The 101,356-nt window shown below is 47.3% G+C and carries 98 protein-coding genes (1 of these 98 only partly in view); 13 read left to right on the top strand and 85 right to left on the bottom strand.

Annotated elements, in window-relative coordinates; all coding sequences use genetic code 11:
* On the bottom strand, window positions 1–240 hold a 240-nt coding region (locus BBB58_RS15395; RefSeq protein WP_244150710.1), incomplete at its 3' end, for a helix-turn-helix domain-containing protein.
* Between the two features lie 281 nt (window positions 241–521).
* Here BBB58_RS15395 and BBB58_RS07920 point away from each other — a divergent pair.
* The 3 genes from BBB58_RS07920 (at window position 522) to BBB58_RS07910 (ending at window position 4,481) form a co-directional block, all read left to right on the top strand.
* Window positions 522–2,051 carry a Ppx/GppA family phosphatase gene (locus BBB58_RS07920; RefSeq protein ID WP_074036632.1) on the top strand — a complete coding sequence of 510 codons (1,530 nt, stop codon included), beginning with the start codon at window positions 522–524 and terminating at the stop codon, window positions 2,049–2,051.
* 2 nt (window positions 2,052–2,053) lie between these two features.
* On the top strand, window positions 2,054–4,219 hold the full coding sequence (locus tag BBB58_RS07915) for an RNA degradosome polyphosphate kinase (RefSeq protein ID WP_074036630.1): 2,166 nt from the start codon (window positions 2,054–2,056) through the stop codon (window positions 4,217–4,219).
* Between the two features lie 91 nt (window positions 4,220–4,310).
* Window positions 4,311–4,481, top strand: a complete 171-nt coding sequence (locus tag BBB58_RS07910) for a DUF1427 family protein (protein ID WP_012726630.1) — start codon at window positions 4,311–4,313, stop codon at window positions 4,479–4,481.
* Window positions 4,482–4,517: 36 nt separating this feature from the next.
* Here BBB58_RS07910 and BBB58_RS07905 read toward each other — a convergent pair whose 3' ends face one another.
* The 5 genes from BBB58_RS07905 to BBB58_RS07885 form a co-directional block, all read right to left on the bottom strand.
* Complete coding sequence (locus BBB58_RS07905; protein ID WP_074036626.1) at window positions 4,518–5,087, bottom strand: hypothetical protein; 570 nt, start codon at window positions 5,085–5,087, stop codon at window positions 4,518–4,520.
* Between the two features lie 3 nt (window positions 5,088–5,090).
* Window positions 5,091–5,993 (bottom strand): deoxyribonuclease IV, encoded by a 903-nt coding sequence (locus BBB58_RS07900; RefSeq protein ID WP_074036625.1) that lies wholly within the window; start codon window positions 5,991–5,993, stop codon window positions 5,091–5,093.
* A gap of 81 nt (window positions 5,994–6,074) precedes the next feature.
* Complete coding sequence (locus BBB58_RS07895) at window positions 6,075–7,418, bottom strand: DEAD/DEAH box helicase (RefSeq protein WP_012726633.1); 1,344 nt, start codon at window positions 7,416–7,418, stop codon at window positions 6,075–6,077.
* Window positions 7,419–7,479: 61 nt separating this feature from the next.
* Window positions 7,480–8,418, bottom strand: a complete 939-nt coding sequence (locus BBB58_RS07890; RefSeq protein ID WP_074036624.1) for a sugar ABC transporter substrate-binding protein — start codon at window positions 8,416–8,418, stop codon at window positions 7,480–7,482.
* Window positions 8,415–10,169, bottom strand: coding sequence for a sensor histidine kinase (locus tag BBB58_RS07885; protein ID WP_236548986.1), 1,755 nt, complete (start codon window positions 10,167–10,169; stop codon window positions 8,415–8,417). The genes BBB58_RS07890 and BBB58_RS07885 overlap by 4 nt, the downstream gene beginning before the upstream one ends.
* Window positions 10,170–10,313: 144 nt before the next feature.
* Here BBB58_RS07885 and BBB58_RS07880 point away from each other — a divergent pair, with 144 nt between their 5' ends.
* Window positions 10,314–11,252: a 4-hydroxy-3-methylbut-2-enyl diphosphate reductase gene (locus BBB58_RS07880; RefSeq protein ID WP_074036622.1), complete on the top strand. Its 939-nt coding sequence runs from the start codon at window positions 10,314–10,316 to the stop codon at window positions 11,250–11,252.
* 42 nt (window positions 11,253–11,294) lie between these two features.
* Here the strand turns inward: BBB58_RS07880 and BBB58_RS07875 are convergent, their stop codons facing one another.
* From BBB58_RS07875 to BBB58_RS07750, 26 genes are all read right to left on the bottom strand, one after another.
* On the bottom strand, window positions 11,295–12,407 hold the full coding sequence (locus tag BBB58_RS07875; protein ID WP_074036620.1) for a Nif3-like dinuclear metal center hexameric protein: 1,113 nt from the start codon (window positions 12,405–12,407) through the stop codon (window positions 11,295–11,297).
* Window positions 12,407–13,123, bottom strand: coding sequence for a tRNA (adenine(22)-N(1))-methyltransferase (locus tag BBB58_RS07870; RefSeq protein ID WP_074036619.1), 717 nt, complete (start codon window positions 13,121–13,123; stop codon window positions 12,407–12,409). The genes BBB58_RS07875 and BBB58_RS07870 overlap by 1 nt, the downstream gene beginning before the upstream one ends.
* A gap of 95 nt (window positions 13,124–13,218) precedes the next feature.
* Window positions 13,219–13,557, bottom strand: a complete 339-nt coding sequence (gene cccA, locus BBB58_RS07865; RefSeq protein WP_012726639.1) for a cytochrome c550 — start codon at window positions 13,555–13,557, stop codon at window positions 13,219–13,221.
* 132 nt (window positions 13,558–13,689) lie between these two features.
* Window positions 13,690–14,784 carry an RNA polymerase sigma factor RpoD gene (rpoD, locus tag BBB58_RS07860; protein WP_074036618.1) on the bottom strand — a complete coding sequence of 365 codons (1,095 nt, stop codon included), beginning with the start codon at window positions 14,782–14,784 and terminating at the stop codon, window positions 13,690–13,692.
* Window positions 14,785–14,819: 35 nt separating this feature from the next.
* A complete protein-coding gene (dnaG, locus tag BBB58_RS07855; RefSeq protein ID WP_074036617.1) occupies window positions 14,820–16,631 on the bottom strand; it encodes a DNA primase in 1,812 nt (603 codons plus the stop codon).
* A 126-nt stretch (window positions 16,632–16,757) separates the two neighbouring features.
* The gene (locus tag BBB58_RS07850) at window positions 16,758–17,600 is read right to left on the bottom strand and encodes a pyruvate, water dikinase regulatory protein (protein WP_074036616.1); all 843 of its coding nucleotides are present in this window, start codon (window positions 17,598–17,600) and stop codon (window positions 16,758–16,760) included.
* The gene (ccpN, locus tag BBB58_RS07845) at window positions 17,587–18,216 is read right to left on the bottom strand and encodes a transcriptional regulator CcpN (RefSeq protein ID WP_074036614.1); all 630 of its coding nucleotides are present in this window, start codon (window positions 18,214–18,216) and stop codon (window positions 17,587–17,589) included. The genes BBB58_RS07850 and ccpN overlap by 14 nt, the downstream gene beginning before the upstream one ends.
* A 21-nt stretch (window positions 18,217–18,237) precedes the next feature.
* Window positions 18,238–20,292, bottom strand: a complete 2,055-nt coding sequence (gene glyS, locus BBB58_RS07840; RefSeq protein WP_074036612.1) for a glycine--tRNA ligase subunit beta — start codon at window positions 20,290–20,292, stop codon at window positions 18,238–18,240.
* A complete protein-coding gene (glyQ, locus tag BBB58_RS07835; protein WP_208606727.1) occupies window positions 20,285–21,178 on the bottom strand; it encodes a glycine--tRNA ligase subunit alpha in 894 nt (297 codons plus the stop codon). The genes glyS and glyQ overlap by 8 nt, the downstream gene beginning before the upstream one ends.
* A gap of 294 nt (window positions 21,179–21,472) precedes the next feature.
* Window positions 21,473–22,222, bottom strand: coding sequence for a DNA repair protein RecO (gene recO, locus BBB58_RS07830; RefSeq protein WP_074036609.1), 750 nt, complete (start codon window positions 22,220–22,222; stop codon window positions 21,473–21,475).
* Between the two features lie 3 nt (window positions 22,223–22,225).
* Window positions 22,226–23,134 (bottom strand): GTPase Era, encoded by a 909-nt coding sequence (gene era / locus BBB58_RS07825; RefSeq protein WP_074036608.1) that lies wholly within the window; start codon window positions 23,132–23,134, stop codon window positions 22,226–22,228.
* A gap of 30 nt (window positions 23,135–23,164) precedes the next feature.
* Window positions 23,165–23,512, bottom strand: a complete 348-nt coding sequence (locus BBB58_RS07820) for a diacylglycerol kinase family protein (protein ID WP_074036607.1) — start codon at window positions 23,510–23,512, stop codon at window positions 23,165–23,167.
* On the bottom strand, window positions 23,509–23,985 hold the full coding sequence (gene ybeY, locus BBB58_RS07815) for an rRNA maturation RNase YbeY (RefSeq protein WP_074036606.1): 477 nt from the start codon (window positions 23,983–23,985) through the stop codon (window positions 23,509–23,511). Before ybeY ends, BBB58_RS07820 begins: the two co-directional genes overlap by 4 nt.
* Complete coding sequence (locus BBB58_RS07810; RefSeq protein ID WP_012726650.1) at window positions 23,963–26,050, bottom strand: HD family phosphohydrolase; 2,088 nt, start codon at window positions 26,048–26,050, stop codon at window positions 23,963–23,965. Before BBB58_RS07810 ends, ybeY begins: the two co-directional genes overlap by 23 nt.
* Window positions 26,051–26,092: 42 nt before the next feature.
* A complete protein-coding gene (locus tag BBB58_RS07805; protein ID WP_074036604.1) occupies window positions 26,093–27,064 on the bottom strand; it encodes a PhoH family protein in 972 nt (323 codons plus the stop codon).
* A gap of 120 nt (window positions 27,065–27,184) precedes the next feature.
* The gene (locus BBB58_RS07800) at window positions 27,185–27,604 is read right to left on the bottom strand and encodes a hypothetical protein (RefSeq protein ID WP_074036602.1); all 420 of its coding nucleotides are present in this window, start codon (window positions 27,602–27,604) and stop codon (window positions 27,185–27,187) included.
* Between the two features lie 5 nt (window positions 27,605–27,609).
* Entirely contained in the window at window positions 27,610–28,596 is a 987-nt protein-coding gene (gene floA / locus BBB58_RS07795) for a flotillin-like protein FloA (RefSeq protein WP_074036600.1), read from the bottom strand.
* Window positions 28,593–29,105, bottom strand: coding sequence for an NfeD family protein (locus BBB58_RS07790; protein WP_074036598.1), 513 nt, complete (start codon window positions 29,103–29,105; stop codon window positions 28,593–28,595). Before BBB58_RS07790 ends, floA begins: the two co-directional genes overlap by 4 nt.
* 133 nt (window positions 29,106–29,238) lie before the next feature.
* Window positions 29,239–29,688 (bottom strand): GatB/YqeY domain-containing protein, encoded by a 450-nt coding sequence (locus BBB58_RS07785; protein WP_074036596.1) that lies wholly within the window; start codon window positions 29,686–29,688, stop codon window positions 29,239–29,241.
* A gap of 33 nt (window positions 29,689–29,721) precedes the next feature.
* Window positions 29,722–29,916: a 30S ribosomal protein S21 gene (rpsU, locus tag BBB58_RS07780; protein ID WP_029334745.1), complete on the bottom strand. Its 195-nt coding sequence runs from the start codon at window positions 29,914–29,916 to the stop codon at window positions 29,722–29,724.
* Window positions 29,917–29,990: 74 nt separating this feature from the next.
* Window positions 29,991–30,656: a deoxyribose-phosphate aldolase gene (gene deoC / locus BBB58_RS07775; RefSeq protein WP_074036594.1), complete on the bottom strand. Its 666-nt coding sequence runs from the start codon at window positions 30,654–30,656 to the stop codon at window positions 29,991–29,993.
* A gap of 79 nt (window positions 30,657–30,735) precedes the next feature.
* On the bottom strand, window positions 30,736–31,614 hold the full coding sequence (gene rarD / locus BBB58_RS07770; protein WP_074036593.1) for an EamA family transporter RarD: 879 nt from the start codon (window positions 31,612–31,614) through the stop codon (window positions 30,736–30,738).
* A 107-nt stretch (window positions 31,615–31,721) separates the two neighbouring features.
* Window positions 31,722–32,879, bottom strand: coding sequence for a bifunctional cystathionine gamma-lyase/homocysteine desulfhydrase (locus tag BBB58_RS07765; protein ID WP_074036592.1), 1,158 nt, complete (start codon window positions 32,877–32,879; stop codon window positions 31,722–31,724).
* Complete coding sequence (locus BBB58_RS07760; RefSeq protein ID WP_074036591.1) at window positions 32,845–33,783, bottom strand: PLP-dependent cysteine synthase family protein; 939 nt, start codon at window positions 33,781–33,783, stop codon at window positions 32,845–32,847. The genes BBB58_RS07765 and BBB58_RS07760 overlap by 35 nt, the downstream gene beginning before the upstream one ends.
* A 1-nt stretch (window position 33,784) precedes the next feature.
* Entirely contained in the window at window positions 33,785–34,252 is a 468-nt protein-coding gene (locus BBB58_RS07755) for an S-ribosylhomocysteine lyase (RefSeq protein ID WP_074036589.1), read from the bottom strand.
* 16 nt (window positions 34,253–34,268) lie between these two features.
* The gene (locus BBB58_RS07750) at window positions 34,269–34,892 is read right to left on the bottom strand and encodes a class I SAM-dependent methyltransferase (RefSeq protein ID WP_074036587.1); all 624 of its coding nucleotides are present in this window, start codon (window positions 34,890–34,892) and stop codon (window positions 34,269–34,271) included.
* A gap of 308 nt (window positions 34,893–35,200) precedes the next feature.
* Here BBB58_RS07750 and BBB58_RS07745 point away from each other — a divergent pair, with 308 nt between their 5' ends.
* On the top strand, window positions 35,201–38,857 hold the full coding sequence (locus BBB58_RS07745; protein WP_074036585.1) for a S8 family serine peptidase: 3,657 nt from the start codon (window positions 35,201–35,203) through the stop codon (window positions 38,855–38,857).
* Between the two features lie 47 nt (window positions 38,858–38,904).
* Here the strand turns inward: BBB58_RS07745 and BBB58_RS07740 are convergent, their stop codons facing one another.
* From BBB58_RS07740 to hrcA, 6 genes are all read right to left on the bottom strand, one after another.
* A complete protein-coding gene (locus BBB58_RS07740) occupies window positions 38,905–39,654 on the bottom strand; it encodes a 16S rRNA (uracil(1498)-N(3))-methyltransferase (protein ID WP_074036583.1) in 750 nt (249 codons plus the stop codon).
* 3 nt (window positions 39,655–39,657) lie between these two features.
* Window positions 39,658–40,596 (bottom strand): 50S ribosomal protein L11 methyltransferase, encoded by a 939-nt coding sequence (gene prmA / locus BBB58_RS07735; RefSeq protein ID WP_074036581.1) that lies wholly within the window; start codon window positions 40,594–40,596, stop codon window positions 39,658–39,660.
* Window positions 40,597–40,614: 18 nt separating this feature from the next.
* Window positions 40,615–41,721 (bottom strand): molecular chaperone DnaJ, encoded by a 1,107-nt coding sequence (gene dnaJ / locus BBB58_RS07730; protein ID WP_074036580.1) that lies wholly within the window; start codon window positions 41,719–41,721, stop codon window positions 40,615–40,617.
* Between the two features lie 110 nt (window positions 41,722–41,831).
* Window positions 41,832–43,658: a molecular chaperone DnaK gene (gene dnaK, locus BBB58_RS07725; RefSeq protein WP_074036579.1), complete on the bottom strand. Its 1,827-nt coding sequence runs from the start codon at window positions 43,656–43,658 to the stop codon at window positions 41,832–41,834.
* A 29-nt stretch (window positions 43,659–43,687) separates the two neighbouring features.
* Window positions 43,688–44,275: a nucleotide exchange factor GrpE gene (gene grpE, locus BBB58_RS07720; protein ID WP_074036578.1), complete on the bottom strand. Its 588-nt coding sequence runs from the start codon at window positions 44,273–44,275 to the stop codon at window positions 43,688–43,690.
* A 17-nt stretch (window positions 44,276–44,292) separates the two neighbouring features.
* Window positions 44,293–45,315, bottom strand: a complete 1,023-nt coding sequence (gene hrcA, locus BBB58_RS07715) for a heat-inducible transcriptional repressor HrcA (protein ID WP_074036577.1) — start codon at window positions 45,313–45,315, stop codon at window positions 44,293–44,295.
* Between the two features lie 199 nt (window positions 45,316–45,514).
* Between hrcA and BBB58_RS07710 the strand changes: the two genes are divergently transcribed.
* Window positions 45,515–46,120 (top strand): DUF1054 domain-containing protein, encoded by a 606-nt coding sequence (locus BBB58_RS07710; RefSeq protein WP_012726669.1) that lies wholly within the window; start codon window positions 45,515–45,517, stop codon window positions 46,118–46,120.
* A 40-nt stretch (window positions 46,121–46,160) separates the two neighbouring features.
* Here the strand turns inward: BBB58_RS07710 and hemW are convergent, their stop codons facing one another.
* The 5 genes from hemW to lepA all read right to left on the bottom strand — a co-directional run bounded on the left by hemW (window position 46,161) and on the right by lepA (window position 52,724).
* Entirely contained in the window at window positions 46,161–47,339 is a 1,179-nt protein-coding gene (hemW, locus tag BBB58_RS07705; protein ID WP_074037907.1) for a radical SAM family heme chaperone HemW, read from the bottom strand.
* A gap of 43 nt (window positions 47,340–47,382) precedes the next feature.
* Window positions 47,383–48,564, bottom strand: coding sequence for a DUF1015 domain-containing protein (locus BBB58_RS07700; RefSeq protein ID WP_074036575.1), 1,182 nt, complete (start codon window positions 48,562–48,564; stop codon window positions 47,383–47,385).
* Window positions 48,565–48,574: 10 nt separating this feature from the next.
* A complete protein-coding gene (locus BBB58_RS07695) occupies window positions 48,575–49,738 on the bottom strand; it encodes a phosphoglycerate dehydrogenase (RefSeq protein ID WP_074036573.1) in 1,164 nt (387 codons plus the stop codon).
* Window positions 49,716–50,786 carry a 3-phosphoserine/phosphohydroxythreonine transaminase gene (gene serC / locus BBB58_RS07690; RefSeq protein WP_074036571.1) on the bottom strand — a complete coding sequence of 357 codons (1,071 nt, stop codon included), beginning with the start codon at window positions 50,784–50,786 and terminating at the stop codon, window positions 49,716–49,718. Before serC ends, BBB58_RS07695 begins: the two co-directional genes overlap by 23 nt.
* 114 nt (window positions 50,787–50,900) lie before the next feature.
* Entirely contained in the window at window positions 50,901–52,724 is a 1,824-nt protein-coding gene (gene lepA, locus BBB58_RS07685) for a translation elongation factor 4 (protein ID WP_074036569.1), read from the bottom strand.
* A 219-nt stretch (window positions 52,725–52,943) separates the two neighbouring features.
* Between lepA and rpsT the strand changes: the two genes are divergently transcribed.
* On the top strand, window positions 52,944–53,204 hold the full coding sequence (gene rpsT / locus BBB58_RS07680; protein ID WP_012726675.1) for a 30S ribosomal protein S20: 261 nt from the start codon (window positions 52,944–52,946) through the stop codon (window positions 53,202–53,204).
* 27 nt (window positions 53,205–53,231) lie between these two features.
* Here the strand turns inward: rpsT and BBB58_RS07675 are convergent, their stop codons facing one another.
* Window positions 53,232–53,669 carry a GNAT family N-acetyltransferase gene (locus BBB58_RS07675; protein ID WP_074036567.1) on the bottom strand — a complete coding sequence of 146 codons (438 nt, stop codon included), beginning with the start codon at window positions 53,667–53,669 and terminating at the stop codon, window positions 53,232–53,234.
* 9 nt (window positions 53,670–53,678) lie between these two features.
* Entirely contained in the window at window positions 53,679–54,689 is a 1,011-nt protein-coding gene (gene holA / locus BBB58_RS07670) for a DNA polymerase III subunit delta (RefSeq protein WP_237708269.1), read from the bottom strand.
* A gap of 90 nt (window positions 54,690–54,779) precedes the next feature.
* Here holA and BBB58_RS07665 point away from each other — a divergent pair, with 90 nt between their 5' ends.
* Entirely contained in the window at window positions 54,780–54,944 is a 165-nt protein-coding gene (locus BBB58_RS07665) for a YqzM family protein (protein ID WP_012726678.1), read from the top strand.
* A 61-nt stretch (window positions 54,945–55,005) separates the two neighbouring features.
* Here BBB58_RS07665 and BBB58_RS07660 read toward each other — a convergent pair whose 3' ends face one another.
* From BBB58_RS07660 to BBB58_RS07630, 7 genes are all read right to left on the bottom strand, one after another.
* Window positions 55,006–57,123, bottom strand: a complete 2,118-nt coding sequence (locus BBB58_RS07660; RefSeq protein WP_074036565.1) for a DNA internalization-related competence protein ComEC/Rec2 — start codon at window positions 57,121–57,123, stop codon at window positions 55,006–55,008.
* A 1-nt stretch (window position 57,124) separates the two neighbouring features.
* Window positions 57,125–57,709 (bottom strand): helix-hairpin-helix domain-containing protein, encoded by a 585-nt coding sequence (locus BBB58_RS07655; protein ID WP_244150708.1) that lies wholly within the window; start codon window positions 57,707–57,709, stop codon window positions 57,125–57,127.
* A 223-nt stretch (window positions 57,710–57,932) separates the two neighbouring features.
* Window positions 57,933–59,576, bottom strand: coding sequence for a methyl-accepting chemotaxis protein (locus BBB58_RS07650; RefSeq protein WP_074036563.1), 1,644 nt, complete (start codon window positions 59,574–59,576; stop codon window positions 57,933–57,935).
* Window positions 59,573–60,544 (bottom strand): BMP family lipoprotein, encoded by a 972-nt coding sequence (locus tag BBB58_RS07645; RefSeq protein ID WP_074036562.1) that lies wholly within the window; start codon window positions 60,542–60,544, stop codon window positions 59,573–59,575. The genes BBB58_RS07650 and BBB58_RS07645 overlap by 4 nt, the downstream gene beginning before the upstream one ends.
* 131 nt (window positions 60,545–60,675) lie before the next feature.
* Window positions 60,676–62,196 carry a flotillin lipid rafts scaffold protein FloT gene (gene floT / locus BBB58_RS07640; RefSeq protein WP_074036561.1) on the bottom strand — a complete coding sequence of 507 codons (1,521 nt, stop codon included), beginning with the start codon at window positions 62,194–62,196 and terminating at the stop codon, window positions 60,676–60,678.
* Window positions 62,197–62,199: 3 nt separating this feature from the next.
* Window positions 62,200–62,721, bottom strand: a complete 522-nt coding sequence (locus BBB58_RS07635) for an NfeD family protein (RefSeq protein WP_074036559.1) — start codon at window positions 62,719–62,721, stop codon at window positions 62,200–62,202.
* Entirely contained in the window at window positions 62,721–63,119 is a 399-nt protein-coding gene (locus BBB58_RS07630) for a hypothetical protein (protein WP_074036557.1), read from the bottom strand. The genes BBB58_RS07635 and BBB58_RS07630 overlap by 1 nt, the downstream gene beginning before the upstream one ends.
* A gap of 119 nt (window positions 63,120–63,238) precedes the next feature.
* On the opposite strand from BBB58_RS07630, the gene rnhC reads away from it, so the two are divergent.
* The 3 genes from rnhC to BBB58_RS07615 all read left to right on the top strand — a co-directional run bounded on the left by rnhC (window position 63,239) and on the right by BBB58_RS07615 (window position 66,361).
* On the top strand, window positions 63,239–64,153 hold the full coding sequence (gene rnhC, locus BBB58_RS07625; RefSeq protein WP_074037906.1) for a ribonuclease HIII: 915 nt from the start codon (window positions 63,239–63,241) through the stop codon (window positions 64,151–64,153).
* Between the two features lie 71 nt (window positions 64,154–64,224).
* Window positions 64,225–65,037 (top strand): alpha/beta fold hydrolase, encoded by an 813-nt coding sequence (locus tag BBB58_RS07620; RefSeq protein ID WP_074036555.1) that lies wholly within the window; start codon window positions 64,225–64,227, stop codon window positions 65,035–65,037.
* Between the two features lie 301 nt (window positions 65,038–65,338).
* Window positions 65,339–66,361: a PTS sugar transporter subunit IIC gene (locus BBB58_RS07615; protein WP_074036553.1), complete on the top strand. Its 1,023-nt coding sequence runs from the start codon at window positions 65,339–65,341 to the stop codon at window positions 66,359–66,361.
* Window positions 66,362–66,402: 41 nt separating this feature from the next.
* Here BBB58_RS07615 and pheT read toward each other — a convergent pair whose 3' ends face one another.
* From pheT to infC, 9 genes are all read right to left on the bottom strand, one after another.
* Window positions 66,403–68,778 (bottom strand): phenylalanine--tRNA ligase subunit beta, encoded by a 2,376-nt coding sequence (gene pheT, locus BBB58_RS07610; RefSeq protein WP_074036551.1) that lies wholly within the window; start codon window positions 68,776–68,778, stop codon window positions 66,403–66,405.
* 12 nt (window positions 68,779–68,790) lie between these two features.
* Window positions 68,791–69,813 (bottom strand): phenylalanine--tRNA ligase subunit alpha, encoded by a 1,023-nt coding sequence (pheS, locus tag BBB58_RS07605; RefSeq protein WP_074036549.1) that lies wholly within the window; start codon window positions 69,811–69,813, stop codon window positions 68,791–68,793.
* 302 nt (window positions 69,814–70,115) lie between these two features.
* Complete coding sequence (locus BBB58_RS07600) at window positions 70,116–70,862, bottom strand: TrmH family RNA methyltransferase (RefSeq protein WP_031423182.1); 747 nt, start codon at window positions 70,860–70,862, stop codon at window positions 70,116–70,118.
* A 1-nt stretch (window position 70,863) separates the two neighbouring features.
* Window positions 70,864–71,943: a M42 family metallopeptidase gene (locus BBB58_RS07595; protein WP_074036547.1), complete on the bottom strand. Its 1,080-nt coding sequence runs from the start codon at window positions 71,941–71,943 to the stop codon at window positions 70,864–70,866.
* Window positions 71,944–71,962: 19 nt separating this feature from the next.
* The gene (locus tag BBB58_RS07590) at window positions 71,963–72,445 is read right to left on the bottom strand and encodes a dUTP diphosphatase (RefSeq protein ID WP_074036545.1); all 483 of its coding nucleotides are present in this window, start codon (window positions 72,443–72,445) and stop codon (window positions 71,963–71,965) included.
* A gap of 24 nt (window positions 72,446–72,469) precedes the next feature.
* Window positions 72,470–72,724 carry a hypothetical protein gene (locus BBB58_RS07585; protein ID WP_074036543.1) on the bottom strand — a complete coding sequence of 85 codons (255 nt, stop codon included), beginning with the start codon at window positions 72,722–72,724 and terminating at the stop codon, window positions 72,470–72,472.
* A gap of 86 nt (window positions 72,725–72,810) precedes the next feature.
* Complete coding sequence (rplT, locus tag BBB58_RS07580) at window positions 72,811–73,170, bottom strand: 50S ribosomal protein L20 (RefSeq protein ID WP_012726696.1); 360 nt, start codon at window positions 73,168–73,170, stop codon at window positions 72,811–72,813.
* Window positions 73,171–73,198: 28 nt separating this feature from the next.
* Entirely contained in the window at window positions 73,199–73,393 is a 195-nt protein-coding gene (rpmI, locus tag BBB58_RS07575; RefSeq protein ID WP_012726697.1) for a 50S ribosomal protein L35, read from the bottom strand.
* A gap of 30 nt (window positions 73,394–73,423) precedes the next feature.
* Window positions 73,424–73,954 (bottom strand): translation initiation factor IF-3, encoded by a 531-nt coding sequence (gene infC, locus BBB58_RS07570; RefSeq protein WP_074036541.1) that lies wholly within the window; start codon window positions 73,952–73,954, stop codon window positions 73,424–73,426.
* 341 nt (window positions 73,955–74,295) lie between these two features.
* Between infC and BBB58_RS07565 the strand changes: the two genes are divergently transcribed.
* Window positions 74,296–74,505 carry a hypothetical protein gene (locus BBB58_RS07565; RefSeq protein ID WP_074036539.1) on the top strand — a complete coding sequence of 70 codons (210 nt, stop codon included), beginning with the start codon at window positions 74,296–74,298 and terminating at the stop codon, window positions 74,503–74,505.
* 91 nt (window positions 74,506–74,596) lie between these two features.
* Here the strand turns inward: BBB58_RS07565 and BBB58_RS07560 are convergent, their stop codons facing one another.
* From BBB58_RS07560 to BBB58_RS07520, 9 genes are all read right to left on the bottom strand, one after another.
* Window positions 74,597–75,010, bottom strand: a complete 414-nt coding sequence (locus BBB58_RS07560; RefSeq protein WP_074036537.1) for a DUF2231 domain-containing protein — start codon at window positions 75,008–75,010, stop codon at window positions 74,597–74,599.
* 99 nt (window positions 75,011–75,109) lie between these two features.
* Window positions 75,110–75,982, bottom strand: a complete 873-nt coding sequence (locus BBB58_RS07555; RefSeq protein WP_084543060.1) for a DUF1002 domain-containing protein — start codon at window positions 75,980–75,982, stop codon at window positions 75,110–75,112.
* A gap of 103 nt (window positions 75,983–76,085) precedes the next feature.
* Window positions 76,086–78,029 carry a threonine--tRNA ligase gene (gene thrS / locus BBB58_RS07550; protein WP_074036535.1) on the bottom strand — a complete coding sequence of 648 codons (1,944 nt, stop codon included), beginning with the start codon at window positions 78,027–78,029 and terminating at the stop codon, window positions 76,086–76,088.
* 299 nt (window positions 78,030–78,328) lie between these two features.
* Window positions 78,329–79,243, bottom strand: coding sequence for a primosomal protein DnaI (gene dnaI, locus BBB58_RS07545; protein ID WP_074036533.1), 915 nt, complete (start codon window positions 79,241–79,243; stop codon window positions 78,329–78,331).
* Window positions 79,244–79,247: 4 nt separating this feature from the next.
* On the bottom strand, window positions 79,248–80,600 hold the full coding sequence (locus tag BBB58_RS07540) for a DnaD domain protein (protein ID WP_074036531.1): 1,353 nt from the start codon (window positions 80,598–80,600) through the stop codon (window positions 79,248–79,250).
* Window positions 80,601–80,640: 40 nt separating this feature from the next.
* Window positions 80,641–81,108, bottom strand: coding sequence for a transcriptional regulator NrdR (gene nrdR / locus BBB58_RS07535; RefSeq protein WP_074036530.1), 468 nt, complete (start codon window positions 81,106–81,108; stop codon window positions 80,641–80,643).
* A gap of 12 nt (window positions 81,109–81,120) precedes the next feature.
* Window positions 81,121–81,492: a hypothetical protein gene (locus tag BBB58_RS07530; protein WP_031423166.1), complete on the bottom strand. Its 372-nt coding sequence runs from the start codon at window positions 81,490–81,492 to the stop codon at window positions 81,121–81,123.
* Between the two features lie 112 nt (window positions 81,493–81,604).
* Entirely contained in the window at window positions 81,605–81,991 is a 387-nt protein-coding gene (speD, locus tag BBB58_RS07525) for an adenosylmethionine decarboxylase (protein ID WP_012726707.1), read from the bottom strand.
* 232 nt (window positions 81,992–82,223) lie between these two features.
* Window positions 82,224–83,255, bottom strand: coding sequence for a glyceraldehyde-3-phosphate dehydrogenase (locus tag BBB58_RS07520; protein WP_074036529.1), 1,032 nt, complete (start codon window positions 83,253–83,255; stop codon window positions 82,224–82,226).
* A 157-nt stretch (window positions 83,256–83,412) separates the two neighbouring features.
* Here BBB58_RS07520 and BBB58_RS07515 point away from each other — a divergent pair, with 157 nt between their 5' ends.
* Complete coding sequence (locus BBB58_RS07515; protein WP_074036528.1) at window positions 83,413–83,850, top strand: site-2 protease family protein; 438 nt, start codon at window positions 83,413–83,415, stop codon at window positions 83,848–83,850.
* A gap of 58 nt (window positions 83,851–83,908) precedes the next feature.
* Here the strand turns inward: BBB58_RS07515 and coaE are convergent, their stop codons facing one another.
* From coaE to BBB58_RS15390, 15 genes are all read right to left on the bottom strand, one after another.
* Window positions 83,909–84,514 (bottom strand): dephospho-CoA kinase, encoded by a 606-nt coding sequence (gene coaE, locus BBB58_RS07510; protein ID WP_012726710.1) that lies wholly within the window; start codon window positions 84,512–84,514, stop codon window positions 83,909–83,911.
* 13 nt (window positions 84,515–84,527) lie between these two features.
* A complete protein-coding gene (gene mutM, locus BBB58_RS07505; RefSeq protein ID WP_074036527.1) occupies window positions 84,528–85,355 on the bottom strand; it encodes a bifunctional DNA-formamidopyrimidine glycosylase/DNA-(apurinic or apyrimidinic site) lyase in 828 nt (275 codons plus the stop codon).
* 21 nt (window positions 85,356–85,376) lie between these two features.
* Window positions 85,377–87,971 (bottom strand): DNA polymerase I, encoded by a 2,595-nt coding sequence (polA, locus tag BBB58_RS07500; protein ID WP_074036525.1) that lies wholly within the window; start codon window positions 87,969–87,971, stop codon window positions 85,377–85,379.
* Between the two features lie 207 nt (window positions 87,972–88,178).
* Window positions 88,179–89,906 (bottom strand): two-component system histidine kinase PnpS, encoded by a 1,728-nt coding sequence (pnpS, locus tag BBB58_RS07495; RefSeq protein WP_074036523.1) that lies wholly within the window; start codon window positions 89,904–89,906, stop codon window positions 88,179–88,181.
* Window positions 89,903–90,604 carry a response regulator transcription factor gene (locus BBB58_RS07490; RefSeq protein ID WP_074036521.1) on the bottom strand — a complete coding sequence of 234 codons (702 nt, stop codon included), beginning with the start codon at window positions 90,602–90,604 and terminating at the stop codon, window positions 89,903–89,905. The genes pnpS and BBB58_RS07490 overlap by 4 nt, the downstream gene beginning before the upstream one ends.
* Before the next feature lie 183 nt (window positions 90,605–90,787).
* Window positions 90,788–91,720, bottom strand: coding sequence for a malate dehydrogenase (mdh, locus tag BBB58_RS07485; RefSeq protein WP_143180234.1), 933 nt, complete (start codon window positions 91,718–91,720; stop codon window positions 90,788–90,790).
* Between the two features lie 21 nt (window positions 91,721–91,741).
* A complete protein-coding gene (icd, locus tag BBB58_RS07480; RefSeq protein WP_031423152.1) occupies window positions 91,742–93,010 on the bottom strand; it encodes an NADP-dependent isocitrate dehydrogenase in 1,269 nt (422 codons plus the stop codon).
* Window positions 93,011–93,109: 99 nt separating this feature from the next.
* Window positions 93,110–94,222, bottom strand: coding sequence for a citrate synthase (gene citZ / locus BBB58_RS07475; protein WP_074036519.1), 1,113 nt, complete (start codon window positions 94,220–94,222; stop codon window positions 93,110–93,112).
* Between the two features lie 184 nt (window positions 94,223–94,406).
* Entirely contained in the window at window positions 94,407–94,877 is a 471-nt protein-coding gene (locus tag BBB58_RS07470; RefSeq protein WP_208606726.1) for a DUF441 domain-containing protein, read from the bottom strand.
* Between the two features lie 61 nt (window positions 94,878–94,938).
* Complete coding sequence (gene pyk / locus BBB58_RS07465) at window positions 94,939–96,681, bottom strand: pyruvate kinase (RefSeq protein WP_074036515.1); 1,743 nt, start codon at window positions 96,679–96,681, stop codon at window positions 94,939–94,941.
* 93 nt (window positions 96,682–96,774) lie between these two features.
* Window positions 96,775–97,743 carry a 6-phosphofructokinase gene (gene pfkA, locus BBB58_RS07460; protein ID WP_012726720.1) on the bottom strand — a complete coding sequence of 323 codons (969 nt, stop codon included), beginning with the start codon at window positions 97,741–97,743 and terminating at the stop codon, window positions 96,775–96,777.
* Window positions 97,744–97,903: 160 nt separating this feature from the next.
* Window positions 97,904–98,839, bottom strand: a complete 936-nt coding sequence (locus BBB58_RS07455; RefSeq protein ID WP_074036513.1) for an acetyl-CoA carboxylase carboxyltransferase subunit alpha — start codon at window positions 98,837–98,839, stop codon at window positions 97,904–97,906.
* Entirely contained in the window at window positions 98,832–99,686 is an 855-nt protein-coding gene (gene accD, locus BBB58_RS07450) for an acetyl-CoA carboxylase, carboxyltransferase subunit beta (RefSeq protein ID WP_074037903.1), read from the bottom strand. The genes BBB58_RS07455 and accD overlap by 8 nt, the downstream gene beginning before the upstream one ends.
* A 14-nt stretch (window positions 99,687–99,700) precedes the next feature.
* On the bottom strand, window positions 99,701–100,255 hold the full coding sequence (locus BBB58_RS07445) for a FadR/GntR family transcriptional regulator (RefSeq protein WP_074036511.1): 555 nt from the start codon (window positions 100,253–100,255) through the stop codon (window positions 99,701–99,703).
* 77 nt (window positions 100,256–100,332) lie between these two features.
* Window positions 100,333–101,356 carry the 3' portion of a helix-hairpin-helix domain-containing protein gene (locus BBB58_RS15390; RefSeq protein WP_244150707.1) on the bottom strand. The gene runs 134 nt beyond the window's last position, so only the last 1,024 of its 1,158 coding nucleotides appear in the window; its start codon lies beyond the right edge, outside the window; it ends in the stop codon at window positions 100,333–100,335.

Genomic DNA, 101,356 nt, shown 5'->3' with positions numbered 1-101,356 from the left:
CAACTTCGCGTTCGCGAGCGCGAGGCTGTCCGCCTCGACGAGGAACGGGAACAGGGACTTGTAGGAGGCGGGTGTCGCCGGTTTCCGTCTCGTTCCGCTCCCCGCTTTCGCCTCCTCGCGGATGGCGATGCGATCCTCGAGCAGTTTGTTGTAGATGAACCGGGCGCAGCCGATCGTCTTGATGAGGAACTCGGCCTGTGCCGGCGTCAGGTGGAGCCTGTATGTATAGTCTTTCAGCATGTCCGTCCCTCCTCCCTCCAGAAGATCGTGATGTATCCTCCTCGTCCGATACCCGCTGAGGGAGAGGGAGAATCTGACGGAATCACGAACTTTTGTTCGTCATATCTGTCACAAGTGAAAAGAGTTTTGGATCGGGCGATTCATCACCCGCCTACGCTGGGCTTCGCCCCGAGACGCTTAGAGGAGGGAGAATTCTCGCCTGATTTTGTTAAAATTAACGTAAATCGTATGTTCGTTCAAAACCTTGTCGATTACACTAGTATTATGAAGGGGATGGTTTTATGGAAAAGAAACTGGCAGTTATTGATATCGGATCCAACTCGATTCGAAACGTCATCTTCGAAGTGAACGAGGAAGGACAATACTTTGAACGGTTAAATGTGAAAGAAGTCGCGCGATTGTCCAGCCATATTAGTGATGCGAATGAGATGACTGAAGAAGGAATCGCTTCGCTCATCGATACGTTGCGTCACTTTAAAGAGTTGAACGACCATCATCACGTTACCGATGTGCTCCCAGTGGCGACGGCAGCCATTCGAAACGCAAATAACTCAGATGAGATTTTGCAGAATGTCAAACAATCTACAGGGATGACCATCCGCCTGTTGAGCGATTACGAAGAAGCCTTTTACGGATATTCGGCCATCGTCAACTCCACCTATGTGGAAGATGGATATTCCGTCGATATTGGTGGGGGATCAATGGAAGTCACATACTTTCAGAACCGAGAGCTCGTCTTTTATCACAGTTTTCCGTTCGGTGCCGTGACGTTAACGAAAGAATTTATGAAAGATGAGACGATGACGAAAGACGAGCGGAAAGCGTTGACCGCATACTTAAAGAAGGCATTCAAAGAAATTGAATGGCTCGAACCTCATGGTGTCCCACTTGTCGGTGTCGGTGGGACGGCTCGTAACTTAGTCCGGGTCGAACAGACCATATCGAACTTCCCGCTTGAAGGAATCCATCAGTATACGATTTCTGCTGAACAATTGGAGGACGTCATAGATGAACTCGTCGGAATGTCGAGCAAACAACTCGGACGTTTGGATGGGCTGTCAAAAGACCGGGTCGACATCATCGCGCCTGCCGTGACAGCAATCGGCGAACTCGCTAAATATTTGAAAGTACCTGAGTTCACGATGAGTAACAATGGACTCCGTGAAGGTCTCTTCTATGAAAACTATTTACATGAGCATGATAAAGTTCGTTTTGCCGATGTGAAAGAAGAAAGTTTTCGTCATTTTGAAAAACAATATGACGTGAACCCGACTCGTCATCAACATCTCATCCGATTGGCTAGACAGTTGTATACCGGATTAATTGAAGTGAAGGCGATTAAACCGAAACCATTTGAGCCTGGTCTTCTTGAAGGTGCCTGTCGCCTTGCTTATGTCGGTGAATATATCGATCACAACAATAAAAGTGACCACACGTTCCATCTGATTACCACAAACGATTTCAAAGGACTAAACAACGAGGATCGACTCGCTCTTGCCCTCGTCACATCCTTCAAATCAAAACGAGTATTGGAACAACATATCGAGGCTTTCCCGAAATGGTTTGATCAAAAGTTATTGAAGAGTTTGGAGTTGCTCGGGTCGATTGTGAAACTCGTCGATGCCCTCGACTTGACGGAGCGTCAGATCGTGACGGACATCCATGTTGCTAGTACAAAGGACGGTCTCACACTTACGCTAGATACGAATGGTTCTGCACGTTTTGAGTTGCAGCGAAGCACTCGCCATAAAAAGCATTTAGAACGCGCAATTGATCAATCGATTGAGATTGTCTTGAGCGAGGAGGAGTAACCATGTCCGAATATACGAATGAACATTTTAACAACCGTGAACTCAGCTGGCTCGACTTTAACGAGCGTGTCCTCGAGGAGGCGATGGATGAACGAAATCCATTGATGGAACGATTGAAATTTTTGGCGATTTTCAGTTCTAACCTTGATGAATTTTATATGGTACGAGTCGGTGGATTGAAAGATGAGGTCCTCGCCGGGTTCAATCGTCCGGAAGACAAGACGGGCCTCACTCCAAAACAGCAGATCAAGTCCATTTCGATGCGAGCGCAAGAACTCGTCGAGACACAATATAAAACATATAAAAAAATCACGAAACAGCTATCGAATCAGCACGTTCGCTTCTTACGGACGAAACATTTGAACAAGACCCAACAAGACTTCGTGAAAGAGTACTTTCGAACGCACGTATTCCCCGTCCTGACACCGATTGCAGTCGATGCCTATCGTCCGTTCCCAATGCTCTTATCCAAGTCACTGAACATTGCTGTCGAGATTGCCTCGAATAACGAAGGAAAAAAACGACTCGCCCTCGTTCAAGTGCCATCCGTTCTTCCGCGGTATCTGGAACTACCTACTGATGATGAAGAACATACCGATTTGATTTTACTTGAGGATTTGATCATTCAATTCATCGACTCACTCTTCAAAGGATTTGTCGTCGAGTCCACGATGCCATTCCGAATTACGCGGAACGCGGACATGCCGTTTCACGAAGAGGGCAGTCGTGACGTCTTGAAACAAATCGAAAAAGAATTGAAGAAGAGAAGATATGGGGTTGCCATCCGACTCGAGGTACAGCAACGATCGTTACGAAAAGAACTGTTGTTCATGCTACAAGACGTCCTTGACTTACATGACCGGGATATCTTTATTGTCGACGGTCCGATCGACTTGACCTTCCTGTTTGGGATCTACAATCAGATCGGGATGGAATATGATGACATGATCAATGAAACGTTGATCCCATTTATCCCAGAAGGTCTTGAATCGGGCAAAGATTTATTCCAAAGTATCGCTAAACAGGATTATCTGCTCCATCACCCGTATCATTCATTCGATCCAATCGTCCGTTTTATCGTTCAAGCCGCCAAAGACCCGAACGTCTTGGCAATCAAGCAGACACTCTATCGCGTCTCCGGGGACTCTCCCATCATCAAAGCCTTGACTGATGCAGCCGAGAGCGGAAAACAAGTCACTGTCCTCGTCGAACTAAAAGCACGTAAAGATGAAGAAAAAAACATTCAATGGGCGAAGCAACTTGAGAAAGCCGGAGCTCACGTCATCTACGGCTATAAAGAACTGAAGACACACTCAAAAATCACCCTCGTCGTTCGCATTCTAGAAGGTGGTGTGTTGCAACGGTTCATTCATCTTGGTACCGGTAACTATAACGATTCGACCGCCAAGCTATACACAGACATTGGGCTCCTCACGACAAATGAAGAACTCGCTGAAGATGCAACGAACTTTTTCAACTGGTTATCCGGTTATGGGGAACGACCATCTTGGCATCAGTTCGAGACGTCGCCTGACGACATGAAAGACTTCTTCTTGAATAAAATCGATGATGAGATCAAACTGCATGAAAAGTACGGCAACGGTCGCATCGTCGCTAAGATGAACTCGATCACGGACCGGGCCATCATCACAAAATTGTATGATGCTTCGTCCGCGGGAGTGAAAATCGATTTGATTGTCCGAGGCATTTGTTGCTTACGACCGGGAATTAAAGGGGTCTCTGAAAACATCAAGGTCATCTCGATCATCGACCGATATCTCGAACATTCCCGAATCTTTTATTTTTACCAAAATGGAAAAGAAGACTTGTACTGTTCCTCTGCGGACTGGATGACACAAAATAAGAAAAAACGGATTGAGATACTCTTCCCTATCTTGAACGCATCACATAAAACATACATCAAAGATATGATGGCCCTTCAACTCGTCGATAATGTGAAAGCAAGAAGACAACGTTCTGACGGTCGCTATGTATACGTGAAACGAGAGACCAACGAGGAAGAGATTCAATCTCAAATTATCATCCATCAATATACGGGTGGTCGATGGAACAACATACCTAGCGTATTCGAACGAGAACCGTCAAATTGGGCGGAACGCGAAGTGCTCCGCCTTCGGGCCGAGAACGAGAAAATGACAGATGACTGATGTTAGACTTCTCAAATAAGAAAACTCGTTGTATAATAAATTCGATTCAGTTATTATGAAGCGCTTTCATTTAGAGACGGAGGAATTATTTATGCAGGAGATTTTATTATCATTACTCGCCGGCTTGATTTGTGGTGCCATCTTCACCGCACTCAAACTGCCACTGCCTGCCCCACCGGTATTGCCAGGAGTTGTTGGGATTTTCGGGGTATTCCTCGGAATGAAGGTTTATCAATTTGCTGTAGCGAACTGGCCATTCTAATAAAAAATGCCCTCGAAAAAGGGCATCTTTTATTATTTAGTCTAATGTATGAATGGCTTTATGACAGGTCGGACAAACCCAGATGCCACGTTCCTCTGTCAAGTGATACTCAATCAAGTGATACGCCTCTTGCCCAAAGCGTTCAGCTAGGTCTTCATGACAGTTCGCACAAGTCGTCACGTTCGACTTTGGTGCTAGAAGTTTTTCTCGAAACAAGTGCGCCTCATATGACGCTTTCGTCCATTTAGACGATGGTACATAATAGCCGTCATTCCATTTTGTTCGAATCGACTCGTACGGTTCATCCCCCTCATACATTCCCACTTGCAAGAGCGGATGATGAAAATGAAGTTGTAACAGGTCGACTAAGGAATACAGCGCTATCCCTTCCTGTTTCTCTCCGAGCCAATACGGATCGTCTGGTCGCTCAATCGTCTCTTCAAGTAACACCTCTGCTTCCGCCACGATGCCATGCCCCATCACTTCGATAAATGCTGTCGGTGTCGTCACGGACCCCTTTACATAAACCGGACTTTGTTCAAGAAAATAAGTCGGGAATGCGTTCCAGACATCATATCGCTTTGGATCGACTTGTAGGACGTTCATCGCTTATTGATGAGCGAGCGTGAATCGTTCACGCCACTCGGCATCAAATTGATTGGCACGGAACATTTCAATCTCTTGTTTATATGGAGCGACTTTTGTTTTTTCGCTAATCGGGATATATGGCGTTTCTAGAATTTTCGGTAGATGCGCAAATGCCTCGTGATGAATGACACGATTCAATGTATCAAACCCGATCTCTCCGTAGCCAATGTTTTCATGACGGTCTTTTTTTGCACCGCGCACATTCTTCGAATCATTTACATGAATCACTCCGAGACGGTCGAGTCCGACGATGCGATCGAATTGTTCAATGACGCCGTCTAAGTCACCGACTAAGTCATATCCTGCATCATGGACGTGACACGTATCAAAGCAAACTGAGAGTCGATCATTGTGCGTCACGCCATCAATGATGGTCGCAAGCTCTTCAAACGTCTTACCAAGTTCGCTTCCCTTCCCTGCCATCGTCTCAAGCGCAATCTTCACTTTTTCATCACCCGTCAACACTTCATTCAATCCTTCGATGATTCGAGCGAGACCGACTTCTTCTCCCGCTCCGACATGAGCGCCTGGGTGAAGAACGACGTGACGAGCCACTTGGAGTGCTTCTGCCCGTTTTAATTCCTGAGTCAAGAATGAAACAGCCAATTCAAACGTCTCTGGTTTCGTCGTATTCCCGAGATTGATGATATATGGTGCGTGAACAACAATCTCTTCGATGTCATGTGCGGCCATATGTTTGAGTGCTGCCTCAATATTTAAATCTTCAATGGGTTTACGGCGTGTGTTTTGGGGCGCACCTGTATACACCATCATCGTATTCGCCCCGTAAGAGACAGCCTCTTCACTCCCTGCTAACAACATCTTTTTACCTGATACCGAAACGTGTGAACCTATTTTTAACATCCTCATCTTCCCTTCATCATCTTCTCTCTCTAGTGTACACAAAAAGAAGAACCGACTCCAAGAAGTCGATTCTCCCAAACATTATCGTTTATTTTTTTTACGTGCTGCACGGCGATCCGAGCGTTGCTGTTGCATATGCTCACGTGATGCCGTCTCTTTCAACTTATACTTGAATTTCTTCTTATAGCCAGGCTTGACTTTCTTCTTCGCCTTCTTGATTTCACCGGCCATCCGACTATGAGCCGTGTGTGAGACCTTCATCTTACGGTCTGTTTGACGACGACGACGTGTCTTGATCGGTTGAATCGAACCGTTGCGCAAGTCCACATGAGTGAATTCGAACCCACGTTCTTCAAGTCTGTTGATCGGTCCATTCTCATGGTCCTCATATAGTGTATACGCCTCACCTGACGCGCCCGCACGTCCCGTACGACCGACACGGTGTGTATAGAAATCAAGATCTTTCGGAATCCCATGGTTGATGACGTGAGAGACTCCTGAAATATCGATACCGCGAGCCGCTAAATCCGTAGCAATCACATACTGATATTTCGCATCATTGATGTCCTTGATGGCTTGTTTGCGGCGACGTGCCTGCATGTCACCATGCAACGTACCGACGTTTAGACCTGCTTCGCGGAACGACGTCTCCAACTCATCTGCCTCTTGTTTCGTATTGGTGAACACGAGACAAACGAATGGATTGATTGCTTTCGCAATTTCGACAGTCAATTCTTTACGGTCACGGTGACGTACTGGAATCACGTGGTGCTTGATTTTTGGTGCGACGCGATGTTCTGGGCTCGCCTCTGCAAAGCGTGGGTCATGAAGGTATTTCTTCAAGAACGGTTCAAGGTTCTCAGGAATCGTCGCTGAGAAGACCATCGTTTGCAGTTTTTCAGGAAGCGCCTGTGCGATGCGGTCGACCTCGGGCAAGAATCCCATATCGAGCATTTGATCGGCTTCATCGACGACAAAGTGTGTCACTTTGTGCGGGAATAACGCCTGTGCTTTCATGAGATCAAGGATTCGTCCCGGTGTCCCGATGATTAACTGTGGCGGATTTTTCATCTTATCGATCTGACGTTCGCGGTCTGTCCCTCCGACAATCAAACTCGATTTGATGTAATCTGGGTTTTTAATAAGAATCGATTTCAATTCTTCATGAATCTGCCAAGCGAGTTCGCGTGTCGGTGCGACGACGATTGCTTGAACTGAAGCATCTTCTGGATTGATCGCTTCAACGATCGGTAACAAGAACGCAAGTGTTTTACCCGTTCCTGTCTGTGATTTTCCAATAATATCTCGACCATTCAAGGCAGCCGGAATAATCCGGGCTTGTATATCGGTCGGTTTCGTAATGCGCTTTTCTGTTAACGCATCAACCATAAACGGTAGCAATTTGAACTGTTGGAAGCTGTTCAATCGATACACCTCCTGTTTCTTTCCACTTTTCCTAGCATAGCGGAATCAAATGATTTGTCAATCAATCTTTTGCCACACCTTCATATAAATAACTCGATGAATAATAGTGTTTGGCAATTTTCTTTCCATTTAAATGTTGTTCGAGTGCTTTGAAGCCGACTTCCATCATCTCGTTCGGTGACTGCACGACAGTGGCATTGACCTTCCCATTTTGAATGAGCGGATAGATATCTGAAATCCCGTCGACCGACACGATCGTCTTGTCCGTCAAACCATGACTTTCTAAAGCCCGGACGACACCAAACGTATTATCATCATTATGTGAAAAGATTGCATCAAACGGAATCTCTTCTTCTAACCAACGTGACATCTCGATTTCAGCTTGGAATGTGTCATAGTTCCCGGTGATGGATGCAATGATCTGAAAATCGTCGCCATGTTGCTTTTCGTACTCTCGGATACCAAGACTTCGGTCCATCGTGGAGCGAACTTTCGGCGTCCCCCTCACTTCGACCACGCGAATCGGACGTTCGAGCTCACTATACTTGGCAGCAATTTGTTCGGCCGCCATCCGACCGATGTCGACATTGTCGGATACGACAGATGTGAGCACACTCGGATGATCAATCATACGGTCAATCGCAATAATCGGAATGTTTTTTTGTTTTGCGCGTTCTAATGAGGGTTGAATGAACGTGTCATCGAGAGTCGTCAAAAAGATGGCCTCGACACCCCGGTCAATCAATGAATCTAGTTTTTCTTTTTCAAGGACACGCGAGTCTTCACTCGTGGTCGGAATCGGGATGAACCCTTTTTTTTTTTCTGTATGCACGAACGAGTCCAGTAGTTTATTCGCATGCTCATGTTTATCACTGACAAACACGAATCCGACTTCTTTTTCATTCGTTTTTTGTTTTGGGAGTTGAATCGAGGTGATGAGGAGAATCGTCATGGCCCACACGACCGGTAACCAAAGCCAATAATGTTTTAGTCCTTTCATGACGGTTGTCTCCTTGGGATTTTGATTAAAATCGCGGTCCCCTTTTTCATCACACTATCAATCTCCATCGCACCGTTAACGCTCTTCAAGTACTCTTGAATCATATAGATCCCTAGACCATTCCCACTTTCCTTCGTCGTATTGAAGGCGGAACCAACTGTCTTGAGTTGTTCCTCACTCATGCCAATCCCGTTATCCTCAATCAAGAAGCGATATTCCTGCTCCGTAAAGAGGACCGTCACGACGACACTACCTTCAGCCCCTTTTGATTCGACGGCATCGACCGCATTTTTGAAGAGGTTGTAGATGATTTGAACGAGCATATCAAAGGATGCATAAAATGGAGGCATGTCGTTCGGTACAAGTAATTCCCATTTCGTAGGTCGTTTATAACATTCGGCATCCATTAAAAATTCAAGTCGTTTCGCAAAGTCTAACATGTTGATCCAATCTTCGTTTTTACCAGCCTGATCTGGTTTGGCGAGCGTCAACATCGTTGAAATCAAATCATTCGCCCGCTCCAGTTCTTTGATGGCGACATCCACCATATCTGAGCTACCTTGACCCTCGCGCACCATTTGTAACGTGATGTGGACGGGAGTTAGAGGATTTCGAATTTCATGGGCAATTCCCGCGGCCAATTGACCGAGTGAAGCTAATTTTTCTTGATGCAAAATCAACTGTTGCTGACTCAACTGTTCACGTCGTGACGTTTCCATCCGTTGTGCATAATCGTTATACGTGTCGAGTAGCGTCTCCACTTCTTTCGAACCGGTTCTTTCCAACGAGATCGTTCCGAGCGATTGTTGTTGTTTAATTTGATTGACCAGCTCGACAAGCGGATTCGTTAACGTCCGGGAAAGCAACAATCCAACGAGAATGCTCAGGAAGAATGTAACGAGCGCAATCATCAAATACTGCCAACGCGTGTCGTAGACCGTTTCATAGACGGAGTCATTTTGATGTTTTGCGAGCATGCTCCATCCACTGACTCGTGCATCCGGTTCAAACATTACCGTATCTTCATCCGTACTCAATATTGTCCGTTCGCTTCGATCTAATGCTTCGTCGATGACTTCACGCGATATCCGACGCTCTGCATCTGTGACCAAGTTGAACGAAGTCGTCAACACTTCGCCTTGCTCATCTAACAAGTATAGAATCATGTCATCATTCGCAGATTCCAACGAACGACGATACAAGTCAGAGTTCAAGACACTAATGCTTCCCCCAAAAATACCGATTGGTCGGTTCTCTTCGATGACCGGAACGTATAGGAAAGTTCCCATATCCCCACTGATCATCACAGGGTCACTCATATATAGTTCTTTTCCACTTGCAGTCAATACTTCCGTAAACTTCGGATCGCGTTTCAAGACAGAAGAGGCGACTTGTCGCTCCGAGTACCATTTAAATGAGTCTTGATTGACATCATAATAAAAGATGGACGTAAAACTCGTGCGTTGATTCAAATATCCTGTTCGGATCCGTTCTTCAATCCATGGCTCATTTCCAACGTAAGCGCCTAAGTAAACTAAATCCTCATACAATTTCCCAAGTCGGGACTCCACATTCTCAATACTGTCATCGATGGCGTAATCAAATTGCTCTTTCGCCAATTCTTCTGCTCGAGACACCGTGACGCGGTCAGCAGAGAAGGCAAGTGATGAAATGACAAGTGCTAAAATAATGATGATGATGAACGTAATTTGGAAAAAGTACGATTTTCTTAGTTCACGCAATGGTTTCATGCGATTCACGGCGTCCCTCCTCTCTAACCTAAAAATTATAGCATGAATACACGCAAATCTTTTCGTATTTTCGAAACAATGTTAGACTAATACGTATGAAAGCACTTCGAAAGGAGCCTTCGTCTTCATAAGAAAGTTAAAAAAATTAGCCCACGCGGATATTGTTATGGTGTCGTCGATGCCATGAAGCTCGCAAATGAGGCGGTCGCAAATCCAGATTTGCCACGCCCGATTCATATACTTGGAATGATTGTCCATAACCGTCACGTCACGCAGGCGTTTGAGGATCTCGGTGTCAAAACCGTTGATGGAGAAGACCGCATGCAAGCGCTCGAAACCATCGATCGAGGAACGGTCGTCTTCACGGCGCACGGCATTTCACCACTCGTCCGGAAACGTGCCATCGAGAAAGGATTGACGATTGTAGATGCCTCTTGTCCTGACGTCTTGGTCACACACGATTTGATTCGTGAGAAAACGGCAGAAGGATATGATGTCATCTATATCGGAAAACACGGGCATCCGGAACCGGAGGGTGCAATTGGTGTTGCACCAGACCATGTTCATTTGATTCAATATGAACATGAAATCGATCAGTTGCCGAGTCGCATGTTCGAACGAAAAATTTTGGTGACGAACCAGACGACGATGAGTCAATGGGACGTTTCCGCATTAATTGAAACGATTCAAGCCCGTTATCCTCACGTGGAAGTGCATAATGAAATCTGTAACGCGACGCAAGTTCGACAAGAAGCCGTCGCTGAACAAGCGGGAGACTGCGAATTGTTGATTGTCGTCGGAGATCCTAAATCTAACAACTCCAATCGTTTAGCACAAGTTTCAAAAGAGATTGCCGGAACGAATGCATATCGAATCGGTGACTTGAGTGAACTTGACTTGAATTGGCTCGAGGGAGTCGAGACCGTCGCTGTGACGTCGGGCGCCTCTACTCCTACACCGATCACAAAAAAAGTCATCGACTTTTTGTCGCAGTATGACCCAGACGATTTAAGCACGCACGATAAAACGCCATTTCTTGAACTTCGGAGCATCTTACCGAAAGTGAAAGCTTTGCGTAAGTGAAGGAATCCCCCATTCTCTCAGAGGATGGGGGATTTTTAGGATTTACTTGAATTGAAACGGGTTCGTGTTGGCAACAGATTGAATCAAGTCGACATTAATTTTCGCTTTTTCAAACTTTTTGCTGAGCACATCGATTACACCTTGTTTCATGATACTCTCGACATGATGCCCTGGGTCTACGACTGCAAGCCCAAGGGCCATCGCATCATGAGCCACGTGGAAATATAAATCACCCGTCACATATGCATCTGCACCTTTGAAATGCGCAGTAGACACATATTTATTCCCGTCTCCACCTAATACGGCAACTTTTTCAATCGAACGCCTCGGGTCTCCGACGACTCGCACGCCCTCAACCCCAAAGCTTGTTTTCACGTGTTCGGCAAACTTTTCAAGTGTCATGGCCTGTTCAAGTCGACCGATTCGCCCTAGCCCAAATACATGACCGTCGATTTCATCGCGCATGAGGTCATACGCGACTTCCTCATAAGGATGGGCGTCTTTCATTGCTTTTAGTACACGCTTTTTCTGACTCTCCCGAACGACCGTTTCGATTTTCACTTCGTCCACTTGTTCCGTTTCATGCGGGCGACCGATGAAGGGATCTGTCCCTTCGAGCGGAGTGAATTGCCCCGTTCCGGAAACACGGAACTGACAGTCCGCATAGTCACCAATATGTCCTGCACCCGCTTTTCCTAGAGCCAGGGATACGTCATGCGCATGCGTGGATGGAACGAATACACTTAGTTTATAGACCGGCTCCTCATAGGTCGGGACGAGTACTTTCGTATCGCGGAGACCGATTGCCTCACTCATCCAATCGTTCACACCACCGCTGCATACGTCTAAATTCGTATGAGCGACATAGACCGCGATATCGTGCTGAATACATTTCATCGTAATCTTCCCAGCCGTGGAACGGTCATTGACTTGAGCTAACGGACTAAAGATGGGTGGATGATGCGCGATAATCAAATCGATTTGTTTCTCAATCGCTTCATCCACAACCGATTCAAGTACATCAAGCGTGACCATGACCCGTTTGACTTCTTTGTTGAGCGAGCCAATCTGCAAGCCGATTTTATCCCCTTCGACCGCTAAATGTTTCGGTGCAAATTCCTCAAACAATTGAATCACTTGATTGCCGTTCGCCATTACTGACTCACCTCTCTCATCTTGTCACGCATCCGTTTGAACTCCACTTGTTTTTGAATCAAGGCTTCCGATTGAATGCCAGCTGCCATCTGTCCAAGCACATAATCGAGCTTATCAGCTTCACGACTCCATTTGAGTTTAAATGGTTCTGGTCGCTCTTGAACGAGATATGGACCGAATAACAACTGCCACATGCGCTCGTCCCACTCGTCACTATAAATGGACTCAGTTCCTTTTTCTCCGACAAGGATTTCGTAAACCTTATCATTTTCTTCCACAATTGCCTCTTCGACAAGGACATATCCATGTTCAAGCAGCCAGCTTCGTACGTGTTGCCCATCAACGTTCGGTTGAAGGACGAGCCGTTCGACCGCACCGAGCTTATCTTGACCCGCTTCGAGAATGGAGCGAATCAAACTGCCGCCCATCCCGCAAATCGAGATACAAGTCGCTTCATTGGGCTGTAAGACAGCAAGACCATCGCCGAGGCGTACATTAATGGCATCACTGGCCCCAATCAAATCGACTTGTGCTCTCGCGGCTTCCATCGGTCCAACGTTCACTTCACCCGCGATTCCTTTTGAAATGATTCCTTGCTGAAAGGCATAGCATGGGACATACGCATGATCCGAACCGATATCGGCGAGCACACTTCCTTTTGGGATATAATCGACAACCTGCTTCAATCGTCGGTCTAACATGACACGTTCTTGCATACAGACAACTCCTTTGTTCTACTTCTTCCCTAGCGTATCGAATTCTCTACAGTTCGACAACAAAAAACGCACCCCATCACGGAGTGCGTCACCTCTTATTGTTCAATCAACCAGTTCGCAAGCACTTCTGCTTCTTCAGCTGATGCAAGACCTGCTGGCATCGCACCTTGACCGTTGACGATGATGTTTGCGATTTCTTCTGGTGAGAGACGATCGCCGACACCTGTAAGTGCTGGACCGACGCCACCTTCAAGGTTTCCGCCGTGGCAACCTGTGCAACCCTTCGCAGCATACAACTCTTCTGGGTTCATTTCAGTGACTGCTGGACCTTCAGCCGCTTGTTGCGCCTGATTCACCCCAAAATACGATAATGATACCATGGCAATAATTGCGACGATTGCGATTGCCGCAAACGGTAACAATGGATTACGCATTGTAGTTCCCCCTCATGTTCATTCCAAATTTCTATCCAACAAAATTTTACTCAAAAAATAATAAAGAAGGAAGGAAAATCACTCATTTTCCTTCCTTTCTTCTAAAACTTCACACTTTATTCAAATATGAAATTAATCGAGGAAGTCTTTCAAGCGTTTGGAACGGCTCGGGTGACGCAATTTACGAAGGGCTTTCGCCTCGATTTGACGAATCCGCTCACGTGTGACACCGAATACTTTACCAACTTCTTCGAGTGTGCGTGTGCGGCCATCGTCTAGTCCGAAACGCAGGCGAAGGACGTTCTCTTCACGGTCTGTCAACGTATCCAACACGTCTTCTAATTGCTCTTTCAACAATTCATAGGCTGCCGCATCTTGAGGAGCCATCGCATCTTGGTCTTCGATGAAGTCACCGAGATGTGAATCGTCTTCTTCCCCAATCGGTGTCTCTAAAGAAACAGGTTCTTGGGCAATCTTTAGAATTTCACGGACTTTCTCAGGTGTGAGTTCCATCTCTTTGGCAATCTCTTCCGGAGAAGGTTCGCGACCGAGGTCTTGAAGCAATTGACGTTGGACACGAATCAATTTGTTGATTGTTTCCACCATGTGTACAGGAATACGAATCGTACGGGCTTGGTCAGCAATCGCACGTGTGATGGCTTGGCGAATCCACCACGTCGCATACGTCGAGAATTTGAACCCTTTCATGTAGTCGAATTTTTCGACCGCTTTAATGAGTCCCATGTTCCCTTCTTGAATCAAATCAAGGAAGAGCATCCCACGACCGACATAACGCTTCGCAATCGACACTACGAGACGTAGGTTTGCTTCTGCGAGACGTTTTTTTTTTTTTTTTTCCCCTTGCTCGATTCGTTTAGCGAGCTCCGTCTCATCTTTCGCACTGAGAAGGTCGACACGTCCGATTTCTTTCAAATACATCCGAACCGGGTCGTTGATTTTGATTCCAGGAGGTACTGATAAGTCGTTCAAATCGACTTCTTCATCCTCTTTTTTTGCAGGTGTTTCTTCTGCGTCAGCAGCATCTTCTGTGACACGGATGTCTTTAGCCTCTAAATCTTCGATGAAGTTATCGATGAAATCCGAATCCACCTCGAAGTGACTAAGGCGATCTTGGATTGCTTGCATTGAGACGACGCCTTTTTTCTTACCTAACTTTTCAAGTTCCTCTATGGCGTTAAATAAATCCTCTTTCTTCTTCTCTGCCATCTAGCAGTTCAACTCCTTCCAAACTTCATCCACGATCATCGTTCTCGAAGACGACGACTACGGGCAATCAATTCTTGTAGCTTGGACGCCTGGTCTACAATACTTTCGGCGTCTTGAGCGATTTCCCTTTTTGCACGCTCGATTTGACGTTGCTCCTCATAACTGTTTATCACCCGAATGTATTCGTCTAAAACCTCTTCAGACAGTTCATCCGGTCCAGCCATCAGACGGATCTCTGCAAAACGCATCGCATAATCAGGGCGTTGATCGCAATAACGCTCCATGAACGAAAGCGTGATTTGATCAAACTCATCCTGTGTCATCGTATCGGATACGATTTCATACAATGCTGACCCTAACATACGATGGGTTTCATCTTGATAACGAAGCCCTAAACGGTCGCGTACGAAACGGACCTGCTCCGGTCCCGTCAACATCGCACGCAACAAGTACTTCTCGGCTTTCATCCAACGAGGCTCACCTGTTTTACTCGAACGCTTCCGTACCGGCTCTACAGGTTCCATCGCACGGGTGGGAGTTGATTCACTTGACGTCGGACGAGGAATTCTCGAACGGAGCGTCTCTAGCGGAATCTCAAACTCATCCGACAGTTTCTTCACATATAAATCTCTTCGAATCGAATCATTTGTCTTCCCGATCTCTTCAAGCATAGATTCAATAAAGCGAATCCGTTCTCCTTCTCGGTTCAAGTTTTTTTCTCGCCGGTACATGCGATTCATAAAATCGAGAACACTCAACTGCTCAGTTTCAATAAACTGCTGCCAGTGAGTTGCCCCATGCTGACGGATATAATCATCTGGGTCCGTCTTTTCCGGTAGTGGCAAAACTTGTACATCGAGTGGAGACGCTTCTAATAGGCGAATGACTTTTTGTGTCGCTTCTTGTCCCGCGTGGTCTCCGTCATAACAGATAATGACTTCATCCACGATTCGAGATAGCGCCCTCGCATGTTGAGGAGAGAACGCGGTTCCGAGCGATGCCACAACTTCTTGTGTGCCCGCTTGCGCGACTTGTAAAACGTCAACGTTCCCTTCAACGAGGAAGACACGCTTTTTCTTACGCATCGTCGCCCGGGCTTGAGAGAAGCCGAACAATAACTCGCTCTTATTGAAGAGTGGCGTCTCAGCCGTATTCACATATTTTGGTTGTCGGTCATCAATCGCTCGTCCACTGAAGCCAACGATGGTGCCGTCTCGATCCGCAATCGGAAAGACGACCCGTCCTTCAAATCGGTCAAAATATTCACCGGACTTCGACTTTGAAATCAAACCTGCCTCAACCATTACTTCTAAATCAAACCCGCGCCGCTCCAACAGCTCGACAGTAAAGCGTCGTTGGTCTGGGGCAAAACCGATCTTGTATTGCGCAATCGTCTCTTCAGCCAAATCACGATCCCGTAAATACGTTAAGCCCACTTCTCCAGCTTCTGTTTTCATCAACACTTCATGATACAAGTCAGCGACAAGGCGATGCGCATCACGCATCTGTTTGCGCCATACCTGTTCTCGCGTCAGTTCCTCGTCCCCTTGGATCCCGTCTACCGAAATATTCGCCCGTGTTGCCAAGCGTTCGACCGTCTCAGGAAACGACAATCCCTCGGTTTCCATCACGAACGTAAATACATTTCCGCCGGCGCCACAACCGAAACAGTGATACATCCCTTTTTCAAGTGAAACGGAAAAAGAAGGTGAGTTTTCGGAATGAAACGGACATAATCCGACAAGGCGATGTCCTTGTTTCTTTAATTCGACACGTTCGCCAATCAATTCTACGATATCGGTCGCTTGTTTCACTTCTGCGATGACTTCATCTGGTATTCGTGGCATGTTGACCACTCCCTGTTTCCAATCTCGCAACGAAACGGAACGCTCATCACGTTCCGTTTCACTGTACTGTCAATACTCTATTATACCCTCTTGAAGCAATGATTACTAATTGAAACACTTACTCATTCAATCATCTTTAGACTGTTCAAGATGACGCAAGATGATCCCTGCCGTTTCTTCAACTGCTTTGTTCGTCACATCGATGACATCGCAACCGATTCGTTCATAAATACCACGCGCATACTCGAGTTCACGATTGATTCGCTCTAGCTGCGCATAATCTGCTTCCGGCTTCAAACCTAGCGATTTGAGACGTTCCATCCGGATTGAAATCAGCTTTTCCGGGGAGATGATCAACCCGACACATCGTTCAGCAGGCAAATCAAACAATTCCTCAGGCGGTCTCGATTCTGGAACGAGTGGCACGTTCGCGACTTTATATCGTTTCAGTGCCAAATATTGAGATAGCGGCGTCTTTGACGTTCGAGAAACACCGACCAACACGATATCAGCTTTTTTCAGGCCACGTGGGTCCCGACCATCGTCATACTTGACGGCAAACTCCATCGCCTCGATTTTTCGTAAGTAATCATCATCCAATCGATAGATGAGTCCCGGCTTTTCACGTGGCGCTTCTTTCAATTGGCTAGATAATACATCGAGCAAATCTCCGAGCAAATCAACCGTTTTCACTTGATGAGCTTCACCAAGCCGCATGAGAAGGGCGCGATGTTCCTCATTAACGAGCGTGAACGCAATGATGGCCTGTTGTGCTTTTGCTTGCGTGACGACATCGATAATCGTCTGCTCATCTTCGACGAACGGGATGCGAAGGGTTTCGATCGCATTCTCGTGGAATTGGATACTCGCTGCGCGGACGACGAGTTCGCACGTCTCTCCGACCGAGTCACTTACAACGAACACGAGTTGTTTCGTAGTCAATTCGATTTCCTCCTCAGATCGACTCATCGTTCGCTAACGCAATGAGCACCTTCGTCATATTGGTCTTCGTCATACGGCCGAGTACAATCAATTTCCCATCTTTTTCTTCTACGACGGGCATGGCATCGATTTGTTTCTCAATCAATTTCATCCCAGCTCGAATCAACGTTTCTGTTTTCTCACATACTGTAATGTTCGGCATGCGGGTCATGATGACGTTGACGGGTAACTGGTCTAAGTCTTGATTTCCGATGGCCGCACGAAGGAGGTCTTTACGAGATAAAACTCCGACTAACTCCCGGTCACGTCCGACAACGAACAATGAGCCGACATCTTCTAAGAACAACGTGACAATCGCATCATATACCGTCATCTCATCCCGTACGACTTTCGCAGAAGACATGAAGTCCCCTACGGTCAGCGAATCTAACTTTTCTCGTAGCATCGACGAATTCCGTTTGCCAACGAACGTGTAGCCGACACGAGGTCTAGCTTCAAGTATGCCTGTCATCGTCAAAATAGCGAGGTCAGGCCGCAGGGTCGCACGTGTCAATGAGAGCTCTTGTGCGATTTGTTCCCCTGTGATCGGCCCGTTCTCCTTCACGATCTCAACGATTTTTTTTTGTCGTTTATTCAGTTGCATAGCCAACCCCCTCTAGTTTGTTTAGAGTACGAGCGCGTTGAAATCTGCGACACGCTTAATCGTCGTTGCAAGTCGGTTCATTTCATGGAGACGGTTTTGGCGGACCGCCTCATCATCACTCATAACCATTGTATGTTCGAAGTACATCATAATCGGTGATTCGAGTTGTTGTAGAAGGTCGAGCGCTTTCTTGTAATCTCCCATCTCGACAGCTTCGGCTGTTGCAGGAGCGGTCTGTTCAATCGCATCATGCAATGCAATCTCATGATCGTTCTCAAACAAGGAAGGATCGACATCTCCCGCTTCACCTTTTTTTTTTTTGTTCACGACGCGCGACAATTGCTCAATCAACGCCTTCGCATCCGTCGATACAAACTCTTGAATCGCGTCTGCGCGAGCATCGAGTCGCACAACCGTCAATGAGGTCGTCAATACGGCGTCAATCACATCATAACGAACCTGCTGTTCTTGCAGGCGATATTTCAAGCGCAATTTGAAGAACTCATCTAGTTGTGCCTTAACTTGTTCTTTATCGGCTTCATAGAGTCCTGCTTCCAGTTGTAATTCGACAACTTTTGAAAGCAACGTGTCGATTGAGAGATCAATCTTCCAATCTCCAAGAATCTGAACGACACCTTGGGCCTGGCGACGAAGCGCGAACGGGTCTTGTGAACCGCTCGGAATCATCCCGATGCCAAAGAATGCTGCAATCGAGTCTAATTTGTCGGCAAGGGCAAGAACGGCACCCGTTGCCGTCTCTGGAGAAGCGTCCCCAGCAAAGCGTGGCATGTAATGCTCACGGATTGCCGCTGCCACTTCCTTGTCTTCACCTTGTTGGAGTGCATATTTCTCACCCATGATTCCTTGAAGTTCTGTGAACTCGTATACCATCTGGCTCACGAGATCAAATTTATGAATGGCACCGGCACGGCTTACTTTTTCAAGGTCTGCCTCGAACAACGGTGCAAGTTCCTGAGCGATTTTCGTCACACGACGCGCTTTCGCACCAGTCGTTCCCAATTTTTCATGGAAGACGATGCGATCGAGACGTCCGAGCTGATCATCGATTTTCGTCTTTTTGTCTTCCTCATAGAAGAACACGGCATCCGCAAGACGGGCCCGGATGACTTTCTCGTTACCGCGCGCCACATTTTCAAGATGCTCGGCATTCCCGTTTCGTACCGTCACAAAATAGTTTTTCAATGTTCCGTCGAGATAGACCGGGAAATAACGTTGATGCTCTTTCATCGTTGTGATCAACACTTCCTCAGGCAAGTCAAGGTACGCTTCATCAAATTCCCCAAAGAGAGCGGTCGGCCATTCGACTAAGTTTGTCACTTCCTCAAGCAAGTCGGCGTCGAGTGGAATCGTCCATCCTTGTTTCGTTGCAAGCTCTTGAATTTGACGTTCGATTTCAGCTTTACGCATCTCGTAGTTCGCCATGACAAAAGCAGACTCTAATGTCTGGACATATTCGGTAGGTGATGAGATGACCACGTCCCCTTTACTGAGGAAACGATGCCCACGCGTCACGTTATTCGTTTTCACGCCTTCGATTGTGAAGTCGATGATGTCTTGACCAAAGAGTGCGATCAACCAACGAATCGGACGCATATACCGTAGGCTGCTCGTTCCCCATTTCATGTTTTTCGGGAACGTCAAGCTACGGACCACATCTTCAAGACCGTTCAATAGCGAGAGCGTCTCTTGTCCCTTTTCATGACGTTCCGCGAAGACATACTCGACTCCTTTTTTTTCTGCGAAATAGAGATCTTCTACTGTCAATCCGCGGCCACGTGCAAAACCTTGTGCCGCCTTCGACCAGTTACCTTCCGCATCTTGTGCAATCTTTTTGGCAGGTCCACGAAGAGTTTCTGCCAAATCCTGTTGCGTTTCAGCCACATCACGAACGATGACAGCCAAACGACGTGGTGTCGAGTACACTTCGATTGAGCCAAAATCAACACGCGCCTCTTTTAAGAACGCATCAACACGTTCCGCCAACTGTTTCTCTGAACGCAAGACATATTGAGCCGGCAGTTCCTCTAATCCAATCTCTAACAGAAGGTCACGCATTCAAGTCACCTGCTTTCTCTTGTTTCAAAAGTGGGAATCCAAGGCGTTCCCGTTCTTCAATAAATTTAGCGGCACACGCACGTGACATGTTCCGGACACGCTGGATGAAGCCGGTACGTTCCGTCACAGAAATGGCGCCTTTTGCGTCCAACAAGTTGAACGTGTGCGAACATTTTAGAATGTAATCGTATGCAGGGAAGACAAGGTTATCTTCAAGCGCACGCTTCGCTTCTTTCTCATACGTATCAAATAACGTGAATAACATGTCGACGTCAGACAATTCGAACGTATATTTCGAATGTTCAAATTCTGGTTGATAGAAAATGTCGCCGTATTTGAATCCGTCTGTCCAGACAAGATCGAATACACTTTCTACTTCTTGAATGTATGACGCGAGGCGTTCAAGTCCGTATGTGATTTCCACGGCAATCGGGTCACACTCGATTCCACCGACTTGTTGGAAGTATGTGAACTGCGTGATTTCCATTCCGTTCAACCAAACTTCCCAACCGAGACCTGCTGCTCCGAACGTCGGGTTTTCCCAGTTATCTTCGACGAAACGGATGTCATGCTCAAGCGGATTGATGCCAATCAATTCAAGACTCTCCAAGTACAACTCTTGAATGTTGTTTGGTGACGGCTTCATGATCACCTGAAACTGATGGTGCTGGTAAAGACGGTTCGGGTTTTCTCCGTAACGACCGTCAGCTGGACGGCGTGACGGTTCGGTATAACAGACGTTCCACGGTTCTGGCCCAAGGCTTCTGAGGAATGTCATCGGGTTCATCGTCCCGGCCCCTTTCTCCACATCGTACGCCTGCATCGTCAAACAACCTTTTGACGCCCAAAAGTTTTGTAGCGTGAGAATGATTTCTTGCACTGTCATGTGCTTCATTAATGACACCTCCAATAGTATTGAAACGACAAAAAACGCCCCTATGTGCCTAGCACATAGGGACGGGATTGATTCCCGCGGTTCCACCCTACTTGCCCCAATAATGGGACCACTCTTAAAAGATGTGGGCGCTCTGGAATCGCCATTCGCTCTTCTCATGATACCCGGCTCACACCGCCCCGGACTCGCTTCATTCATGACAGGAAGAGTTACTTTTTTCCTTCATCGCGCACGCTATTTCATTTGTCTAATCGTACATCATCGTATCGAATTCACTATAAAAAGTCAATCCTCATTCAGATGAAGTCGAATCATTTGATCGAGCACCCGTTTCGTCTTCAATCGTAGTCCACTATACGATTCCATATAAGCATCAAAGAGCAGGCGCAAAAGGACTCTGGACTCATCCGATAGCGGAACGTTCCGAAACTCTGACAATTCGTGCTTACTCATCAAATAAAGTAGTTTCGCCAATCGTTCGGACAGCCGGATCACACCTTCTTCTGGATGTCGCGCACATAAAAAGCCACCGGACGCGACAGAGAAGTACATGGGATCCGTCACATCTCCACAGCGCACACATCCCGTCAAGACTGGGGCGACGCCTAATAGATGCAAAATACGTAATTCAACATAGTGCGTGATGACATCTGCGTCCATGCCCGCATTCAGTGCCTGCAAGGCATCCCGTAATATTCGAAACAATGGACGATTTTGGACACGATCCTCGACAGATCGATCAACAAGTTCTAACCAATACATCGCATATGCCATCCGTTCGACATCTTTTCGGATTTCAGGATAAGACGTCATGACGTCAGATGATTTTAACTGAGCGAGTCCTCGGCTAGACGGAAAGATATAGACACCTTCCACAAACGGCTGACTCGATGCGTGAAACCGGCTACCCGGTTTCTTTGCGCCCCGTGCCATGATCGCGACTTTGCCAAGTTCCTCTGTAAACAATGTCACGACTTTATTCGATTCCCCATAATTAACGGTACGAACGACGATTCCCGTGACTTTTTGTAACATGGCTCAATACTCGTCGTCGCGGAAACCGAGGTCACGAAGCTGACCCATCTTGTTACGCCAGTCTTTCTGCACTTTTACCCATAGGTTCAAATAAACTTTAGTCCCGAGAAGCGCTTCGATATCATGGCGCGCGTCTGTTCCGATTTCACGAAGCATAGCCCCTTTTTTTTCGATGATGATTCCTTTTTGCGAATCACGCTCCACCATGATCACGGCTTCGACATCAATCATCTCAGAGTTCTCACGTTTCTTGATCGATTCGATGGCTACAGCAATCGAATGAGGGACTTCATCACGTGTCTTATGCAACACTTTCTCACGAATCATCTCTGAGATAATGAAACGCTCCGGGTGGTCCGTCACTTGATCGGCCGGATAATACATCGGTCCTTCAGGCAACAATTTCTTGATCTCACCTAAGAGCGGTTCGACGTTGTTGCCTTGTAGCGCCGAAATCGGGACGTACGCCGCGAAATCCAATTCGTTCGTATATTGTTCAATCACTTTCGGAAGTTCATCCGGATGGATTAAATCGATCTTGTTCATGACGAGAATAATCGGTGTGTCGAGCCCTTTGAGTTTCTCAATAATAAAGTCGTCGCCAGCTCCACGCGGTTCCGTCACGTTCACCATGAAGAGAATCGCATCAACTTCGCGTAATGCGTTCGTCGCCACTTTCATCATGAAGTCGCCAAGACGGTGTTTCGGTTTATGAATCCCTGGTGTATCGATGAAGATGATTTGGGAATCATCGGTTGTGTACACACCTTGCACCTTATTTCGTGTCGTTTGTGGTTTATCCGACATGATGGCAATCTTTTGTCCGATCACACGGTTTAAGAATGTCGATTTCCCGACGTTCGGTCGTCCGATAATCGAGACGAATCCGGATTTAAAATCTTCTTGATACATAATGCACCTGCTTTCTCTATTTCAGAACTATTAGTATAGCATGTTCCATAGCCGTGGACCGAATATTATGAGCGCCGTTACGGCAGCACCAAGTGAAGCGACTAAAACAGCTCCTGCGGCAACATCTTTCGCTTGCTTCGCGAGTGGATGGACGTCTTCTGTCACGAGATTAACCGTTCGTTCGATTGCCGTATTCATCATTTCCATGCTAATAACGGCAATCACCCACCCGAACAAGATGACGATCTCGAGTCTTGTCGGCTGTAACCAGATTGAAAAGACGAATACGAGAAAAGCCGACAGGAGATGGAGTCGCATGTTCCGTTCCGAACGAACGGCATGGAGGATTCCCTCACATGCCACACGGAACGGTCTCACACGTTGCCTCGCTTCAACTCAAAATGAGTGAGCACTTCTTCTTGCCTTGCCGTCATCTCCGCTTCTTCCTCAGGTGTCATATGATCATACCCAAGTAGATGGAGGAATCCATGAATTGCTAAAAAGCCGAGCTCCCGCTCAAACGAATGACCATAGTCAGCTGCCTGTTCTCGGCATCGTTCTACCGAGATGACGAGGTCACCGAGAAGATGTGGCTCATCTTCATCGAGCATGAAATCCATCTCGTCATCCCCCATCTCATCAAATGCGAAACTGATGACATCGGTCGGGGCATCTTTGCCTCGCCATTCTCGGTTCACTTCATGGATTTCCGCATTTGTTAAATACGTGACCGACAATTCGCTCGGCTCTTCCACCTCTTCTAGTTGGGCGGCATGTTGTAAAATCGACTCGACGAGCTCGATTTGAGATGTAGTTAACAATTCATGTTCATCGTTCGAGATGATTTGCATGTAATTCTCCCTCTTTCTTTAATTCTGGGTATTCGATTCGTTCGTGGAACAAGCCGGTCAGCGTCTCACACGCACTCTCTCCGACGCGCCAAATTTCTTTCGTCGTCAATTCACATTCTTCGAACTGCCCATCCGCCAACTTGTCGCGAATGATTGTTCGAACGAGCATTCGGATTTTTTCTGGCGTCGGTTGTTTCTGCGAGCGGACAGCCGCTTCGATTGAATCGACGATCATGACAACGGCAGCCTCGCGCGATTGTGGCTTTGGACCTGGATAGCGGAAACGAGACTCTAACACCTCTTTATCAGGATCTTCCTTCGCTTTAACGTAGAAATATTTCAATAAAGACGTTCCGTGATGCTGCTCTGCTATATCGATGATTTCTTTCGGTAACTTATAACGTCGCAACAGATCCGCTCCGTCATAAGGATGAGCCATAATAATGTCTGCCGATTCTTCAGGCGTCAAGCGATCATGAGGATTCCCGCCACCTTGTTGATTTTCAATGAAATGAAGGGGACGCTCCGTCTTCCCAAGATCGTGATAATAGCTTGCGACACGTGCGAGAAGACCATCTGCGCCAATCGCCTCACATGCGGACTCTGCCAAGTTCGCCACCATCATACTATGATGATACGTACCAGGTGCCTCCATTAAAAGTTTCCGCAGCAGCGGATGCGTCGGACTCATCAATTCCACAAGTCGACCAGAAGACAAGACGCCAAACCACGGTTCCAAAAATGGCAGGAAGCCAAACGTCAAGACAATGGAGAGCAAGGCGCTAATGACGGCAAATCCAGAAAGATACATCGCCATTTCCCAGGAAACTTGCACGTTCCGAAGTAAGAGTAACGCGATGACCATGATGATGTTGACGAAACCGAGCAACACCCCTGATAAGAATAGTCGCTTCCGCTGAATTTTCGGTTCAACTAAAAAGACAGCTAGAAAACTACCCGTCGCCACATACACGAGCGTCATGAAATTCGTGCTCTGTCCGAATGTGACAACGACACTCCCGGCAATCATCGTAATGAAGGCCGAGGCGAGCGCAACTCGTTCATCGATCAAGATGCGTAGAAGCAATACAACGAAAGCTGTCGGCGCTAAAATATAGGCATATGTCGTAAAATCGACACCGATGTATCCGACACCAAAAAAGATGCCGAGTTGTAAAAGTAGCAAGCCATAGACCGTCACTAAGATTTTCGGACTCAGTAACAGGTCTTTGATTTTCGAGCGGATGAGCATGAATAGAAACCCACCGGTCAACAATGCGCTGAGCAAGAATGACCCGAATAATGGTGCAAGGGAACGATTCGGATCGATGGCTCCAGATAGCTCTAATTTCCGATATATCTCTCGAGTCACCACCTCACCTTGACTGACGAGTAACTGTCCTTCTTGAATGATGACAGGATCGACAGCATCGACGGCCTCTTGTTCTTTTTGACGGGTCGCCTCAGAGTCAAATACATAGTTCGGTACGATGAGTTCATCGCTTAACGTTTTCGAAATGGCGCGGAACTCAAACGAGAGCGGCGATTGATCGATAATCGCTGCTGCTCGGTCTCGAGCCGCAGCGACCGCTTCATTACTCGTTTCAATCCGGTCGTCCATCACTTGTTGTAACGCAGTGACTGTGACATCTTCTACCGTTTGTCGGGTATCTTCACTCGCTTCAAGCAACGAATTCAACTCTTCATCAGCTAATACACCGTTCGCCTCTGTAGAATTTAGACGGTTTTTAATATCTGCCAGTTCAGTCTCCTCATCCGTTTGGTCGAATGCTGCGAACAACTGCTCGACTTTAGCGATTTGTTGGTCTGCAAATTCTTTTCTCAAGGAGAATTGACTGCCGACACCATTTGTCACTTCTTGTTTCAATCGTTCGGTCGCAACACGGTCCTCAACCGTGATTGGAGACCGAATATCCTGTTCGGCAATCCCAAGCGGTTCCACACTGATGATGGATGGGCGCACGGTAAAGTATAGAATGGCGCCTAATAAGAGAAAGAAAATCAACGAGATGGTCGCGACTGTCCAGTTTTTAGCTTGCTGCATTCGTGCCCCCCCTTTCACGATCTGGTGACCTCACACGTACATTTAAGTGAGGTCCGTACTATAGGCGTTGATGATTTTCTTAACGAGCGGATGACGGACGACGTCAGACGCACTGAAGTGTTCAAAATGAATACCATCCACGCCTTCTAACAGGCGTAACGCTTCCTGTAACCCCGATGCCTTGCCTTTCGGTAAATCGACTTGGGTCAAATCCCCTGTGACCACCATTTTCGATCCAAAACCGAGTCGCGTCAAAAACATCTTCATCTGTTCTTTTGTTGTATTCTGGGCCTCATCCAAGATGACGAACGCATCTTCTAACGTGCGTCCACGCATATAAGCGAGCGGAGCCACTTCAATCGTGCCCCGTTCTAACAAACGGTTCGTCTGTTCCACGCCATACACATCAAATAGGGCGTCGTATAATGGGCGGAGATATGGGTCCACTTTCTCTTTTAAATCTCCCGGTAAAAATCCAAGGTTCTCTCCCGCTTCAACGGCAGGACGCGTCAAGATGATCCGTTTGACTTGCCCTTCTTTTAAGGCACGCGCCGCAAGTACGACAGCTAGGTACGTCTTTCCTGTTCCGGCTGGTCCGATACCAAAGACGAGATCACGTCGTTCAATCGCACGAACATACCGGCTTTGACCTACTGTCTTGGCACGAATCGGTTTCCCCTTATTCGTCGTAAAAACAACTCGTTCATAATGTTCGAGCAGTTCATCTCCCTTTCCGACTTGAATGTGCTGGATGACGCTAATGGCATCACTTTCATTTAGACGTGCACCTTTTTTCACTAACGTCTGCAAGGTGATGATCACTTGTTTCGTTAATTCAAGAGCCTCAAGTGTATCGGCTTGAATAATCAACTCCTCACCCCTTGGGATGAGTGCCACTTTCAATTCTGTTTCAATCGCCTGGAACACTTCATCTTTCGGTCCGAGTAAAGCTTGTGCTTCGTTCGCATGTTCCATGACGAATGGTATTTTATCAGTCATAATCAATGGATGCATTGCCCCCTCATTAAAATCGGTTATTCCTCTTTTACTTTAGCACTATCACGCCTATCGTGAAAGAAAGACCGCGTAATTTCCACGCGCAAAAGGCAGTAACATGACGTCACTGCCTTCCGTTCACTTCTTCCGTTTCGAGATAGGAGGTTGTAATACCTCACTCCAAATGACAGCTTCCCGCATTCGCTTTTGTGAAACGTTCAGTTGTCTCGGTTTCTTTTCCTTTTGAATCGGTGGAATTTTAACCGCTTGTTCGAATTGCGCGCTCACTTTCGGCATCTCGACTTGACGTTCACGTGGAGCCGGTCGTTCTTCTACCGTTCGAGCGACTCGACGCCTCACCTTTTGTGGCGCCGGTTTTTTTTCCGAGTCATCGAATGCCGTTTCAATCTCTTTCATGACGTCCCCTACCGAATCCAAATAGCGTTTCAGTTCACTGCTTTGAGGACGGTCTCCAGAGGACGATGATTTTTTTAGCCGTTTCATCACTGCCGAGGCAATTCCGAAGGCGGCTAACAAGAGTACCCATAGTCCATCCATATCAATCACTCATTATCTGATTCAGAATCGACAGGTGCCCCAATCGCTTTTCGCATTTCTGTATCCGCTTGAACGTTCAAGTAGTTCACGTAATCCATGACACCAAGCTTTCCGTTTCGTAACGCTTCTGCCATCGCGAGTGGGACTTCCGCTTCGGCACCGACAACTTTCGCACGCATTTCTTCTACTGAAGATTTCATTTCTTGTTCGCGCGCAATCGCCATCGCGCGACGTTCTTCCGCCTTCGCTTGAGCGATTTTCTTATCTGCTTCTGCTTGGTCCGTCTGCAAGACCGCGCCGATGTTCTTACCGATATCGATGTCGGCAATATCGATCGAAAGAATCTCAAACGCTGTTCCTGAATCTAAACCTTTTGTGAGGACAGTCCGTGAAATCATATCCGGATTCTCTAGTACGTGCTTGTGGTTGTTTTGTGAACCGATTGTCGACACGACCCCTTCACCGACACGGGCGATAATCGTTTCTTCTCCCGCACCACCGACGAGACGATCGATATTCGCACGTACGGTAATACGTGCTTTTGCCTTCACTTCAATCCCATCCATCGCGACACCCGCAATAAATGGCGTTTCAATGACTTTCGGGTTAACTGACATCTGTACAGCCTCGAGCACGTTACGTCCTGCCAAATCGATGGCAGCAGCCCGTTCGAATGACAATTCAATATTCGCACGGTGCGCCGCAATCAATGCGTTCACAACGCGGTCTACGTTACCACCAGCCAAGAAGTGACTTTCAAGTTGGTTCGTGTTTAATTCAATTCCTGCTTTAACCGCTTTAATCAACGGGTTCACGATTTTCGAGGGAATAACGCGACGAAGGCGCATTCCAATCAATGTGAAGATCTCGACGTGGACGCCCGCTGCAAACGAACTGATCCATAGTCCGACCGGTACGAACGTGAAGAATACGGCAAGTGCAATCAATCCTCCACCTGTAATGAGTAACGTTGTCAGTAATTCTGGTGTCATTCTGTTACATCCTCCTTCGGTTCTACAAAGCTTCGAACGACAATCCGTCCAGAATCCACTTTATAAACCTGAATTTTTGTCTGCTGATCGAGATAGCCACCTTCCGTCACGACATCAAGTCGTTCTCCGTCGATTTCGGCAGTACCTGCTGGGCGAAGTGGTGTCAAGGTGACTCCCACTTTGCCGAGAAGTTGTTTTCGATCTTCGTGGGACAAGTAGCCTTTTTCAGTCGATGTCGAATCCGTCAAAATCAACCCTTTATAAATGAGCGGACGATTCGTACTCAAGCGGCGGTATGCCCAAAAGCCGAGACCTGTTAGCACCGCTGCCGCGAGACCAATCGATAGCCACAGTTGACCGATCGTCGCACCAGCCATAATCAAACTCGCAACGACGGCTCCGATCCCAAGCAAACCGAACAATCCAAACCCTGCTACGAACACTTCAATTCCAAGAAGGACAAAAAAGACAAAAAAGACTGTCAGAATCACTCCGAGACCAAATGTCATCGTCTTGCTACCCCCTTCCAAATTCAAAGCTATCTCCTATCTCTAGTGTATACGAAACAAGATTGAATGTGGTTTAAGAAAAAACAAAAAAAGCAGAAACTTTCGGTTTCCCGAAAAGTAACTGCTTTTTTCATCAATTCGTCAATTGTTGTTTGACGATTCGGTTCACAAGACCACCGTCTGCCTTGCCTTTGACTTGCGGCATGACGACGCCCATCACCTTACCCATATCTGATGGAGCGGCTGCATTCGTTTGAGCAATTGCTGCTTGGACGATGGCGGTCACTTCATCTTCTGAAAGTTGTTCAGGCATATAGGCTTCTAGGACGACAATCTCTTCTGCTACTTTGGAAGCAAGGTCTTCACGACCAGCGCTTTCGAATTCTCGGAGGGAGTCTCTGCGCTGTTTCATCTCTCGGTTGAGCACCGTGAGTTCCTCTTCCTCGGTAAGATCTTGACGACCTAGTTTGATAGCCTCATTTTGGAGCGACGCTTTGACCATCCGGATTGTCGTAAGACGATCCTTTTGTTTCGCGCGCATGGCTTGCTTCATGTCGTCCGTCAAGCGTTCTTGAAGACTCATGAGCCAACACCCTCTCTACAAATGAAACTGGAATCAGAATTTCTTACGCTTACGCGCAGCTTCTGATTTCAATTTACGTTTTACGCTTGGCTTTTCGTAGTGACGACGTTTACGAACTTCGGCAAGTGTGCCATCTTTCGAAACACCGCGTTTGAAACGACGAAGAGCGTCTTCAAGCGATTCGTTTTTACGGACACGAGTTTCCACTAGTTTTCCCTCCCTCCGAATTACACGACTAAGGAAACGTGTTTCACACGTCATATCATATTATAGTGAAATTAAGTCGTGTGGTCAACCACTTATTAATAGTCGCTGTCTGAACGTCCACCAGTGACAATCGCGATACCTGCTGAAGCACCGATACGTGTCGCACCAGCATCGATCATCGCTTTCGCACCTTCGAAGTCACGGACGCCACCTGAAGCTTTTACGCCGATGTCAGGTCCGACCGTCTCACGCATGAGGCGAATGTCTTCAACTGTCGCGCCACCAGTCGAGAAACCAGTCGATGTTTTGACGAAGTCTGCTCCAGCTTTCACTGAAAGTTCGGCAGCTTTTTTGATTTTTTCTTTTGTAAGCATGCATGTTTCGAAGATGACTTTGACGAGTGTACCGTTTGCCGCTTCGACAACCGCACGGATGTCACGTTCTACGAGATCGTAGTCAGCATCTTTGAGTGCTGCGATGTTGATGACCATGTCTACTTCATCTGCTCCATTGGCAATCGCATCTTTTGTTTCAAATGCTTTTACCTCAGGTGTGTTTGCACCAAGTGGGAAACCGATGACTGTACATACTTTGACATCATCATCTGACTTGAGTTGTTCTGCTGCATATTTGACCCATGTCGGGTTGACACAAACGCTTGCGAATTTGTATTCGAGCGCTTCTGCACAAAGTGTTGTAATTTGATCTTTTGTTGTTTCAGCCTTTAAAGCTGTGTGGTCGATATAACGGGCTAATTCCATGATTCATTTCCTCCTCTGACAAATAAGTCTGACATCTAACATATTACCATGTTTTGATGAGATGTAACAGCTTTCAAATCTAAATCAACTGACGACGTTTACGAGCGACGACCCAACTGTTCCAACTAAAGAAGAAAATAGCGAGCCAAATGCAGGTGAAGGCAAAGACATGGTATGCCGTGAACGGTTCATGGTACATGACGACCCCGATAATCAAGCTAAGTGTCGGTGCGATAAATTGAAGAAACCCGACAAGCGTGAACGGGATATGTTGTGCCCCGTACCCAAACAGGAGAAGAGGTAACGCCGTGACCACGCCCGTTCCAAGAAGGGCGATCCAAATGACAGGCGACATGTTATACGCAATATTGTCGGTGACAACTTGATTTCCGAGGAAGAGCAATGCCACCGGGACTACCGCCAGCGTTTCAATTCCTAGGCTGACCGTAGAAGCAAGAGGACGTCGTTTCTTCACCATTCCATAGAATCCGAACGTACTCGCCAAGACGAATGAAATCCACGGGAACGTGCCGTATCCTAACGTCAAGACGAGGACGCCAATTGATGCAATCCCAACGGCCATCCATTGGACTCGATTTAATGATTCCCGAAAGACGAGCACCCCTAACACCATACTGACGAGAGGATTGATGTAGTAGCCGAGAGAAGCTTCAATGATATATCCGTGATTGACAGCCCATATGTATACAAACCAGTTGGCACTGACGATGAATCCGTTCAACATGAATGCGTTTCGTGTAGCCGGATGTCGAAGTGCGTAACCGAACTCTTTCCACTGATTTGTCCATCTCAGAACGAGAAGAATAAATAAAAATGACCAAACGATTCGATGCGCCAAAATTTGACCACTTGGCACCTCTTGTAAAAATTTCCAATAAATCGGAAGGACGCCCCACATGACGTAGGCCCCGATTGTCGTCCATACTCCCTTATTCACACGTTCACCCGCTCTCTTACAAGTTAAAGACAGTTTAGTCGATGAAAGACTCCCGATACAAGACTTTTGTTTCATGAAAAAAAGGCGCGAAATCGCGCCCTGACCGTTTATTGTTTCACTTGTTCAATTGCTGTTAATGCTTGTGCCAAGTCTTCAATCAAGTCATCAATGTCCTCAAGTCCGACCGAAATACGGACGAGCCCATCGGTGATGCCAAGTTCCGCTCTGCGTTCGGCTGGAATCGACGCATGTGTCATGCGTGCCGGAACACTGATCAAACTCTCAACCGCTCCTAAACTTTCTGCGAGCGTGAAGTATTTCGTCTTCGCTACCATCATTTCTGCCGCTTCCGCTGAACCGACATCAAATGCGATCATCCCACCGAATCCACGTGCCTGCGATAAATGAATCCGCTTCGCTTCCTCACTGGATACACTTGGATGGAGCACGCGTGATACAGACTCGTTCGACTGAAGGAATTCAACCAATGCTCGTGCATTCGATTCAATCTCTTCCATCCGAACAGCCAACGTCTTGATTCCCCGTACAACAAGGAAGCTATCTTGTGGTCCAAGGACTGCGCCAACAGAGTTTTGAAGGAACGCCAAGGCCTCGCCCTGCTCTTCCGTACGTGCGACAACAAGTCCCGCTACGACGTCACTATGTCCACCTAAGTACTTCGTGGCACTGTGAAGGACGTAGTCTGCACCAAGATCAATCGGATTTTGGAAGTAAGGGGTCATAAACGTATTGTCCACGACGAGTAACACATCTGCTTCATCGGCAATCGTACGCATCGCCCGAATGTCCGTCACGTTCAAGAGAGGATTTGTCGGGGTCTCGACATAAATCATTTTCGTGTTCGCTTGAAGCGCATCCCGAACCGCTGCTTCATCGGATGTATCGACAAAAGTTGCTTCCAAGCCTCGTGACTGAAATACTCGATTGAATACACGGTACGTTCCTCCATATACATCAGACCCGACGATGACGTGGTCTCCAGATTTCAATAACATAAGCACCGTCGAGATGGCTGCCATCCCAGATCCGAATGCAAATCCTTGCACGCCGCCTTCGATGTCGGCAATCAATGTCTCTAATGCCGTCCGAGTCGGGTTTGCTGATCGTGAGTACTCGTACCCTTCTCGCAAGTTGCCAATCCCGTCTTGCTTATACGTGCTCGTTTGATAAATCGGTGGCGTGACGGCCCCTGTCAACGGGTCCGTCGTTTTACCGCCGTGAATGAGTGCTGTCTTTGTACGCATGTTCTGCCTCCTTGACAATTCCTTGACTTAAATATCGTTCTGCACTATCAGGCAAGATGGTGACAATCGTGCCTTCCGTTAATTGATTCGCTTCTTTTACACATGCTGCAATGGCAGCCCCTGAAGAACTACCGATGAGCAAGCCTTCCTGTTTCGCTAGATGTGCCACGTAATAGAAGGCTTCCTCATCTGTGATGGTATGAATCGCATCGACGGAAGACTTCTCCAGAAATGGTGGCCATTTTTTGACGCCAATTCCTTCTGTTTTATGTGGTCCTGGTTCACCGCCATTCAAAATGGAACCGACCGGCTCCACGACGACAGTTTTCGTCCCAAGTGGCTTTAATGATTTGGCGACACCGGTGAACGTGCCTCCTGATCCCGCTCCCGCTACAAATACGTCAATTTGTGGCACATCTTTCAACAATTCATGGGAAAGGATGTCGACGTAAGCATCCGGGTTATCCGGGTTCGAGAACTGTTCTGGGACATAGGCGTCATGTTCTTTAGCCAACTCAATGGCATGTGCGATTGCGCCCTTCATGCCGAGTTCCGTCGGCGTGTTGACGACTGTTGCTCCGAGCAGTCGCATCAATGCCTGTTTCTCTTGACTGAATTTTTCAGGAGTGACCGTCATGAGGCGAATCCCGAATCGTTGGCAAGCGAGCGCAAGCCCGATCCCCGTATTGCCTGCTGTCGGTTCGATCACCGTTCCACCAGGTGCCACATCGCCACGCTCAATCGCCCGTTCAATCAAATTCATCCCGAGTCGGTCTTTGACACTCCCACCTGGATTCATCATCTCGAGCTTTCCGTACACTTTGACATTCGCTGGTATAGGAAGCGTTCGAAGTTCAATAAGCGGTGTGTCTCCGATGAGTTTATAGACGTCACGGACAATCATCTTATGCCTCGTCCTTGAAGACGATATGCCATTCATCACGTTTTGCGAGCATGTCTGCCGCTAATTTTTTGGCACCTTCGAAATCATGATGGTTCGCATTCCCACATTGAACAGGGTTTTGCGCAGGCAATTCCTCAGCGTTCATCGCATCACGCAACGTCGCTTCCACGAGGTCAAGCATTCGTTCGTAGTTCCCATCATTGAGCATTGTCCAATAGAAACCTGTCTGGCAACCCATCGGTGAGATATCGACAATGTCTTCGGAATGATTGCGACTGTTCTCGGCAATCAAATGCTCAAGTGAATGAACCGCGCGCATCGGCATGAGTCCTTCGTTCGGTTGAATGAAACGAATATCGTATTTATAAATCGTGTCAGCCGTCCCTTCTTTCACACCAGCTAAACGGACAAACGGCGCCTTTACTTTCGTATGATCCAAGTTAAAACTTTCAACATTATATGTTTTCATGAGTAATTCCTCCTCGTTATTTAGTGGCTGTTACGAGCCAGACAAACTTGTTTTTCTGCGTCATCGTCACGTTGTATCCGTTCTCTTCTAACATGGAACGAATCGTTGACGTATATGGATAGTATTCACGATTTAAATCTTCGACGAGGTCCGAGTACCCTTTCGCAGTCGCCCAATCGATGATGTCCTGACGAGCTGCTGGTGACTCAAACATCGTATCAAGCAACACGAACTTCGGGTGTTCCCAGTCTTCGACATATCGACCAATGGCCGTGGCCTTTTCAGAATCTGTCAAGTGGTGAAAAGCATATGACGATACGATCGTATCTACATGTGATAACTTCGGATATCGGAGAAAATCACCTTCGAGTACTTCAATCCCCAACTTTTCAACAGCAATTTGTCGCATTTCCGGCGACGGTTCAATCGCAATCAACGGATGTCCTTTTATAATTCGACTGCTCAAGTTTCCTGTTCCGACACCAAACTCAAGTACCCTTCCTTCGACATGTAGGGCAACCTCATCGAGCATTTGCTCATATCCGATGAAGACTTCGTGATATTGCTCATCATGCCCCTCGACCGTCGTATCATAATCCTTTGCCCAATCCTTAAAGATGTCCATGAATGGTAAGTTCATATCGCTACCCCAATCTTAATTCTTACTAATTTGATATGTTTTATTGGTATTTAACTTTAACGTTACATTAACAGGTTTTTTTTTTCATTTCAAGTCATTCGCTAGATTCACGCATCATATGCAATTGGATATAGGTCTTATGTGTTAGGTCTTTAGTAATTGTCAGAACATTAAAATTTGTGCAAAAACACTTACCTATTTTACAAATAAATCCACTCTTTTTTATCTGAATAGCGATATGATAATTCTCAATGTAAGTCTATGCTTTATTTTTTACAGGTAATAACAAATTTTAGGGGGTCCATACGTTGTCACGAAAAAAAATCTATTTAAACGCTTCACTCGCCACATGTATCGCCTTGTCACCTGCACTGATTCAAGCTGGAACAACTTCTGTTTCAGCAGAAGCTTCCGTTAAACCGAAATTGGTTCTTGAAAAAAAACAGAAAAAAGTTCGGGTCGTTGTAGAGCTCGTCGGGGATCCTGCCATTGCAAAAGCCGCTCAAAAAGGGAAGAAATTTAATGAATTGTCGAAATCAGAGCAAAATAAGGCACAACAATCTGTACAATCGGAGCAAAAACGTGCCAAATCTGCCTTGAAGAAACAAGGCGTAACCGCTACACCGATTGAAGAGTTCACGACCGTCTTTAATGGCTTCTCTACATTCTTATCTACAAGTGAAATCGCCAAAGTCGAAGCATTACCTGAAGTGGCGACCGTTCACATTGTCAACGAGTACGAGCGCCCTGAAGTCAAACCGGATATGATCACGAGTAACGGCATGGTTCAAGCCGAACAAACGTGGGGAGATTACGGATTTGCCGGAGAAGGTACTGTCGTCGCTGTCATCGATTCTGGAATCGACCCTGAGCACCGGGATTATAAGATCACCGACGCTAAAACGGCAGAATTGACTCAATCAGAAGTCAATCAAGCCATCACATCGTTCGGTCTCCCAGGCGAATACGTCAACGAGAAAGTTCCATACGCATATAACTACTACGATGAGAACGATGACATCAAAGATGATTCACCTGGCGCTTCAATGCACGGACAACACGTTTCCGGTACAGTTGCCGCAAACGGTGACCTAGAAAACGGTGGGATCAAAGGTGTCGCACCGGAAGCACAAATTTTGGGATTGAAAGTATTCAGTAACGACCCGAACTATGCGTCTACATATGGAGATATCTACATAAAAGCAATTGATGATGCCATTAAACTCGGTGCTGACGTCATCAACATGAGCCTCGGATCAACAGCCGGTTTCGTCGATGCCGATTCTCCAGAGCAACAAGCCGTTCAACGTGCTGTCGACAACGGCATCTTTATGTCGATTTCTGCTGGGAACTCCGCATACTTCGGTCACGGATTTGACTTGCCGACTGCTTCAAACCCAGATACGGGCGTCGTTGGGGCGCCGAGTGTCAGTCAAGCATCTACATCGGTCGCCTCTCTTGAGAACGATCAAATTCAATTGGATGCATTCCGAGTCGGTGATGAGAAGATTGGATGGAAGAAACAAGACGGTCCTGCCTTCAAAGAAGGAACATACGACATCGTATATGTCGGAGACGGACAACCGGAGAATTATGAAGGAAAGGACGTAAAAGGAAAACTCGTCCTTGCTGTTCGCGACGGCGGTTACTTCTACACGCAGATCCAAAAAACAGCTGAAGCGCAAGGGGCAGCAGGTGTCATCGTACGTGGTGCGGTCGGGCACGGCGATTATGTCTCGATGGCTCTCGATCAACCTCAAATTCCGATGGCTTCACTCAGCATCCAGGACGGAAATGAACTGAAAGACAAGTTAGCAGACGGTCCGCTTCAAGTGACGTTTGCCGGTGACCGCATCAGTGTCAATAACCGTTCAGCCGGTGCGATGTCTGATTTCACATCGTGGGGCGTCACACCGAACCTTGACTTCAAGCCAGAGCTTTCTGCTCCAGGTGGCCAAATTTTCTCTACGTTCAACGATAACCAATATGGGTTGATGAGCGGAACATCGATGGCAGCACCACACGTTGCCGGAGGGGCGGCCCTCGTCCTTGAGCGTGTGGACCGTGACTTCAAATTGAGTGGAAAAGCACGTGTCACGATGGCGAAAAACTTGTTACTCAACACGTCGAAGCCTGTCACAGATATCGGACCGTATAACCAAGAATTGAAACAATCACTCCCATACTCACCACGTCGGGCCGGAGCAGGTCTCATGCAATTGCATGCAGCCGTCACCTCTCCTGCTGTCGCATATGAGAAGTCGACAAAAGAAGCAAAAGTCGCTTTAAAAGAGTTGTCGAAGAGCAAAGCATCGTTCACGATCGTCGTCGAGAACACGTCGACTGAATCGTTAACTTATGATGTAGCCGCATCGTTGCAAACGGATCTCGCTGTCAAAAACAAAGACGGAATCGTTCAAAATGCGATGGAAGCGCAAGCACTTCAACAAGCGATCATTAAAATTAACGGATCAAACACAAGTAAAGTCACGTTGAAAGCAAAACAGAAGAAGGAAATTAACGTTTCAATCGATGTCTCGAAAGCAAAAGTGTTGAATCCTGAAACATTGGAAGGCACTGTATCCGCTAAATCTGTCTTTGAGAACGGCTATTTCGTCGACGGATTCCTTCGTTTGACTGATCCGCGCGGTACAGACGGTCATCCATCTCTCGTCGTTCCAATCGTCGGATTTGAAGGGGATTGGGGCAAAGCGCCGATCTTTGACGAGACAATCTATGGAGAAGGCGCATTCTATGGCGTCTCTGGATTGGTGGATGCAGAAGGAAACTACTTAGGTGAAAAACTAGATGAATCTGTGGCTAGCGAAGCGGTTGCCATTTCACCGGACGGAGACGGGTCGAAAGATACGGCTACTCCAGTCTTCTCGCTATTACGCAATGCGAAAGACATCAAATATCGCGTCGTAGATGAGAAAGGGAACGTCCTTCGCACCCTCAAGATGGAAGACGAATTGAGAAAGAACTACTTCGATGGCGGAAGTGGTGATTATTACTATTACGCAGCGGATAACGCTTGGGACGGAAAATTGAATGGGAAGATGGCGCCAAAAGGCACATATTACTATGAAATCGAAGCAAGCATCGATTACATGAAGAAACAAGCTCAAACGATGCGCATTCCTGTCAAAGTAGATTACACAGACCCACGCTTCACGCTTCGTTGGGACGACAACGTAGCAAGCGTCAAAGCGTCGGATGACTTTGCTGGAATCAACGGTATCGAATTCCTCATCAACGGGAAAGTCGTGGCAAAAGAAGCGAAAGCTTCAGCGAACTTCACACTTGAACAGCCGCTCGAGACTACAGATCAGCTTTCAGTTCGCGTGTCAGACAATGCCGGGAACGTGATCACTCGAAATGTTTCAACAGAAAATGATGCGGCCAAACCTGGTATCTTTGTCGATGCACCACTCGCCTTGTCTCCTTACGGTACATCCATCGTTCCATTGATCGGTCAAATCAAGGATGCCTCTGAAATCGCATCGTTCACGGTAGACGGGGTCGACGTACCACTCAAATATGACGCGTCAGCGAAACAATATACGTTCAATACGACACGCACATATAAGGATGGTTTCCACAAAGTCCGCTTTGTCGCAGAAGACACTGCTGGGAACGTGACGAACTTCGTCCGCCCAATCTTTGTCGACTCTACGAAAGCAACATTGTCGGTGACAAACGTACCGAAGAACGTATCGGCTAAACAGAAGTCTGTAAACGTGAAAGTTCAAGTAAAGGATAACTTCGACGAAATCAAGCTTCGGGTCAACGGGGACTTGAAATGGAACTATACGTTGAAAGAACCATACGCGATGCGTGCATTCTCACGCACGGGAACAATCACACTTCCAGTGACAGCGAAAGGAAAGAATACCTTCACGTTCGAAGTGACCGACCTTGCCGGGAACGTCACGAAAAAAGTAATTACAATTAACAAAAAATAAGCGATACAAAAAACGGATGACCTCAATCAGGTCATCCGTTTTTCATGTCATTTGTTGAGTTCAAGCGCGAAAGAAATCGCAGATAATGCATAAAGCGGCGCCGTTTCAGACCGAAGAATGCGTGGTCCAAATGCACATGCAGTCGCTCCAGCCTGAGTCCATTGATTGATTTCATTCATATCGAATCCACCTTCAGGTCCCGTGATGACGAGAACGCGTTGTTTCGGTTTCAGTTGAGTCAACAGTTGTGCGAAAGCAGACTGTTCCCCTTCTTTTGCCGACTCTTCGTACGCGATGATGACGGCATCATAGCCCTCCATTTTCTGATGAAGCTCTTTCGGAGAGATGTAGGAACACGTCGGTACAACGGCACGATAGGATTGTTCAGCCGCTTCTTGCATAATCTTTTGAATCCGCTCCACTTTTTTCGGAGCTTTTTTTCCATCCCATTTGGCGACAGAGCGCGCTGATTCGAACAGCAACAGATGGTGGACGCCAAGCTCCGTCGCTTTTTGGGCGACGAACTCGACTTTGTCCCCTTTCGGGAGTGCATACGCCAAAGTCACCTCGATTGGCAACTCAGTCGTCGCCTGTCGCGATGACGTGACTTTCGCTTCCCCGCTCTTCTTCTCAAGCGATGTCACGACACAGGCATACTCAACACCTGTACCATCCAACAGGACCATCTCATATCCAGGACCTTGTCGTAAGACTGTACCGATGTGGTGGACCACATCTGAAGGAAGGGTCACCGTTTCGCCTTTAAAGGCTTCTTTTGTCAAAAAATAACGTTGCATAACTTACCCCTTCTTGGCGATAATCGCGACCCAGTCTTCCATCACGCGCGTCTCTTCAATCTCAAATCCAACAGCGACCAAAGCATTCGTCACTTCAGCCCGCTTCTCTCCGATAATTCCAGAGGTGATGAAGCGCCCACCTGACTTCGTACGTGCATAGGCGTCTTCGATGAAAAGGAGAATGACGTCAGCAAGAATGTTCGCTACGACTAAATCGTACTCGCCTTCCACACCTTTCAGAAGATCACCTGTGTCCACTTGAACGAGTTCGCCCACTCCGTTCGTCTCAACGTTTTGACGAGCAGCTTCGACTGCGACCGAGTCTAAGTCTAGTGCCTTTACCTTCGTTGCACCAAGTTTTGCTGCTGCAATCGACAATACACCCGATCCTGTACCGACATCAATGACACGGTCACCTTCCTGGATGTAGTTCTCAATCGCTTGAATGCAGAGCATTGTCGTCGGATGCGTTCCTGTGCCAAACGCCATACCCGGGTCAAGCAAAATCACATTCTCTTCCGGCTGCGGGGTGTACTCTTCCCATAAAGGAACGATGGTTAGTTGTTGCGAAATCTTTACCGGCTTATAATACTGCTTCCAAGAGTGTGCCCAGTCCTCTTCATCGATTTCAGCGACCTTGACGTCTCCAGATCCGATGTCGAGCATCGTGCGAAGTCGTTCGATTTCTTTTTTAAGATTCGAAAGTAAATCTTGAAAATCACCTGAGGCCGGGACATACGCTTTGACGTGTACGCCAGAAGTTGGATACGTTTCACGATCCGAAACGTCCCAAATTTCTCCGAAATGGTCCTCCGCCATCATTCTGTCGAAATCTTCCACGTCCTCGATGACGACACCTTGTGCCCCCACTTCGTGTAGTAAATTGGATACTGCTTCTACCGCAAGTTGTGTCGTGTGGACACAAATTTCAGACCATTTCATCGTTCGTACACACTCCTTTTAGTGACTAAAGAACTTTTTTTTTTTTTGGAACATGCCATGTTCCTCTTCGACACCGGACTCTCCGCTAATTTCTTCAAATTCACGCAGTAACTCTTTTTGACGGTCTGTCATGTTTTTCGGCGTCATCACGATGACACTGACATACTGGTCACCATTTGCACCACCACGAACACTCGGCATTCCTTTACCGCGTAAACGGAATTTCGAACCGGTTTGTGTCCCTGCAGGTACTTTCAAGCTCACATTACCGTGAACTGTTGGTACTTCGATTTCCGCACCGAGAGCAGCCTGGGCGAATGTAATTGGCATATCCATTGCGATGTGTTGGTCGACACGTTCAAAGATCTCATGTGCTCTGACACGAACGACGACGTATAAGTCTCCTGCTGGACCACCGTTCACGCCTGGACCACCTTTACCAGAGAGACGAATCTGTTGACCGTTATCGATACCGGCTGGGATTTTGACCTCGACGGTTTGTTTCTTCTTCACATGACCTGAACCATGGCAAGTCGGACATTTTTCTTTTTTTGTCTTACCACTTCCGTGACACTGGCTACATGGACGCTGATTGACCATACGACCGAGAATCGTGTTCTGTTCGACCGTTTCGACGCCGCTACCGCCACATCGGTTACACGTTTCCGGTTTCGTGCCCGGTTTTGCTCCGCTTCCCATACACGTGTCACATTCTACTTCGATTTCGAGTTCAATCGTCTCTGTTTTACCTGTGACACTTTCCATGAAGTCGAGATCGACGACGTACTGGTAGTCTTCACCGCGACGTGGTGCATTCGGATCTTGACGGCGCCCACCGCCTCCAAAAAACATGTCAAAGATATCTCCGAAGCCGCCTTGGAAGTCACCTCCACCGCCGAACTGATTGGCCCCTTCGAAACCGAATCGGTCATACTGGGACCGTTTCTGTTCGTCTGAGAGTACTTCATACGCTTCACCAATCTCTTTGAACTTGTCGGCAGCATCTGCTTCTTGGTTGATGTCCGGGTGATATTGACGGGCTAATTTTCGATATGCCCGCTTGATGTCTTGTGCTGAGGCCGACTTGTCGAGCCCGAGCACTTCATAATAATCTCGTTTCGCCACTATTCTCGCTCCTATCCTCACTAACTACGTATCGATTTTACCGATTCTACCTTAACATGGAAAGAGCCAAAGCAGAAACCTGCTTTGGCGCTCTCCTTTACAACGGCTGTTTATTTACGGTCGTCGAGATCCTCAAACTCTGCGTCCACGACATTATCGTCCTGTTTCGCTTCCGCCTGTGGTTCTGCGCCTTCAGCACCTTGCTGTTCAGCCATTTTAGCATATACTTTTTGTGTCAACTCTTGAACGACAGCTGACAATTCGTCTTTGGCTGTACGGATCGCCTCAAGGTCTGAACCTTCGAGAGCAGTTTTCGCTTTTTCTTTCGCAGCTTCTGCTTTTTCTTTGTCCGCCTCTTCTACTTGCTCACCAAGATCTTTGATTGCCTTGTCTGTCGCGAAGACGAGTTGGTCTGTTTCGTTGCGAAGTTCTGCTTCTTCTTTACGTTTGTTATCTGCTTCTGCGTTCGCTTCTGCTTCTTTCACCATACGCTCGATTTCCGCCTCATCGATACCTGAAGAAGATTGGATTGTGATCGATTGTTCTTTGTTCGTACCGAGGTCTTTCGCCGATACGTGAACGATTCCGTTTGCATCGATATCGAATTTTACTTCGATTTGCGGCACACCACGTGGTGCTGGTGGGATGTCCGTCAATTGGAAGCGACCAAGTGTCTTGTTGTCTGGTGCCATCGGACGTTCCCCTTGAAGGACGTGGATGTCAACAGCAGGCTGGTTATCGGCTGCAGTCGAGAACACTTGTGATTTCGATGTTGGGATTGTCGTGTTACGATCGATGAGTTTCGTCATCACGCCACCCATTGTCTCGATACCGAGTGAGAGTGGAGTCACGTCGAGAAGAACGACGTCTTTCACGTCTCCGGCAAGAACTCCACCTTGAATTGCTGCACCAAGTGCAACAACTTCATCCGGGTTAACCCCTTTGAACGGCTCTTTCTTCGTGAAGTCGTGGATTGCTTTTTGAACAGCAGGGATACGCGTCGAACCACCGACGAGAATGATTTTGTCGAGGTCAGATGGTGTAAGTCCTGCATCTTTTAAAGCACGACGCGTCGGTTCCATTGTGCGTTCGACAAGGTCAGCCGTCAATTCTTCGAATTTCGCACGTGTGAGTGTCATCTCCAAGTGGAGCGGACCTGCTTCACCTGCTGTGATGAACGGAAGGCTGATGTGTGCGCTTGTGACACCTGAAAGGTCTTTCTTCGCTTTTTCGGCAGCATCTTTCAAACGTTGAAGTGCCATCTTGTCTTTGCCGAGGTCAATGCCGTTCTCTTTTTTGAATTCTGCAACGAGGTAGTCGATGACTTTTTGTTCGAAGTCATCTCCACCGAGACGGTTGTCACCAGCTGTAGCGACAACTTCGAATACACCGTCACCAAGTTCAAGAATCGAAACGTCGAACGTACCGCCACCGAGGTCATAGATCAAAATCGTGTGGTCTTCACCTTTATCTAAACCGTAAGCGAGTGCCGCAGCTGTTGGCTCGTTGATGATCCGTTTGACATCAAGACCAGCAATCTTACCAGCATCTTTTGTCGCTTGACGCTCCGCGTCGTTGAAGTATGCAGGAACTGTGATGACGGCTTCCGTGACTGATTCACCGAGGTAGTCTTCAGCATCTTTCTTCAACTTCTGCAAAATGATTGCCGAGATTTCTTGTGGTGTGAATTTCTTACCGTCTACGTCAACTGTATGTGATGTTCCCATGTGACGTTTGATTGATTGGATCGTATTCGGGTTCGTGATAGCCTGACGTTTCGCGACCTCACCGACTTGACGCTCTTCTCCTTTGAATGCGACAACCGAAGGAGTCGTACGGTTACCTTCTGCGTTTGAGATGACGACGGCTTCGCCACCTTCCATTACTGCCACACATGAGTTTGTAGTCCCTAAGTCAATACCGATAATTTTACCCATCGTTTATTCCTCCGTCTCGTTAAGTAGTGTTATTCTGCGACTTTTACCATGCTCGGGCGAATGACTCGACCATGCATCGTATATCCTTTTTGAAGCTCCATCGTCACGATACCTGACTCGAACTCATCGCTCGGTTCTTGCATGACTGCTTGATGGAAATTCGGGTCGAACGGCTGTCCGACTGCTTCAATCACTTCGACTTGCTCAGCATTTAATACGTCAAGCAGTTGACGATGAATCATATCGACTCCTGATTGAATCTGCTTCGCATCCTCCGAAGTTGCGTTTACTTGAAGTGCACGCTCAAAGTTGTCAATAAGCGGAATCAATTTTTCAATGACAGACTGTGAAGCAAACTTGACGCGTTTGGCGTTCTCTTCGTTCGTCCGACGACGGAAGTTGTCAAAGTCGGCACGAATCCGAAGCTCGCTCGCTTTCAATGCTTCGATTTCTTTTTGTAAGTCCGTCCCCTCAGAACTTTCTTCCACAATCTCAGCATTTAAAACCTCATCTTCATTTGATTCAGTCGACTCATTCTCTTCTGTTTGTGTCGAGTCTACAGATTTTTCTTCAAGCACGTCATCTTGTTCATGCCCGTTTTGGTGATCTGCTGTCATAGTAAAACTCCTTTCCGTCACTCATCTAGTTTCGTTCGTCGCAACGCTTCGATAATTTGTCCCATCATTTGGACACCATGACGGTAATTCATACGCGTTGGACCAATCATAGCGATTGTACCGAATGTTTTTCCGTCTAGTGTATAATCCGAGGTGATGACACTACAATTTTGAAGGGCGACAATTCCGTTCTCGCTCCCAATGCTCACATAAATCTCGCGATTTGGCAACGATTCGAGCCAGTGTGTCAATCGTTCTTGCTCATCAATCCATTCTAGGAATGGGCGTAACGTGTCGAGCGTCTGAAACTCGGGTTGATTGAAGATTTTCTTCTTGCCCCCGAGATAAAGCGAAGACGGCGTTTGGATTCCGAGCGTCGATTGAATCAGTTGCATCATGTTCTCGTACTGCTGTCGCTGAGCGAGTTGCAATTTGGCAACTTCCTCCCCAATCCGGATTTTCAATTGTCCGATTGGCGTTCCGACAAGGCGGTCGTTCAACAGTCGAATCGTTTCCTCGATGACGTCAGGAGCGACACGCGATTCAAACATGACGGTACGATGCTCGACGTGACCTTGATCCGTGACGATGAGAACGACACCACGCCGCTCGTCTAATGGCATAAAGTCCACACGGGCCAACGTTTCCATTTGGCTGTTCGGACCGAGGGCGACCGTCGTATAATTGGTCAAATCAGAAAGGAGATCTGCAGCTTGTCGAATCAGGATCTCAGACTCTTTTGAAGATTGTTTCAAACGTTCTTCTAGTCGACCTGTCTCCCGTTCGTCGATGATCTGCTTCTCGACGAGGTGGTCCACGTAATATCGATAGCCGACCTCTGACGGGATGCGACCTGCAGAAGTATGTGGTTTTTCAATCAGCCCCATGTCTTCCAAATCGGCCATATCATTCCGAATCGTTGCTGAACTAAACGTCAAATCGTCTCGTTTCGACAATGTCCGAGAACCGACCGGCTGAGCCGTCTGGATGTAATCGTCAATGATGGCTCGAAGAATGAGCAATTGTCGATCTGTCAGCACAACATCACTCCTCTCTGAAAAGGTTACCCCGCTTTATTAGCACTCATATTTAACGAGTGCTAATCACACTTCAAATATTATCATGTTCTCACTATTTGTCAATTCATACACTCGGATTTTTTTTTCTTTTTTCACGATAGCAAACCTACGAAATGAAAATAAAAGCCCATTTCGGTAGAATAGATGATGAGGTGATTAAATGTTTACAACAAAACAATTTAATGTATTTAAACAGGATGGACTCGACGAACGAATGTCTGGCATCCGTTCGGATATTCAACCGCTCTTCCATCGGATTTATGACGAGGTCGGGCCAGAGCTTGAAGCTGATGTCGGTATTCCTCTTTATTTGCATGTGGCGAAGCACGCTCGTCGGACGGTGAACCCACCTAAAGATACGTGGATGGCGATTTGTCACGACAAACGTGGGTACAAAAAACATCCGCACTTACAAGTTGGGCTTTTCGACGATCGTGTCTTCATCTGGCTAGCGTTCATCTATGAGATGCCGAACAAGGACGCCATCGCGAAACACCTGCAACAAATCGATTTGAAATCAACATTCCCTGATTTCCATATCGCGGGAGACCATATGAAAAAAGAAGCGTTACTTGTTGAAGATACGTCAACTGAAGACATTCAATCGCTACTTGAGCGATTCGGCACTGTGAAAAAGGCTGATTTCTTGATCGGCCGTCAACTTCCTGCCGATGCATCGATTCTTCAAAACGAAGACGCGTTCCTTGCATTAGTCGAAGACACGTTCGGTCGCCTTACACCGCTCTATCGAGATCTCGTCTTATAATAAAAAATGGACAAGTCCTCACGAAGGACTTGTCCATTTTTTATGAATCAGCATGTTCAAGTTTTGCTTCTCCAATAAAGGCTGCAAATGCTTCATTGGCGAGTGGCAAACCGGATGCCGTTAGACGGATATGTGTACCCGTTCGTTCAATCAGTGACTTCTTCACTAACTCTTCGATGACGTGACCAAACACATCATCGAGCGACACTCCATACTTCTGTTCAAACGTCTGAAGCGAGACCCCGGAACGCATACGCAGGCCGAGGAAGAGCTCTTCTTCCATTTTTTTCACTTCTTCCAGCTCGGTCACCCGTTTCACAGGGATACCTTCTGCTTTAATATAGTGAGGAATCGGAGCGATATTGGCGCGACGTGTCCCGTTTAAATAACTATGCGCACCGGCTCCGAATCCATAGTACTCTTCATTGCGCCAGTACACTTGATTGTGACGGCTCTCCCGACCAGGCAAGCCATAGTTGGAGATCTCATATTGTTGGAGACCATGGCGTTCAAGCGTCTCCATCACTTTCAAGTACATTTCGACTTCGACATCTTCTCCCGGTAAACGGAGCTTCCCTTTTCGATCTTGAATCGCAAAGACGGTATGCGGTTCGAGAATCAACGAATAAGAGGATACATGTTGAATCGGTAATTTAAGCGCTAGCTCTAAATCACGGTCAATTTGTTCAAGTGTTTGTTCCGGAAGACCAAACATAAGGTCAATCGAGATATTGTCAAAGCGTTTTGCCGCTTCACTTACCGTCTCGAACACATCATCCGCTCGATGCGTACGGCCGATGCGCTCCAGTCCACCATCATCAAACGTCTGGACACCGAAACTGAGCCGGTTGACGCCACCTGCTTTCATCGTATCGAGCTTTTCCGCACTCACAAAGTTCGGGTTCGCTTCGACAGAATATTCGAGGTCATCTGACGCGAGTGGCAGAAGGTGTTGGCGGACCATATCCATCAGGCGCGCCATCTGCTCCTCATTGAGCGCGGTCGGTGTCCCACCTCCGATAAAAATGGTTTCAATCCGATCTGTCGGAAACGCCTCGAGCGTCAAGACCATCTCTCGTTCTAATGCATCTAAATAAGCATCAACAGGCTGATTTTTTAAAAACACCTTGTTGAAATCACAGTAATAACAAATATGTTCACAAAATGGAATGTGAAGATATACGGCTTTAGCCAATTTCGGCCACCCCTTTCTTCTCATTCCATTTATAACGCTTTTCGTCTGTTCTTTCCAGCCTGCGCCATCAATCGAATCGATGAATGAATAAACCACTCTTCAATTTCGGCTCGAACCAGGTTGATTTTGGAGGCATCTGGCCACCATCATCTGCCACGCGCATCAGTTGTGACATCGTTGTCTCATGGCACGTGAAAAGCAATCGATCTGGTACTTTAGTCAGCTTCTCTAATTCCGAGGCCGTCTTGTTCCCACCGACAAAATCGACTCTCGCGTCTGTACGAATATCCTCGACGTTGAAGTACGGCGTGAGTATATCTCGTTGTAAGATGGCAACGTCTAGCGCCTTGTCCTCTTGCCGTTTCGTCAACTGATAATATTTCCCTCGATAGGCGACTCCGAAGACGCCATGTTCTTTCGGCAGGACAAGACCATCCTCCTCATTGATCATGTATGAAAACGAGAGTCCGTCTAACATATTCTCTACCTCTTCTGGACTAATCGCTGTCAGCACGCGATGATACGGCAAAATCGTCAATTCGTCACTCGGGAAGAGGACACCTAAGAAGTGTGTACGTTCATTCTTTTGAGAACGATCCCCACCCATCCCGGAAACGACCGCTGCCGCTTTCGCACGATGATGTCCATCCGCAATGTAGATCGACGGGATGGTTGCGCCAATCATCATGACACGAGCGAGTTCACGGTTTGGAATCATGAATCCTTCATGCATGACGCCTCGTTCATCCGTGAACGAGAACAACGGGTTTCCGTCTGTCGCAGCATGTAAGATTTGCTTCAAGTTTGCATGTGGAGGATGACTGAGGAGAATGGGACCGGTGTGCGCTCGTGTTGCCCGGACATGCTCGACACGTTCCCGCTCCTTCGCCTCCCGTGTATGTTCGTGAATCTTGATTCGACCGGCTTCATAATCCGCGACTGAAAAGGTGGCGACTAAACCGGTTTGCTGACGTTGTCCCGATGTCAATCGATAGACGTAAAATCCATTCGGACGTTCCGTCAACTCCTTCTCATAGAGACGTTCTAGCTCATGACGCGCCAAATCCCCCCACTTCTCAAGCGAAAGGTCGGATTGAAGTGCTTCCGGCTTATCAACAGCTAAAAAAGAATCAGGATTTTCTGAAATGACGGCTCGCGCCTCTTCAATCGATACGACATCGTACGGGTCTGCGGCGACACGTTCCGGATGCGCTGGCATATAAGGGCTGAACGGTTTAAATACGACCATAAGATCCTCCTTAAAATTCCCGGACACGAATGACGCCCTGTATTTCATACAGCGCATGAATCGATAACGGTTCATGCTCACTGTTGTCTAAATCAATTAACGTATACGCCATCTCCCCGCGGCTACGATTGACCATGTTATCGATATTCAATCCATGTGAGGCAAGTTCTCCCGTGATTTGACCGACCATGTTCGGGACGTTTCGATGCAAGATTCCAAGACGGCGTTTACCGGTGTAAGGAAGCTCGACGTTCGGAAAATTAGCAGACGAACGAATATTCCCTGTCTCGAGATACAACTTCAGCGTCTCCACTGCTTGAATGGCACAATTAACTTCCGATTCTTTAGTCGATGCACCGAGGTGAGGCAGTGCCATGACTTGCGGATGACCAATCAACGTGTGACGGGGGAAGTCGGTCACATACAGTCCCACATGATGATGCAACGCCTTCAATAAGTCATCATCTTTCACGAGCTCTCCTCGCGCAAAGTTCAAAACAGTCATCCCCGGTTTCATCCGTTCGAACCAACTCTGGTCAATGCTGAATCGAGTCTCCTCAGTCAAAGGCATATGAATCGACAATAAGTCAACATTTCCCAGTACCTCACTTAAATGTTTGGCACGCGTGACGTGTTTCGAAATATTCCAGGCGGCATCAACCGAGAGATGGGGATCGTATCCGATAACATCGACCCCAAGCTGGAGAAGATCGTTGGCTAGCGACGCACCGATGGCTCCTAGACCGATAATCCCTACTTTTTTGCCTCGCAACTCCGCTCCGAGGAATTGTCGTTTTTGCACTTCCATCGCTTCTTCTAATTGCGATTGCGATGCGATAGTCTGTTCATTCACCCAATTGAGTCCTTTCACAATGGGTCGTACCGAGAGGATCATGCTCGCAAGGACGAGTTCTTTCACCGCATTCGCATTCGCACCAGGTGTATGAAACGCGACGATTCCTCGCTTCGCAAGTTGATCGAGCGGAAGGTTGTTGACACCGGCCCCTGCTCTAGCGATGGCGAGAAGATAGGGAGGGATATCCTCTTCGTGGACTTGATGACTTCTCAGTACCCAAGCATCGGCTTGATCCGATGCATTGATGACGTACTCGCTTGGCTCAAATCGTTTCAGACCAGCGGCAGCGATTTGATTAAATGTTTTGATGTGATACATTGGTTTCCTCCTCGAATGCTCTCATGACGTCGACGAGGCGTTCTGCCCCTTCTAGCGGCATCGCGTTATACAGACTTGCACGTAAGCCCCCTACCGAACGATGACCACCGAGTTCGAGCAATCCACGTTCTAAAGCGTATCGTTCAAATCGCCGATCCATCTCTTGATCTCCCGTTGTAAATGGGATGTTCGTCAATGAACGACATTCCCCCGAAACAATTGGAGAAAAGCAGGTCGACTCTTCAAGATAGGAATAGACCCTGTCACTTTTCTGATGATTCAATCGTTCCATCGCTTCGACGCCACCGCGGTCTTCCACCCACTTCAATACACGCTCTGCTACATACATGCTGAAGGTCGATGGTGTATTGAATAACGTATCGACATGTGACCCATACTGAAGATAACTCGGCAACTCAAGCGACTGAATCAAATCCCGACGGATGATGACGACCGTCAGTCCTGCAGGTCCGATATTCTTTTGGGCTCCGGCATAAATCACCCCGAAGCGCTCCACATCGATTTGCTCGGATAGAATGTTCGAGGAAGCATCTGCAATCAGCGGGACATCGATTTCAGGGATATGTGTAAATCGAGTCCCTTCAATCGTGTTGTTCAGTGTCACATGGAGATAGTCCACCTCTTGGACAAGGCTCGATTCAAACGACATCTTTCCCGTCGCATCTACCAATGGGTGAATGACATCGACCTCTCCAAAGTGTTTCGCATCTTCCATCGCTTTTTTAGACCAGATGCCCGTATCCACATAAGCGAATCGATTCCGCTTCCGTAAATTCATCGGAATCATTGAAAATTGTAACGTCGCACCGCCTTGTAGCCAAAGCACAGCGTAATTCTCAGGGATATGCATGAGTCTTCTCAATCTCAATTCAAGAGAGTCGACCACACGTTCGAAAGACGCTGAGCGATGACTCGTTTCGATAATCGAAACGCCTTCATACTCAAACGTCAAAAGATGCTGTTGAATCTCTTGCATCACTTCTGTCGGTAGCATGCCAGGACCCGCAGAGTATGTATACGTCGACACGGTGTTTCCTCCTCTATAGTCTGTCTAAGGGTTTACTCTTCCTTATATGAAAGGGCATTTCCTGCCTGAAATACAAAATCGCCCTGATTCGAAAATCAGGGCGACTCAAACTCATTATTCTTCGTCCATAGAGAGAACAGACATAAACGCTTCTTGCGGGACTTCGACGGACCCGACCATCTTCATGCGCTTCTTACCTTCTTTTTTTTTCTCGAGGAGTTTCCGTTTACGTGAGATATCTCCCCCATAACATTTAGCCAAAACGTTTTTACGAAGTGCTTTAATCGTAGAACGTGCGACGATTTTAGTTCCAACGGCCGCTTGGACTGGAACTTCGAACTGCATCCGTGGAATGAGAGCTTTAAGCTTCTCAACAATGACCTTCCCACGTTCGTACGCGAAGTCACGGTGAACGATGAAGCTGAGGGCATCGACGATTTCGTTATTGAGCAAGATATCCATCTTCACGAGACGCGATTGACGGTAGCCGATCAACTCATAATCGAGAGACGCGTAGCCTTTCGTGCTCGATTTCAACTGATCGAAGAAATCATAGACGATTTCACTGAGCGGAATCTCGTACGTGATTTTGACGCGAGTCGTATCGATGTATTGCATATCGATGAACGTTCCGCGTTTCTTCTGGCAAAGTTCCATGATTGCACCTACGTAGTCGTTTGGTGTCATGACAGCCGCCTTGACGTATGGTTCTTCGATTGAATCAACCTTTTGTTGCTCTGGCATCTTCGATGGGTTATCGACGTGAATTACTTCGCCTGAAGTCGTCGTCACGTGATAAATTACCGATGGTGCCGTCGTAATCAAGTCGATGTTAAACTCACGTTCAATCCGCTCTTGAATGATTTCCATATGAAGCATGCCGAGGAATCCACAACGGAAACCAAAACCGAGCGCTTGCGACGTCTCTGGTTCAAACTCGAGTGCGGCATCTGAGAGCTGGAGCTTTTCAAGTGCCTCACGAAGATCATTGTACTTAGCCGCATCAATCGGATACAAACCACAGTAAACCATCGGGTTCATCTTGCGATAACCAGGTAGCTGACTCGTTGCCGGGTTTTTAGCAAGTGTGATCGTATCCCCGACGCGAACATCTCCTACTGTTTTAATGGATGCAGAAAGCGTACCAACGTCTCCTACGTTCAATTCTTTAACAGAGATCGGTTTTGGCGTCGACACACCGAGGTCCGTCACTTCAAACGTCTTGCCAGTCGCCATCATTTGAACTTTGTCTCCTACTTTGACTGAACCGTTCACGATACGAATCGATGCGACGACACCGCGGTAAGCGTCATAGTATGAGTCAAAAATCAGTGCTTGCAATGGTTCAGACGGGTCACCTGTCGGCGGAGGGACAAGTTCCACGATTTGTTCGAGAATCTCTTCAATCCCGATTCCGGCTTTTGCAGAAGTCGGGACCGCATCACTCGCATCGAGTCCGATGACGTCTTCAATCTCTTGACGGACCCGCTCGACATCCGCTGACGGCAAGTCGATTTTATTGATGACCGGGATGATTTCAAGGTCGTTATCGAGTGCTAAATAAACGTTCGCAAGGGTTTGCGCTTCAATTCCTTGCGCTGCATCGACGACGAGAATCGCACCTTCACATGCCGCAAGCGAACGTGACACTTCATATGTGAAGTCGACGTGTCCTGGCGTGTCGATCAAGTGAAGAATATACTCTTCTCCGTCTTTCGCCGTATAGTTCAATTTGACGGCGTTCAATTTGATTGTAATTCCACGCTCGCGCTCCAAGTCCATCGCGTCAAGCGTCTGCTCTTTCATCTCACGAGCCGTGAGTGCACCAGTCTTCTCAAGAATCCGGTCAGCGAGCGTCGACTTTCCATGATCGATGTGCGCGATGATGGAAAAGTTGCGAATCTTCTTCTGACGATTCTCTAATTCTTGTTTGTTCATATATGGGTTCACCTATCCTTCTCATGCATACCGTGTCATTATATCAAAATCCTAAAGTAATGTGTACGACCTACTACAACAATACCACAGATAGTTTTCAGAATAATCATCAAGTGGTTGCTTTTCATATAACCGTTTGCTACAATTGTGCTTGTTCTGTTGAATGATTACTTGAAGTAATAAGAACATACACTTTCTTGTTTCAGGAGGTGACAAACAATGGCAAACATCAAATCAGCAATCAAACGTGCAAAAACTTCTGAAAAACGTCGTGTTGCGAACTCACAAGAGAAAGCGGCAATGCGTACAGCAGTAAAACGTGTTGATGCTCTCGTACTCGAAGGAAACAAAGAAGCTGCTCAAGAAGCTTTCGTCCTCGCTACGAAGAAGCTCGACAAGGCTGCATCAAAAGGTCTTATCCACAAAAACAAAGCAGGTCGTGATAAATCACGCCTCGCAGCTCGTATCGCTGCTCTCTAATTAGAGATCACACGAAACAGCCGCCTCCTATTCGGAGCCGGCTGTTTTTTTGTATACCATGACGTAGTGTGGGCCAATCCCAGGGATGTCGAACGGCTCCCCGATTCGTGTAAGTCCATTTCGTTCATAGAAACGGACAGCCACTTCTCTCGCATTACACCACCATGAACATCCCAGCTCATCATGGAGTGCCTGTAAAAATCGAGAGCCGATTCCTTGTCCCGAAACATGAGGATCCGTCGCCATGCCACGGAGTTGGAGCGGAATCTTCACACCCTCGATTTGTTTCGGGGACAGCATGACTGTAGCGACCGACAGCACTTGATCGCCTTCAACCCAAGCGAAGTGTCGCGTCGTCGGCGCCTCATCCCCTTCAAAATAACACGTCTCAACGTCTTTTCCTGGTCTGAGCACAACATGACGGAGTGGAATCACGTCTTGAAGCGTCACTTGTTTGAATCCCATTCCCTCACCTCACAATAAGGCCAGTTGACAAACGAGCGTATCGAAAACGATCTGTTTGTCACCTCGTCCTGTTTTCATGGCCTCGTCCGCGTCTGCAATCAATGTCAACGCACGTGCGAGCTGAGCCTCTGAAAAGCCGCGACTCGCTTGTGTCGCCAATTTGATTGTATACGGGTGGGCCCCGATTTTCGATGCGATTTGCTTCTCTCCATAGCCTGCCTCTGTCAACTGTTTCGACAGGTACATGTTCCGATATTGCCGAGCAAGCAACCCGAGTAGCCCAATCAGTTCTTGCCCTTGTTTTTCTAAATCCCGAACCAATCGAAGCGCTGCATCAGCTTGTCGTTTGACGAGAAGCTCCGAGAGCTGAAAGACGTTATCTTCTAATGTACGTGGAACTAAATCATTCACAATCTCAATCGGAATCGTCGCACCCGTTCCCGCGTACAACTGTAGCTTCTCTAGTTCGCGAACCAACTTTCCCCAATCATCCTGACATAGGAATAAAAGACGCTCCATCGTAGAGCGCTCCATCTTTTGTTGTTCACGACTCAATGCATCGTTCACGTATCGCATCAGTTCATTTTGGCTCGGCTTTTTCGCTTCGAGGACGATGGCACGCTCTTTCAGACGCTTCACGATTTTCTTCCGCTCATCGAGTTTTTCTGACTCGACAATCAAGACAAGAACCGAATAGGTCGCCGGTTGTACGACATATTCCGCCAGACGGTCAACATTGTGCTTTTGCTTCTCTTTCGCACCCGTTAAGAACTGGGCATTTTTCACGATAACCGTGCGATACTCACTAAAGAAAGGGACCGTCTCCGCTTCATCAAGCGCCGTATCGAGTGACGTCTCTTGAAGATCTAGTTGCATGACATCAAATTGATCACCGGATGGATTGGCCGCTTTCACGATTTCACGTTCCCACGTCTCTAACAAATATTTTTCGGTGCCATGGAGAACATAGACGCTCGCCAGTTTTCCATTATGTAACCACGGTTCATTCAAAACACACACCACTTTCACAATTTATTCTCATCTAAACATAGATTATCTTCCCATGATTCGCTATACTTATAAAGGAAGTATGATAAGGAGGGACCTAATATGCAAATCAACTCAGTACGCCCACCGAGTGAAAACCCGTTTGAAAATGACGTTCAATGCAAACGTAATGACGCCATCGACTCTGCGATCGGCTTCATCGTCCCATTTGGCTTTTTCTTCACGATTTTCTTCATCGGTGTCATCATCAAGTTCTTAAGTCTATAAGTGTTCAAACGATTGCCCCGGGGGAGCAATCGTTTTTTAGTGTATCACATTTTATGCCGTGCTACTCGATGATCCCCCGACACATGTTCTCTTCACAGACAATCATCCCGTTCAAATCGGTTCGTAATAGACGTTTCCCCACAACCCGTCGTAACGTCTCCTCGTGCGGATGTCCATACCGATTGTTCGAACCGACACTCGCAATGACCCATTCTGGATCGATTCGCTCAAGCAGCTCTTCTCCCGACGACGTATCGGATCCGTGATGCCCTAGTTTAAATACGTCGACGTCAAGCGTCGGTAACTCGGCTTCTCCTTCTATCGGCAAATCTCCTGTCAATAGATACCGCATGCCACCTACGTTCATGTACAGGCTGATCGAATGATCATTTTCATCTTCGTGTGGGCGATTCGGTGCCACAATCCACATCCATGGCGTCGGCCGATCGTCTGCCTCGAGATAATGGACCGATACATCATAGACCGCTGCTAAGTGTAGCAGTTCTTCTCGTTTTTCAGCATTCGCCACTTCTTTTGATATCCAAAGTTCTTCCACCGTCACCACTTTCAATAATCCTTCTAATCCGCCGATGTGGTCATGATCCGCATGGGTCAACAGGACAAAATCAAGCGAACGCTCCCCACGCTTCCATAAATAAGGGGCCAATACATCTTCCCCCGGGTCAAATGTGCTTCGCTTTTGCTCGTTTGGATCTTGAAATACGCCTCCTACATCAATGACACCAATCGTTCTTCCCGATTCTACGACGATTGCATCACCTTGCCCGACATCCAAAAAGGTCACCCTGGAGGATTCCGACCATTCTGACCATCCCGCAATCAACCCACATGTCATGATGGCCGCCCCCCATCCGATCCATCGTTTTCGATTCATCAGCGTCAAGCTCCCCCACAATCCTAGCAACAATGCGATTTGCGACGGCAATGCCAGATCGTGCAACGGAAGCCAAGGTCGTAAATCATCGTGGAGGGCGAACATTCCATTGATCTCATCCAACACAATCATGAACAACGGGGCAATTGAAGGAATCATCCATGTGACAAATGCGAGTGGCATGATGATCCACGAGATACAGATGGCCATCACGAGATTCCATATCGGTGCCACGACGGATAGAACCGGTTGTACTTGCCATAGTACAATCAGCCCAAACAGCTGTGCGAAAACGGACAACTCGATTAGTCCTGTCCAGATTTGTCTCGTGACTAACAAAAAGAAGGTCATCCCGACCGTCAACTGGAAACCCAGATTCGTGAGAAGGAACGGTTGAACGGCCAACATGCCCGCCGCACACCAACTCAAGAGCCGAATCGGGTCTCGAATCGTCACACCGAAAAGAGAGAGAAAGAGGATCGCATCTGCGACGACGACAGCTCTTGCAACAGGTGGGGAAAAACCAGTCATCCATCCGAACATCGTAATACTAAAGATCATCAGTACCGTCTTCGTTTCACGTCGAATAGGGATTGGCTGCATCAATATGCGCATGGCCACGATCAACATGGCAATATGTGAACCGGAAATCACAAGAAGATGAAGAAGGCCCGTCACACGATAAGAAAATGAGGTCTTTTCATCTAGCATTCGACTCTCTCCGAACAATAATGCCTCCATATATAATGCGACATCCGCACGATGACGATGCTCAATTTGTTGAAGTTGTTGTTCTTTCCAACGCAACAACCGACCGTCCCACCCTGCCGTCGGACGACACGTGTCGATTCGCTTCACCTTCCCTTTAAAGGATACGTTTGAACTCCGTGCCCAAGCCCGTTCATCAAATCCCCCGGTGTTTCGTAACGGTTGAAACGCCTCTACTTCGATTTGCACGAGGCACGTCTCTCCAGGTCGTCCGTGTTCTAATTCGCGTCCTCGTAAGACGCCCTGAAGATCGTCTACGTTCCCGTATAGTCTTACCGATTTCCCATTCTCTTTTCGACTTTCGATTGAGAAGGCAATCGTGTCTGACGGTAACGATTCTGTAGGGGTCGCATGGAACGAAGCGATACAGATGAGTCCAATCACTCCGGCTTTCGCATACAGGCCTTGCCCACGTCGTGTGACCAGATAAAAGACAATAGCGACCACAGAGACCAAATAGAATCCTTCTTTCAGACCGGTTACAATGAGTACCGCAAACAATGGAAACAGCGGCATCTTAAGGTACCAATAAATATGGCTTCATACTTTCTAATGTCTTTTCGCCGAACCCCTTCACATCACCTAGCGCTTCATATGTTTTAAATGGGCCGTTCGCTTTCAGATGATTTAAAATCGCCTCGGCTTTGGCTGGACCAATTCCTGGAACCGTCATCAGTTCCTCTTTCGTCGCACTGTTGACATGAACACCGTTCGTTTCGACCTCAGGACTCGCTGAGTCTTGCGAAATCGGTGTTTCTCCTTTTTTCGGCACGATGATTTTGACTCCATCAACTAACAACTGTGCTAAATTTAACTGCTCTGGGTCAGCTTCATCTGTCAGGACTGCCAAAGAGAGCACATCGCCCACTCTCGCCCCTTCTGGTACGGTATATACGTTCGGAGATTCAACCGCACCTGTCACATACACAACGAGCTCCATACGCTCTGGGGTCGTGGTCGGCGTGACCTCCTCAGGTTCCATGACGAACTCGTCCACCATTCGTTGCTCCGGTTCCTTTTGATAAAACAAATAGCCTACTCCTAAAAATAGAACGACTATTAGACCAATGACGAGTTGTTTCCATCTTTCCAAGCGAATCACCACCCTGTTCGACTGTTACGTTCAGTATGGCGAATCAGCTGTTTCGAAACACGTCTCATTCTTCCCCACAATCTTAACTTTAGGAAATGATTTGTTTGCATGTTCCATATCGCACTCGTACATGTAACGATATTCATCGACACAATTTCTATGAACAGGTTATAAAATGACGGAAAAAACGGAGACCATCACGTGGCCTCCGTTCCTACTGTTCACTGTTCGATTATTCTTCTTCGAAATGCTGAACCTGGTCAGCGAGTGCCGCTGCCTGTCCTTCTAACTCTTGCATCAATGTAAAGATTTGATCGAAGCTTGCCTGCTGTTCTTTCATCGAGGCTGCCACTTCTTCGTTTCCTGCGGCCAACTCTTCCGTCACCCCAGATACTTCTTCAACCCGACGCAAGACGTTGTTTACCTCGTTACTCGATGTGCGCATCTCTTGTTCGATCGTGCGTACGAACGAAGCGACGTGGTCTGTCCGTTCATGGATTCGGTTGAATGCTTCTTTCGTCAATCCGAACGCTTCTAATTGCGCCTCTTGCTCGCGTTTTGACTCATTCACCGTTTCCGTCAAACGGACGACTTCTTGCTGGATCGTCTCGACGACGTGGAAAATAGAGCGAGTCGCCTTGTTGCTCTCTTCCGCCAACTTCTTCACTTCACTTGCTACGACAGCAAATCCTCGTCCCGCTTCTCCCGCACGGGCTGCCTCGATTGCCGCATTGAGGGCAAGTAAATTCGTCTGAGCCGCGACGTCTTCGACAAGCTTCGCCATCGCCTCAATCTCAGCCGTTTGTCGTGCAAAGTGGTCCATTCGCGTGACAAGCACTTCATTCCGTTCGCTTGAACGATCTAAAATGTGCTCCTGGTCCGTTAATGTTTCAATTCCAGCCGCTACTTCACGTGTCATTTCTGACGTTTCTTCCGTCGTTTGTTTCGTCTGGTTCAAGCTCGTCTCAAATGAAGTTGCCATCGTATGCACTGAGCTGAGCGTTTCTTGCAACTCATTTGCAATCGACTGTGCTCCGTGTGCCATCTCATCAACTGCGTTCGTGATGTTAGATGTCGTACTCACGACCGCTTCATTTTCGGCTGCGGCTGTTTCGGTCATCCCGTTCACTTTCATTGATGTGACTCGGATTGACCCGATCACCGTCTGAAGAGACGCAGTCATCTCACGCATGGCACGTTCAAGACGTCCGATTTCATCATTGCGCGTCGACTCAGGCAACGTGACGAGACGTCCGGCTGCAATCGCTTCGGCCACCTTGACATTTTTTTCGAGTGGTCGAGTGATCGAACGGGCAAAGAAGAAGTTATAGATTCCGAGCGCAAGAATGACAAGAATCGTCAAAAGGACCGAAATCAACAAGAGACGTTCCGTCTCATTTGCCGCCTCTACTTGAAGCGCTTCATAGAATGAACCGTTCTTTGCAATCAACGTATTGATATCATTTAACAAACCTTCTAGTTTCGCTGCCTGGATCCGAGCTCCGATACCACCTTCAAGTGCCGACTCGACATCTTCGTTCACCTGTTCGTACTTCATCGTGGCACGGTCTAAATGATTTGAAAATGCCGGAATCAAATAAGACTGTTTTAAATCATCGAATGTTTCCGCGTTCGTCACACGGATGCGCTCTAATTGAGTCAATGTAGATTGGTTCGACTGTTCGCCAAGTGACGTCCAGAGGGATTGTTCTTGTAGGAGTGACGTTTCAAGTTGAGACAATTCAATCATTTGACTTCCATACTGCTCGTTATATGTTTGCAAGCGATTCAACGTCGACAAGACGTAACTCATCATCAGTACGATCAAGACGACAGTGAAGACGGTTGAGAAGATAAAACGTTTACGTAAACTCATTTAAGTGTCCCCTCCTTCAACTGACGTTCTACCGATTCATACTCTGATGTTTCTTTCTCATCCCATTGAATGCGACGAAGCGGAGCCAAGCCGACGCCGCCCTCTTCAATTCCAAGGATGACGTGTTCATTAAATGGTTTTTTGGTCACACGACCCGCGATTTCTACAATCGCCAAATCAACTTGTTTCAACATCGACGTCACAACCGCATCTGGTGCAATCATCGATTGATCACTATCGACCCCGATTGCCTTGACGCCGTATTTTTCAGCCGTCTCGAGTACACCGACTCCTGTAAGTCCAGCTGCAGCATACAGAACATCTGCTCCCGCTTTAATTTGTTTCTCAGCGAGTTCGCGACCGAGCTCTGGTGAAGCAAAATCATTCGAGAAATCAACGAGCATCTCGACATCTTCGTTCACCGCTTTAGCGCCACGTTCAAATCCTGCTTCAAATTTTTGAATGAGTTCCATATCCATCCCACCGATAAATCCAATCGTATCGGACTCTGTCTCAAGACCAGCCACGGCGCCGGCAAGCGTACTTCCCTCTCCCTCTTCGAACGTGATATTCAAGACGTTCGGAAGTTCGGACACGCCATCGATCAAAGCGAATTGCTGTTCCGGATGTTCAGCCGCTACAGCCTCTAAGTCTTCTTGACACGCAAAACCGAGACCGACAATTACGTCATGTCCCTCTTTTACCAATTCTTCAAAACCAACTTTGTATGTCTCCGTTTCGGATAGTTCACGATAATCAACGAACCAATCGCCCGTTTCACGTAGCTCACCCATCCCACGCATAGCTGCGTCACTGAACGATTGGTCCCCGAGACCAACGTCAGATAAAACAACTCCCATCGTCTGTCGTTCATCGACAGTGGCACTTGGATTGTCGATAACTGACTGACAACCGGACAACCAAAGGGTGCAAGCCGTGATTGTACTGAGCATTATACTTTTCTTCATATATTCAATACTCCCTCTCTCTAATGGTCTGACAACACTTATATCGACCGAGAAAGGGCTATTCTACATTATTTTTTTTTTTTTTTGTTGCAATAAAAAAAGCCATAGACATCGTCCATGGCTTCGTACACTTATTCTTTTGAAGCAGCGACCGTCGTATCAGCTAATTCACGCTCCGGTGTAGGAGCTGTTGCAACGTTCCCTTTCCCCGCAAAGTTCTCGAGCAAGTCTTTCATATCAATGCCCGAAGAAGCTTTTAATGTTTGTTGAAGCGACGCCATGAGGTCGGTTGCGTAACCTGTCACTTTCCCGGCACCGCCGTTTTGACCGCTCCCCGTGTCGACGACCGTAATCTGATCGATGTTTCCAAGTGGCGATGCAATTTCTTTCGCATAATCAGGAAGCATCTTGACGACCATATCGAGAATCGCAGCCTGCCCGTATTGCGCGAAGGCTTCGGCAATCTTCTCTTTCGCTTCCGCTTCGGCAAGACCGGTCAAGCGGATAATTTCAGCTTCTGCCTCACCTTTCGCACGTTCAGAATCCGCTTCTGCAAGACCTGCCAAACGTACGCGTTCCGCATCGGCTTTCGCCTGTGCTTCAATACGATACTTCTCTGCATCCGCACTTGCGATTTGACGTGCCTTATCCGCAGCGGCAGACTGTTCAATCGAGTATCGATCCGCATCGGCTTTTTTCTTCACTTCTGAATCATATTGTTTCTCACGACGCATGATTTCTTTCTCTTCGAGCTCGATTTGCTTTTGACGCTCGATGATTTGAACTTGCATCTGTTGTTCAGTGACTTCTTGTTTCGCACGCGCTTCCTCAAGCTCATACGCTTGGTCGGCCCGCGCTTTGGCAACATCTTGCTCACGGCGATAAGCCGCAATCCGAAGTTGGTTCTCTTTCTCAGCTTCCGCGATTTCAGACGCACGCTCAAGCTCGGCCTTCTTCGCATCTTTCATTGCTTCCGCCTGTTTGATGCGCGTCTCTTTATCCGCTTCTGCTGTCGCGATATCAGCATCACGCTTCACTTGGGCGATACGCGGTTTCCCTAGCGATTCCAAGTACCCGTTCTTATCTCGAACGTCTTTGATGGTGAATGATACGATGACTAGCCCCATCTTCGCTAAGTCTTGTGATGCAACTCGTTGAACTTCTTGCGAAAACTTGTCACGGTTCTTATAGATTTCTTCAACGGTCATAGAACCTAAAATCGAGCGCAAATGGCCTTCTAACACTTCTTTTGCTTCATTTTCACGTTCAATCTTCGGTTTTCCGAGGAACTGCTCAGCCGCTGTCGCGATTTCACTGATCGATCCGCCGATTTTAATGATGGCTGTTCCGTCCGCCATGACCGGGACACCCTGTTCTGTATACACTTCAGGTGTCGTGACCTCTAATTTGCTTGAGAGCAAGCTGAGCGGTTCTGCTTGCTGGAATACTGGGAAGACGAACGTCCCGCCGCCACGAATGATTTTGACGCGGTTACCGGATGTATCGCTATGTACATTTTTCTTGCCTAAATAACTACCTGTCACAATCAGTGCCTCATCTGGTCCGACTGTGCGATATTTTAGTACGAATACAAACACAAGTGCGAGGATGATGACCCCGACGATAATGCTGACTAAAATAGCCGTATTCATGTGTTATATCTCCTCTCGAATTGTAGGTTCGTCATATGGCATGACGATTGCGATATTGCCTTTTACTTCAATGATAACTACCCGACGATCTGTCGAAATCGATGTACCGTCTAAGCTTTGAGCCGTCTTTAAAAGCGATCCCGTCACTGTCTCAATCAAGACTTCACCGTATCCGCCTTCAGGAATGGGCACGGTCAATCGTCCGACACGTCCAACTAATGCCTCATCCGTCAAACCAATGGACTCTTCCGCATTTGAGAGCGGTAAGAGAACAAACAAATAGAGAAGCGTCGTCAGAGCAAGAGACCCGATCAATGCGACAGCGAGCCCAATCATCGGGGAAACGTGAGCCAATGCGTTTAAGATGAGCCCAATTCCTGCCCCTAGTGCTAAGAAAGATAGGATGACTGCAGGGTTGAACCAACCTTCAAACATATCGAACGCATCGGAAAACATCATGTAAATAAAGGTTCCAAGACCAGCGATGATCAACACCCACCAATAAAGTTGATCGATTGCCTCCATTACCACCCCTCCTGTCGACGTTTTTGTTCCATCATCAGTACGCGTCGAAGTTGTTCGACTTCTAATGCAAGCCGATCTTCAATTTCATCCCACTCCGACAGTGATGAAGTGGATAAGTCGTTCACTTCTCGAACTCGACCAATGGAACGTTCAATCCGTCGCCGATTGTATATGTCGACAAATTCTTGTCGTTCGAGTCGAATCCTGTTTAAAAAATATTCCACTTCTTTTTGAACTTGAACGACTTGATCCGTCACGCCCTCAGAAGAATCTTGCATCAGTAGCCGACGCACTCTCACTTGATGAGCTACTAATTTAGCAATTCTCGCCTCGAGTTCGAGAATGTGCTTGTATAATTCCTCTACCTCATCTCGTTGCGTGTCATCGCGCCACCACACGTCCACCTCACCTCACTTTTCTCTACTCATCTCCATATACGATAAAACCTCATCTTCGGTTTCAAAAAATAATAAAAAAATGTAAAATGAATTTGCCAGACAGAAAGGAAGTGCTCATGTTGGGCAACCAAGTCATCAAGCTATCATCCGCATCACAAGAAAAACTAAAGAAAATGTATCATGAGTATGCAGTCGCGCCACCACCATATGCGACATTCAGCGCCAAGACACCGGGATTTGTCGTAACGGTTTATCAATCAGGGAAAGTGATGTTCCAAGGAAAAGATGCTGAGACCGAGGCAGTGAAATGGGGACTACCTGCTGAGAAGAAACAAGCATCCGCACCGAACACCCTCTTACCTGAAGGATTTTCAAGTTGGTCTGTCATTGGAAGCGACGAGGTCGGAAAAGGAGACTACTTCGGACCACTCGTCGTCGTAGCGGCTTTTGTCTCACGCGATCAAATCGCACTCGTCAAAGAACTCGGCGTGAAAGATTCAAAACAGTTATCCGACCCTGAAATCATCCGGATTGCGAAAGATTTACACGCTACGATTCCCTATCAAAAAGCAACACTGCATAATCCAACATATAACAACATGCAACGGACGATGACACAAGGTAAAATGACCGCCATCGCCCATAATGCTGCACTTCGAGCGTTGCTTGAGAAAATCGGACAGAAACCCGATGCCATTCTAATCGATCAATTCGCAGAGAAGTCGGTATACTATCAACACTTGCGGGCAGAGCGGGATATCGTGCGCGACGATGTCTACTTTTCAACCAAGGCAGAAGGTCTTCATGTCGCCGTCGCAGCTGCTTCCATTTTAGCTCGCGCCTTCTTCTTAAAAGAAATGGACAAACTAAGTAAACAAGTAGGATTGACCCTCCCGAAAGGGGCAGGAGCAAAAGTCGACCAAGTCGCCGCTCAAATCATTCGAGGTCATGGACAGGATTATTTACAAAAGATTGCTAAAGTCCATTTTGCGAATACAAAGAAAGCCATCAACTTGAATGAACGTCGTTTGTAGAGCTTCGACATCAAGTATGATATACTCGTTTTACGGTTAAATGAACTTAAAATTTTTGGAGGATAGCGTTCATGTTGCATTATAAAACCTACACGATTAGTGATGACCATCCTTGGGTCATCTTTATACATGGGGCCGGAGGAAGTTTATCGCATTGGTATCGCCAACTTCGTCCCTTCCGTAAAAAATATAATGTCCTGCTCGTCGATTTACGCGGTCATGGCGGTTCATACGATGCTGAACAGTCGCTCAAACAACCATTGAATGCCTATACGTTTGATGTCGTTGCCAAAGACGTGATTGAAGTGATGGATCAATTAGGTATCGAAAAAGGGCACATGGTCGGTCTTTCTTTAGGGACGATTGTGATTCAGGCGATGTTTGAGCACTATCCGGATCGAATCGCATCAGTCGTCCTCGGCGGAGCCATTGTAAAATTTAATGTGCGCTCCACGTTGCTCATCCGACTTGGTAGTCTCGTGCAAAACTTCGTCCCCTATATGTGGTTATATAAATTATTCGCATGGATTTTACTCCCGAAGAAGCGTCACAAGAAGTCTCGGATGATGTTCGTCCGCGATGCGGCGAACTTATGTCAACGTGAGTTTATCCGTTGGTTCAAGATGACGGAAAATATTAATCCTTTATTGAATCAGTTCACTTCGATTCAAACGAACGTCCCGATTTTGTATATTATGGGTGATGAGGATTATATGTTTCTTGAAGCTGTCGAGCGGACAGCGAAACATCAACCGACAGCCAATGTTGAAATCGTTGCAGACTCTGGTCATGTGGTCAATGTAGACCAACCCGATCAATTCAATGCATTGTCGATGAATTTTATCGACGATCAGATTCAAGCACGCTCATTACAAATGAGCTAATTCAGGACGCCACTGGGCTTCCTGAATTTTTTTGTATTTATTTTCAGAAAATATAGATTATTACAAAAATAGATGGTATTCTTTAGCAAATCCAACGAAGAGGAGATGCTCGAAATGTCCAATCCCGTACATATGAACAGCCTGCTGATTATTATTCGACTGAGGGACTGAAATCGATTTGTTTTCAAAAAACGACTTTTCAGGCCCTTGTTCCCGTGGTAATCGGACAGGCGCCTGCAGATTGAAACCGCGCCTATCCTTGATGGATAGGTTTTTTTGTTGACATAAAGATATAGAGGAGATGATGGAAGTGAAGCAGTATATGATGGATCGAATGGTAAAAATTTCAGCAGGTATGGCAAATGCCGTACTCGTCACGCTCGGTGTCGGTTTATTGATTGAGACGATTGGTAATTTGAGCGGAATCGCGATGCTCGTACAGATTGGACAAGTCGCCAAATCATTGTTGGCACCTGCTTTAGGCGCTGGCGTCGCGTTTCAACTCGGAAGCAACACGCTCATCCTATTTAGTGCCATGATTGCTGCAACCATTGGCGGTGCAGCTTTAAAAGCGTCAGAAAGCGGACTCGTCCTCGTTCCAGGTCAACCGATTAGCGCACTGATTGCAGCGGCTGCCGCTGTATGGCTCGGAAAACGTGTCCTCGGCAAAACAAAGTTTGATATGATGGTCGTCCCGGTCACAGCCGTTTTAGGTGGCGGAATCGTTGGGGTTGCTGCAGCAGCGGTCACGACTCCTCTTATCAACTCAATCAGTCAAGGGATCACCGCATCTGTAGAAACGTCGCCGATTGCCACATCTCTTGTCATCGCACTTGTTTTCAGTGTCATGCTCATGTCGCCTGCATCATCTGCCGCACTCGCCATCGCGCTTCAACTTGACCCTGTCGCCAGCGCCGCTGCCTTGATCGGTTGCTCTGCTCAATTTGTTGGATTTACCTTAATGGCATATCGTCAAACCGACCCAGGTGGATTGGTCGCCTCATTCTTTGTCACACCGAAAGTGCAGTTTCCGAATATCATCAAAAACCCACGAATCGTCGTCCCACCGTTTATCGCCGCGATGATTTCCGCACCGATTGCTACTTTGATGTTCTCACTCCAAGTCCCATATGAAATCGCGGGTCTCGGGCTCAACTCCTTGATTGCCCCGCTTCAGATTTTAGCGGTCCAAGGGTTGGATGCCTTTCTCATCTTCACGATGACCGGCGTCGTACTCCCTGCACTCATTACATGGGCTCTTTATCGTGTGACGAGTCTTGTCGGATGGACCAAGTTCGGCGATCTCGCACTCGAGATTCAATAATAAAAGGAGCGTTGTCACAGGTGGACAACGCTCCATATTTTTTACGCTCGAAGTTCAGCGCCGTGTGTCGCACGGACCGCCTCGACGATCGTTTCATATGCTGCCGTTACTTCTTCATCTTGTAACGTTCGTGACGGGTCTTGGAACTTGAGTGAGAAGGCAATCGATTTTTCATCCGCTCCAACATTCTCCCCTGTATAGACGTCAAACAAGACGAGGTCAATCAAGAGTGGACCAGCCGCTTGGCGGATCGTTTGTTCCACTGTCCCAGCCGGAATCTCACGTGATAAGACGAGTGCCAAATCTCGTGAAATCGATGGATAACGTGGTACGTCTTGATAAAGAAGTGTCTCGTCTCCACGAAGTGCCAAGAGGTCGAGTTCGAATACATACACTTCCTTCATACCGTAGACGTCTTTCGATGTTCCTGGATGCACTTGTCCGACATATCCGATGACCTTTCCGTCCATCAAGATGTTCGCCGTGCGGCCTGGGTGCATATCGGGCATCGATACAGCCTCATACGTGACATCTAGGCGAAGCGTTTGGACTAACGTGTCGACAATCCCTTTTGCGACGAAATAGTCGACCGGGATCCGTGTTCCTTGCGAACGATGATCCATCCATAGACCTGTGACGACGCCAGCTACCCGTTCTTTCTCACGTGGTAACGTTTCTCCGTGCTCCGTATAGACGCGTCCTGTTTCGTAAAGTGCGACGTTCGATTGTTGACGCGCCGTGTTGTAACGAGCCGCCTCTAACAACCCAGGGACGAGCGACGTACGAAGGACAGAGCGTTCTTCACTCATCGGCATCGCCAATCGAACGAGCTGATTGGTTTCTCCACCGAAACGTGTCGCATGTGCCTCACTCGTTAACGAGTAGGTAATGGCTTGTGATAAACCTACTCCTTGTAACAAGCGACGTGTCTGCCTGCGCAGTACGTTGATTGCTGGCAAATAGCCTTTCGATTGAGAGGCAGGTAACGTCGACGGGAGACTATCATATCCGTATAGACGTGCCACTTCTTCTGTGATATCAGCCGGAAGCTCTAAGTCCGGACGGCGCGATGGAATGTGTACTGTCAGCACATCATCCCCTTCTGTCGCGAGACCGAGACGCTCCAGGATGTGAACGATTGTCTGACGATCGAGTGTCATCCCTAAGCGCTTGTTGATATAGTCAATCGACACTTGGATTTCTCGGGCACGTGATTCGGCTTCACCTGAACGCACCGCATCATGAATGGCTCCTCCACCGAGTTCGACAATCAGTTGCGCAGCACGGTCAAGCGCGAGCATGACACGTTCTGGGTCAACGCCTTTTTCGAAACGAGCGCTTGAATCTGAACGTAGACCGAGCGTACGGCTTGTCTTGCGTACAGATGCCGGATCAAAGTACGCTGACTCTAAAATGATATCTGTCGTTGAAAGATCTACCTCTGTATTGGCACCACCCATGACGCCTGCGATGGCGACTGGAGCTTGCCCATCTGTGATGACCATCATCGATGAATCGAGCGTGCGCGTCACGTCGTCGAGTGTGACCATTTCTTCTCCATTTTCGGCTTGACGGACCACAATCGAGTTGCCAAGTTTCTTCGCATCGAATGCGTGAAGCGGTTGTCCGATTTCAAGCATCACATAGTTCGTCACGTCGACAATGTTGTTGATTGGACGGACACCTTCTGCGATCAAGATATTCTTTAGCCATTGTGGCGACTCTGCAATCGTTACCCCTTTTACTTCACGAGCTGCGTAATATGAACAGTTCGGTGTCGCAAGTTCGATAGATACCTCCGATGGTGATGATGACGTGACATCTGCTGTCGGCAACGTGTATGGACGCTCTAAGATGGCCGCAACCTCATGAATGATTCCATAAAGGCTCAAGCAATCTGAACGGTTCGGTGTCAAACCGAGTTCGATGACCTCATCGTCCAAGTCGAGCAAATCGAGCACATCTGCACCGACTTGTACCGATTCACGGAATGTATGAATCCCATCCTGCTCGTCTTCCCGAATTTGTTTCTTCTCAAAGCCGAGCTCTTCGAGTGAACAAATCATCCCTTGTGATTCGACACCACGTAGTTTTGCTTTTTTTATTTTATGTCCTGGTAGGCGTGCGCCAACTTTGGCCACGATTACATGTTGCCCTTCGCGCACGTTCGGTGCGCCACAGACGATTTGAACAGGGTCACACTCTCCGATATCCACTTTCGTCACGTTTAACTTATCCGCTTCTGGATGTTTCTCACATGAAAGGACCCGTCCGACGACGATCCCAGAAAGTCCTTCCCCACGATTTGTCACACTTTCGACTTCGATTCCGTTCTTCGTAATCAAGTCACCGAGCGCTTCGCCGCTTAAATCGGATACATCAATATATTGATTCAACCATTTTTTTGAAAGTAACATCTGTCTTCCTCCTTAGAATTGCTCGATGAAACGTAAGTCATTTGTGTAGAAATGACGGATGTCATCGACGCCGTGTTTGAGCATCGCCATACGCTCCACTCCGATTCCGAATGCGAATCCTGACACTTTTGATGAGTCATAGCCAGCCATCTCCAATACATGAGGATGGACCATTCCGCCTCCGAGAATCTCGATCCAACCGGTTCCTTTACAGACGTTACACCCTTTCCCGCCACACTTGAAGCAAGAGATGTCGACTTCGACCGATGGTTCCGTGAACGGGAAGAAGCTTGGACGAAGACGAATTTCGCGCGTTTCACCAAATAACTGCTTCACGAACACTTCGAGTGTCCCTTTTAAGTCAGCCATCGAGATGGATTCATCGACAACCAATCCTTCGATTTGCATGAATTGATGCGAATGCGTCGCATCGTCTTCATCACGACGATACACTTTACCTGGACAGATGATGCGAATCGGCTTCCCATTCGCCTCCAACATCGTGCGAGCCTGTACAGGAGATGTATGAGTACGAAGCAACGTCTCTTCCGTGATATAGAACGAGTCTTGCATGTCTCGTGCCGGATGATCTTTCGGCAAGTTCAGCATTTCGAAGTTATAGAGATCGGTCTCGACTTCAGGACCTTCAGCAATCGTATATCCGAGTCCAACGAACAAATCCTCCATCTCGTCGATGATTTGTTGCAAGAGATGGCTATGGCCAGGAGTCGATGTCCGTCCCGGGAGTGTCACATCAAGCGTTTCCGCTTTTAACTTTTCCTCTAATTCAATCGCCTTCACTTCTTCGATTCGAGCATCGAGTGTGCTTTGAATCGCGGTACGAACGGTATTGGCCAACTCACCGATGACCGGACGTTCCTCGGCAGATAATTTACCCATGCCACGGAGCACTTCAGTCATCGGTCCTTTTTTCCCTTTATATTTGATGCGGACGTCATTCAATGATTTTTGTGTGGATGCCTGTTTGATTTCTTCTAACGCTTCCACTTGTAACTGTTCTAATTGTTCTTTCATGTGTTCGCTTCCTCCTCAACATAAAAAAGTCCCTTCAGTCGTTGACTGAAGGGACGAATCATCGCGGTACCACCCTACTTGGCCAATTCATGGCCCACTTGAGAGCATCGTTATCGTGATGCCAAACCGGTGTTGTCTCCAACACGACTCCAGAGTGAATTCAGCGACGAATCCGGCAAAGGCTCTCAGTCACGGCCCTTGCTCCCTGAACGGAATCGGTCATTCGCTTACTATGTTCTTTCAACGTCATATCTTATTCATCGATGTGTTTAACCTATCACGTTTTTCACGTGCTGACAAGATTATTGTAAAGCGATGCGATACATTAAAATACCCGCAGCGACCGCCGCGTTGAGCGATTCCGCGTCGCCGAGCACCGGAATATGCACACGTGTGTCACAGAGTGCCAATACATCAGCATGAACCCCTTGTGCCTCATTCCCGATGACGAGGGCCACTTTGTCTTCGAATGCAACTTGCTCATACGATGTTGCCTTTGAGAGAGCTGTGCCGTAGACGTGGAATCCATCCTCTTTCAGCTCAGGTAACTTTTCAAGCAAGTCGACCGAGGTCACGTTCACGTGAAACAGTGAACCTTGTGTGGCACGTACGACTTTGGCGTTGAACGGATCGACCGTACCTTTCCCGAGTAACACCGTATCGAATCCGGCAGCATCTGCTGTCCGAATCATCGTACCGAGATTACCCGGGTCCTGTACTCGGTCTAGTACGAGTACTTTCTTCATTTTTCGTTCCACCGGTGTCATCTTGACAACGGCAAACACGCCTTGGGTCTTTTCCGTTTCGGAAAGAAGGTCCGCAACGTGGTCGGATAACTCGAGGACTGGCATATCTTCAAGTCGCCACGTTCCTTTTGGTGAATACGACTCAGCCATGATGAGTTGGACGAGTCGACCGGCACGAATGGCCTCGTCCACCAAATGCTCTCCTTCTACTAGGAATTGACCCGTTTCTTGACGACCTTTTTTCGTCATCAATCGTTTTAATCGTTTAATCGTCTCGCTCTTCGTAGACGTAATCTTCGTCATATTATCCCTCTTTCAACCATTGGACCGTTTCGTGGTCTAAACGTTTCGTCAATGCGACAACGAGTTGTACCGCTGCCTCGTAATCATCCTTATGGATGATGGACACGTTCGTGTGTAAATAGCGGACCGGCACTGTCAATGCGATGGCCGGCATCCCAATCCCAGAAAGATGGAATCGCCCAGCATCTGTGCCACCGCCTGGCGTTAAGTCCAATTGATATTTGATGTCTTGCTCTTTGGCCACGTCAACGATGAGGTCGACAAGGCGTGGGTTCGTGACGGTAGTCGCATCAAAGAAGATGACTTGAACCCCGTCCCCGAGTTTTGACAACCCTTCTGCTTGGGTCATCCCCGGCGTATCACTTGGAATGCCTGTATCAACAGCAATCGCGACATCCGGGCGAATCAAGTTGGCAGCGGTCACCGCTCCACGTAACCCGACCTCTTCCTGTACTGTCGCTCCTGTATACACGACGCCTGGGAACGATTCTTCCTTCAGACGTTTTGCTGCTTCGATGGCAATCGCACATCCGATTCGGTTGTCCCATGCCTTCGCCATCAAGAAGTTCTCATTTTTTATGACAGTGAATTCACAATGGGGCACGACCGTATCGCCTGGACGAATTCCCCAATCAGCCACTTCGTCTTTCGACGTGGCACCGATATCTAAGAACATATCTTTGATTTCAACGGGTTTTTTTCGTGCCTCGAGCGGTAGGACGTGAGGTGGTTTCGCACCAATGACACCGGGAATCTTTTCACCAGACCGTGTGACAACATCCATTCGCTGTGCCAACAGCACTTGGTTCCACCAGCCACCGAGCGCTTGGAAACGAAGGAAACCGCCTTCTTCCACACGTGTCACCATGAAGCCGACTTCATCCATGTGACCCGCAATCATGACACGCGGACCTTCAGCATCTCCAGTCACTTGACCAAATAAACTTCCGAGTCCATCCTGTTCAAACGACTCGACATGCGGCTCGAGGTATTCACGCATCAATTGACGGACTTCTCCCTCATTGCCCGGGACGCCTGTTGCATCCGTCAAACGTTTTAACATATGTAACGATTCATTCATACCAATCCGCTCCTTTTCATTAATATCCTTGATTTTGTCGCTCATGGTTTACTTCATTTTTATTCATGTATGCCAGCAAAATGAGTTGCTCATTAAAACCGAGCGTATAACCAAGTTCGAGATAAGCTGCCATCAGCGTCTCGTACATGGCTTCCGTTTTTGAAAGACCAAAATTCGTCACTTTTCGATAAAAAACTAAAAAAGCATCAGTCGCATCAAGATATGAACTTCCCGCAGGAAACGCATCTCGTTCATACCCAAGCGCAAGACCAAGTGACAGTAAGAAATGAATGCCGTCTACATATTCTTCTAAGATCACATCTTGAGGCGACGGTCCTTTCTTCGACCAAAACTTAAAGCTACGTGTTTCGTTAGCCAGTTCACCGAGCTCGACAAGCAGCGCCAGTAACCGTTCATCGAATTGATTGCCGGATAATCCATGTTGTGCTTTGATCCGCTCGTCTAATTCGCGCTGCCGATCAAACAATGTTGTCCAGTTCACCGGATGTTCCTCCTCTATCTCCACTTATAGCAGTACTAAAATCATTAAAGACCAGCCCACTGCTAAAATCAATACTTGTAATTGAAGCAGTTTTGGGGCATGAACAGCCTTCTTCCGAGTCAAATGAAGACCGAACAAGGCACCGATGGCTCCTCCTGCATAGGCGTATAGGACATTAAAGTCACCTTTTCCTTGCGCATACTGTTTCGCTTGGATATAGGTGTAAACGTTCAAGATAATGAGCGCTAAGGCGACGATCGCAACAACCGATTGATTCATACGCTTTCCTCCTTCTCTTAATTCTAAGAAATTCTAAAGAAAAAAGAAAGCGCCGAGAGAGTGTCTCGGCGCTGTCGATTGAACGATTACGCGTTCAATTTTGATTTAGCTGTTTCAGCGAGTGACGCGAATGCCTGTGCATCTGTCACAGCAAGCTCAGCAAGCATCTTACGGTTGATGTCGATTCCTGCAAGCTTAAGGCCGTGCATCATACGGCTGTATGAGAGACCGTTTGTACGTGCTGCCGCATTGATACGTGTGATCCAAAGACGACGGAAATCACGTTTCTTCTGACGACGGTCACGGTAAGCGTACATGAGTGACTTCATGACCTGTTGTTTTGCTACTTTAAATAGAATGTGTTTCGAACCAAAGTATCCTTTGGCAAGTTTAATTTGCTTTTTACGACGTTGACGAGTCGTATAACCGCCTTTTACGCGTGGCATATGGATTCCCTCCTAAATTGTTTCTGTATTACTTCGCGATCATGTTGCGAATGCGTTTGAAGTCTCCAGCTGATACGATAGCGCCTTTACGGAGCTTACGTTTCGCTTTAGTCGATTTGTTTGCGAACAAGTGACTTGTGTAAGCGTGTGAACGCTTGAGTTTACCTGATGCTGTACGTTTGAAACGTTTTGAAGCACCGCGGTGCGATTTCATTTTCGGCATGAGTATTTCCTCCCCACTGAGAATCGATAATTAATCTTCTTTGTTCGGAGCCAGCACTAAGAACATGCTGCGTCCTTCCATCTTCGGCTTTTGTTCAACTGTTGCCAAATCGGCACATTCCGCTGCCATTTTGTCCAAAACACGTTTCCCGATTTCCGAGTGTGTGATGGCACGTCCGCGGAAACGAATCGAAGCCTTCACTTTGTTTCCTTTTTCAAGGAACTTGCGTGCATTACGCAATTTTGTTTGGAAATCGTTGTCCTCGATTGTTGGACTGAGACGTACTTCTTTCATTTGGATGACTTTTTTTTTTTTTTGCGCTTCTTTCTCCTTTTTCTGGAGTTCGAAACGGTACTTCCCATAATCCATAATTTTAGCGACCGGTGGATTTGCTTTATCCGCGACTAAGACGAGGTCTAGTTCCGCTTCTTCAGCTAAACGTAACGCATCGTTACGTGATGTCACACCGAGTTGTGCACCGTCTGCGCCAATGAGACGTACTTCACGGGCACGAATGTTTTCGTTGATAAAGAGCTCTTTGCTAATGGTTAGCACCTCCATCGTGCGATTGCACGAGATTTAGATTGACAAGACAAAAAGGCAATAAAAAAAGCGTCGGCAGTTTCCCACCCACACATCAGTTGAGGTCATAAAACGGCAGACGATGCCGAATGAACCAAGAACTTGATGGACCTGCCTGATGACTCTCAGACGAGGTGAAAAGCGGGTGCTTCTGCTTTGTTGTTTTTAATCACTATGTCATCTTAGCACTAGCAGGAAAAGATGTCAAGATATCGCGCATGAATAATTGGTAGCTCACACTTTTATGATGATACCAGTCATTCTCTCGTTTCGCAATACCTTTTCAAAGGGAATAATGAAATATCAAAGGAGGGATCGACATGAACTGGCGAAAAGATGTATCGCGAGAGCATGACTACCATGATCAAGTCCAGCAGATTGTCAGTAAGACGATGCAAGCACATGGGCAAGAAGACGAAAAATTACAGGCGGTATTAACAGACCTATTAGAAGAAATGAATCGCATTACTTTAAAAATCGTCGATGACCATGAGTCGGCTCAAAATTATATCCATAAACGGTGGTACTGAAACAACCCCACACCATGATCTTTGCGATGATTAAGACAAAAACGATAGAAGACGCCTGTCTCAACTTGATTGAAACAGACGTCTTTTTTAATTACTTCGCATATACCATTTGACCACCTAGGTGACCTGCATAAGCAAGTAGTCCGGCTCCGACGAGGGCAACGACAAAACTCAGTGTAATCCACAGCTTCCCTTTTGCACGATATCCGATTGCGAGCAAGACCACTGTGATGCCAAATGCAATCAAGCTGTACAGGGCAAAATGTTCATGGTTTTCAATCATCGCTTCTGTCACCGATGGCAGATTCGCTTCCGCATACTCTTCCGCACTATCCCCTGACAAGAAAGCTACTGCACCGGACAATAATCCTGCAACCAATGTGATGAGCGCAAACAATCGAAAACTTGTCCATTTGAAACTGATCAAAATCAATAGTGTACCAAACAACAGTAGACCGATTGGTGCGTGCACGAGCAATGGATGTAATGGGACTCCACCGAGCATAACAATTCCTCCTAAGATGTGATCAACTATTATGAAAGTTGTATACCCGATTCCATCATACGTTTATCCACTACTCCACTATTTCATCATGTCACATCATCAATTTGTAAGCGATTTGAAGAAGTTACCAATGGCCTCAAACAATCGGGCAAAGAATCCTTTTACTTCTTCTTGTTCGAGGAATGCCTGCACATCTTGACCCGCATCTTTCAATCCACTACTGATCGCTGACCAATCAAGATTTGCTTGCTGCATGTTTTCGAATAGCGTCGTCAGTTGATCGAGTTGACCCTCAGACAACTGAACGTTATTTTGATTCAATACTTGAATGACGATGTCACGAATCTCAATATTTGTCTCTGGCATCTGATTTGCGATTTCCGCTTTAATCTCGTTCATGAGACCTGCTACGTCCTCTTGTCCGACTGTCTTACCGATTTCAGACGTGACCGCCAGCTCTTCTTGCGCCAATTCTTTTCGTTCATCCGACAGTTCAATCCCGGTCTCGGCCGCGGTCTGATCATATGCCTTCATAATTCCCGTCAAGGCCGAGGTACCCGTCACGTTAATCGGTGACGTGATATAAATATCGGCATCCGTCACACCCGCCGTGACGAGGGCGTTCGCATACATATCTTTCGTGACCCACGTCACGTTTTCCGTCTGAATATCAAGACCAGTCCCGTTCGTCAACTTGATTCGGGCAGACGAGTACATGCCGCCTCCACGCTGTGCTTGCGGGACCGAATCACCTAAATACTTTTCTTCATCTGCGGCAGTCGCGATAATGGGTTCGATTCCTTCTGGGGCATCCATACGCTCAAGTACCCATTTTTGTTGCTCTGAAGATAATGATTCACCAAGGGTTACAATCGTATCATTGACGATTGCCTCCGCTCCGACTTTCGGAAGCGCTCCTGTGAACGCAACCGCTCCAATAGTAAGTGCCAATACTGGCTTCATATAATTCATTAAGTATCACTCCTTACGTTTACGATACGTGTAGATGACCAAATACACATCCGTATATAGACCGAAAAAAACCACCTTTCTGGTTGGAAAGGTGGTCCCTCACTTAACGTGAACGGTTCGCAATCTCATCTGTGAGCGATGCGATGAATTCATCAAGTGAAGCAGAAACTTGTTCCTGCTGACCGTAGCGGCGAATATTGACCGCACGCTCATCTCGCTCTTTATCGCCAAGAACGAGCGTCATCGGAATCTTCTTCATTTGTGCTTCACGAATCTTATAGCCTAGTTTCTCGTCACGGAGATCCGTTTCGACACGAACACCACGTTTGACAAGTTCTGCTTTCACTTCTGCGACGTATTCGTCGTGGACGTGTGAAACCGGGATCAACTTGACTTGGACCGGTGCGAGCCATGTCGGGAACGCGCCTTTATACTCTTCAATCAAGTAAGCGACAAACCGTTCCATCGTCGAGACGACACCACGGTGCAAGACGATTGGACGATGGTCCTTACCGTCTGGCCCAGTGTATGTCAAATCGAAACGTTCCGGAAGCAAGAAGTCGAGTTGGACAGTCGAGAGCGTCTCCTCTTTCCCAAGTGCCGTCCGTACTTGTACGTCAAGTTTCGGTCCGTAAAATGCCGCTTCGCCTTCTGCTTCGAAGTACGGAAGTTCGAGCTCGTCCATCGTTTCCTTCAACTGACTTTGTGCCATTTCCCAAATGGCATCGTTATCGAAATACTTCTCTTTATCAGCAGGATCGCGATACGAGAGACGGAAACGATAATCTTTTATGCCAAAGTCAGCGTATACTTCTTGAATCAAATGAACGATGTCTTTGAATTCTTGCTTCATCTGTTCAGGTGTAACGAACGTATGTCCATCATTCAATACCATATAACGAACACGTTGTAGACCTGTGAGCGCCCCTGACATCTCGTAACGGTGCATCCCGCCAAGCTCAGCGATTCGAAGTGGAAGTTCGCGGTACGAACGTGGCTCATGTTTGTAGATTGTCATGTGGTGCGGGCAGTTCATCGGACGAAGGACGAGTTCTTCGTTGTCCATCTCCATTTTCGGGAACATGTCGTCTTGATAGTGATCCCAATGACCAGATGTCTTATACAAGTCGACCGAACCGAGAACCGGTGTGTAGACATGTTGATATCCGAGTTCGAGTTCTTTATCAACGATGTAGCGCTCGACCGTACGACGAATCGCAGCCCCTTTCGGAAGCCACATCGGAAGCCCTTGACCGACTTCTTGTGAAACGAAGAAGAGGTCGAGTTCTTTCCCGAGTTTACGATGGTCGCGTTCTTTCGCCTCTTCAAGAAGACGCAAGTGTTCAGCGAGTTGTTCTTTCGTCGCCCACGCTGTCCCGTAAATACGCTGTAGCATCTTATTGTCTGAGTCCCCGCGCCAGTAGGCACCAGCCACGCTCATCAATTTGAAGATTTTCAACTTCGATGTTGACGGGACGTGAGGTCCACGGCAAAGGTCAAAGAACTCACCTTGATGATAGATTGTAAGGGTTTGATCAGCAGGAATGTCCTCAATCAACTCAATCTTGAGCGGATCTCCCAATTCTTTATAACGAGCGAGCGCCTCGTCACGGGAAACGACTTCACGTGTGATTTCTAAGTTTTCGTCGACGATGCGTTTCATCATCTTTTCGATTTCAGGAAGGTCTTCCTCATTGATGCGACGATCCATCTCGATATCGTAATAGAACCCGTTCTCAATCGTCGGTCCAATTCCGAGATAGATGTTGTTGTCTTCTCCGTATAACCGTTTGATCGCTTGAGCCATCAAGTGCGCTGACGAGTGACGCATCAAATCAAGACCATCTTCCGAGTCCGGCATCACGAGTTCGATTTTGCCGTCATGTTCGATTGGACGACGATAGTCGATGAGTTCTCCGTCTAGTTTTGCTGCGATTGCCTTTTTACGAAGTCCCGGACTGATTGAGCCCGCGACGTCTTCTGCTGTGACGCCTGCATCAAATTCTTTTACCGCGCCATCTGGAAATGTTAATTGAATCATGTACATCTGTCCCCTCTCAAAAAATGAATATAAAAAAAGCCCGTCCCTCAAAAAGGGACGAGCTTTGATTCTCGTGGTACCACCCTCGTTCCCAAGCAATCTGCTTGGCTCGAACACACGATAACGAGTGTGAATCGCCGCACGATTGACCCGTACGGTGCTCTGAGGGAGTAAATCCATCGTCGTCGTTAGGAAGCTTCCACCGCCCTTCCCTCGCTAAAACTCGTCTCGATGATCCATATCCTCTTCTATGCATCCTTTATATGTTTCTTAGTATAGTCAACTCACCAAAGAAAAACAATCCTTTACCGACGGCGATTTTCACCCTTTAACTCAATTTGGGTCGTCGTCGTGGAAATACGTTGCATGAGTCGCTGTGCCTTCATTTTATTTTGCGGCGAACCATCGATTGAAAAGTGCGTCTCGAGTTCTTCTCCGCTAAAGTTTGAACTGTAGAGCGTCGGCAAGCGATGCATCATCCGATACTGAAGAATGATCCCGAACAATTCATCTCGTACCCACGGACTGATGGCTTCAGCTCCGATGTCATCAATCAGTAAGACTGGCACATGTTGAAACGACGTCAAGAAAGAGTCGAACGACTCGGTACGAATTTTGCGTTTCGCCTCCGACACAAAGCCCGGAGCATGGACTAGAATCGTTTCGATGTCCGCCACCTTCAACTCATTGGCGATTGCGGCGAGTAAATATGTCTTCCCGACGCCAAAACTACCATGGAGATAGAGGCCGTTCACTTTTTGACGAGACTTCATCCCTGTTACAAATCGCATCGCTTCACGCAATGCGATTTTACGCGCGTCGTCGCCCCAATCGAAAGATTCGAAACTCGCCTCGCGAACTTCTTCCGGTAAAAACAAACTTTTGAATTTACGGTCCATTTCTTTTTGTCGTCTCGCCTGGCGATGTGCGACCGTTTCTTCATATCGAATTGCAATCTGTCCTAAATCGACATAAAGTACCGGTTGATGGCCTGGGATGACGGCCTGATCTTCTCTGAACGTTTTTCCATCCATCTGTTCCGCGTACTCACTCAGTTTGGTAAACCCGATTTCAATCGCCTTCTCCTCTAACTCTGGATGAGCGTTCAAAAATGCGATGACACCCGGGTGGTTCAGTGTACGTCTGCGAATCGACTCGTACGCCTCCCGAACTTCTTTTCGGTTCATCAACTGAGACAGCGACTGATTGATTCGTTCCATCCCCTCACCCCTTCTCTTTCAATTCATTTAATAGTTTCACAAGTTCCGCGTCATCCGGTACGGACGACTCGAGTTCTTTTTTCCTCGCTTGGTCGTATGAGCGCTGTTGTTTCGCCTCGTCCTCGAGCCATTTCGGCATATCCCCTTGTTGGGGTTTCCGTCGTGACCCGACTGTGGTGCGTTGCACACTCTCACGTTTTTGCTGTTTCTTCTCGATGAGCGCATCTTGAGATTCTTCACGCTCTAGCGCTTCTTTTGCATTCGTATAGCCCGCTGTTTTCCAACTCGTCGCAATGCGCAAGACATAGTTCTCGCTCAGCCGCGTCTGCTTCTTCACTTCGATACAGTAATAGAAGAGCGCATTGATGACCCCTGGCGCGAGACCGAGTGTGTCGACGAGTTCAATGACTAACTGTTCATCACTTTTTGTAAGTTGCGGGGTCTTCCGAAGCGTCGAGACATATTGATGTGGGTGTGCGGACTCCATCACTTCGGGATCATGCAAATCTCCTAGTTTCGTCTGTTCAAGTTCGACGGTCTTCTCTTTCCGGTGGCGCGTCTGTTTCTTCTTCAACTGCAGAACCATTTGACGACAACCGTCCCGCTTCTCTTGTTCGCTGAGTGGCAGGTACGCCTCATGTACGAAATATTCTTTCAACATTTCCGCCATCGTCTCTTCATCGAGTTGTGACACGTAGGCCAATTTTGTGATCGTTTCGTCTAATTTTTTCGTGAAAAATCCAACTGGAAAATTCGTCAGTTTTTTCACAATTTCCATATCGAACGAATAGTTGATCTCAATCTTAGCCCGGTCCGGCTTTTCATAATTTTTTTGTGTGAACGCACGATGGTTCACTCCTTTGACATCAAATACTTCATTGAAATCCTTTGTCACTTCGACGATGCCTGCGGGCAACGGATCAATCGTAAAACGCCCTTGCAGTTGTTTGAATCGTACTTCCCCGACTTTATAGAAGAGGAAACTCGACAGTAACCCATCATTCAAAAACGTGTGCGGTGCAAGCGGAACACGTAACTGATAAACGTATTGTGTCAATCGAGCGTCTTTTGTTTTATAGGTTCGCACTAATCCGATCGCTTCTAAGCGGAACAAACTGTCCATTAACTCATTGATGGAGAACTCCAACATCTCACACAATGCACTATGGGACATATAGTTGGATTTCATTTTGCCCGGTTTTAGTTCGCTCCATAACGTTTGATAGAGTGCGAGCGCCTTCACCCCGATGACAGGTTGATATAAGTGGTAAAGGGACTGGTACGATTCACGGTCGACTAGACCGGTACTCATGATTAACAATTCGTCCGTCCCAAAGATTGTACGTTCTTTCTCCATGGCTCTCTCCCTTGAAAAAGGGCGACCAGCAGGCCGCCCTTTAGTTGGTCGAATTTTCTTGCTTCATTAAATCTTCAAGTTCTTTAAAGAACACCGTGATGTCTTTGAATTGACGATAAACCGATGCAAACCGAACATATGCGACTTCATCGACTCGTGCAAGTTCATTCATCACAAGCTCGCCTACTTGTTCACTTGGAATTTCTGACTGGGCGAGGGCACGGAGTTGCTGTTCGACTTTCGTCACAACCCCTTCGAGCTGTTCAAGTGTGACAGGTCGTTTCTCGCACGCCCGAATAATGCCGCGAAGCACTTTTTCACGACTTAACTCTTCACGATTTCCATCTTTTTTAACAATGATGAGCGGTGTCTGTTCAACCGTCTCAAACGTTGTAAACCGATACCCACATTTTTCACATTCACGACGACGTCGAATCGAATAATGGTCTTGCACCGGACGGGAATCGAGCACTCTCGTTCCATTATGATCACATTTCGGACAACGCATGCTCAAACCTCCTTATCGTTCGACTGTTTTATTACCAATGGCACGTAACGGGAATTGTTGCGTGAGCGCCTCGTAGTAGTGCGATACAATTTGCGAGAGGTCTGCACCGAGTCGCTGTTCACGGTTTAATGTAAAATCGACAGCCGTCCGGCCGCCATCCACTTGTACAATCGTGATGAGCCCGTCCCAGCCTTCTCCGAGAAACGAAAGTTCTCCTCGATTCGCATCGATTCGACGAACCGTCTGACCGTTCTCTTGAATTTTTCCTTCTAACCATTGCAACATCGCATGTGACGATGCCGCATAGTAACGTGTTTGGAGCATTTCATTTTTATGTGTATCTTTCGTTTCAATATGTGTTTGTAACTTATCTAACAGTCCCATAATCCACCTCAACGCCTGAGTTATATACGTTAAGCATATCAAAATTAAGGCGACAACAAAACAATTAAAAGGGCTGACCGTTAAACGGTCAGCCTCAAAAGGTCAATCTGATTTATTTGCTGATTGCCACTTGCGCTTCCGGAACACGAATTGGTCCCATTCCACGCTCAAGTTTCACATCTTCACGTACTTTTGCATCCAATCCTTCAGCAATATACTGCGATGCTGTAGCCGGATCGATTCGATCTCCACATGTAAACACGTCAACTGACGCATAGCCATGTTCTGGGAAACTGTGAATCGTTAAGTGTGATTCTGAAATGATGACGACTCCACTTACACCGTGTGGCGCAAATTTGTGGAATGCAACTTCGCGGACTTCAGCGCCCGAACGAAGAGCAGCATCGACGAACAAACGCTCGATGTAGTCGATATCATTCAATTTGTCGGGATTGCACTCCCAAAGTTCTGTAATAATGTGACGTCCCATAGTATCCATATTAGTGGATCCCCCTTTACATCAATGGTCTCAAAGTAGTTGATGATCACTCACTTTGTGCCTGAATCGCCCACAACCACGGGGGCAAGTTAGTCCTAAGAGGTCCTAACCCTTTAAGTTGCGTTTGTCAGACCAATTGAAGTTCACGAAATTGAGTGTAACGTGTTTGGGACGTCGTTACAAGACATTTGATAAAAAAATCTAAAAAATATTTCTCCGCACGTAATATTTTTTAGGCGTGTGTTTCTTGTTGCCCGATTTGAAGATAGCTGGCCACCATATCCAACAAGTCCACGACACGGCATGAGTAGCCCCATTCATTGTCATACCATGCGAGTACTTTGACATGATTCCCTCCGAGTACCATCGTCGAATCCATGTCGATAATCGACGAGCGATCGTCCCCGTTAAAATCGATAGAGACGAGCGGTTCGTGAGAAACGCCTAAAATACCCGTCATTTCTCCATACGCTGCCCGTTCAAACGCTTCATTGACTTCATCGACCGTAACATCTCGGTGGAGTTCGACGACCAAGTCGACAAGTGATACGTTCGGAGTCGGTACACGGAGTGCCATTCCGTTTAACTTCCCTTGTAGTTCCGGCATCACCAGACCAATCGCCTTAGCCGCTCCCGTTGATGTCGGGATGATGGAACTGCCACACGCACGCGCGCGCCGCAAATCTTTATGCGGGTTGTCAATATTGTTCTGGTCGTTCGTATAGGCGTGTACCGTCGTAATCAGTCCCGTCTCGATACCGAACGTCGAATGCAAGACCTTCACGACAGGTCCGAGACAGTTCGTCGTACACGATGCGTTTGAAATGATATGGTCTTCCTCCGGGCGATAGTCACGATCATTGACCCCCATCACGATCGTGCGTAAGTCCCCTTTACCCGGTGCGGTCAAAATCACTTTTTTCGCGCCTGCCTCAAGATGAAGTCTTGCCCCGCTATCGGAGTTAAACTTCCCGGTCGCTTCGACGACGATGTCGATTTCAAGGTCAGACCAAGGCAACCGTGATGGATCACGTTCCGAAATAAGTTCAATCCGTTTCCCATCGACTTCGAGCGCATCCCCATGCGCACGTACTGTCAATCCGAATGGACCGTGAATCGAGTCATGTTTAATAAGATGCGCAAGTGTTTCCGCCGGATAACTTGCGTTAATCGCCACCACTTCATGACGTCCCTCGAGCATCAATTTTCGAAATACCATTCTTCCGATTCGACCAAATCCGTTAATTGCCACTTTTGTCCCCATGATAGATCCCCCTTTTTCTACATTACGGTTTCATTATAACGGATAGCTGTAAGCGTTTTCACTATGATTCGTCACATTTTTTTCTTTTTTCTTTGTTTATTTTTTGAAAATGAGGGAAATTTCTTGGCGTAACAGACAAGAGAAAGGAGGCGTCATGATGTTTGATTGGGGAGATATCGATAAATTCTTTATTTCGTTCTTTATCATTTTACCGATTGTGACGTTAATTCATGAGCTTGGTCACTTCTTCTTCGCAAAGTTGTTCGGCGGCTCACTCGATATGCAAATCGGTACCGGGAAGAAACTATTTAAAGTAGGTCGTTTACAAGTAAATCGTGTTTATTTTTACGATGCATGGTGCCAGTTCACTGATTTAAAATGGAGCAACAAGGTCACCCGTACGCTAGTCTATGGCGGTGGAGCCATTTTCAATTTAGCGAGCATCTTAATCGTCAACGCGTTCATTCTTCGACGAGATATTGAACCGACACTCTATACGTATCAGTTCGCCTATTTCTCGTTCTACTATATCTTCTTCTCACTCTATCCCATCTATTATTCGAACGGTCATCCTAGTGATGGACGTGCGATTTAAAATACATGGAAAAAAGGGTCTCCAGAATCCGATCCATTAAACTAAAAAGAAGGCGATATCAGTCGCCTTCTTTTTGTATCGTTTGAAACTGTTCGACCAGACGATTGATTTGTGGAGGAAGGTCCCCTAATGCCCCATTATTGTTTATGAGGAAATCCGCCTGGTGCTTTTTATCTTCAATTGGAATCTGTGAACGAATACGGGCTAACGCCTCTTCTTTCGTCAATCCATTCCGTTCCATGAGACGCATCAGTTGAATCTCTTCACGGCAATAGACGACGACGGAATAATCAACCAGATCGAGCATCGTTCCTTCAAACAGTAACGGAATATCAAAAATGACGACAGGTTCCCCCGATGCCTCATACGTTCGCATTTGCTCATTCATTTCTTCTCGAATCGCTGGATGCATCAATTGATTCAATTGCTGACGTTTTGCTTCATCATGGAAGATTTCCCGACCGAGCGCAGGACGGTTCAGCACGTCGCCCACAAAACATTTTGGAAATGCGGCCCTTACCCCTTCAATCGCCTTTCCTCCTGGTTCAACGACCGTCCTTGCAATCAAATCGGCATCGATAATCGGAATGCCTCGTTCTCGAAACAGTCGCGATACCGTAGACTTCCCGGTTGCAATTCCACCAGTCAATCCAATCTTCAACATACACGTCCACCCCTTAACGTTGTTGACAGTGCGGACAGTAATGCGTACCTCGCCCGCCCAATTTCATCTTTTCAATTTCATGTCCGCATCGGCGGCACGCTTCTCCGGTCTGTCCATATACGTAGAGCCTCTCTTGAAACGTTCCTGTGGCGCCATCTGGATTGGCATAACTGCGAATCGTACTACCTCCACGCTCAATAGCCTCAGTCAAGACAGCAACGGCTTCAGTCCGCACACGGTCGACTTCTTCATGGGACAAACTTGCGGCCGGTCGTGTCGGATGGACACCCGCACGAAACAACGTCTCATCTACATAGATGTTACCTAATCCAACAAAGATGGACTGATCGAGGAGGGCGGTCTTAATCGCGCGTGTCTTCATGCGCTCTAAACGTCGGTGTAACATCTCGGTTGTCACACGCTCGTCAAACGGCTCGTACGCAAGTAATGAGAGCGGTGGTGTGGTATGAATCGTTTCATTCGTCCGCAACTCCATCGTACCGAATTTACGGACATCATTATAGTGTAGAGTCGATTGGTCCGTAAACGTAATCACGATATGTGTATGTTTTACCGGTTCTGTAATGGAGTCATAAGGGAAAAACTTCCCTTCCATGCGAAGATGGGAGACGAGATACCCGTTCGTCAATTTGAATAAGATGAATTTCCCCCGACGTTCCACATCCGTAATCGTTTCTCCAATCAAATGGTGAACCCATTCTTCGGGGTCGAGCCCGCGGATAATTTTAGGGTCGAGGACATCGACAGACTGAATCGTTTTTCCTGAAACGGCAGGTCGCAACCTACGACAGACCGTTTCGACTTCTGGTAATTCTGGCATACTGATTTCCTTTCTATCCGTTTATTTCGTATCAAACCATGTCGTTCCAACCGCTCCGTCCGCACGTAACGGGACATCAAGTGTGACCGTATGTTCCATCGCTTCGGTCACGAGTTTCTCTAATGCTTCCATCTCTTCGGCCGGACCTTCGAATATCAATTCATCGTGTACTTGTAACAACAGCTTAGATTGAAGTTTTGACGTGTTTAACGCATGATCGACATCAATCATCGCTTTTTTTATAATGTCCGCTGCCGTTCCTTGAATCGGTGTGTTGATTGCGGTACGTTCAGCAAACCCACGCAAGTTGAAATTACGAGAATGGATGTCCGGGATGTTCCGGCGTCGTTTCAACATCGTCTCGACGAACCCGTGTTCACGTGCCCGTTCAATCGCGGCATCCATGAACGTCTTCACCCCAGGGAACTGTTCAAAGTACGTATCGATAAAGGTCTGCGCTTCTTTCCGTGTAATCCCTAGATTTTGTGAGAGTCCATAATCACTGATGCCATAGATGATTCCGAAGTTGACGGCTTTTGCTTGACGACGCATGAGTGACGTAACTTCTTCAGTGGAAACTTTAAACACGTTCGCCGCCGTCGACGTATGAATATCCTCATCGTGAAGGAAGGCTGCCATCATCTTCTCATCTTGTGACATATGTGCCATGATGCGCAGTTCGATTTGAGAGTAATCGACCGCATAGAGTACCCATCCCGGTTCACTCGCGGTAAACGCTTTACGGATGCGACGCCCTTCTTCTAATCGAATCGGAATATTTTGAAGGTTCGGGTTAACCGACGAAAGCCGTCCCGTTTGAGTAAGCGTCTGTGTATAACGCGTATGAATCTTGCCATCATCCTTCACGACTTTCTGCAAGCCTTCGACATACGTGGACTGAAGTTTGCCAAGTTCACGATAATGCATGATTTTCTCAATGATCGGATGAAGCGGTGCCAATTTTTCGAGGACATCCGCTGCCGTTGAGTATCCTGTTTTCGTCTTTTTCACAGGAGGGAGTGACAGTTTTTCAAATAATACGACCCCTAACTGTTTCGGTGAGTTGATGTTGAACGGTTCCCCGGCTAATTCATGAATCGTGACCTCAAGTGCATTTAGACGTTCACGCAGGTCCGTTTCCATATGTTGAAGCGTTTCGACATTTACGTGGATACCAGCCCACTCCATCTCGGCCAATACGGAGACGAGTGGTTTTTCAAGCGCCTCATAGAGTTCTGTCTGTTCATTCTCTTTCAACTCCGAAACAATGCGTTCAAACAATGTATAGATGGCGTACGCCTTTTCTGCGAGATGAGCATGAAAAACATTCTCTTCCGGCACCTTGATTTTTGCACCTTTTCCGTAGACCGTTTCATCTTCCTCAAGAGGATACGTAAAGTGTGCGGCAATCGAGCTGAGAGACGTCCCACCAGATAGGTTGAGCAAATACCCTGCGACAAGCAGGTCTTCATACCCACGCAGTGCCAATTGGTGACGTTTCAATTGAATAATTGTCTGCTTCGCATCGAGACAAATCGTCGTCTTCGTCTCGTTTTCGATCCATTCTTTGACCCGTTCGTCCTCAAGAAGCGTCACATCTCCAATCGTGACACCTCGTTCCGATGCGATCGCCACTCCAATCACGTCTTCTTCAAAATAATCATCGTGCAACTGTTCAAGCATTAACACAGCTCGCGATAAATCTTGATCAGCCAACGCGATTGTTGGTCGCTCCGCTTTTTCAACCGGTTCTTCTGAAGAGGTATCCGTCAGTTTGCCGATGAGTGACTTGAACTGTAAATCCATAAATAACGTTTTGACGAGCGAAGCGTCATATGGCTTAAAGAGAAGTTCATCCATCGTCACATCAATCGGTACATCCGTGTAAATGGTCGCCAACTGTTTCGACATTTTCGCTTCTTGTTCATTCGCCTCTATTTTTTCCTTTTGCTTCCCTTTCAACTCATCCGTATGTTCGTAAAGGGCCTCGACGGTACCATATGTGGCAATCAACTTCAGTGCCGTCTTTTCCCCGACCCCTGGAATACCAGGGATGTTGTCGGATTTATCTCCCATTAATCCTTTTAGATCAATCATCTGAATCGGTTGTAGTCCGTCGTAACGTTCATTGAACGCGGTCACGGTCATTTTCTCGACTTCGGTGATGCCTCGCTTCGTCAAATAGACCGTCACACGTTCATTGATCAATTGAAGTAAATCCTTATCCCCCGTCACAACCGTCACCTGATCAAAGGTCGGGTCTTTTGAGAGCGTCCCGATGATATCATCCGCCTCGTATTGGTCAAGCTCTAAGACAGAGATGCCAAACGCCCGACAAACGTCACGCACGAGCGGAAATTGTTCACGCAATTCTCCCGGTGTCTTTTGACGTCCACCTTTGTATTCCGCGAACGTATCGTGACGGAACGTTTTCTTTGACGCATCGAACGCCACAGCAAAATGAGTCGGTTGCTCATCTTCCATTAGTTTCAATAACATCATCGTAAACCCATACACTGCATTCGTATTCCGACCTGACGCATCCGACATCGGAGGCAGTGCAAAAAACGCACGATATGTTAAGGAGTTCCCATCAAGGACTAGTAGTTTATTCATTCAATCGACCTCCATTCTTCTCTTCAACCATCATACCATACGGGTACATGCGTTCGAAAAAAAAGACCCTTTTCTACGAATAGAAAAGGGCCAAATTCTCGATCGTGTGGAGATGAGCACCGATCGAGTCACGAGATGATGAAGAGGTCTCATTCATAGGATAGCAAGGTTTTGTAAAGTAAATATGAACGAACGATAAAGTCATTGTTAAACCCGAGGGAATGTAATGGCAAACGTCGTTCCTTTGCCTTCCTCACTCTCTACGTCGATCGTGGCATGATGCAAATCGATGATGTGTTTCACGATGGCGAGTCCGAGGCCAGTTCCACCCGAGTTCCGGCTTCTTGCCTTATCGACACGATAGAAGCGCTCAAAAATACGACTCACTTCTTTTTTGGCGATCCCGATTCCGTTGTCCTTGACGCGAAGTTTATAAGAATCTGCCTTTGCTTCCACGGCGATTTCGACACGACTTCCTTCGGGTGAATAGTTGATGGCGTTGGCGACCAAGTTCATGATGACTTGCTTCATTCGGTTCAGGTCCGCTTGCAAGACGACCGTCCCCTCGTGTTTCGTTTCTAGCTGAATCGACTTCTTGCTCGCCTTTTGACTGAGCAGGAGACAGACCTCATCGACGAGCTGATTCAGATCGACGGACACCAACTCCATTTGGAAGTCATCCCGCTCCAATCTCGACAATTCAAGGAGATCCTCAACAAGCATCTGCATCCGTGTCGCTTCTTTCTGGATGATGTCTAAAAACTGGTCTCGAAGTTCCGGGACTTCTTTCGCCCCATCAAGAAGCGTCTCACTAAACCCACGTATGGATGTGAGCGGTGTCTTCAGTTCATGACTGACGTTCGCCACGAAATCTTTCCGCATCTTCTCAAGTCGTTTCAGTTCCGTGATATCGTTAAACAGTAACGTCGTGCCGCGAAGCATCCCGGTGTCACTGAAAATCGGTGCTGCGGATACCATATACGTTTTTTGTTTTAATCCCGTTCGAATCGATAACTGACGGCGGTGGACCTCTTCCGTCAGATAAACGTCTTCGATCAGTGTTTCTACTTCAGGACTCGGTAGAATCCCGTGATAAAATTGTCCAATCGTTAAATCATCGTATTGGAACATTTCACGATAAGAGCGGTTGACCAACGTGACAATCCCTCGCTCGTCGACGAGCAGAAGACCCGCCCCCATATACTCGATTAACGATTCGAGTCTCGCCCGTTGTACGGACTCCCCGAGAGAAATCGACTCCAAATTCCGGGCAAGCACGTTGATTGACCCTGCTAGGCTACCGGTCTCTTCATCATTTCTGAGTTCATACACACGGGCCCGATAATTCCCGTCCGCCAGTTCCCGCAAAACGATCGTCGCCTCATCGATTGGTCGAATAAATTGATTCGTCAAATGTTGGAGCACGAATAAAATTATGAAGAAGGAGAAGAAGAGCGCGAGGGCAATCGTCAACCAGATGCGATTGTACACCCCTTCTAAATCCGATACATAACGGATGAATGTTAAATAGACTGTCCCACCCGTCGCAAGTTCGATCGGTTTTGTGTATTGAATCAACTCGTCCTCATCCGCTTCACCGAACGTCCCTTCCTCAGGGACCATATTCGGATCAATTTTGTAATCGATGGACCCGACGCGAAACGGCGTGCCAGCGATTACCTCCATCCGACTATTGAGAAGGAGAATATCAAAGCTGCTTCCGTCATCGATTTGACCGACATACTCACGAATCTCGTCCAATGCGCCTCCCTCGAGGTAGAGGGCTGCCAATTGAGCATCTTCTTTTAGACGATCTCGTTCTGAATCCAGATAAAAGTCTTTGAAGAGCTGCCCAAGGACAATCCCGAGCGTCAGCAAGACAACGGTGACAAGAAAAATGAGAGTCGTCATAAATCTAGAGCGATACGTCTTCATTCCGAAGTCGGCTCCTCCATCTTATAGCCAAGACCGCGAATCGTTTTAATATAGGTCGGTTTCTTCGTTACCGGTTCAATTTTTTCACGAAGGTGACTGATATGGACATCAACAATCCGGGTATCACCCACAAAGTCATAATTCCAAATGGCCGATAATAATTGATCTCGCGTCAACACGCGTCCTTTATTTTTCGCCAAATAGGCTAACAATTCAAATTCTTTCGGCGTCAACTCGAGGCGCTCCCCTTGCTTGAACACTTCGTAGTTTGAAGTGACGATTTTAACATCTCCGATTTGAATGACGTCCTCTTCAACCGCCGATTCTTGCGGGGCAGAACGTCTAAGAATCGCTTTGACGCGCGCGACTACTTCACGTGGGCTGAACGGCTTCGTCAAATAATCGTCCGCTCCGAGCTCGAGCCCCAATACTTTGTCAAACTCATCATCTTTTGCCGTGAGCATTAAAATCGGTGTATTGACTTTTTGCTGACGGAGTCGTTTGCACACTTCAAGTCCATCCATCTCCGGCAGCATCAAGTCGAGCACGATGAGCACGGCGTCCTTTTTCTCAGCCAATTCCAATCCGGTTTTGCCATCGTGCGCCGTCTCTACTTCAAAGCCAGCCTGTTCTAAATTAAATTTCAATAATGTCGCAATCGATACTTCATCGTCGACAACAATTACTTTATCAGCCACACTGCTTCCTCCTCTTAAACCATCAAATGTCACTTTCTATTTTACAAATCAATGCTTGAAACGACCAACCTCAAAGCAAATCTTTACAAAAACAAAACAAATCCACTTTCAGTGTAGCATGTTCGATAAGAGAAAAAAAACAAAAAAGGTGCCTCCTGCAACATGACAGGAAGCACCTCAAACTTATAAGACGCTTAATACCGAGCGGACAGAATCCGCAGACTTCGATAGCGCTGCTTTTTCTTCATCCGTCAAGTCGAGCTCTAACACTTGCTCAATTCCATGTTTACCAAGAATCGTCGGGACGCCAAGATACAAATCATGGAATCCGTACTCTCCCTCAAGGTATGCGATGGCCGGTAAGATTCGACGCTGATCTTTTACAATCGCCTCGACCATCTCCACGATGGCAGCGGCTGGCGCATAATACGCCGAGCCATCGCCCAGTAGTTGGACAATCTCGCCGCCACCTTTTCGTGTCCGTTCAACGATTTGCTCGATTCGCTCATGTGGGATGAGTTTTTTGAGCGGGATGCCTCCAGCGTAAGAATAGCGTACGAGAGGCACCATTTCGTCTCCATGACCTCCAAGGACGAATCCGGATACGTCTTTGACAGAAACATTCAGCTCTTGTGCCACAAACGTTCGGAAGCGAGCCGTATCCAATACACCGGATTGACCGATGACGCGTTCTTTCGGGAACCCTGATTCTTTGAACGCCGCGTACGTCATGGCGTCTACTGGGTTCGTCAATACGATCAGGATGGCGTCTGGAGAGTAACGGGCAATCTCTTTCACAACCGAGCGCATGACGTTTGCGTTCGTTGCGACGAGGTCGTCCCGGCTCATCCCCGGCTTGCGCGCGATTCCCGCGGTAATGACAACCACATCGGAATCGGCCGTGTCCGCGTAATCAGACGTACCTGTGACCCACGAATCAAACCCTTGAATCGGTGCCGTTTCTTGCATGTCGAGCGCTTTCCCTTTCGTCGGTCCTACTTTTTCTTCCATATCGAGCAGTACGACATCCCCTAGCTCACGTTGAGCCAAGTATAGTGCAGTCGTTGCACCGGTGAAGCCACTTCCAATAACAGAAATTTTGTTACGACGAATCATGAGCTCTCCTCCTCGGTCGTCTTACATGTTTTTAATCAATTCATCCGCGAACTCTGAACATTTCACTTCTGTCGCTCCGTCCATGAGACGTGCGAAGTCGTATGTGACAACTTTCGAAGCGATCGTTTTCTCCATTGAGTTGATGATGAGGTCAGCCGCTTCGTTCCAGTTCATGTGGCGGAGCATCATCTCACCTGAAAGGATGACTGAAGATGGGTTTACTTTATCAAGACCCGCGTATTTCGGAGCTGTACCATGTGTCGCTTCGAAAATCGCATGTCCTGTGATGTAGTTAATGTTCGCACCAGGTGCAATCCCGATTCCACCTACTTGAGCAGCAAGGGCATCTGAGATGTAGTCACCGTTCAAGTTCATCGTCGCAACAACGTCGAACTCACGTGGACGTGTCAAAATCTGCTGGAGGAAGATATCAGCGATTGAATCTTTGACGATAATTTTCCCTTCAGCTTCCGCTTTCGACTGAGCTTCGTTAGCAGCTGCTTCACCAGATTCTTCTTTGATACGGTCATACTGTGCCCATGTGAACACTTTGTCACCGTACTCCGCTTCAGCGAGTGCATAACCCCAGTTTTTGAAGGCGCCTTCTGTGAACTTCATGATGTTCCCTTTGTGGACGAGCGTTAAAGATTTACGGTTGTTCGCAATCGCATATTCAATTGCTGCACGAACCAAACGTTCTGTTCCTTCAGAAGAAACTGGCTTGATTCCGATTCCTGATGTTTCTGGGAAACGGATCTTGTTGACATTCATCTCGTCTTGCAAGAATTTGATGAGTTTTTTCACTTCATCGCTTCCTGAAGCGTACTCGATTCCAGCATAGATATCTTCAGTATTTTCACGGAAGATGACCATGTCTGTATCTTCAGGACGTTTTACTGGTGATGGAACACCTGTGAAGTAACGAACTGGGCGAAGGCATGTATATAAATCGAGTTCTTGACGAAGTGCGACGTTCAATGAACGAATTCCTCCACCGACCGGAGTCGTAAGTGGTCCTTTGATGGCAATCAAGTACTCACGAATTTGATCAAGTGTCTCTGTTGGGAGCCATTCGCCTTTTTCGTTATATGCTTTTTCCCCAGCATATACTTCCATCCATTCGATTTTCTTGTCGCCGCCATATGCTTTTTCAACCGCAGCGTCAAATACGCGAACAGCCGCATTCCAAATGTCAGGACCTGTTCCGTCACCGATAATGAATGGTACGGTCGGTACATTTGGTACGTTCAATACACCGTTTTCAACTGTAATCTTTTGTCCTTGTGTCAACATAATGAATCCCCCTAAGTACATTACTGTAGGTCGACGCGTGCGCCGACCTACGTCACTTGTTAGTTTACCAAACTTTTGTCTAAAATGTGTCTCGAATTAACGTTCGTTTACCGGAACATACTTACGGCTCGTTTCACCGACATATTCCGCACGTGGACGAATCAAGCGATTATCCGCATATTGCTCGAGAATGTGCGCAATCCAGCCAGACATACGAGATACGGCGAAGATTGGTGTGAATAGATCTTCTTCGAGACCGAGCGCATAATAAGTTGAAGCTGAATAGAAGTCGACATTTGGTTTCAAACCTTTTTCCGTTTCGACAAGATGGTCGATTTTCTCAGACATCTCATACCATTTCGGTTCGCCGATTTGAGCAGTCAACTGACGGCTCATTTCTTTCAAATGTTTCGCACGTGGGTCGCCATCCTTGTAAACGCGGTGACCGAAGCCCATGATCTTCTCTTTGCGCTCGAATTTGCCACGAACATATTCTTCAACACGGTCGACCGAGTCGATCTCGTGCAACATTTTCATTACCGCTTCGTTCGCACCACCGTGAAGTGGCCCTTTGAGTGCCCCCATGGCCGCCGTGACACCTGAGTACATATCCGAGAGCGTCGCTACACAAACGCGAGCAGTGAATGTCGAAGCATTCAACTCGTGGTCTGCGTGTAAGATGAGCGCTTTATCAATCGTCTTTTCTGCTACATCGCTCGGCTCTTCACCGTTTAGCATGTATAAGAAGTTCGCAGCGTAAGAAAGACCTGGTTTCGGTGCGACCGGCTGCTCCCCTTTACGAAGACGGGCGAATGCCGTCACGATTGTAGCGACTTGTGCTTGTAGACGAATCGCTTTACGCATGTTGGCCTCGTCACTCATGTCTTCAGATTCCTCATCATATAGAGCGAGTTGTGAAAGTGCCGTACGAATCGTCGCCATTGCATTGGCTGATCTCGGTGCACGTCTTAACGTATCAATCACCTCTTCAGGCAATGTCGCTTCTTTTACAAGCGCATCTGAGAGCGCTGTCAATTCCTCTGCATTTGGTAAGCGGTCGTTCCACAATAAGAACACTACTTCTTCGAATGTGGCGTTGTCCGCTAAATCATCAATGGTGTATCCTCCGTAAGTCAATTGTCCGTCAATAATTGAGCTGACTTTTGAGGCTGCTGCCACAATACCTTCTAACCCTTTTGTCGTTGACATTCATAACTCCCCCTCAGTCTTGTATAAAGTGGTCGACCGTAAAAACAGTCTGTTTATAGGGAATAAGGATACGGGACGGGTTGTTCCCCTGCATTCACCCAGTCTCCGTTTACCCTGTCCTTTATATAGTATAAACAAAAAATTACAAAAAAGAAATGTAAGCGGCTTCAGTTGTCAGAAAATATCAAAACCATTTTTCTTTTACTTGATATCCACCTAAAATCAATGCCGCGATACCAGCTCCGACAAGCGGTCCAACGGGAATCCCTTTCATGAATCCAACCGCTATAATCGTACCTGCGAGGAGTGCCGTGGTGACGACCGGGTCGACACGCATCAGTTGTACACCTTGCCCCGCAGCAATGGCAACGAACATCCCTGAGGCAAATGCGACAATCCCGACCGGCCCTTTAATACTATTCCACAATTCTTTAAACCCGATATCGCCGGTCGCGATTGGGACGAGAACTGCGATCGTAATGATTGTCACACCCCAGCTGATTCCTTTCGATGCAAGTGTCGGAAATAACTGGTCTCCGAATCCGATTGCTTTGATGATCAACAAGACGCTACTTGCGATAATGACAGATTGGTTATTTGAAATGACACCGATTAAGACAAGCATCAATAAAAATAGATATGCACTCATACGTATTCCTTTCTTCGAACGGAAAAAGAACCGACCTTTGTAGAAGGCCGGTTCGATTGTCGTTCAATTATGCGTTGTAGATTTTACCTGTGAGTGGGTCGATTGAAATCATCTGACCGTCACGAAGCGATGCTGTCGCTGCATCAACACCTACGATGACTGGCTTGCGAAGTGATGGTCCAACGATCCCAGCATGGCTCGTCAATCCGCCGTCTTCTGTGATGATTCCAGCCGCTTTTTCGATCGCAGGCATCATTTCTTTATCTGTGAATGGTGCGACAAGGATCATGCCGTCTTTCGCTTTTGCATTTGCTTCATCCGCATTTTTCGCGACAACGACTTCTCCAACAACACCGCGCTCACCGATTCCACGCCCGTCTGCGAGAGCGTGACCAACGATGTGGACTTTCATCATGTTTGTCGTACCAGCTGTCGCCGCAGGAATACCAGCTGAGATGACAACGAGGTCACCGTCAGTGACGAATCCAGCGTGACGTGCCGCTTCCGATGCTTGAACCAACATTTCATCCGTGTTGTTCGGCATTGTTTCAGCAACGATTGGGTATACGCCCCATACGAGGTTCAATTGACGCGCAACGCGCTCCGATTCTGTCACCGCGATGATGTTCGCTTCAGGACGATACTTCGCTGTACGAGCAGCCGTATAACCTGATTGTGTCGGTGTCAAGATTGCTTTGGCGTTCAAGTTGATTGCCGTGTGCGCAACCGCTTGAGAGATCGCATCCGTCACTGTGTGCTCACTGCGCTTCTGACGATCTTTCAACAAGTTTTTGTAGTCGAGCATGCGTTCTGTACGCTCTGCGATTGCAGCTTGCATTTGAACAGATTCGATTGGGTAGTCCCCTGCAGCTGTTTCACCAGAAAGCATGACTGCGTCTGTTCCATCCAAGATTGCGTTTGCTACGTCTGATGCTTCCGCACGTGTCGGACGCGGGTTACGTTGCATTGAATCAAGCATTTGCGTTGCTGTGATGACCGGCTTCCCGAGATCGTTACACTTCTTGATGAGTTCTTTTTGAACTGGTGTCACTTCTTCTGTCGGGATTTCAATTCCGAGGTCCCCACGGGCTACCATCAAACCGTCAGAGATTGCCAAGATTTCTTCGATGTTATCGACACCTTCTTGGTTCTCGATTTTCGGGTAAATCTTGATGTGTGATGCGTTATGTTTCTCGAGAAGTTGGCGAATTTCAACTACGTCAGATGCACGACGTACGAATGATGCTGCAATCACGTCAATGTCTTGTGAGATCCCGAACTCGATGTCCGCGATGTCTTTGTCCGTGAGGGCAGGAAGGTTTACCTTGACGTTTGGCAAGTTAACACCTTTCTTCGTCTTGATGATTCCTTCGTTTTCAATGACGCAACGGAGATCACGGTTATCAAGCTTTTCAACGACACGGAGTCCGATGAGACCGTCGTCGAGCATGATGTGTGAACCGACTTCCACATCATCGTAGAGTCCTTCGTACGTCACAGAGAAACGATCTTTCGTTCCGACGATTTCTTCCGTTGAGACGATTGTGACTTCTTTTCCTTTTTCAAGAAGTGCCTTACCGTCTTCGAATGTATGCGTGCGGATCTCTGGACCTTTTGTGTCGAGAAGAACAGTGACAACTTTACCCGCTGCTTTCGCCGCTTCACGGATGTCACGGATACGAGCGCCGTGCTCTTCATAGTCACCGTGTGAGAAGTTGAGACGGGCAACGTTCATCCCAGCTTCGATCATCTCAGGAAGACGCTTCTCAGAAGCCGGTCCAATGGTACATACAATTTTCGTTCTACGCATAATATAAAAACCTCCTAGGGGATATAGTGCAACTTACAAACAGAAAACGGGGGGCCTTGGACCGTATCCCGTCTCTGCAACATACAAAATCGTTTAAATCGACAATTGGTTAACGAGGTCAATCAATTGCATATCAATCGTGTGCTTGTTATTGTCGAGCGCCTCATCGATATCAAGATCCATCATCTGGTTGTTACGGATTCCGACAACGCGGCCCGCTTTCCCTTCAAGCAAGATCTCAACAGCGTATGCACCCATACGACTTGCAAGGACACGGTCAGCGGCAGTTGGGGAACCACCACGTTGGATGTGACCGAGAATCGTGACGCGTGTTTCTGAGTTCGTCTTCTCAGCAATCAATTTGCCGATTTCTTCCGCACTTCCCGCACCTTCAGCAACAATGACGATCGAGTGCTTCTTACCGCGTGCAATCCCGTGATTGATTCGTTCCACGATTGCATTCAAATCCTCTGGACGTTCTGGGACGAGAATCGACTCAGCACCACCAGCGAGACCAGAATAAAGCGCGATATCACCAGCGTCGCGACCCATGACCTCGATGACATACGTACGTTCATGTGATGACGCCGTATCACGAATCTTATCGATCGCATCAAGCGCTGTATTGAGTGCTGTGTCGAAACCGATTGTCGCATCTGTTCCTGGGATATCGTTATCGATTGTACCCGGAAGGCCGATTGTTGGGAATCCGAGTTCAGTCAATTTTTGAGCTCCGCGATAAGAGCCATCTCCACCGATGACCACAAGGGCATCGATATTGAATTTCTTCAACTGTTCTACTGCTTTTGCGCGACCTTCTTCTGTTCTGAATTCAGGACAGCGCGCAGAGCGAAGGAACGTACCTCCACGTTGAATGATGTCGCCGACTGATCCAAGATTTAATTCGACTAAATCACCTTCGATTAATCCTTGATAGCCGTTATACACGCCGTACACTTCAAGACCTTCAAAAATTGCTTTTCGGGTCACGGCACGGACAGCAGCGTTCATTCCAGGAGCGTCTCCTCCGCTTGTTAATACCGCAATACGTTTTAAATTCACGTCGCTCACCTCTTATGTGTTTTAACGAAATCTGAAAATAAAATACCACGTCTGACCTTTGTTTTACAACAAAAATATGTGAAAAAAATGCATAGGGTATCTCACAAAGCAGTCACTTGATGAATGAATAAAGCTTTATTCAAAGCCATTGTTACCGTTTTCACTCGTTAATTGTGCCAATTTGATGATATTTGGTCGCACGTCCTTGAATCAGCTCAGAAGTCGATTGCGCAAGCAACTCGTTCATGTGCTGTAATAAGACAGGTTTCAAGAGTGACGACTGTAGTGACACATCAACGTGTGCCCCCCCGTACACTTCTCCTACCACTTCATCGACAATCCCTAGGTTGAATAAATCTTGTGCTGTAATCTTCATCGTCTCTGCCGCACGCTCTGCTTGTTTCGCGTCTTTCCACAATAGTGCCGCTGCACCTTCTGGCGAGATGACTGAGTACGTACTATTCTCAAGCATCAATAGACGGTCGCATACACCAATCCCAAGCGCACCGCCTGAACCACCTTCTCCAATGACAACGGAGACGATCGGCACTTTCAGCGTCGCCATCTCAAACAAGTTACGGGCAATCGCTTCACTTTGACCTCTCTCTTCTGCGGCTTTCCCCGGATAAGCCCCTTTCGTGTCAATGAATGTCAAAATAGGACGGTTGAACTTCTCGGCTTGTTTCATGAAACGCAATGCTTTTCGATAGCCCTCCGGGTGCGGCATACCAAAGTTTCGTTTCATGTTCTCTTTCGTGTTTCGCCCACGCTGATGTCCGATAATCGTCACCGGCACTCCTTCAAACGTCGCAAGTCCAGATACGATTGCCGCATCGTCATACCCATGTCGGTCCCCATGAAGTTCCATGAAGTCAGGGAATAAATGCTGGATATAATCGAGCGTTGTCGGTCGCTTCGGGTTTCGCGCCAACTGGACGCGATCCCACGGTTTCATATTCCCATAAATATCTTTTTCTAATCGGTCGAGCTTTAACTCGAGATGACGAATCTCTCGGGATAAATCAATCCCTTTCGTCTCAGCCGTCTCCCGTAATTTATTCAGCTGTTCAGTGACTTCTTTGATTGGGTCAAACATGACGGACACCCCCATCGTGTAATTCAATCATCCTCTTCAAGAACGAACGCATCTGTTCACGATGAATGACCGCATCCAGCTGCCCTGACTCAAGTAAAAACTCAGCAGTTTGAAAGTTCTCTGGAAGTTTTTCCCGAATCGTCTGTTCGATGATTCGTCGTCCTGCAAACCCGATGAGCGCTCCCGGCTCTGCGACGTTCAAGTCGCCGAGCATCGCAAAACTCGCTGACACACCACCTGTCGTCGGATGAGTCAAATACGCGATGTACAGAAGTCCTGCTTCGTCATGTTCTTTTAGAGCGATGGACGTATTGGCCATCTGCATCAAACTGACCATTCCTTCTTGCATCCGAGCCCCACCTGATGCTGTGAACAAGACGACTGGAAGCCCGAGTGATGTGGCGTTTCGGACAGCCGAAGCAATCGCTTCTCCAACGTATGCACCCATCGACCCCATACGGAATCTCGCATCCATCACACAGACAACGAGTGGTAGTCCGTCGATTGTCGCCTTTCCACATACGACGGCCTCTTCAATCCCGGTCCGCTCACGATCTTTCGTCAACTTTTCCTCATAGTCAGGGAAGTCGAGTGGATTCGCCTTGACAGACGGTCCCGCAAAGCGTTCGAAAGACCCTTCGTCGACAAGCATATCAATCCGTTCTTGCGCCTGAAGCGGAAAATGATAGCCGCAATCACATACTTTGTGGTTCTCATTCAACTGTTTTGTATAATGCATATATTTACAAGATGGACATTTCGTCATCAATCCCTGTGGTGCGTCAATCTTTGGTTCTCGTTGACGCAATGGCATATATCGTTTCGGTTTCTTGAAAAAAGCAGTCATCGCTTCCCCCTCGTTCATTCCGGCATCCCCATTCCACGCCACGTCTCGACAAATCGTTTCCGTTCCTCGAGCGTATATAAATCCCCAACGTATAATCCGTCAAAAAAGCGATTGACCTCACTCCAAATTCGAATGAACAGTTCATTCTTCAACTGAAAGATGAGTTGCTGGCGAAACGTTCGATCATCTTCGATCACCGTTTCTAATAGAGCCAGTCGTTCCTTAGTCGGTTCAATTTCTGAAAACGCCATGCGCTCCAATAGTCGAAGCATCTCAATAATATCGGTCGCTTTCGTCTGTTTGGTCACAATGAACTCCGACAATATCTCAATGTACCGATGTCGGTCATGCTCACACAAAAAGGTACCACCACCATGTCTCGTCTCCACGATGCCTAAAAAGCTCAACGCTCGTAACGCTTCGCGAACCGAAGCGCGGCTAATGGACAGCGTTTCGGCGAGCTCTCGTTCGGATGGAAGACGATCACCTGGAACTAAAGACGATTGGACAATTAATTTTCTAATCTTTGAAATGTTTCCGTGAAATGAGGATGCGTGTTTTTCATGCATCTGACCGTTCAACTCCCTTTTTTGGATCACCTATCAAACTTAAGTGGTCAGACCAATTAGTGCGATTATATCACTTTTTAGGACTTGGTACTAGTTTCTGGACCAACCATTTTTGTATCGATTCGTTTCAGTACGACATTTTCTTCCCCGAACCGTCTTTTCGCTTCCGCCACATACTCTTCATTCGGATTGATTGAAAAAGCTGAAGCCAGTTGTTTCACTTCCTTCGAATCCGTGAATCGGCATACAACCGGGACATCCCCTTGTGCTCGTTGAATCCAATCTTCCAATTCAGGGAAGCGGTCGAGTGTGAGCCGGATGAATAAGGCTTGCCCGTGTAACGGTCGAACCCGTTCGACAATCAATTGTTTGCGACCATCCCGTTCATTCGAATGGACCTCGAGTAACAAGATGTTACCGGCATAGAGGGACCGTCCAAACTGCGCGAATGTTCGAGGAAACACGACGACCTCGTCTTGCGTCATGCCATCGTCCACGATGAGAACACCCATCCGTTCTTGTTTTTTTGTTATGAACGTACGTACGTCATCTACATATACGACGAGATAACCGTTTGTTCCATTCATGACTTCTTCAATTGTAGACGGTTCGATCCCGATATCCGGAAGTGCCGTCAATGGAGAGTGGACCACCCATGTCCCAAGCGCCTCCCTCTCTTCTTCAGACCAATTCGGTTCTTTCACTTTTTTTTTTTTTTGTCCGAGTGAAGACAGCTCATCCGGTAAAAAATGTGTTCCCGCTTCTTCTCGCAAACGTTCGACTGCTTCAAAGGCATGTGTCCGGTCACCGTGATACATCCGGTCGAGCGCGCCCGCACCAAGTAATCGACGTAATTTCAGTTGGTCTTTATTTTTCCACTCCATGGCTTCTTGAAGCGTTCTGACATCTTTCAACTGCCCGTTCAGTTCAATCAGTCGGTCCACATCCCGTTTGGTCAACCCCTGGACCGCCTTCAACCCGAGCCGGACGCCCGGTCCCTCAAGTGTCGCGTCAGCGTGACCATGTAAGACGTCCGGTGGGTACACCGGAATTTGATCTTTCCGTAACAGTCTGACAAGTTCCGTTGTTTTTTCTGATGTC

The sequence above is a fragment of the Exiguobacterium profundum genome, from assembly GCF_001909285.1.
Classification (GTDB): Bacteria; Bacillota; Bacilli; order Exiguobacteriales; family Exiguobacteriaceae; genus Exiguobacterium; species Exiguobacterium profundum.
This window is presented reverse-complemented; position numbering and strand designations above follow the sequence as displayed.

Bases quoted from the DNA above. Each gene is read 5' to 3' on its own strand.
- nrdR (WP_074036530.1), bottom strand. From the start codon at position 81,108: ATGCGTTGTCCGAAATGTGATCATAATGGAACGAGAGTGCTCGATTCC.
- BBB58_RS07650 (WP_074036563.1), bottom strand. From the start codon at position 59,576: ATGAGTTTACGTAAACGTTTTATCTTCTCAACCGTCTTCACTGTCGTC.
- rpoD (WP_074036618.1), bottom strand. From the start codon at position 14,784: ATGGCAGAGAAGAAGAAAGAGGATTTATTTAACGCCATAGAGGAACTT.
- recO (WP_074036609.1), bottom strand. From the start codon at position 22,222: ATGTTACAAAAAGTCACGGGAATCGTCGTTCGTACCGTTAATTATGGG.
- BBB58_RS07600 (WP_031423182.1), bottom strand. From the start codon at position 70,862: ATGACGAAGATTACGTCTACGAAGAGCGAGACGATTAAACGATTAAAA.
- pheT (WP_074036551.1), bottom strand. From the start codon at position 68,778: ATGTTACTTTCAAAAAAATGGTTGAATCAATATATTGATGTATCCGAT.
- BBB58_RS07900 (WP_074036625.1), bottom strand. From the start codon at position 5,993: ATGTTAAAAATAGGTTCACACGTTTCGGTATCAGGTAAAAAGATGTTG.
- mdh (WP_143180234.1), bottom strand. From the start codon at position 91,720: ATGATTCGTCGTAACAAAATTTCTGTTATTGGAAGTGGCTTCACCGGT.
- BBB58_RS07920 (WP_074036632.1), top strand. From the start codon at position 522: ATGGAAAAGAAACTGGCAGTTATTGATATCGGATCCAACTCGATTCGA.
- pnpS (WP_074036523.1), bottom strand. From the start codon at position 89,906: ATGAAGACGTATCGCTCTAGATTTATGACGACTCTCATTTTTCTTGTC.
- BBB58_RS07565 (WP_074036539.1), top strand. From the start codon at position 74,296: ATGAACTGGCGAAAAGATGTATCGCGAGAGCATGACTACCATGATCAA.
- BBB58_RS07645 (WP_074036562.1), bottom strand. From the start codon at position 60,544: ATGAAGAAAAGTATAATGCTCAGTACAATCACGGCTTGCACCCTTTGG.
- BBB58_RS07455 (WP_074036513.1), bottom strand. From the start codon at position 98,839: ATGTTTGACCCAATCAAAGAAGTCACTGAACAGCTGAATAAATTACGG.
- floA (WP_074036600.1), bottom strand. From the start codon at position 28,596: ATGACACCAGAATTACTGACAACGTTACTCATTACAGGTGGAGGATTG.
- BBB58_RS07785 (WP_074036596.1), bottom strand. From the start codon at position 29,688: ATGAGTCTTCAAGAACGCTTGACGGACGACATGAAGCAAGCCATGCGC.
- BBB58_RS07515 (WP_074036528.1), top strand. From the start codon at position 83,413: ATGTTTGATTGGGGAGATATCGATAAATTCTTTATTTCGTTCTTTATC.
- accD (WP_074037903.1), bottom strand. From the start codon at position 99,686: ATGACTGCTTTTTTCAAGAAACCGAAACGATATATGCCATTGCGTCAA.
- BBB58_RS07695 (WP_074036573.1), bottom strand. From the start codon at position 49,738: ATGTATCACATCAAAACATTTAATCAAATCGCTGCCGCTGGTCTGAAA.
- pheS (WP_074036549.1), bottom strand. From the start codon at position 69,813: ATGAAAGAACAATTAGAACAGTTACAAGTGGAAGCGTTAGAAGAAATC.
- BBB58_RS07875 (WP_074036620.1), bottom strand. From the start codon at position 12,407: ATGGCGAACGGCAATCAAGTGATTCAATTGTTTGAGGAATTTGCACCG.
- rpsT (WP_012726675.1), top strand. From the start codon at position 52,944: ATGGCAAACATCAAATCAGCAATCAAACGTGCAAAAACTTCTGAAAAA.
- mutM (WP_074036527.1), bottom strand. From the start codon at position 85,355: ATGCCAGAATTACCAGAAGTCGAAACGGTCTGTCGTAGGTTGCGACCT.
- BBB58_RS07660 (WP_074036565.1), bottom strand. From the start codon at position 57,123: ATGCCGCTGTTTCCATTGTTTGCGGTACTCATTGTAACCGGTCTGAAA.
- deoC (WP_074036594.1), bottom strand. From the start codon at position 30,656: ATGGAATTAGCCCGTTATATCGACCACACAGCTTTAAAGGCTGAAACA.
- BBB58_RS07760 (WP_074036591.1), bottom strand. From the start codon at position 33,783: ATGATTGTCCGTGACGTCTATAAACTCATCGGAGACACACCGCTTATT.
- rpmI (WP_012726697.1), bottom strand. From the start codon at position 73,393: ATGCCGAAAATGAAATCGCACCGCGGTGCTTCAAAACGTTTCAAACGT.
- BBB58_RS07740 (WP_074036583.1), bottom strand. From the start codon at position 39,654: ATGCAACGTTATTTTTTGACAAAAGAAGCCTTTAAAGGCGAAACGGTG.
- BBB58_RS07885 (WP_236548986.1), bottom strand. From the start codon at position 10,169: ATGAAACCATTGCGTGAACTAAGAAAATCGTACTTTTTCCAAATTACG.
- infC (WP_074036541.1), bottom strand. From the start codon at position 73,954: ATGGAGGTGCTAACCATTAGCAAAGAGCTCTTTATCAACGAAAACATT.
- BBB58_RS07790 (WP_074036598.1), bottom strand. From the start codon at position 29,105: ATGACATTTGGTCTCGGAGTGATTCTGACAGTCTTTTTTGTCTTTTTT.
- BBB58_RS07765 (WP_074036592.1), bottom strand. From the start codon at position 32,879: ATGCGTACAAAGACAGCACTCATTCACGGCGGTAAAACGACGGACCCG.
- BBB58_RS07700 (WP_074036575.1), bottom strand. From the start codon at position 48,564: ATGGTCGTATTTAAACCGTTCAGCCCTTATATGCCAGCGCATCCGGAA.
- glyS (WP_074036612.1), bottom strand. From the start codon at position 20,292: ATGCGTGACCTTCTGTTAGAGATTGGATTAGAGGAACTGCCGGCTCAA.
- coaE (WP_012726710.1), bottom strand. From the start codon at position 84,514: ATGTTGAAGATTGGATTGACTGGTGGAATTGCAACCGGGAAGTCTACG.
- floT (WP_074036561.1), bottom strand. From the start codon at position 62,196: ATGAATACGGCTATTTTAGTCAGCATTATCGTCGGGGTCATCATCCTC.
- grpE (WP_074036578.1), bottom strand. From the start codon at position 44,275: ATGACAGCAGATCACCAAAACGGGCATGAACAAGATGACGTGCTTGAA.
- era (WP_074036608.1), bottom strand. From the start codon at position 23,134: ATGTATCAAGAAGATTTTAAATCCGGATTCGTCTCGATTATCGGACGA.
- BBB58_RS07635 (WP_074036559.1), bottom strand. From the start codon at position 62,721: ATGGAGGCAATCGATCAACTTTATTGGTGGGTGTTGATCATCGCTGGT.
- BBB58_RS07800 (WP_074036602.1), bottom strand. From the start codon at position 27,604: ATGGATGGACTATGGGTACTCTTGTTAGCCGCCTTCGGAATTGCCTCG.
- lepA (WP_074036569.1), bottom strand. From the start codon at position 52,724: ATGAACAAACAAGAATTAGAGAATCGTCAGAAGAAGATTCGCAACTTT.
- ybeY (WP_074036606.1), bottom strand. From the start codon at position 23,985: ATGCAAATCATCTCGAACGATGAACATGAATTGTTAACTACATCTCAA.
- BBB58_RS07615 (WP_074036553.1), top strand. From the start codon at position 65,339: ATGATGGAAGTGAAGCAGTATATGATGGATCGAATGGTAAAAATTTCA.
- rplT (WP_012726696.1), bottom strand. From the start codon at position 73,170: ATGCCACGCGTAAAAGGCGGTTATACGACTCGTCAACGTCGTAAAAAG.
- ccpN (WP_074036614.1), bottom strand. From the start codon at position 18,216: ATGCAACTGAATAAACGACAAAAAAAAATCGTTGAGATCGTGAAGGAG.
- BBB58_RS07805 (WP_074036604.1), bottom strand. From the start codon at position 27,064: ATGCATCCATTGATTATGACTGATAAAATACCATTCGTCATGGAACAT.
- dnaI (WP_074036533.1), bottom strand. From the start codon at position 79,243: ATGGAACGAATCAATCAGTCGCTGTCTCAGTTGATGAACCGAAAAGAA.
- BBB58_RS07445 (WP_074036511.1), bottom strand. From the start codon at position 100,255: ATGCATGAAAAACACGCATCCTCATTTCACGGAAACATTTCAAAGATT.
- BBB58_RS07890 (WP_074036624.1), bottom strand. From the start codon at position 8,418: ATGAAAGGACTAAAACATTATTGGCTTTGGTTACCGGTCGTGTGGGCC.
- BBB58_RS07540 (WP_074036531.1), bottom strand. From the start codon at position 80,600: ATGGAGAAAGAACGTACAATCTTTGGGACGGACGAATTGTTAATCATG.
- thrS (WP_074036535.1), bottom strand. From the start codon at position 78,029: ATGTACATGATTCAATTAACATTTCCAGATGGCGCGGTAAAAGAATTT.
- BBB58_RS07870 (WP_074036619.1), bottom strand. From the start codon at position 13,123: ATGCAAGAACGTGTCATGTTAGACCGACGATTGAAGCAGGTTGTCGAT.
- BBB58_RS07905 (WP_074036626.1), bottom strand. From the start codon at position 5,087: ATGAACGTCCTACAAGTCGATCCAAAGCGATATGATGTCTGGAACGCA.
- hemW (WP_074037907.1), bottom strand. From the start codon at position 47,339: ATGAGAAGAAAGGGGTGGCCGAAATTGGCTAAAGCCGTATATCTTCAC.
- BBB58_RS07560 (WP_074036537.1), bottom strand. From the start codon at position 75,010: ATGCTCGGTGGAGTCCCATTACATCCATTGCTCGTGCACGCACCAATC.
- dnaG (WP_074036617.1), bottom strand. From the start codon at position 16,631: ATGCCACGAATACCAGATGAAGTCATCGCAGAAGTGAAACAAGCGACC.
- BBB58_RS07675 (WP_074036567.1), bottom strand. From the start codon at position 53,669: ATGGGATTCAAACAAGTGACGCTTCAAGACGTGATTCCACTCCGTCAT.
- polA (WP_074036525.1), bottom strand. From the start codon at position 87,971: ATGAATAAACTACTAGTCCTTGATGGGAACTCCTTAACATATCGTGCG.
- glyQ (WP_208606727.1), bottom strand. From the start codon at position 21,178: ATGACAGTGCAAGAAATCATTCTCACGCTACAAAACTTTTGGGCGTCA.
- speD (WP_012726707.1), bottom strand. From the start codon at position 81,991: ATGGATACTATGGGACGTCACATTATTACAGAACTTTGGGAGTGCAAT.
- BBB58_RS07910 (WP_012726630.1), top strand. From the start codon at position 4,311: ATGCAGGAGATTTTATTATCATTACTCGCCGGCTTGATTTGTGGTGCC.
- BBB58_RS07585 (WP_074036543.1), bottom strand. From the start codon at position 72,724: ATGAATCAATCGGTTGTTGCGATCGTCGCCTTAGCGCTCATTATCTTG.
- BBB58_RS07850 (WP_074036616.1), bottom strand. From the start codon at position 17,600: ATGAGTCGATCTGAGGAGGAAATCGAATTGACTACGAAACAACTCGTG.
- BBB58_RS07595 (WP_074036547.1), bottom strand. From the start codon at position 71,943: ATGAATGAATCGTTACATATGTTAAAACGTTTGACGGATGCAACAGGC.
- BBB58_RS07520 (WP_074036529.1), bottom strand. From the start codon at position 83,255: ATGGGGACAAAAGTGGCAATTAACGGATTTGGTCGAATCGGAAGAATG.
- BBB58_RS07810 (WP_012726650.1), bottom strand. From the start codon at position 26,050: ATGCAGCAAGCTAAAAACTGGACAGTCGCGACCATCTCGTTGATTTTC.
- prmA (WP_074036581.1), bottom strand. From the start codon at position 40,596: ATGAAATGGTCTGAAATTTGTGTCCACACGACACAACTTGCGGTAGAA.
- BBB58_RS07530 (WP_031423166.1), bottom strand. From the start codon at position 81,492: ATGGGACTGTTAGATAAGTTACAAACACATATTGAAACGAAAGATACA.
- pyk (WP_074036515.1), bottom strand. From the start codon at position 96,681: ATGCGTAGAACGAAAATTGTATGTACCATTGGACCGGCTTCTGAGAAG.
- BBB58_RS07750 (WP_074036587.1), bottom strand. From the start codon at position 34,892: ATGAACTTACCATTCATGGACATCTTTAAGGATTGGGCAAAGGATTAT.
- BBB58_RS07555 (WP_084543060.1), bottom strand. From the start codon at position 75,982: ATGAATTATATGAAGCCAGTATTGGCACTTACTATTGGAGCGGTTGCG.
- cccA (WP_012726639.1), bottom strand. From the start codon at position 13,557: ATGCGTAATCCATTGTTACCGTTTGCGGCAATCGCAATCGTCGCAATT.
- dnaK (WP_074036579.1), bottom strand. From the start codon at position 43,658: ATGGGTAAAATTATCGGTATTGACTTAGGGACTACAAACTCATGTGTG.
- BBB58_RS07665 (WP_012726678.1), top strand. From the start codon at position 54,780: ATGCAAATCAACTCAGTACGCCCACCGAGTGAAAACCCGTTTGAAAAT.
- BBB58_RS07915 (WP_074036630.1), top strand. From the start codon at position 2,054: ATGTCCGAATATACGAATGAACATTTTAACAACCGTGAACTCAGCTGG.
- BBB58_RS07710 (WP_012726669.1), top strand. From the start codon at position 45,515: ATGTTTACAACAAAACAATTTAATGTATTTAAACAGGATGGACTCGAC.
- citZ (WP_074036519.1), bottom strand. From the start codon at position 94,222: ATGTCAACGACAAAAGGGTTAGAAGGTATTGTGGCAGCAGCCTCAAAA.
- BBB58_RS07620 (WP_074036555.1), top strand. From the start codon at position 64,225: ATGTTGCATTATAAAACCTACACGATTAGTGATGACCATCCTTGGGTC.
- BBB58_RS07755 (WP_074036589.1), bottom strand. From the start codon at position 34,252: ATGAAAACATATAATGTTGAAAGTTTTAACTTGGATCATACGAAAGTA.